This window comes from Nocardioides ferulae (assembly GCF_003660455.1).
GTDB classification, from domain to species: Bacteria; Actinomycetota; Actinomycetes; order Propionibacteriales; family Nocardioidaceae; genus Nocardioides; species Nocardioides ferulae.
In genome coordinates this window covers 54,598-150,873 of record NZ_QZVR01000015.1, presented here as the reverse complement: position 1 = coordinate 150,873, position 96,276 = coordinate 54,598, and the positions used below count along the sequence as shown (strand labels likewise).

The 96,276-nt window shown below is 72.9% G+C and carries 79 protein-coding genes and 1 pseudogene (1 of these 80 only partly in view); 32 read left to right on the top strand and 48 right to left on the bottom strand.

All coding sequences use genetic code 11. The annotated features are described in order from the left end of the window. Nucleotides 1–51: 51 nt before the first annotated feature. From D6B71_RS16100 to D6B71_RS16085, 4 genes are all read right to left on the bottom strand, one after another. The gene (locus D6B71_RS16100; protein ID WP_121256923.1) at nucleotides 52–660 is read right to left on the bottom strand and encodes a TetR/AcrR family transcriptional regulator; all 609 of its coding nucleotides are present in this window, start codon (nucleotides 658–660) and stop codon (nucleotides 52–54) included. A gap of 18 nt (nucleotides 661–678) precedes the next feature. Beyond that, nucleotides 679–1,341, bottom strand: coding sequence for an enoyl-CoA hydratase/isomerase family protein (locus D6B71_RS16095; protein ID WP_121256920.1), 663 nt, complete (start codon nucleotides 1,339–1,341; stop codon nucleotides 679–681). A gap of 70 nt (nucleotides 1,342–1,411) precedes the next feature. Beyond that, nucleotides 1,412–2,377 carry a hypothetical protein gene (locus D6B71_RS16090; protein WP_121256918.1) on the bottom strand — a complete coding sequence of 322 codons (966 nt, stop codon included), beginning with the start codon at nucleotides 2,375–2,377 and terminating at the stop codon, nucleotides 1,412–1,414. 80 nt (nucleotides 2,378–2,457) lie between these two features. Next, nucleotides 2,458–3,330: an oxygenase MpaB family protein gene (locus D6B71_RS16085; protein ID WP_206051800.1), complete on the bottom strand. Its 873-nt coding sequence runs from the start codon at nucleotides 3,328–3,330 to the stop codon at nucleotides 2,458–2,460. An 82-nt stretch (nucleotides 3,331–3,412) separates the two neighbouring features. Between D6B71_RS16085 and D6B71_RS16080 the strand changes: the two genes are divergently transcribed. The 5 genes from D6B71_RS16080 to D6B71_RS16060 all read left to right on the top strand — a co-directional run bounded on the left by D6B71_RS16080 (nucleotide 3,413) and on the right by D6B71_RS16060 (nucleotide 11,862). After that, nucleotides 3,413–4,039 carry a TetR/AcrR family transcriptional regulator gene (locus D6B71_RS16080; protein ID WP_164519700.1) on the top strand — a complete coding sequence of 209 codons (627 nt, stop codon included), beginning with the start codon at nucleotides 3,413–3,415 and terminating at the stop codon, nucleotides 4,037–4,039. Nucleotides 4,040–4,168: 129 nt separating this feature from the next. Beyond that, nucleotides 4,169–6,328, top strand: a complete 2,160-nt coding sequence (locus D6B71_RS16075; RefSeq protein ID WP_121256909.1) for an MMPL family transporter — start codon at nucleotides 4,169–4,171, stop codon at nucleotides 6,326–6,328. An 84-nt stretch (nucleotides 6,329–6,412) separates the two neighbouring features. Beyond that, entirely contained in the window at nucleotides 6,413–8,995 is a 2,583-nt protein-coding gene (locus D6B71_RS16070) for a bifunctional FO biosynthesis protein CofGH (RefSeq protein WP_121256906.1), read from the top strand. A gap of 34 nt (nucleotides 8,996–9,029) precedes the next feature. Further along, nucleotides 9,030–10,895, top strand: a complete 1,866-nt coding sequence (locus tag D6B71_RS16065; protein ID WP_121256905.1) for a serine/threonine-protein kinase — start codon at nucleotides 9,030–9,032, stop codon at nucleotides 10,893–10,895. Nucleotides 10,896–11,064: 169 nt separating this feature from the next. Further along, nucleotides 11,065–11,862, top strand: a complete 798-nt coding sequence (locus D6B71_RS16060) for a sigma-70 family RNA polymerase sigma factor (protein ID WP_121256903.1) — start codon at nucleotides 11,065–11,067, stop codon at nucleotides 11,860–11,862. Nucleotides 11,863–11,898: 36 nt separating this feature from the next. Here the strand turns inward: D6B71_RS16060 and D6B71_RS16055 are convergent, their stop codons facing one another. The 8 genes from D6B71_RS16055 to D6B71_RS16020 form a co-directional block, all read right to left on the bottom strand. After that, nucleotides 11,899–13,260, bottom strand: coding sequence for an MFS transporter (locus D6B71_RS16055; RefSeq protein ID WP_121256900.1), 1,362 nt, complete (start codon nucleotides 13,258–13,260; stop codon nucleotides 11,899–11,901). A gap of 140 nt (nucleotides 13,261–13,400) precedes the next feature. Beyond that, nucleotides 13,401–14,978: a glutamine-hydrolyzing GMP synthase gene (gene guaA / locus D6B71_RS16050; RefSeq protein WP_121256898.1), complete on the bottom strand. Its 1,578-nt coding sequence runs from the start codon at nucleotides 14,976–14,978 to the stop codon at nucleotides 13,401–13,403. A gap of 521 nt (nucleotides 14,979–15,499) precedes the next feature. After that, nucleotides 15,500–17,233, bottom strand: a complete 1,734-nt coding sequence (locus tag D6B71_RS16045; RefSeq protein WP_121256895.1) for a GMC oxidoreductase — start codon at nucleotides 17,231–17,233, stop codon at nucleotides 15,500–15,502. Between the two features lie 82 nt (nucleotides 17,234–17,315). Then, nucleotides 17,316–18,938: a succinic semialdehyde dehydrogenase gene (locus D6B71_RS16040; protein ID WP_121256894.1), complete on the bottom strand. Its 1,623-nt coding sequence runs from the start codon at nucleotides 18,936–18,938 to the stop codon at nucleotides 17,316–17,318. 121 nt (nucleotides 18,939–19,059) lie between these two features. Continuing rightward, nucleotides 19,060–20,520 (bottom strand): aldehyde dehydrogenase, encoded by a 1,461-nt coding sequence (locus D6B71_RS16035; protein ID WP_121256892.1) that lies wholly within the window; start codon nucleotides 20,518–20,520, stop codon nucleotides 19,060–19,062. Between the two features lie 25 nt (nucleotides 20,521–20,545). Beyond that, nucleotides 20,546–21,646 (bottom strand): Rv3169 family protein, encoded by a 1,101-nt coding sequence (locus tag D6B71_RS16030; RefSeq protein ID WP_121256890.1) that lies wholly within the window; start codon nucleotides 21,644–21,646, stop codon nucleotides 20,546–20,548. Further along, nucleotides 21,646–22,845, bottom strand: coding sequence for a phosphotransferase family protein (locus D6B71_RS16025; RefSeq protein WP_121256887.1), 1,200 nt, complete (start codon nucleotides 22,843–22,845; stop codon nucleotides 21,646–21,648). Before D6B71_RS16025 ends, D6B71_RS16030 begins: the two co-directional genes overlap by 1 nt. A gap of 68 nt (nucleotides 22,846–22,913) precedes the next feature. Then, a complete protein-coding gene (locus D6B71_RS16020) occupies nucleotides 22,914–24,629 on the bottom strand; it encodes a glycerol-3-phosphate dehydrogenase/oxidase (RefSeq protein WP_121256885.1) in 1,716 nt (571 codons plus the stop codon). 165 nt (nucleotides 24,630–24,794) lie between these two features. On the opposite strand from D6B71_RS16020, the gene D6B71_RS16015 reads away from it, so the two are divergent. Continuing rightward, nucleotides 24,795–26,045, top strand: coding sequence for a CapA family protein (locus D6B71_RS16015; protein WP_121256882.1), 1,251 nt, complete (start codon nucleotides 24,795–24,797; stop codon nucleotides 26,043–26,045). 51 nt (nucleotides 26,046–26,096) lie between these two features. Here the strand turns inward: D6B71_RS16015 and D6B71_RS16010 are convergent, their stop codons facing one another. From D6B71_RS16010 to D6B71_RS15995, 4 genes are all read right to left on the bottom strand, one after another. Continuing rightward, nucleotides 26,097–26,885 carry a carbon-nitrogen hydrolase family protein gene (locus D6B71_RS16010; protein WP_121256880.1) on the bottom strand — a complete coding sequence of 263 codons (789 nt, stop codon included), beginning with the start codon at nucleotides 26,883–26,885 and terminating at the stop codon, nucleotides 26,097–26,099. Then, complete coding sequence (locus D6B71_RS16005) at nucleotides 26,882–27,988, bottom strand: GuaB3 family IMP dehydrogenase-related protein (RefSeq protein ID WP_121256877.1); 1,107 nt, start codon at nucleotides 27,986–27,988, stop codon at nucleotides 26,882–26,884. The genes D6B71_RS16010 and D6B71_RS16005 overlap by 4 nt, the downstream gene beginning before the upstream one ends. A gap of 93 nt (nucleotides 27,989–28,081) precedes the next feature. Next, complete coding sequence (guaB, locus tag D6B71_RS16000) at nucleotides 28,082–29,584, bottom strand: IMP dehydrogenase (protein ID WP_121256874.1); 1,503 nt, start codon at nucleotides 29,582–29,584, stop codon at nucleotides 28,082–28,084. 21 nt (nucleotides 29,585–29,605) lie between these two features. Then, nucleotides 29,606–30,517, bottom strand: coding sequence for a GNAT family N-acetyltransferase (locus D6B71_RS15995; RefSeq protein ID WP_121256871.1), 912 nt, complete (start codon nucleotides 30,515–30,517; stop codon nucleotides 29,606–29,608). 167 nt (nucleotides 30,518–30,684) lie between these two features. Here D6B71_RS15995 and D6B71_RS15990 point away from each other — a divergent pair, with 167 nt between their 5' ends. Beyond that, entirely contained in the window at nucleotides 30,685–32,244 is a 1,560-nt protein-coding gene (locus D6B71_RS15990) for a hypothetical protein (protein WP_121256868.1), read from the top strand. 193 nt (nucleotides 32,245–32,437) lie between these two features. Here the strand turns inward: D6B71_RS15990 and groL are convergent, their stop codons facing one another. Both groL and groES read right to left on the bottom strand, forming a co-directional pair. Then, nucleotides 32,438–34,066 (bottom strand): chaperonin GroEL, encoded by a 1,629-nt coding sequence (gene groL / locus D6B71_RS15985; RefSeq protein WP_121256866.1) that lies wholly within the window; start codon nucleotides 34,064–34,066, stop codon nucleotides 32,438–32,440. 88 nt (nucleotides 34,067–34,154) lie between these two features. Further along, nucleotides 34,155–34,451: a co-chaperone GroES gene (groES, locus tag D6B71_RS15980; protein WP_121256940.1), complete on the bottom strand. Its 297-nt coding sequence runs from the start codon at nucleotides 34,449–34,451 to the stop codon at nucleotides 34,155–34,157. Between the two features lie 209 nt (nucleotides 34,452–34,660). On the opposite strand from groES, the gene D6B71_RS15975 reads away from it, so the two are divergent. Beyond that, nucleotides 34,661–35,857: a class I SAM-dependent methyltransferase gene (locus D6B71_RS15975; protein ID WP_121256863.1), complete on the top strand. Its 1,197-nt coding sequence runs from the start codon at nucleotides 34,661–34,663 to the stop codon at nucleotides 35,855–35,857. A gap of 847 nt (nucleotides 35,858–36,704) precedes the next feature. Here the strand turns inward: D6B71_RS15975 and D6B71_RS15970 are convergent. The 4 genes from D6B71_RS15970 to D6B71_RS15955 all read right to left on the bottom strand — a co-directional run bounded on the left by D6B71_RS15970 (nucleotide 36,705) and on the right by D6B71_RS15955 (nucleotide 40,300). Continuing rightward, the gene (locus tag D6B71_RS15970) at nucleotides 36,705–37,331 is read right to left on the bottom strand and encodes a hypothetical protein (protein WP_121256861.1); all 627 of its coding nucleotides are present in this window, start codon (nucleotides 37,329–37,331) and stop codon (nucleotides 36,705–36,707) included. Between the two features lie 85 nt (nucleotides 37,332–37,416). Then, nucleotides 37,417–38,463 (bottom strand): cobalamin B12-binding domain-containing protein, encoded by a 1,047-nt coding sequence (locus tag D6B71_RS15965; protein WP_121256858.1) that lies wholly within the window; start codon nucleotides 38,461–38,463, stop codon nucleotides 37,417–37,419. Between the two features lie 68 nt (nucleotides 38,464–38,531). Beyond that, nucleotides 38,532–39,188 carry an MBL fold metallo-hydrolase gene (locus tag D6B71_RS15960; RefSeq protein ID WP_121256855.1) on the bottom strand — a complete coding sequence of 219 codons (657 nt, stop codon included), beginning with the start codon at nucleotides 39,186–39,188 and terminating at the stop codon, nucleotides 38,532–38,534. Beyond that, nucleotides 39,188–40,300: an S-(hydroxymethyl)mycothiol dehydrogenase gene (locus D6B71_RS15955; protein ID WP_121256852.1), complete on the bottom strand. Its 1,113-nt coding sequence runs from the start codon at nucleotides 40,298–40,300 to the stop codon at nucleotides 39,188–39,190. The genes D6B71_RS15960 and D6B71_RS15955 overlap by 1 nt, the downstream gene beginning before the upstream one ends. A gap of 202 nt (nucleotides 40,301–40,502) precedes the next feature. Between D6B71_RS15955 and D6B71_RS15950 the strand changes: the two genes are divergently transcribed. The 3 genes from D6B71_RS15950 to D6B71_RS15940 all read left to right on the top strand — a co-directional run bounded on the left by D6B71_RS15950 (nucleotide 40,503) and on the right by D6B71_RS15940 (nucleotide 44,533). Beyond that, on the top strand, nucleotides 40,503–42,641 hold the full coding sequence (locus D6B71_RS15950) for an MMPL family transporter (protein ID WP_121256850.1): 2,139 nt from the start codon (nucleotides 40,503–40,505) through the stop codon (nucleotides 42,639–42,641). A 120-nt stretch (nucleotides 42,642–42,761) separates the two neighbouring features. Then, nucleotides 42,762–43,316 carry a SigE family RNA polymerase sigma factor gene (locus D6B71_RS15945; protein ID WP_121256847.1) on the top strand — a complete coding sequence of 185 codons (555 nt, stop codon included), beginning with the start codon at nucleotides 42,762–42,764 and terminating at the stop codon, nucleotides 43,314–43,316. Beyond that, nucleotides 43,313–44,533: a hypothetical protein gene (locus D6B71_RS15940; protein WP_121256844.1), complete on the top strand. Its 1,221-nt coding sequence runs from the start codon at nucleotides 43,313–43,315 to the stop codon at nucleotides 44,531–44,533. Before D6B71_RS15945 ends, D6B71_RS15940 begins: the two co-directional genes overlap by 4 nt. A gap of 25 nt (nucleotides 44,534–44,558) precedes the next feature. Here D6B71_RS15940 and tsaD read toward each other — a convergent pair whose 3' ends face one another. From tsaD to glmS, 9 genes are all read right to left on the bottom strand, one after another. Next, entirely contained in the window at nucleotides 44,559–45,614 is a 1,056-nt protein-coding gene (gene tsaD, locus D6B71_RS15935; protein WP_121256842.1) for a tRNA (adenosine(37)-N6)-threonylcarbamoyltransferase complex transferase subunit TsaD, read from the bottom strand. After that, a complete protein-coding gene (rimI, locus tag D6B71_RS15930; protein WP_240641459.1) occupies nucleotides 45,611–46,108 on the bottom strand; it encodes a ribosomal protein S18-alanine N-acetyltransferase in 498 nt (165 codons plus the stop codon). The genes tsaD and rimI overlap by 4 nt, the downstream gene beginning before the upstream one ends. Beyond that, a complete protein-coding gene (tsaB, locus tag D6B71_RS15925; protein WP_121256839.1) occupies nucleotides 46,105–46,767 on the bottom strand; it encodes a tRNA (adenosine(37)-N6)-threonylcarbamoyltransferase complex dimerization subunit type 1 TsaB in 663 nt (220 codons plus the stop codon). The genes rimI and tsaB overlap by 4 nt, the downstream gene beginning before the upstream one ends. 32 nt (nucleotides 46,768–46,799) lie before the next feature. After that, nucleotides 46,800–48,236 (bottom strand): tRNA (adenosine(37)-N6)-threonylcarbamoyltransferase complex ATPase subunit type 1 TsaE, encoded by a 1,437-nt coding sequence (gene tsaE / locus D6B71_RS22875; RefSeq protein ID WP_164519698.1) that lies wholly within the window; start codon nucleotides 48,234–48,236, stop codon nucleotides 46,800–46,802. Further along, nucleotides 48,233–49,276 (bottom strand): alpha/beta fold hydrolase, encoded by a 1,044-nt coding sequence (locus D6B71_RS15915; protein WP_121256837.1) that lies wholly within the window; start codon nucleotides 49,274–49,276, stop codon nucleotides 48,233–48,235. Before D6B71_RS15915 ends, tsaE begins: the two co-directional genes overlap by 4 nt. Before the next feature lie 16 nt (nucleotides 49,277–49,292). Then, nucleotides 49,293–50,477 (bottom strand): alanine racemase, encoded by a 1,185-nt coding sequence (gene alr, locus D6B71_RS15910; protein ID WP_121256834.1) that lies wholly within the window; start codon nucleotides 50,475–50,477, stop codon nucleotides 49,293–49,295. A 72-nt stretch (nucleotides 50,478–50,549) separates the two neighbouring features. Next, nucleotides 50,550–51,977: an NAD(P)H-hydrate dehydratase gene (locus D6B71_RS15905; protein ID WP_121256832.1), complete on the bottom strand. Its 1,428-nt coding sequence runs from the start codon at nucleotides 51,975–51,977 to the stop codon at nucleotides 50,550–50,552. Between the two features lie 46 nt (nucleotides 51,978–52,023). Beyond that, complete coding sequence (locus D6B71_RS15900; RefSeq protein ID WP_121256829.1) at nucleotides 52,024–52,377, bottom strand: holo-ACP synthase; 354 nt, start codon at nucleotides 52,375–52,377, stop codon at nucleotides 52,024–52,026. Between the two features lie 58 nt (nucleotides 52,378–52,435). Beyond that, on the bottom strand, nucleotides 52,436–54,280 hold the full coding sequence (glmS, locus tag D6B71_RS15895; protein ID WP_121256827.1) for a glutamine--fructose-6-phosphate transaminase (isomerizing): 1,845 nt from the start codon (nucleotides 54,278–54,280) through the stop codon (nucleotides 52,436–52,438). 64 nt (nucleotides 54,281–54,344) lie between these two features. Here glmS and coaA point away from each other — a divergent pair, with 64 nt between their 5' ends. Then, nucleotides 54,345–55,358 (top strand): type I pantothenate kinase, encoded by a 1,014-nt coding sequence (gene coaA, locus D6B71_RS15890; RefSeq protein WP_121256825.1) that lies wholly within the window; start codon nucleotides 54,345–54,347, stop codon nucleotides 55,356–55,358. Between the two features lie 1,473 nt (nucleotides 55,359–56,831). Beyond that, the gene (locus D6B71_RS15885) at nucleotides 56,832–60,080 is read left to right on the top strand and encodes a fibronectin type III domain-containing protein (protein WP_126688293.1); all 3,249 of its coding nucleotides are present in this window, start codon (nucleotides 56,832–56,834) and stop codon (nucleotides 60,078–60,080) included. Between the two features lie 51 nt (nucleotides 60,081–60,131). Here D6B71_RS15885 and D6B71_RS15880 read toward each other — a convergent pair whose 3' ends face one another. From D6B71_RS15880 to rplM, 4 genes are read right to left on the bottom strand one after another with little or no spacing between them, the layout of a single operon-like run. Beyond that, nucleotides 60,132–61,151 (bottom strand): GNAT family N-acetyltransferase, encoded by a 1,020-nt coding sequence (locus tag D6B71_RS15880; RefSeq protein ID WP_126688292.1) that lies wholly within the window; start codon nucleotides 61,149–61,151, stop codon nucleotides 60,132–60,134. An 11-nt stretch (nucleotides 61,152–61,162) separates the two neighbouring features. Then, nucleotides 61,163–62,512, bottom strand: a complete 1,350-nt coding sequence (glmM, locus tag D6B71_RS15875; RefSeq protein WP_121256818.1) for a phosphoglucosamine mutase — start codon at nucleotides 62,510–62,512, stop codon at nucleotides 61,163–61,165. A 10-nt stretch (nucleotides 62,513–62,522) separates the two neighbouring features. Further along, nucleotides 62,523–63,023, bottom strand: a complete 501-nt coding sequence (gene rpsI, locus D6B71_RS15870) for a 30S ribosomal protein S9 (RefSeq protein WP_121256815.1) — start codon at nucleotides 63,021–63,023, stop codon at nucleotides 62,523–62,525. Between the two features lie 57 nt (nucleotides 63,024–63,080). Continuing rightward, nucleotides 63,081–63,524, bottom strand: a complete 444-nt coding sequence (gene rplM, locus D6B71_RS15865; protein ID WP_121256813.1) for a 50S ribosomal protein L13 — start codon at nucleotides 63,522–63,524, stop codon at nucleotides 63,081–63,083. A 313-nt stretch (nucleotides 63,525–63,837) separates the two neighbouring features. Between rplM and D6B71_RS15860 the strand changes: the two genes are divergently transcribed. Together D6B71_RS15860 and D6B71_RS15855 are read left to right on the top strand one after the other, a co-directional pair. Then, nucleotides 63,838–65,127 (top strand): citrate synthase, encoded by a 1,290-nt coding sequence (locus D6B71_RS15860; protein WP_121256811.1) that lies wholly within the window; start codon nucleotides 63,838–63,840, stop codon nucleotides 65,125–65,127. Further along, nucleotides 65,124–65,780 (top strand): HAD family hydrolase, encoded by a 657-nt coding sequence (locus D6B71_RS15855; protein WP_121256808.1) that lies wholly within the window; start codon nucleotides 65,124–65,126, stop codon nucleotides 65,778–65,780. Before D6B71_RS15860 ends, D6B71_RS15855 begins: the two co-directional genes overlap by 4 nt. A 71-nt stretch (nucleotides 65,781–65,851) precedes the next feature. On the opposite strand, the gene D6B71_RS15850 is transcribed toward D6B71_RS15855, so the two are convergent. The 3 genes and pseudogenes from D6B71_RS15850 to D6B71_RS23950 form a co-directional block, all read right to left on the bottom strand. Further along, entirely contained in the window at nucleotides 65,852–68,353 is a 2,502-nt protein-coding gene (locus D6B71_RS15850) for a choice-of-anchor A family protein (protein WP_121256805.1), read from the bottom strand. 213 nt (nucleotides 68,354–68,566) lie between these two features. Beyond that, entirely contained in the window at nucleotides 68,567–70,036 is a 1,470-nt protein-coding gene (locus D6B71_RS15845) for an AMP-binding protein (RefSeq protein WP_206051799.1), read from the bottom strand. Further along, nucleotides 69,943–70,179: pseudogene (locus D6B71_RS23950) on the bottom strand (AMP-binding protein); the annotation flags it as partial. The gene D6B71_RS15845 and the pseudogene D6B71_RS23950, both read right to left, overlap by 94 nt. Nucleotides 70,180–70,329: 150 nt before the next feature. Here D6B71_RS23950 and D6B71_RS15840 point away from each other — a divergent pair. Next, nucleotides 70,330–71,646 (top strand): S1C family serine protease, encoded by a 1,317-nt coding sequence (locus D6B71_RS15840; protein WP_121256802.1) that lies wholly within the window; start codon nucleotides 70,330–70,332, stop codon nucleotides 71,644–71,646. Nucleotides 71,647–71,706: 60 nt separating this feature from the next. On the opposite strand, the gene D6B71_RS15835 is transcribed toward D6B71_RS15840, so the two are convergent. Together D6B71_RS15835 and D6B71_RS15830 are read right to left on the bottom strand one after the other, a co-directional pair. Beyond that, complete coding sequence (locus tag D6B71_RS15835; RefSeq protein WP_121256800.1) at nucleotides 71,707–72,774, bottom strand: GNAT family N-acetyltransferase; 1,068 nt, start codon at nucleotides 72,772–72,774, stop codon at nucleotides 71,707–71,709. Beyond that, nucleotides 72,771–74,477 carry an ABC-F family ATP-binding cassette domain-containing protein gene (locus tag D6B71_RS15830; protein WP_121256798.1) on the bottom strand — a complete coding sequence of 569 codons (1,707 nt, stop codon included), beginning with the start codon at nucleotides 74,475–74,477 and terminating at the stop codon, nucleotides 72,771–72,773. The genes D6B71_RS15835 and D6B71_RS15830 overlap by 4 nt, the downstream gene beginning before the upstream one ends. 97 nt (nucleotides 74,478–74,574) lie before the next feature. Here D6B71_RS15830 and D6B71_RS15825 point away from each other — a divergent pair, with 97 nt between their 5' ends. The 3 genes from D6B71_RS15825 to D6B71_RS15815 all read left to right on the top strand — a co-directional run bounded on the left by D6B71_RS15825 (nucleotide 74,575) and on the right by D6B71_RS15815 (nucleotide 76,903). Next, entirely contained in the window at nucleotides 74,575–75,516 is a 942-nt protein-coding gene (locus D6B71_RS15825) for a phosphatase PAP2 family protein (protein ID WP_121256795.1), read from the top strand. A gap of 118 nt (nucleotides 75,517–75,634) precedes the next feature. Further along, on the top strand, nucleotides 75,635–76,177 hold the full coding sequence (locus D6B71_RS15820; RefSeq protein WP_206051798.1) for a GNAT family N-acetyltransferase: 543 nt from the start codon (nucleotides 75,635–75,637) through the stop codon (nucleotides 76,175–76,177). Nucleotides 76,178–76,306: 129 nt separating this feature from the next. Next, entirely contained in the window at nucleotides 76,307–76,903 is a 597-nt protein-coding gene (locus tag D6B71_RS15815; RefSeq protein WP_121256793.1) for a malonic semialdehyde reductase, read from the top strand. A gap of 1 nt (nucleotide 76,904) precedes the next feature. On the opposite strand, the gene mgrA is transcribed toward D6B71_RS15815, so the two are convergent. Then, nucleotides 76,905–77,951, bottom strand: coding sequence for an L-glyceraldehyde 3-phosphate reductase (gene mgrA, locus D6B71_RS15810; protein ID WP_121256791.1), 1,047 nt, complete (start codon nucleotides 77,949–77,951; stop codon nucleotides 76,905–76,907). Between the two features lie 46 nt (nucleotides 77,952–77,997). Continuing rightward, on the bottom strand, nucleotides 77,998–78,600 hold the full coding sequence (locus D6B71_RS15805; RefSeq protein ID WP_121256789.1) for a TetR/AcrR family transcriptional regulator: 603 nt from the start codon (nucleotides 78,598–78,600) through the stop codon (nucleotides 77,998–78,000). 144 nt (nucleotides 78,601–78,744) lie between these two features. On the opposite strand from D6B71_RS15805, the gene D6B71_RS15800 reads away from it, so the two are divergent. From D6B71_RS15800 to D6B71_RS15780, 5 genes are all read left to right on the top strand, one after another. Then, nucleotides 78,745–79,497 (top strand): SDR family oxidoreductase, encoded by a 753-nt coding sequence (locus tag D6B71_RS15800; protein ID WP_121256787.1) that lies wholly within the window; start codon nucleotides 78,745–78,747, stop codon nucleotides 79,495–79,497. A gap of 54 nt (nucleotides 79,498–79,551) precedes the next feature. Then, complete coding sequence (locus D6B71_RS15795) at nucleotides 79,552–80,778, top strand: acyl-CoA dehydrogenase family protein (protein WP_121256784.1); 1,227 nt, start codon at nucleotides 79,552–79,554, stop codon at nucleotides 80,776–80,778. Nucleotides 80,779–80,804: 26 nt separating this feature from the next. Further along, nucleotides 80,805–81,956, top strand: coding sequence for an acyl-CoA dehydrogenase family protein (locus D6B71_RS15790; RefSeq protein WP_121256781.1), 1,152 nt, complete (start codon nucleotides 80,805–80,807; stop codon nucleotides 81,954–81,956). Nucleotides 81,957–81,991: 35 nt separating this feature from the next. Next, nucleotides 81,992–82,942, top strand: coding sequence for an alpha/beta hydrolase (locus D6B71_RS15785; RefSeq protein WP_240641454.1), 951 nt, complete (start codon nucleotides 81,992–81,994; stop codon nucleotides 82,940–82,942). A gap of 101 nt (nucleotides 82,943–83,043) precedes the next feature. Further along, the gene (locus D6B71_RS15780) at nucleotides 83,044–83,712 is read left to right on the top strand and encodes a DUF1707 SHOCT-like domain-containing protein (RefSeq protein ID WP_121256778.1); all 669 of its coding nucleotides are present in this window, start codon (nucleotides 83,044–83,046) and stop codon (nucleotides 83,710–83,712) included. A gap of 7 nt (nucleotides 83,713–83,719) precedes the next feature. Here D6B71_RS15780 and D6B71_RS15775 read toward each other — a convergent pair whose 3' ends face one another. Next, nucleotides 83,720–84,991 (bottom strand): PucR family transcriptional regulator, encoded by a 1,272-nt coding sequence (locus tag D6B71_RS15775; RefSeq protein ID WP_121256775.1) that lies wholly within the window; start codon nucleotides 84,989–84,991, stop codon nucleotides 83,720–83,722. Nucleotides 84,992–85,163: 172 nt separating this feature from the next. On the opposite strand from D6B71_RS15775, the gene D6B71_RS15770 reads away from it, so the two are divergent. Genes D6B71_RS15770 through D6B71_RS15750 form a run of 5 tightly spaced genes read left to right on the top strand, consistent with a single transcriptional unit; the run spans nucleotide 85,164 to nucleotide 90,099 of the window. Continuing rightward, nucleotides 85,164–85,982 (top strand): ABC transporter ATP-binding protein, encoded by an 819-nt coding sequence (locus tag D6B71_RS15770; RefSeq protein ID WP_121256772.1) that lies wholly within the window; start codon nucleotides 85,164–85,166, stop codon nucleotides 85,980–85,982. 1 nt (nucleotide 85,983) lies between these two features. Continuing rightward, entirely contained in the window at nucleotides 85,984–86,685 is a 702-nt protein-coding gene (locus D6B71_RS15765; RefSeq protein WP_121256771.1) for an ABC transporter ATP-binding protein, read from the top strand. Between the two features lie 11 nt (nucleotides 86,686–86,696). Next, a complete protein-coding gene (locus tag D6B71_RS15760) occupies nucleotides 86,697–87,575 on the top strand; it encodes a branched-chain amino acid ABC transporter permease (protein ID WP_121256768.1) in 879 nt (292 codons plus the stop codon). Next, on the top strand, nucleotides 87,575–88,762 hold the full coding sequence (locus D6B71_RS15755) for a branched-chain amino acid ABC transporter permease (RefSeq protein ID WP_121256765.1): 1,188 nt from the start codon (nucleotides 87,575–87,577) through the stop codon (nucleotides 88,760–88,762). The genes D6B71_RS15760 and D6B71_RS15755 overlap by 1 nt, the downstream gene beginning before the upstream one ends. After that, nucleotides 88,759–90,099, top strand: coding sequence for an ABC transporter substrate-binding protein (locus tag D6B71_RS15750; protein ID WP_121256763.1), 1,341 nt, complete (start codon nucleotides 88,759–88,761; stop codon nucleotides 90,097–90,099). The genes D6B71_RS15755 and D6B71_RS15750 overlap by 4 nt, the downstream gene beginning before the upstream one ends. A 30-nt stretch (nucleotides 90,100–90,129) precedes the next feature. Here D6B71_RS15750 and D6B71_RS15745 read toward each other — a convergent pair whose 3' ends face one another. Together D6B71_RS15745 and truA are read right to left on the bottom strand one after the other, a co-directional pair. Continuing rightward, nucleotides 90,130–90,729 (bottom strand): class I SAM-dependent methyltransferase, encoded by a 600-nt coding sequence (locus D6B71_RS15745; protein WP_121256760.1) that lies wholly within the window; start codon nucleotides 90,727–90,729, stop codon nucleotides 90,130–90,132. After that, nucleotides 90,729–91,556, bottom strand: coding sequence for a tRNA pseudouridine(38-40) synthase TruA (gene truA, locus D6B71_RS15740; protein ID WP_121256759.1), 828 nt, complete (start codon nucleotides 91,554–91,556; stop codon nucleotides 90,729–90,731). Before truA ends, D6B71_RS15745 begins: the two co-directional genes overlap by 1 nt. A gap of 26 nt (nucleotides 91,557–91,582) precedes the next feature. Here truA and D6B71_RS15735 point away from each other — a divergent pair, with 26 nt between their 5' ends. Then, nucleotides 91,583–92,362, top strand: a complete 780-nt coding sequence (locus tag D6B71_RS15735) for a DUF72 domain-containing protein (protein ID WP_240641453.1) — start codon at nucleotides 91,583–91,585, stop codon at nucleotides 92,360–92,362. A 3-nt stretch (nucleotides 92,363–92,365) separates the two neighbouring features. On the opposite strand, the gene D6B71_RS15730 is transcribed toward D6B71_RS15735, so the two are convergent. Then, nucleotides 92,366–93,295, bottom strand: a complete 930-nt coding sequence (locus D6B71_RS15730; protein ID WP_121256754.1) for a PfkB family carbohydrate kinase — start codon at nucleotides 93,293–93,295, stop codon at nucleotides 92,366–92,368. Nucleotides 93,296–93,400: 105 nt separating this feature from the next. Between D6B71_RS15730 and D6B71_RS15725 the strand changes: the two genes are divergently transcribed. Next, nucleotides 93,401–93,775, top strand: a complete 375-nt coding sequence (locus D6B71_RS15725; RefSeq protein WP_121256752.1) for a GntR family transcriptional regulator — start codon at nucleotides 93,401–93,403, stop codon at nucleotides 93,773–93,775. A gap of 139 nt (nucleotides 93,776–93,914) precedes the next feature. Then, complete coding sequence (locus tag D6B71_RS15720) at nucleotides 93,915–94,655, top strand: DUF2786 domain-containing protein (protein WP_121256750.1); 741 nt, start codon at nucleotides 93,915–93,917, stop codon at nucleotides 94,653–94,655. Nucleotides 94,656–94,730: 75 nt separating this feature from the next. Here D6B71_RS15720 and rplQ read toward each other — a convergent pair whose 3' ends face one another. Next, entirely contained in the window at nucleotides 94,731–95,279 is a 549-nt protein-coding gene (gene rplQ / locus D6B71_RS15715; RefSeq protein ID WP_121256748.1) for a 50S ribosomal protein L17, read from the bottom strand. Between the two features lie 165 nt (nucleotides 95,280–95,444). Beyond that, nucleotides 95,445–96,276, bottom strand: partial view of a DNA-directed RNA polymerase subunit alpha gene (locus D6B71_RS15710; RefSeq protein WP_121256746.1) — the 3' portion only. Its footprint extends 185 nt past the window's final position; 832 of the gene's 1,017 nt are visible here — the last part of the coding sequence; its start codon lies off the right edge, out of view — the gene reads right to left on this strand; the stop codon is at nucleotides 95,445–95,447.

The window sequence follows — 96,276 nt, the reverse complement described above, 5'->3', positions numbered from 1 at the left end:
GGCATCCACGACGGGCGCCTCACCCTGCCCTTGACAGCGGGCACCTACATATCAGCGAGAGGTCGGCGGGGGCTGGGCCAGGACGCCGCGGACGGCGTGCTCGAGGGCGTGCCGGGCGACGGGGTCGTCGACCCGGTCGCGGGCGAGCAGCAGGGCGGAGGGCAGCTCGACCAGGCAGCTGCGCACCAGCGCCACCGCGGCCGGGTCCGTCGCCGTCCAGACCCGCTCGGCGAGCTCGGTGATCAGCGCGCCGAGCGCCCGGCGCAGCGCACGCAGCCGCTCGCGGTCCTCCGGCCCGACCTCGCCCTCGGCGAGGTCGCGGGGGGTCACGGCCAGGAGCAGCCGGGCCGCCGGTTCGTCGTGGTGCACGTAGTCGGCCGGGGCGAGCGCCGCCGCGACGACGGCGTCCCGGGGGCTGCCCTCGGCCAGCGCCCGCTCGACGGCGCGCCGCTGGAAGGCGAGGAACCGCTCAGCCTCTCGGGCCCAGACCCGCGCCAGGATCACGTCCCGCGACCCGAACGCGTGGTAGAGCGCCCCCGTGGAGGCCCCGGAGCGGCTGCTCAGCGCCCGGATCGTCAACCCGCCGGTGCCCTGCTCGACCCAGAGGTGCAGGGCGTGGTCGAGCAGTGCGTCGCGGTCGTGCTCCCTCGGGCGCGCCATCGGGCGTGACCGCCGGGCTCAGGCCGGGGGCTGGCGCAGCGCGGCGACGACCCCGGCGTACATCGTGGACTTGATCGTGCCGAGCGTCGCGCGGTCCTTGCCCGCCAGGTCACGCACCCGGGAGGCGGCGGCCTCGGCCAGCTGCTCGAGGGGCGCGACGGCGTCGACCAGGCCGGCGTCTCGCGCCTCGGGGCCGGGGAAGCGCCGGGCGGTGGTCATCGAGTCGACGGCCGCGCGCGGGGTGAGCTTGGCGGTGATTAGTGCGCTCATACCGGGCGTGAAGGGGATGTGGATGTCGACCTCGGGGAAGCAGAAGAAGCCGCGGTCCTCGCGCATCACCCGGTGGTCGTGGGCCATCGCGAGCATCGCACCGGCTCCGAACGCGTGACCGTTGATCGCGGCGACCGTGGCCACGGGGAGGGTGAGGACCCGCTCGAACAGCGCGTGCACCCGCTGCACGTAGCCGCCCAGCTGGTCGGGGTGCGCGCCGAGCCAGTCGAGGTCGAGCCCGTTGGAGTAGAACTTGCCGCCGCCGGTGGTGACCAACACCGCGGGCTGGTCGCTGGCCGCGACCTCCTCGAGACACTCCTCCAGCGAGGTCAGCAGCGCCGGCGAGAAGCGGTTCTCGTCGTCGCCGAGGTCGAGGGTCCAGACCGGACCGTCCTGGGTGAGCGTGGGCATGGGCCCTCCTTGCCGTCTGTATGGTCGGACGGCAACTTATCAGAACAAGCGCTCTATAACCCGGCCGGGGCTACCGGATCGCCTCGCCCTCACCCTCGACCTCGCCGTCACCCTCGTCCTTCCCGCCATCCTCGGCCTCCCCGTCACCCTCGGCCCCGTCACCCTCGGAGTCGTCCGGGTCCTCCAGCGGCGCCTTCTCCTTCAGCACGGCGTCCACGTCGTTGAACTCGTCGACCGCGCTGAGCGCCTCCATCCGCTCGATCACCGCCGGCGGCAGGTAGTCGTCGACCACGACCATCCGGTTCACCGGGTCGAGCTCGACGATGAGCTGCCAGGCGTCGAGACGCCCCTTCAGGACGCGAGTGAAGAGGTCACGACGCTTCTCGATCATGCGCAGGTACTTCGTGCCCCAGCTGCGGTGCATCGGGTTCGGCGAGGCGGCCAGCTCCTCGAGCAGTGGCGCGCAGTCCTTCAGCCCACGCTCCTGGTCGGCGAGGACGTCCTTGATCAGGCTCGGGTCGGCGGCCGCCAGGATCCCGTCCAGCTCGTCGTAGGTGTCGTCGCAGGCCACGAGGCTCTTGCGGAACGCCGCGAACCCCTCGACATAGCTGTCGCTGAACGCAGCGGAGTCACGGACGGCGTCGGCGAACGGGCCCCACGGTGCCGCGATCTCGGGGTCGAGCAACCCCGGGTGCAGCTCGAGCTCGGCGAGCAGCTCGTCACGCGACTGCGCCTCGGCCCGGAACGCCTCCAGCCGCCGGACGATCACCGGCGCGTCGACCGCGGCCCGCTGATCCTCGGCGAAGGTGTCGTAGACCGCTCGCTGCACCTTGACGTTGGCATCGGTCGCGGCGTCGACCAGAGCGCCCAGCTCGTGCAGCTGCACGTGGAGCTCCTCGACCTTCTCCTCCGACGGCCCCTCGAACTTCACCGCCTCGCCGGCCTGGGCAGTGGCACAGCCCGCGAGGAGGAGGGAGATGCCGGCGGCGGCGAGCGCGAGGCGGGGCGAGCGGAGTCGAGCGGCGGTCCGAGACATGACCACATCGTTCCGACGGGGCGCGCTCGCGAAACCTGGTCTGGACCCCGGCGCGGTCGACCCCGCAGGTCGCGCCCGGGTCAGATGACGCGCTGTCCTCGACGTAGCCGTCGCCTCATGTCGCGCAGCACCAGTCGGGCGTGCGCGTGGCGCAGCGGACGCGGCACCAGCCGGTAGACCGGCGGGAAAACCCGCCAGAACAGGTCATAGAGCAGCTGGTCGCGACGCGACCAGGGCAGCGCCAGCAGGCCGCGGGTGCGGGGATCGAGGTTGCCGCGGGTCATCAGGCTCTGCAACGGGATCAGCGGCCGCAGCAGCCACGGCGACCCGGAGGTCGAGAGCAGCTGCTTGGCGTAGCACTGCACCTGCGGGTCCGCCTCGAGCCGCAGCAGCGACTCCTCCCAGTAGGTCTCGAACTCGGCCCGGGTCTGCGGCCACATCTCGGGTCGCACCTGGAGCGCGGTGCCGAAGACCCACGCGTCGCGATAGACCCGCTCCCGCGTGGCGTCGTCCATCCGGCCCCAGACCCGTTCGTAGAGCGTCTCGCCGTTGCGGGCCAGGGTCGCGGCGACCCACAGCTGCAGGTCGGGGTCGAACGCGCTGTAGCGACCCTGCGAGCGCACCGGGGCGTGGGCCCGGTTGACCAGACGGGCGACGGTACGCCGCTCCTCCTCGCTGCCGAGCGTCATCACGAAGACGTAGGTCAGGGTGGTCCGCAGCCGGTCCACCGGCCGCTGGAGGGTGGTGCTGTGCTCGGCGACGCCGAGTCCGACGCCCTTCATCGCCAGCTGGTACATGACCGTGGAGCCGGCACCGAGCATCAGCAGCTGCTCGCCCACGAAGTGGTCGAGGCCGAAGGCCGCGTCCCGGGGATCGGGCGATCCCGCCCCGGCGCCCGGACGGGCCGGCGGGCGGGCGTCGACAGGGGACACAGGCGGCGCGGGCTGGGACACGGTGGACACTGGAGCCTCCGAGAGCTCGACGACAATGTGCAACAGTTCACCAGAAGTCGTTGCATTGATGCAAGGGGTGGGAGTGGCAGACCAGGCCGTGGGCGAGACCGCGCTGCTCGAGGCGGCGCTGGCGCAGTTCGCGCTGACCGGCGTCCGGCGCACCAGCACCGACGACATCGCCCGTCGCGCCGGGGTCAACCGGGCCACGCTCTACCGACGCCTGGGCAGCAAGGAGCAGATCGTCGCGGCCGCCCTGCTGCACGAGTCCTCGAAGGTGCTGGCGCGGATCGAGGCGGCGATCGGCGACGTCCCGGCGCCCGGAGACCCGGCGGCGGCAGGCTTCGACCGGATCGGCTACGTGGTCCGGTTCTTCGCCACCACGCTGGCCGAGCTGCGCGGCAGCGCGCTCCTGCGGCAGCTGCTCGAGGTCGACCGCGAGGACACCCTGGCCGGCCTGACCGTGCGTGCCGGCGACGTGCTGGAGCTCTCCTCGCACCTGGTGGCCGATCGCGTCCGGGCCCTACGCCTGCTCAGCGCCGAGGAGCCGCCGGCAGACGACCAGCGCGACGACGTCCCGCTGCTGGCCGTCACCCTCGCCAGGCTCGCCCAGTCGCTGGTGCTCACCGTCGACGGGCCGCCGCGCCTCGACACCGACCAGCAGGTGCGCGACTACGCCGAGCTCGTGATCGCGCCGATGATCCTGCGCTGAACCCCCACCCCGTCGCCCGCTCGGCGGTCCAGACCAGCAACGGCCTCCGGTGAGAACCGGATGCACTCGGGGTCGGACCGGGGGAAAACCCGGATGCGCCGGGGCTCTCCTAGTGCTGAGGTGAAAGTCATGCACCGCCAGATCGCCGGCAAGCTCACCGGCCGCATCAGCAAGTGGGTCGTGCTCGTCGCCGTGCTGCTCGTCGCGGGCATCATGAGCGGGTTCGCAGGCAAGCTCACCGACGTCCAGAACAACGAGACCGAGTCCTGGCTGCCGGACAGCGCCGAGTCGACGCGGGCGTTCGAGAAGCTCGAGGCGTTCCAGGACCCCTACGACGTCGGCACCACCGTCGTCTACTACAAGCAGGCCGGCCTCGACGAGACCGACCTGGCCGCGATCGAGGCGCAGGCGACCGAGCTCGAGGGCATCGAAGGCGTCACGGAGGTCCTCACGCCCCAGCGGGCCCGGGCCGCCGGCGTCCCGGCCCCGTTCGTGTCCGAGGACGGGCAGGTGGCCAAGCTGCAGTTCACCGTCAACTACGGCGACAAGCTGTGGGAGGAGCTGCCCGACCTCAAGGACCGGCTCGACGAGATCACGGCGATCGACGGCGTCGACACCTACCTGGCCGGCGCGGGCGGCCAGAGCGCGGACGCCGCCACGATCTTCACCTCGTTCGACGGCAAGCTGCTGATGTTCACTCTGGGCGTCGTCGTCCTGATCCTGCTCGTCAGCTACCGCAGCCCGCTGCTGTGGGCGCTGCCCATCATCAGTGCCGGCGTCGGGCTGATGACGACGATGGGCCTGCTCTACTTCCTGGCGAAGTACGCGGGACTGACGGTCAACGGGCAGACCCAGTTCATCTTGACGGTGCTGGTGATCGGGGCAGGCACCGACTACGCGCTGCTGCTGGTGGCCCGCTACCGCGAGGAGCTCCGGCGGCACGAGGACCGGCACGAGGCGATGGCGTTCGCCCTACACCGGGCCGCACCGGCGATCCTGGCCAGCGCCGCCACCGTGGTGGTCGGGCTGCTGTGCCTGACGTTCGCCGAGCTGAACTCCACCGCCGGCATGGGGCCCGCCAACGCCATCGGCGTCGCGGTGACCTTCGTGGTGATGGTGACCCTGCTGCCCGCGCTGCTCGTGATCTGCGGGCGGTGGGTCTTCTGGCCGCTCGTCCCCCGGTTCGGGTCCGAGGAGCCCACCGCCTCCGGGCTCTGGGCCCGCGTCGGACGCGGGATCGCGCCGCGTCCGCGGATGGTGTGGATCGGCACCACCGTGGTCCTCGGCGTCCTCTGCCTGGGCTTCCTGCGCCTGGACACCTCCGGCATCCCGAGCGAGGAGCAGTACACCACCGAGCAGGACTCCGTCACCGGGCAGACCATCCTCATCGAGCACGGTCTGGTCGACGCCAGCACGCCGGTCCAGGTCGTCGCCGACGAGGACGGCGCCGAGGCCGTCGTCGCCGCGATGTCGGAGGTCGAAGGCATCGCCGACCCCGTCGTCGTGGGCACCCAGGACGGTGTCTCGCTGATCGTCGCCGAGCTCACCAGCGACCCGTACTCCGACGCCGCCTTCGAGGCCGTCGAGGACGTGCGCGCCGCGACCCACGACGTGGCCGGTGCCGACGCGCTCACGACCGGCATGTCCGCGGTGACCCTCGACGTCGAGGAGGCCGCCGCGCGGGACAACCTGGTGATCATCCCGATCGTCCTGCTGGCCGTCCTGCTCATCCTGATCGGCCTGTTGCGGTCGCTGCTGTCCCCGCTGATCCTGATCGGCACCGTCATCGTCTCGTTCGGGGCGGCGCTCGGCATCTCCGGGCTCGTCTTCGACTTCATCTACGGCCACGAGCACACCGACACCGGCTACCCGCTCTTCACGTTCGTGTTCCTGGTCGCCCTGGGCATCGACTACAACATCTTCTTGATGACCCGGGTCCGCGAGGAGACCGTCGCCCACGGGACCCGCCGCGCCTCCGTGATCGCCCTGTCGTCGACGGGCGGCGTGATCACCTCGGCCGGGGTCGTGCTCGCGGCGACCTTCGCGATGCTGGCCACGATGCCGATGACGTTCACCCTCCAACTCGGCACGACCATCGCCTTGGGTGTCCTGCTCGACACGATGATCGTCCGGTCGGTGCTGGTCACCGCGATCAACCTCGACCTCGGCGGCAGGATCTGGTGGCCGAGCAGGCTGGACCGTGGCGGTGCCGGCCCCACGCCGCCGGGCGCCCAGGCGGTGCCGCAGCCCCGGCAGCCGGGCAAGGAGTCGGCCGAGCTGACGCACTGAGCCACCGGTGCCGCCGGTGGGGCGGCGGTCCCGGCGAGTGGGCCGGATCGCCCGCCGGGGCCACACGGAACTAGCCTGAAGGGGATGACCACCCCGCCGAGCGCACCGCCCGCCGCCGAGCCGGCGCCCACGCCCCAGCAGGTACGCCGCGCCCTCGCGCGCGCCGAGCGGGGGGCGGCGCTCGACCTGGCCGAGGCCACCGCGCTGCTGGCCGCCCGCGGCGAGCAGCTGACCCGGCTCTGTGCCGCCGCGGCGACCGTGCGCGACGCCGGCCTGACGGCGGCGGGCCGGGTGGTCGACGGCCACGGCGTCGTGACCTACTCGCCGAAGGTGTTCATCCCGGTCACCCGGCTGTGCCGGGACCGCTGCCACTACTGCACGTTCGTGGAGACCCCCGCCCAGGCGGCCCGCGACGGCCGCGAGCCCTACCTCTCCCCCGACGAGATCCTCGCGATCGCCGGCGAGGGCGCCGCCCTGGGCTGCCTCGAGGCACTCTTCACGCTGGGCGACCGGCCCGAGGACCGGTGGCCCGAGGCCCGGGCCTGGCTCGACGAGCGCGGCTACGACTCCACGCTGGCCTACGTGCGCGCGATGGCGGTGCGGGTGCTGGAGGAGACCGGCCTGCTCCCCCACCTCAACCCCGGCGTGATGACCTGGGAGGAGATGAACCGGCTCAAGCCGGTGTCCCCCTCGATGGGCATGATGCTCGAGACCACCTCACGACGGCTGTTCGAGGAGAAGGGGCAGCCGCACTTCGGCTCCCCCGACAAGGACCCGGCGGTCCGGCTGCGGGTGCTCGAGGACGCCGGCCGGCTGTCGATCCCGTTCACCACCGGCCTCCTGGTCGGCATCGGCGAGACGCTCACCGAGCGGGCCGAGACGATCTTCGCCCTGCGCCAGGTCTCGCGCGCCTTCGGCGCCGTGCAGGAGGTCATCGTCCAGAACTTCCGGGCCAAGCCCGACACGGCGATGCGGCACGCCGGAGACCTCGGCCTCGACGAGTACCGCGCCGCCATCGCGGTCACCCGGATCGTGCTCGGCCCGAAGGCGCGGGTGCAGGCGCCCCCCAACCTCGTGGACCTCCAGGAGTGCCGGCTCCTGCTCGGCGCCGGGGTGGACGACTGGGGCGGGGTCTCGCCGCTGACCCCCGACCACGTGAACCCCGAGCGGCCCTGGCCGTCGCTGGAGCGGCTGCGGGCCGTCACCGCCGAGTGCGGCCTCGAGCTCGCGCCGCGACTGACCGTGCACCCGGAGTACGTGCGGGCCGGCGAGCCCTGGCTGGACCCGCGGGTCTCCGCCCACGTCGCCGCCCTGGCCACCCCGGAGGGCCTCGCGCGCCCCGGCGTACGACCGAGCGGCCTGCCGTGGCAGGAGCCCGACGGCGGGTTCGCGGGGCTGCAGACCAGCACCGGCCGCACGGACCTCTTCGCGGCCGTCGACACCGAGGGCCGCACCCACGACCGGCGCTCGGACTTCGCGGACGTGTACGGCGACTGGGACCAGGTGCGTGCCGCGGCGACGGCGACGGGCGGCGCGGCGCTGCTGCACAGCGAGGGCCGCACCGCTCTGGCGGCCGCCGAACGCGACCCGGGCAACCTGTCCGCCGAGCACGCGCTGACGCTGATCACCGCCGAGGGCGAGCTGCTCGACCAGGTCTGCCGCCTCGCCGACGACCTGCGCCGCGACGCCGTCGGCGACGACGTCACCTACGTGGTGAACCGCAACATCAACTTCACCAACGTCTGCTACGTCGGCTGCCGGTTCTGCGCGTTCGCCCAGCGCCGCAGCGACGCCGACGCCTACTCGCTCTCGCTCGACGAGGTGGCGGACCGGGCCGAGGAGGCCTGGGGCCTGGGCGCCACCGAGGTGTGCATGCAGGGCGGCATCGACCCGGAGCTGCCGGCGACGGCGTACTTCGACCTGGTCGCGGCGGTGAAGGCGCGGGTGCCCGGCATGCACGTGCACGCGTTCTCGCCGATGGAGGTGGTCAACGGCACCGCCCGCACCGGCCTGTCGATCGAGGAGTTCCTGCTGCGCGCCAAGGAGGCCGGGCTGGGCTCGCTGCCCGGCACCGCCGCCGAGATCCTCGACGACGAGGTGCGGTGGGTGCTGACCAAGGGCAAGCTGCCCACCCGCACCTGGGTCGAGGTGGTCGGCACCGCACACCGGGTGGGCCTCCCCACGACGTCGACGATGATGTACGGCCACGTCGACCACCCCCGGCACTGGGTGGGCCACCTGCGGCTGCTGGCCGACCTGCAGGACCGGACCGGCGGCTTCACCGAGTTCGTGCCGCTGCCGTTCGTGCACACCTCCGCGCCGCTCTATCTCGCCGGCGTCGCCCGTCCCGGACCGACCCTGCGAGACAACCTGGCCGTGCACGCCCTGGCCCGGATCATGCTGCACGGCCGCATCCACAACATCCAGACCTCGTGGGTCAAGCTCGGCGTCGAGGGCACCCGTGCGATGCTGCGGGCCGGCGCCAACGACCTCGGCGGCACCCTGATGGAGGAGACGATCTCGCGGATGGCCGGCTCCGAGCACGGGTCGGCCAAGACCGTCGCCGAGCTGGTCGAGATCGGCGCGGGCATCGGCCGACCGGTCCGCGAGCGCACCACCACCTACGACTTGGCGGCCGACCGGGGTAAAGTCCGGGCGACTTCCTGATCCGGCGCCGGAGCCGGCGTACGAGGGACGGGCAATGGGGTATCCGAAGGTAGGCGACGAGTACGGCGGTCGCTACCGGATCGTGCACCTGATCGGGCACGGCGGCATGGGCGCGGTCTACGAGGCGACCGACAAGGTGCTCAACCGCGCCGTCGCGCTGAAGGTCGTGCTTCCCTCGCTCACCATCGACGAGGACTTCCACGCCCGGTTCGCCCGTGAGGCGTCGGTGCTGGCCCGCATCCGCTCGCGCAACATCGTCGGCATCCACGAGTACGGCCAGCACGACGACACCGTCTTCTTCGTCACCGACCTCTACCGCGACGGCGACCTGCGGCACTGGATCTCCGAGCACGGCCCGCTCGACAAGCGCGCGGCGCTGGTCCTGGTCGCCCAGGTGTGCGAGGCGCTCGCCGACGCGCACGCGGCCGGGGTCATCCACCGCGACGTGAAGCCCGGCAACGTCCTGCTCTGGCAGCGCCCCGAGGGGCTGGTGCCCTATCTGTGCGACTTCGGCATCGCGCTGGACGGCAACGAGAAGGACCGCGGACTCACCCGCACCGGCACCCTGGTCGGCAGCCCCGCCTACATGGCCCCCGAGCGGCACTTCGGGCACCCCGCCGACGAACGCGGCGACGTCTACTCCGCCGGCTGCCTGCTGTGGTCGGCGCTGGCCGGTGACGCGCCCTACAGCGGCACCGACTTCCAGATGATCAACGCCCACATCAACTCCCCGGTGCCGCAGCTCGACACCGGGGAGCCGCTCGACGATCGGATCGACGCCGTGCTGGCGGCCGCGCTGCACAAGGACCCCGAACAGCGGGTGCCGACCGCGGCGGCGCTGCGCACGATGCTGCTCGACGTGGTGCGCGAGATCGACACCGGCACGCTCCCGGTCGCCGGCCCGCTCACCGACACCGTCATTGGCTCCGTCGCGGGCGAGGGGTCCCGCCCCGCGGGTGCGCTCGACGACGAGCCGCCCACCCGGGTCCCTGGGCAGCCGCCGGTCGAGGACCACACCGCTGTCCGGCCGGCCCCGCTGTCCCCGGTCCCGTCGGCCCCGCCCGGCCCGGCCCCCACCACCCCGCCGGCCGCACCCGCCGCCGCTCGCGTCGAGGAGCGGCTCGACCCGGCGACCACCGGTCCGTCCACGCGGCGACACGGTGCGAGCCGGCGCCGGCGCGGCGCGCTGATCGGTGGCGTCGCCGCCGCCGTGATGCTCGTGGCCGGCACCACCGCGGCGCTGGTGGCGGTTGGCGGCGACGACGACGAGCCGAGCGCCACCAACCCCGGCACGGCCGAGCCCACCCCCACGGAGAGCCCGAGCGCCACTCCCCCGCCGGCCCCCCGGCCGCCGCGCGTCGCCGCACGTCCGGCGTACCGGGCCGTGGCGTTCCGGGTGACCGCCCCCCAGACCCCCGACGAGGTCACGACCCGTCTCGAGTACGACGCCGGCGAGGGGTGGCAGCCGACGCCGGCCCGGTTCCAGGTGAAGACCGCGGAGGGCGGCCGACGAGTGTGCGTGCGGACCCGCGCGGTCGCGGTCGCCGACGGCGCCGAGACCGCCGGTCGGGCCGTGCGGGCCTGCGGGAGAGCCGAGCCGCGCACCCTGCGCCTGTTCCGCACCCCCGGCACGTGCGTGCCGGAGGCCGGCGTGGCCTACCCCTGCCAGTGGTACGGCGTGGAGGTCGCCGGCTACGCGAGCGGCGCGGCACCGCAGGTGCGCATCCGCCCGATCGGCACCGAGGGCTGGCGGTGCCCCGACTCCGGCTGCCAGGCGGTGGAGGTCGGCGACGACGGCCGTGGCGAGATCGAGCGGTACTTCCGCATGTACGTCGATGCCGGCGTCTGGGAGGTCGACGTCGACGGAATCCGCACGTCAGGCCGCCTCTACTACCGCTGATCGCACGCCCGGGAACCATCCTGCGACTGAGTACGTCTCAGAACTTTTTGGGGCAAGTGTGGTTTAGACCGGCTGCCGTGGTGGGTAGACCTGAGGAGTCCCCGCCGAGCCGAACAGGCGCGCGGGCCACCCGAGACCGTGACCACTGATCGCAGGAACGGAGCTCCACATGCCGATCGCGCCGGCCAACGCAGGCACCGACGCCGACCGCACGCTCTCCCGCACCGAGCGCTCCGAGCGCACCGCCGAGCTGCTCCAGCGTGCCAACGCCACCACCGACCCCGACGAGCGCCAGGAGCTGCTCGAGCGGGTCATCCTGATCAACCGTCGCGTCGCCGAGGCCGTCGCCACCCGCTACCGCGGGCGCGGCGTCACCGACGAAGACCTCTGCCAGACCGCCTACGAGGGCCTGATCAAGGCGGTCCACCGTTTCGACCCGACCCACGAGCGCGACCTGCTCGCCTACGCGGTGCCGACCATCCGCGGCGAGCTGCAGCGCCACTTCCGCGACCACGGCTGGACGGTGCGTCCCCCGCGGCGCATCCAGGAGCTGCAGGCACGGATCAACCAGACCTCCGAGGCGCTCTCCCACGACCTCGGTCGCGAGCCCACCACCGAGGAGCTGCTCGCCGAGCTCGAGATCTCCGAGCGGGAGTACGACGAGGCGGTGCTCGCGTTCGGCTGCTTCCAGCCCAGCTCCCTCGACCAGCCGGTCACCGGCACGTCCGCGGCCACCGTGGGCGAGCTGATCGAAGACGAGGACCGCGACCGCGAGGCCAGCGAGGCCCGGGTGCGGCTCGCGCCCGTCGTCCGCTCGCTCTCGCCGCGCGACAAGCGCATCCTCTACCTGCGCTTCTTCGAGGACCGCACCCAAGAAGAGATCGGCAACGACCTCGGCGTCACGCAGATGCAGGTCTCGAGGCTGCTCAGCCGCATCCTCGGCCAGCTGCGCGAGCAGGTCTCCTAGACACCCGGTCACGCACCGGGGACGGCCGGGCTCCGCTCAGCGGAGCCCGGCCGCTGCCGTCTCCGCGGCCTCCAGCGACTTGCCTCGCCGTTCCGGCAGCCCCCAGGCCGCGCCGGCCGCCAGCAGGAAGAACGCGCAGAACACGCTGAACAGCAGCGGCTCGCCGCCCAGGTCGAGCAGCGGCGGCACCGACAGGGGTGCGATCACCGAGGCGATCCGACCGAAGCCGGCCGCCCAGCCGGTGCCGGTGCCGCGCAGCGCGGTCGGGTAGACCTCGGGCGAGATCGCATAGAGGGCTCCCCAGGCGCCCAGGTTGAAGAACGACAGCGCCATGCCGAAGGCGACCGTGGTCAGCTCCGCGTCGGCGGACCCGAAGGCCAGCGCCGAGCCGGCCGACCCCAGCAGGAACAGCGACAGGGTGGGGCGACGGCCCCACACCTCGACCAGCACCGCCGCGACCGCATAGCCGGGCAGCTGCGCCAGCGTGATCACCAGGGTGTACTCGAACGAGCGCACCAGGTCCAGGCCGGAGGCCACCAGCAGGGTCGGGATCCAGATGAACGCGCCGTAGTAGGAGAAGTTCACCCCGAACCAGACCGCCCACAACGACGCGGTGTGGCGGCGGACCCCGGGCGCCCACAGCGCCGACGGGCCGGGCGCGTCGGTGGCCCGCCCGGACACCTCCTCCGGGGTGGCCACCTGGTCCGCGGTGGGGGGTGCGACGCCGGCGGAGGCCTCGAACCGGCGCACCGCAGCCTCCGCCTCGGCGTACCGGCCCCGGCTCTCCAGGAACCGCACCGACTCGGGCAGGCCGTAGCGGACCACCAATGCGTAGGCCGCCGGCACCGCGCCGAGCGCGAACGCCCACCGCCAGCCGTCGTCGGACTCCGGGACGACGAGGTAGCCGATCACGGCGGCCAGCAGCCAACCGACCGCCCAGAACGACTCGAGCAGCACCACGACCCGCCCCCGGATGCGGGCCGGGGCGAACTCGCTGACCAGCGTGGACGCCACCGGCAGCTCGGCGCCCAGGCCGAGCCCGATCAGGAACCGGAAGACCAGCAGCGCCCCCACCGACCAGGAGAGCGCGGCGGCGCCGGTGGCCAGGCCATAGACCAGCAGGGTGAGCGCGAAGACCTGGCGGCGGCCGACCCGGTCGGCGAGCAGTCCGCCCACGCTCGCTCCGATCGCCATGCCCACGAACCCGATCGAGGCGATCCACGACAAGGTGGTGTCGTCGAGACTCCACTGCGCCGCGAGCGCGGCCATCACGAAGCTGATCAGGCCGACGTCCATCGCGTCGAGCGCCCACCCGACGCCGGACCCGACGACGAGCTTGCGGTGCTCACCGGTCAGCGGCAGCGCGTCGAGGCGCTCGTGGCGGGTCCTGGCGGCCATGCCTGGACCCTAGCCGGGCGCCCGGTCCGCTCCCGATGCGGCGTCCACCGGACGTGTGAGGTGGTCCAACGCCGAGCGCGGCCACGGCTTCATCAGCTCCGACCGCGGGCCCCCGGATCCGCGCAGAGCCTGGCCGCGGCTCACTCCCACTCGATGGTGCCCGGGGGCTTGGAGGTGACGTCGACGGTGACCCGGTTGACCTCGCTCACCTCGTTGGTGATGCGGGTCGAGATGCGCTCGAGCACGTCGTAGGGCAGCCGCGCCCAGTCGGCGGTCATGGCGTCCTCGGAGGTGACCGGACGCAGCACGACCGGGTGGCCGTAGGTGCGCCCGTCGCCCTGCACGCCGACCGAGCGGACGTCGGCCAGCAGCACCACGGGCATCTGCCAGATGTCGCGGTCCAAGCCGGCTCGGGTCATCTCCTCGCGGGCGATCGCGTCGGCCTGGCGCAGGATGTCGAGGCGCTCGCGGGTGACCTCGCCGATGATCCGGATGCCGAGACCCGGCCCCGGGAACGGCTGCCGGTGCACGATCTCCGGCGGCAGTCCCAGCTGCTCGCCGACCTGTCGCACCTCGTCCTTGAACAGCGTGCGCAGCGGCTCGACCAGCTCGAACTCGAGGTCGTCGGGCAGCCCGCCGACATTGTGGTGCGACTTGATGTTGGAGGTGCCGGCACCGCCGCCGGACTCGACCACGTCGGGATAGAGCGTGCCCTGCACCAGGAACGCGACCTTGTCGCCGCTGGCGGCGGCGTCGGCCAGCACCTCGACCTCGGCCGCCTCGAAGACCCGGATGAACTCCCGGCCGATGACCTTGCGCTTCTGCTCCGGGTCGCTGATGCCGGCCAGCGCGTCGAGGAACTGCTTCTCGGCGTCGACCACCTTGAGGTCGACGCCGGTCGCGGCGACGAAGTCGCGCTCGACCTGCTCGGTCTCGCCCTGCCGCATCAGGCCGTGGTCGACGTAGACGCAGGTGAGCCGGTCGCCGATGGCCCGCTGCACGATCGCGGCGGCCACCGCGGAGTCGACGCCGCCGGAGAGGCCGCAGATCGCGCGGCCGCGGTCGCCGATCTGGGCACGGATCGACTCGATCTGCTCCTCGACGATGTTGACCATCGTCCAGGTCGGCCGGCAGCCGGCGATGCGGTGCAGGAAGTGCTCGAGCACCTTCTGGCCGTGCTCGGTGTGCAGCACCTCGGGGTGCCACTGCACACCGGCCAGCCCACGCCCGACGTCCTCGAAGGCCGCGACGGGGGTGCCCTCGGTGGAGGCCAGCACCGTGAACCCCTCGGGGGCCGCGGTCACCGAATCGCCGTGCGACATCCACACCGTGTGCTCGGCCGGGACCTCGGTGAGCAGGGTGCCGGGCTCGCTCACCGCGACGCGGGTGCGGCCGTACTCGCGGGCGCCGGTGGGTGCCACCTCCCCGCCGAGCCCGCGGGCCATCAGCTGGAAGCCGTAGCACATGCCGAAGACGGGGGTGCCGGCGGTGAACAGCGAGCTGTCGATGCCGGGCGCCCCCTCGGCGTACACCGAGGACGGGCCTCCGGAGAGGACGATCGCCTTGGGGCGGCGGGCCAGCATCTCCTCGACCGGCATGGTGTGCGGGACGATCTCGGAGTAGACCCGTGCCTCCCGCACCCGCCGGGCGATCAGCTGGGCGTACTGCGCACCGAAGTCGACCACCAGCACCAGGTCGTGCTCTGCCAGCTCCGTCACCGCGCCACCTCCGTCATGGGGCCTCCGTCATGGGGCCTCGGTCATCTGACAGAGCCTATCGGCGCCCGGCGGCGCCCCCGACGCTGGCCGAGGCCGCTCCCTGCCCGCTCCCGCTCGCTCCTCACGTTCCTGCTGTCCGGAGGGTGCTGGAACGACGCAGACGTGAGGAGCGGGGTGGGGGCAGCGGCCCGTGAAATGCACCAGGGCCCGGCCGGGGAGGGAGGGTGGCCGGGCCCTGATCGTCCACGCACTGCGAACAGAGCCTGGACCGAGAGACCCGGCCCTTGGGAGGGAGCATGACTGCCGGGTCCGACCTCTCAACGAGGTCCCGGAGCGAGGGTTACGCCGGCACCGGGAACGGGTTTCGCCGAGGCCCGGACAATGGTCTGGACCGGTGTCCGGTGTTGCCTGCGGGGTCGACTTCACACGCGTTCTTGACGCATCCCACGCGTTGCAGCGCGTGGGATGCGCGGGGATCGCCGGATATCCGGCGATCCCTCCGCCCGCCCGAGAGCCGGCCGTCAGCTGACGCCGACCACCGGCAGCCGCAGGGCGGCCGGGGCGTGCGGCGGGACGGCCAGGCTCTTCGGCGGCACCGGCGCGATCCGGACGTAGCCGGCCCCGAGCGGTGGCCGCGGGTCGGGCTCGCCCTTGTTGGGCCACATCGACATCGCCCGCTCGGCCTGGGCGGTGATCGTCAGCGACGGGTTCACCCCCAGGTTCGCGGTGATCGCCGATCCGTCGGCGACATGCAGGCCAGGGTGGCCGTAGACGCGCTGGTAGGGGTCGATCACGCCGGTCTCGGGCGAGTCGCCGATCGCGCACCCGCCGAGGAAGTGGGCGGTGAGCGGGCGGTTGAACGGCTCGCCGATGTTGCCGCCGGGCACCCCCCCGATCAGCCGGGCGATGGACCGCGCCGCCTTGTTGGCCGCCGGGATCCAGGTGGGGTTGGGCACGCCGTGCCCCTGCTCGGAGGTCAGATAGCGCCGCTTCGTCAGCGGGATCCGCTTGGTGTAGGTCGTGATCGAGTTGTCCAGGCTCTGCATCACCAGCGCGATCACCGTGCGCTCCGACCAGTGCTTGAGGTCGTAGAGGTCCGGCACGTTGCGGCGCTGCTTCCAGATCTCCTTCAGCCAGGTCTGCCAGCGTGGCGCGGGCCCGTCGCCGTCGGTGAGCACGGTCTGCATCAGCGACATGAAGTTGCTGCCCTTGCCGTAGCGGACCGGCTCGATGTGGGTGTCGGGATCGGGATGGAAGCTGGAGGTGATCGCGATGCCCTGGCTGTAGTCCACGCTCAGGTCCGGAGCGATCGCGCCCAGGATCGACTCGGAGTTCGTGCGCGAGAGGTAGCCCAGCCGCTGGGAGAGCCGCGGCAGATAGCCTTCGTCGCGCATCCGGTGCAGCAGCCGCTGGGTGCCGAGCGAGGCGGCCGCCAGCACGACCTGCTCGGCGGTCAGCACCCGGCGTACCGACGGCCGGTCGGTCTTGGCCTTGGTGAACCGGATGTGCACGTCGTATCCCCCGCCCGCGCGCGGCTGGATGCGGGTCACCGTCGTCAGCGGCATCACCCGGGCCCCGTTGCGCTCGGCGAGGTAGAGGTAGTTCTTGACCAGGGTGTTCTTGGCGTTGTGCCGGCAGCCGGTCATGCACTCGCCGCAGCCGATGCAGGTGTTGCGCGCCGGGCCGGCGCCCCCGAAGAACGGGTCGGCCACCTCGCTGCCCGGCTCGGCCTGCTCACCGCCCGGGCCGCCGAAGAACACGCCCACGGGGGTCGGGTGGAAGGTGTCGCCCACGCCCATCTCGACCGCGACCTTCTCCATCACCTCGTCGGAGGGGGTGCGCAGCGGGTTCTCGACGACGCCGAGCATCCGCTTGGCCTGGTCGTAGTAGGGAGCCAGCTCGGACTTCCAGTCGGTGATGTGGCTCCACTGGGGATCGGTGTAGAACGCCGGGAGCGGCTCGTAGAGCGTGTTCGCGTAGACCAGCGAGCCGCCGCCGACGCCGGCACCGGAGACGATCAGGCAGTCCTTGAGCGCGTCGATGCGCTGGATGCCGTAGCAGCCCAGCCGCGGCTGGAACAGGTAGCGATCCACCTGGAACGAGGTCGCCGGGAAGTCCTCGTCCCGGAAGCGCGCGCCGGCCTCGATGACGCCGACGCGGTAGCCCTTCTCGGTCAGCCGCAGCGCCGTGACCGAGCCACCGAAGCCGGAGCCGACGACCAGGACGTCGTAGTCGAATGCGTCACTCATGCTCATCCTTCGGTGCCTCGGGGTCCCCGCGGCATCGTGGGCGCGGAGGAGCGGAGCGGGGGAGCCCCGCGACGTCGTGGGGTGGGGTTCATGCTCGTCCCAGCTTCTTCATCAGCCGCAGGTTCGCGGTCATCACCTTCGCGTACGCCGCGTCGGACATGCCGAGCATCGGCGCGAACCGGATCAGCCGCTGGGTCGCCACCGACTGCGACTCGGTGTAGCGGTGGATCCCCTCGCTGCCCTGCCGGCGGCCCATGCCGGACTCGCGCATGCCGCCCATCGGCGAGTCGACGCTGGCGAACGTGGCCCCGAACGCCTCGTTGATGTTGACGGTGCCGCACTTGATCTGGGCCGCGAGCTCGCGGGCCCGCTTGCCGTCCTGGCTGTAGATCGAGGCGTTCAGGCCGTACTGGCCCTCGTTGGCGCGGGCCACCGCGTCGGCCTCGTCGTGGAAGCGGTAGACCGAGATGACCGGGCCGAACGTCTCGTCGCCGAAGCAGGCCATGTCGGGGGTGACGCCTTCGAGGATGGTCGGCTCGTACATGAACGGACCCAGGTCGGGGCGGGCCCGACCGCCGGCGCGCACCCGGGCACCCTTGGCGACCGCCTCGTCGACGTGGTGGACCACCGCGTCGAGCTGGTCGGCGCTGATCAGCGAGCCCATATCGGTGCCCCAGTCGAGCGAGGCGCCCAGCGTCATCGCCTGGGTGCGGGCGGCGAACCGCTCGAGGAACCGGTCGTAGATCGCGTCGGCGACGAACATCCGCTCCATCGAGACGCACAGCTGGCCGGCGTTGGAGAACGCCGCTCGCACGGCGCCCTCGGCGGCCTTCTCGATGTCGGCGTCGCGCAGCACCAGGATCGGGTTCTTGCCGCCGAGCTCGAGCGAGCAGCCGATCAGCCGGTCGGCGCACTGCTTGGCGATCAGCTTGCCGGTGGCGGTGGAGCCGGTGAAGCAGATGTAGTCGGCGCGGGAGATGATCGAGGTGCCGACCTTCGAGCCCGGACCGGCGACGACCTGCCAGAGGTCCTTCGGGAAGCCGGCCTCCTCGAGCAGCTGCGCGCCCAGCAGCGCCGAGAGCATGGTCTGGGAGTCGGGCTTGGTGACCACCGCATTGCCGGCCAGCAACGCCGGGAGGCCGTCGCACAGCGCCATCGTGAACGGGTAGTTCCACGGCGAGATGATGCCGACGACGCCCTTGGCGACCCGGTTGACCTCGACCCGGGTGAGCCCCGGGACGACGCCGAGCTTGCGCTGGGTGTCGAGGTGCTCGTGGGCGGTGCGCCCGTAGTAGCGGGCGGTGAGCGCGATGTGCAGCGGCTCGTCGAAGGCGTGCTTGCGGGCCTTGCCGGACTCCCACACGATCAGGTCGATGATCTCGTCCTGCCGGTCGAGCACGAGGTCGTGCAGGCGCAGCAGCAGCGCGGCCCGGTGGTCCAGCGAGGTGCGCGCCCACGCCGCCTGGGCCCGGCGGGCCCGGTCGAAGGCCTCCGCCACGTCACGGTCGGTGGACTGCGGGATGTTGGCCAGCGGCGCGCCGTTGATCGGCGAGTGCACCTGGCGGGTCTCCCCCGAGGAGGCCAGGATCCGGCGGGTGAGGGAGTCGACGTACTCGGGCTCGAGGGCGTACGCCGCGCGCGGGTCGTGCTCGGGGTCGTGGGGTCCCTCGACGACCGGGCCGCCGGCGTGGCTGGGGGTGGGGGCGCTCATGGGTACCGAGGGTATGTGACGGGGGTCTCCCTGCCTACCCTCGGGTAGCCCAGTGTCGGGTTTGACACATCACCTTGTGCTGTAAACCGATCTGCGCTGCTCCCCGGGAGCCGACCGACGCTCACATGCCCGGCGTGGTCGGGTAGATCGACTTCAGCTCGGTGTAGTGGGCCAGCCCCTCGGGGCCGAACTCACGCCCGATGCCGGAGGCCTTGTGGCCGCCGAACGGGGCCGCGAAGTCCATCGTGTAGGTGTTCACACCGTAGGTTCCGGCGCGAACCCGGCGGGCGACGTCGAGCCCGGCCTCCTGGTCCCCGGTCCAGACCGTGCCCGCCAGCCCGTAGTCGGAGTCGTTGGCGATCCGGACCGCGTCGTCGACGTCGTCGAAGGGGATCACCGACAGCACCGGCCCGAAGATCTCCTCTCGGGCGATCCGCATCCGGTTGTCGACGTCGGCGAAGACGGTGGGCCGGACGTACCAGCCGCGGTCCAGACCATCGGGGCGGCCGTTGCCGCCGACCACCACCCGGGCACCCTCCTCCTGGCCCAGCGCGATGTACTTCTCGACCCGCTCCTGCTGGCGCTGGGCCACCATCGGCCCCACCTCGGTCGCGGGGTCCATCGGGTCACCGACCGCCATCGACGAGACGGTCTCGGCGAGCGCGTCGACCACCGCGGCGTAGTTGCGGCGCGAGGCCAGGATGCGGGTCTGCGCCACACACGCCTGGCCGGAGTTCATCAGCCCGATGAACTTCAGACCCTCCATCGTGGCGCCCAGGTCGGCGTCGTCGAGCACGATCGCCGCGGACTTGCCGCCCAGCTCGAGGCTGACCCGCTTGAGCTGCTCGCCGCACACGGAGGCGATCTTGCGGCCGGCCGCCGTGGAGCCGGTGAAGGCCACCTTGTCCACGCCGGGGTGGGCGACCAGGTGCTCCCCGACCTCGCGGCCGGCGGCGACGAAGTTGACCACGCCGTCGGGGACGCCGGCCTCGGCGAGCAGCTCGGCCATCAGGTAGGCGTCCAGCGGCGTCTCCGGCGCGGGCTTGACGACCACCGTGCAGCCGGCGAGCAGCGCCGGCACCACCTTCGACATCGTCGTGAACTGCGGGACGTTCCACGGCGGGATCGCGGCGACGACGCCGACCGGCTCGCGGCGCACGATGACGTCGGCGCCCAGCGCCCCCGGGCGGGTCTCCTCCCACGGGAACTCCCGGGCAATGCCGAGGAACGCCTCCACCATCATCCACGGCGCCGGCGCCTGGGCCAGGTTCGAGAACGACGTCGGCGAGCCCATCTCGAGGCTGATCAGGTCGGCCATCTCGGCCAGCCGTGCGGCGTAGAGACCGGAGAACGCCTGCACCACCTCGATCCGCTCCTGCGGGCTCATCCGCGGCCACGGGCCGGTGTCGAAGGCCTGGCGCGCCGCCGCCACGGCGGCGTCCACGTCGGCCGGGCTGCCGGCCGGGACCGTCGCCACGACCTCCTCGGTGTGCGGCGAGACCACCTGGAGCGTCTCGGCAGTGGCCGGCGCCCGCCAGGTCCCGCCGATGAAGAAGGCGTCGCGGTCCAGGGTCTGGGTCATGGAGTCTCTCTCTCGTCGCGGATGCTCAGGGGGCGGTGGCGAACCAGTCGCCGAAGCCGCTGGGGTCGTGGCGGCCGATGGCGAAGTGCTCGAACAGCCCCCAGCCCTCGGCGCCGTCGCAGGTGGCCCGGCCGACGTGGTCGACGCAGCCGAACATGAACCGCCCCCGGACCGCCTCGTCGGTCATGTCGTAGTTGCGGCGGGCGACGTGGCCCGGACCGAACCACTGTCCGTGCGTCCAGTCGGGGTCGCCGCCGTAGCCGCCGCCGACGTGCAGCGGCACCGGAAGCAGCGACTCGACCTCGAGCACGACCGGCTTGCCGTCGGGCGCGGTGCACCGGATGGTCGCACCGGTGGGCGTGCGGGTCCCCGCGGCGTACCGGATGTCCACCAGCGGCCAGCCGAGCTGCTCGACGCGCCCGTCGCGCCAGATCCGGCTGCAGTCGTTGAGGGTGCGGAACCCCGACGGGTCCTCCTGGAGGATCAGCACCACCGCGAAGTCGTCGAAGCGCAGCGGCACGTAGAGCCACCACATGCCGTCGAACGGCGGCGACGCCGGCGCGCCGGCCGGCTCGGGCTCGCCCACCGGCCGGATGCCCCAGGAGCGGTCGCGGGTGCCGACCCAGCGGTCGGGGGTCACCGCGATCTCCTCGCCGTCGACCACGACCGCCCCGCTCCAGGTGCCGACCTGGGCGAAGCGCTGCGCGTCGAGGGTGACCCGGCTGCCGGAGCGCATCACGTGCGGCTGCTCCTGGACGACGTCGAAGGAGCCCTCCCAGGTCAGGTCGCAGGCGATGCCCTCGGTCTCCTCCAGCACCACCCGCAGCCGGCGCAGCGGCTCGGCGATCTCGACCCGGTAGGGGCCGACGTGCGGGTTCATCCGGTCACCGTCGATCGGGTCGCCGAGCTGCAGCGACACCTGACGGTCGCCGCGGCGTAGCAGCACGAACGCGTCCTTGGTGCCCAGGTTGGGGTAGTAGCCGGCGCCGGTGATCAAGAACAGGTCACCGGTGCGGTCGTGGGCGTTGAAGTACCACCGGTCGTAGAAGTTGCGGTCGCTGGAGCCGACCCACTCCACCGGGAGCGGGACCTGGTGGAGGGGGTATTCGTCGAGGGGGCCGACCATCAGGCGCCGACCTCTCCGAGCAGCTGCTCGAACAGCGGCCGGTGGTGGAAGAGGCCCTCCACCTCGGCGGGCCGTTCGATCTCGCCGAAGTGGATCTGCCGGGCGCCGGTGCGCATGAACACCACCCCCCACTGCACGGCCGCGTGCAGCAGGTGCCAGCCGAAGTCGGCCAGCTCGACGCCGGTGAGCTGCTGGTACGTCGTCCGCACGTCGTCGGCGCGCAGGAAATGCGGCATGCCGGGCAGCTCCAGCAGCCCGGTGATGGTCTCGAAGACCCGGTGCGCGAACACCATCCATGCGAGGTCCGCCTCGCGCGGGCCGAGCGCGGCCATCTCCCAGTCGAGCACGCCCACCGGGGCGAAGTCGCGGTAGAGGACGTTGCCGATGCGGGAGTCGCCCCAGCACAGCACCGTCTCGCGCTCGACCGGCGGGTGCGCCGCGAGCCAGGCCAGGCCATGCTCCACCAGCGGCGAGCGGCCGACGTCGGGGACGGCGAAGTCGTACCAGGCGCGGGTGCGGGCCAGGTTGCGGCGCAGCGGCGTCTCGCCGGCGTGGCCGGACCTGCCGGCGTCGAGGAACCCGAAGGTCTCGACGGCGTCGGGGATGCCGTGCAGCCCGGCGACCACCGCCACCGTGTTGTCCTGCAGCCGCCGCTGCTGCTCGGGGGTGGCGTCGAAGAGCCAGTTGTCGCCGAAGTTGTAGGGCAGCACGTCCTGCGGCACCCGGCCCTCGAGCCGGTCCATGAGGAAGAACGGGGTGCCGATCACGTCACCGGTGGGCTCCAGCCAGCGCACCTGGGGCACCGGCACCCCGGTGGTCTCGGCGACGATGCGCATCGCGTCGTACTGGTCGGCGAGCCGGTACGCCGGGAACACCGGGACGTCGTCGGCCGACGGCGCGATGCGGGCGACGTAGCGGCCGGTCCTGCGGCGGCCGCCGTCGGTCCAGGACGCGTCGAGCGGGAGGGTCTCCGAGGACATCCCGTTGGCGTCGGAGCCTCCGTGGATCTCCACGACCGGGTCGGCGCCGGGTGGCAGATCGGTGGCCAGCCAGGCCGCGATCGGGGCGGCGAGCTCCGCCGCGTCGCGGCTGGTGCGCTGCAGCTTGGTGTCGGGCGGGGGCGGAGCCTGGGTCACCGCGGCCTCCTGGGCGACGTCGGCGTCACGGAGTGTGACGTGGGTCTCAGACCGCGCCAGCATGGGTGGAACAGGTTCTAGCTGTCAACGAGCCGTCCCGCTGGGCCCGGGTCGCCGCACCCGCCCGTCACTCACCCGAAGTCGCTCACCTTCACCCGCGCCTCGTCGGCCTCCTGGTCGGTGAGCATCCGCTGGCTCTGCCGCTCCGCCTCCACCCGGCGCAGGTAGTGGTCGACCTCGTCCGCGGTGCGCGCGTCGTCCCAGCCCAGCTCGGCGGCCATCAGCCGGGCGGCGTGCGGGGCGGCGCCCACCCCGCGGTCGAAGGTCTCGATCGAGACCGGCAACCGGCGGGTGAGCAGGTCGTCGAGGTGGCGGGCGCCCTCGTGGGTGACGGCGTAGACCACCTCGGCGGCCAGGTAGTCCTCCGCGCCCGGCAGCGGCTCGCCCAGCTCGGGCCGCTCGGCGACCAGGTCGAGCAGGTCGTCGACGAGGCCACCGAAGCGTCCGAGCAGGTGGTCGATGCGGGCCACGTGCAGCCCGGAGCGCCGGGCCAGCTGCACCCGCTGGTTGGAGCGGGTCTCCCAGCCCTCCGCCCCCACCAGCCGCACCCGGTCGGTGATCGACTCGCGCACCGGCAGGCTGCCGGCGCTGCTCAGGGAGTGTGCGGCGGCGTCCACGGCGTCCGTGGCCATCACGCGGTACGTCGTGAGCTTGCCGCCGGCGATCAGCACCAGGCCCGGCACCGGCATCACCACGGTGTGCTCGCGGGAGAACCGGCTGGTCGACTCGGACTCGCCGCGCAGCAGCGGCCGGAGCCCGGCGTAGACGCCCTCGACGTCGTCGTGGTCCAGCGGCTCCTTGAGCAGCCGGTTGACGTGGCCGAGCACGTAGTCGATGTCGGTGCGGCTGGCCGCCGGGTGCGCCTTGTCGAGGTTCCACGGGGTGTCGGTGGTGCCGATGATCCAGTGCCGGCCCCACGGGATGACGAACAGCACCGAGCTGGCGGTGCGGGTGATGAAGCCCGCCTCGGAGCGGATCCGGTCGCGGGGCACCACCAGGTGGATGCCCTTGCTGGCCTGCACGTTGAGCGCGCCGCGGCCGCCGACCATCTGTTGGATCTCGTCGGTCCAGACGCCGGCCGCGTTGACGACGACCTTGGCTCGGATCTCGAGCTCGCGTCCCGTGGCCAGGTCACGCGCGCGCACGCCCACCACGCGCTCGCCCTCGCGCAGGAAGCCGACCACCTTGGTGCGGGTGGCGACGTGCGCGCCGTGGCCGGCGGCGGTGCGGGCCACGGTCAGCACCAGCCGCGCGTCGTCGACCTGGCAGTCGTAGTAGCGGATCGCTCCGGAGATCTGGTCGACCCGGAAGTCGGGCGCGATCCGGGCGACCTGGCGGCGGAACAGGTGGCGGTGCTTCGGCACGCCCATGTCGTACTTGCCGGCCATCGCCATCGCGTCGTAGATCGCCAGGCCGGCGCCGATGTAGGGGCGCTCCCAGCCGGCGTGGGTCAACGGGAAGAGGAACGGCACCGGCCGCACCAGGTGCGGGGCGAGCCGGGTCAGCAGCAGGCCGCGCTCCTGCAGCGCCTCGCGGACCAGCCGGAAGTCCATCATCTCCAGGTAGCGCAGGCCGCCGTGCACGAGCTTGCTGCTGCGGCTGCTGGTGCCGCTGGCCAGGTCGCGCTGCTCGAGCAGGCCGGTGCTCAGCCCACGGGTCACGGCGTCGAGCGCGGTGCCGACGCCGGTGATGCCTCCGCCGACCACGAGGACGTCGAGCTCGGTGGCTGCCATCGCGGCCAGGGCGGCCTCTCGGTTCTGCGGGCTGAGGGCGGTCGAGTGGGCCATGCCGCCAGTCTCCCAGGCCGGCGGGCGGCGCGGGCCTGATCGGCCTTGGCGTGTGTCGCTGCCGACAGTCGGCCCGATCCGGCAACTTCGAGGCCGCGCCCGGCGTCACCCTTGCGCAGAGGCCACGCGCCTCGGCCAGGACCGGCGGTGAGGGAGGCGACGGAGATGACCGCGACCACGCGGACCGGCAGCGCCCGCCGGCGAGCTTCGGCCGCCGCGTCGACGCTGCTGGTGGCGGCGGGCTCGGTCCTCGGCCTGCTCACCGGCTGCGACGGCGACGATCCCCTCGCCGACGCGTCCGTCGACGATCCGGCCGCCACGGCCCCGGCCGCCCCGGCTGCCCCGGCGTCCCGGCCGAGAGGCGACGGGCCCGCCCCGGAGGATCCCGCGCCACGCGAGGCATCGCTGCTGTTCGGTGGCGACCTGCTCTGGCACGACACGGTGTGGCTCAGCGCCGAGGCCGACGCCGCGGCGGCCGGTGCGAGCGGCCTGGACCTCGACCCGATGTTCGCCGATCTCCGCGGCCCGGTGCGCGCGGCGGACCTCGCCGTCTGCCACGAGGAGGTGCCGTTCGCCGCCCCCGGCGCGGCGTACCAGAGCTATCCGGTGTTCGCCGCTCCCCCGGCGATCGCCGGCTGGCTCGGCGACTTCGGCTGGGACGCCTGTGTGACCACCTCCAACCACAGCCTCGACCAGGGGTACGACGGACTCGTGCGCACCGCGGACCTGCTCGACGCCGCGGGGGTGCGGCCGGTCGGCACGTTCCGCAGCGCCGCCGAGCGGCGCCGGCCGGTCGTGCTGACCACCGACGACGGGGTGCGGGTCGGACTGGTCGCCGGCACCTACGGCCTCAACGGCTTCCCGCTGCCGGAGGGCCGGGAGTGGTCGGTGTCGCTGTGGGACGCCGAGAACCTGCTCGCCCAGGCGCGTGCGGCCCGCGACGCCGGGGCGGACGTCGTGGTGGTGGCACTGCACGGCGGCACGGAGTACGACCACCTCCCCAACGCCGACCAGGTCGCGCTCGTCGACCGGCTGACCCGCTCCCCCGACGTCGACCTGGTGGTCGGCGAGCACGCCCACGTGGTGCAGCCGGTGACGAAGGTCAACGGCACCTGGGTGGCCTACGGGATGGGCAACATGGTCGCCCAGCAGGAGGCGACCCGGCCGGCGACCTACCAGGGCATCGCGGTGGAGTTCACCTTCACCGAGCGGCCGGGCGGCGGGTTCGCGGTGAGCGAGGCGGCGTACCTGCCGATCAGCTGGGGGCACTGGCCCAGCGCCGGGCCGCTGCGGGTGCGCCGCGTGGTCGCCGCCCTCGAGCGGACGCCCGGCGACCCCGGGCTGCTGGCCGCCCGCCGCGACATCGCCGCCGCCGTGCACGGCCTCGGCCGCACCCCCGGCCTGGTCGAGCGCTGACCCGGCCATGCGGCCGACGTGCAGCCCGTGCGGAGTCCGGCCTGGGCCGCGTCAGGCCCGCACCCGTGGCCCGAGCGAGGCGCGGTGGTCGCTGATCATGGTGTGCGTGGCCCGGGTCTGCGCGACCACCTCCGGGTCGAGGTCGGCGATGGCGAGCCCCTCCTCCTCGCCGAGCCGGGCGATCGGGCGGCCCTCGGGGTCGAAGACGGCCGATCCGCCGATGAACTCGAACGCCCCGCAGCGGCCGGTGAGCCCGGACAGCACGACGTACATGCCGTTCTCGACGGCGCGGGCGGCGTAGTAGAGGTCGCGGCGGTGGGCGCCGCCGGGGAAGTACGCCGCGGAGCACAGGTAGCCGACGGCCCCGTCGCGGGCCGCGGCCTGGGCGTGCTCGGGGAAGCAGCCGTCGTAGCAGATCGACAGGCCGAGGTCGAGGCCGTCGACGGTGATCGAGGTGCCGTGGTCGCCGACGCCGAAGAAGGTGCGTTCGAGGCCGTCGAGGTGCTGCTTGTCGTACGGCGCGAGCGCGGCGCCGCCGGGCCGGACCACGATCTGCGACAGGCGGCGCTCAGAGTCGCGGGTCAGGGCGGTGCCGACGACGACCGTGACGCCGGCCGCGGCCTCCTCGCGGAGCGGGTCCAACCACGCGGCGTCGAGCTCCGCGGCGTCCGGCAGCGGGCCGTCGAACGCGGCGACGTCGTAGCCGGTCAGGAACGCCTCGGGCAGCACGAGGACCCGGACGTCCTGGGTGGCGGCGAGCCGGGTGAGCCGTGCGGCCGTGCGGACGTTCGCCTCGAGGTCGCCGCTGACGGCGACCGCCTGCCCGGCCGCGACCCTCACCCGACCACGACCTCCACGCGCTGGAACTCCTTCAGCTCGGTGTAGCCGGTGGTGGCCATCGAGCGCTTCAGGGCCCCGATCAGGTTCATCGTGCCGTCGGCGACCCGCGACGGCCCGAACAGGATCTCCTCGAGGGTGCCGACGGTGTCGAACTCGACCCGCTGGCCGCGCGGCAGCTGCGAGTGGTGCGCCTCGGCCCCCCAGTGGAAGCCGCGGCCGGGGGCGTCGGTGGCCCGGGCGAACGGGGAGCCGACCATCGCCGCGTCGGCCCCGCAGGCGATCGCCTTGGCCAGGTCGCCGGACATGCCGATCGACCCGTCGGCGATCACGTGCACGTAGCGGCCGCCGGACTCGTCGAGGTAGTCGCGGCGCGCCGCCGCGACGTCGGCCACGGCGGAGGCCATCGGGACCGCCACGCCCAGCACGGTGCGGGTGGTGTGGGCGGCGCCGCCGCCGAACCCGACCAGGACGCCGGCCGCGCCGGTGCGCATCAGGTGGAGGGCGGCCTGGTGGGTGGCGCAGCCGCCCACGATCACCGGCACGTCGAGCTCGTAGATGAACTCCTTGAGGTTCAACGGCTCGGCCTGCGAGGAGACGTGCTCGGCGGAGACGGTGGTGCCGCGGATGACGAACATGTCGACACCGGCGTCGACCACGGTCTTCGCGAACTCCTTGGTGCGCTGGGGTGAGAGCGCGCCGGCGACGGTCACCCCGGCCTCGCGCACCTCGCGCAGCCGCTCGGCGATCAGCTCGGCCTTCACCGGCTCGGTGTAGATCTGCTGCATCCGGCGGGTCGCCTCGTCGCCGTGCAGCTGCGCGACCTCCTCGAGCAGCAAGGAGGGGTCCTCGTAGCGGGTCCACAGGCCCTCGAGGTTCAGCACCCCCAGCCCACCGAAGCGGCCGAAGGCGATCGCGGTCGCCGGCGACATCACCGAGTCCATCGGCGCGGCCAGCACCGGGATCTCGAACCGGTAGGCGTCGATCTGCCAGTCGGTGCTGACCTCCTCGGGGTCGCGGGTGCGCCGGGAGGGCACGATCGCGATGTCGTCGAAGGAGTAGGCGCGGCGGCCGCGCTTGGCACGGCCGATCTCGATGTCGGTCACCGGAGCAGCCTATCCGTGGCCCCGGACGGCTCCGCCGGTGCGCCCGTCGGCCCGACAGGCGCTCGCGCCTCGGCCGGCCTGGCTCAACCCTGCTCAGCGTCCGGTGTAGTTGGGGGCCTCGACGGTCATCTGGACGCCGTGCGGGTGGCTCTCGCTCAGCGACGCCTGGGTGATCCGCACGAACCGGCCCTTCTCCTGCAGCTCCCGGACCGTGCGCGCGCCGACGTAGAACATCGACTGGGTCAGCCCCCCGACCAGCTGGTGGGCGACCGCGGACAGCGGCCCACGGTAGGCCACCTGCCCCTCGATGCCCTCGGGCACGATCATGTCGTCGCTGGAGACCTCGGCCTGGAAGTAGCGGTCCTTGGAGTAGGACTTCTTGCCGCGGCTCGACATCGCACCCAGCGAGCCCATGCCGCGGTAGGACTTGAACTGCTTGCCGCCCACGAAGACCAGCTCGCCAGGCGACTCGTCGCAGCCGGCGAGCAGCGAACCGACCATCACCGCGTCGGCGCCGGCGACCAGCGCCTTGGCGATCTCGCCGGAGTGCTTCATGCCGCCGTCGGCGATCACCGGCACACCCGCCGGCTTGCAGGCCAGCGATGCCTCGTAGACCGCGGTGACCTGGGGGACGCCCACGCCGGTCACCACCCGGGTGGTGCAGATCGAGCCCGGCCCGACCCCGACCTTGACCGCGTCGGAGCCCGCGTCGACGAACGCCTGCGCGCCCTCGCGGGTGGCGACGTTGCCGCCGATGACCTGCACGTGCCGGGTCGCCGGGTCGGTCTTGAGCCGCTTGACCATCTCGAGCAGCATCCGCACGTTGCCGTGGGCGGTGTCGGCGACCAGCACGTCGACCCCGGCCTCGACCAGCGTGGTGGCCCGCTCCCAGGCGTCGCCGAAGTAGCCGATCGCGGCGCCGACCATCAGTCGGCCCTGGGCGTCGTTGGAGGCGTGCGGGAACTGCTCGGAGCGGACGAAGTCCTTGACGGTGATCAGCCCGCCGAGCCGGCCGTCGGCGTCGACCAGCGGCAGCCGCTCCTTCTTGTGGCGGCGCAGCAGCGCCGTGGCCTCCTCGCGGTCGATGCCGACCGGCGCGGTGATCAGGCCCTCGTCGGTCATCACCTCCGCGACCTTGGTGGTCGCCCACTCCGCCACCGGCGTGAACCGCAGGTCGCGGTTGGTCACGATGCCGAGCAGCCGGTTGTCGGCGTCGACCACGGGCAGGCCGGAGACGCGGTACTCGCCGCAGCGGCGGTCGAGGTCCTCGAGCGTGGCGTCGGGGCCGATCGTGACCGGGTTGGGGATGATCCCGGTCTGGGTGCGCTTGACCAGGTCGACCTGGTAGGCCTGGTCGGCGATCGACAGGTTGCGGTGCAGCACGCCCAGCCCGCCGTGGCGGGCCATCGCGATCGCCATCCGCGACTCGGTGACGGTGTCCATCGCCGCGCTCACCAACGGCACCCGCAGCGAGATCTCGCGGGTCAGCCGCGAGGTCGTGTCGATCTCGGTGGGCGCCAGGTCGGAGTAGCCCGGCAGCAGCAGGACGTCGTCGTAGGTCAGACCCAGGGCAGCGAACTTCTCGGGCAGCTCCACGCCCGCATCGTACCGGCCGGGTCAGGCCGACACCGGCCGCAGGTCGCGCACGGGCACCCGCACCGTGAGCATGTCGGCGGCCATCCGGATCCGGCCGCGCAGTCCGGTGGCGAGCACCATCGGCAGCGCGGCCTGGTTGTCGGCGCGGGTGGTCAACACGATCTCCCCGGCGCCGAGGTCGTGCGCGAGCCGGGCCCCCTCGAGGAGCAGCCGGGTGCCGATCCCGCGTCGCTGCCACCCGGGGTCGACCCGCAGCGTCACCGGCCGCGCCGCAGGCTCGTCGGGCGCCGGCGCGCGCACCACGGCCACCCCCACCACTGTCTCGTCGGCCACGGCGGAGACCGTGTCGCCGTCGCGGACCAGGGAGACCGTGGTGCCGCCGCCCATCCGCCTGCCCGACGGCCCTGGCAACCCTGGCGCCACGGCGTACGCCGGGTGGCTGCGGCCGAGCACGTCGCCGACCAGGTCGGCGATGGCCGCGCCGCGGGCGTGCTCGGTCGCGGTGAACGGTGCCTTCCGGTGCACCTGCACGACGACGTCACCGACGGTCATCTCCATCACGTCGAGGGTCTCGGTGCCGCCGGGCGGGTCCGCCTCGGCGTCGAAGAGCTGAGCCACCACCTCGGGGAACGACGCGGGCTGGGCCAGGATCGACCGGGCGGCCCGCACGTAGCGGGCCGGCTGGTCGGTCAGCGCCGCCTCCGTGCAGGGGGCGGCCACCACGGTGTGGCCGCCGGCGCCCTGGACCAGCTCGGTCAGCCGGTCGACCCCCCAGTCGTCAGGGGTGCGCAGCACCAGCTCGTCGGTGACCGCCTCGATGCCGGGGAAGATCTGCAGGCCGAGGATGTTGACGCCCGCGACGCCGCAGTCGTGCGCCAGGCCGGCGAGTGCGCCGGGTCGGTCGGGAAGGGTGGTGCGGACTCTCCAGAGCATGGCGCCTCCTTGGGTGTGGGGGTCGGTGGTGGTGGCCGGGGTGACCGGCTCGAGGCCACTGTGCGTGCACCGGATTTCGCAACCTGGTCACCGGTGTTTCCGGGGCATGTCCGAGGCACCGACAAACCCGCGAGCGCCGCGCGGACGCCGTCCGCCATGCTGGAGGCATGCACCGCCGTCTCCTCCAGGCCCCCGCCTGGGTGGGGTGGCGGCACCTGCCGCCGGTGGTCGCCGTGTCGGTCGTGCTGATCCGGCTGGTGGGGCTGGCCCGGCCCCTGCGCGCGGACGAGGCGGGCTTCCTGCTGGTCGCCCGGGCCTGGGAGCCGGGCGCGGAGACCCTCTACGGCCCCTACTTCGTCGACCGCCCACCGAGCCTGGTGGCCGTGGTCGCCGCGGCCGACGCGCTCGCGGGGCCGATGACGCTGCGGGTCGTGGGTGCGCTGGGGTGCGGGCTCACCGTGCTGCTCGCCGCCCGGGTGGCCGCCCTGGTCGGGGGCCGTGCGGCGGTGGGCTGGGCCACGCTGGCCACCGGCGCCCTCCTCGTCACGCCCCAGCTCAACGTCGTCGCGGTGAAGGGAGAGGTGCTGGCGCTGCCCCTGGTGCTGGGCGCGGTGCTCGCGGCCCTGCTGGCCCTGCGCGCGTCGTCCACCTCGCTGCTCACCGCGTCCCTGCACGCCGCGCTCGCCGGGGTGCTGGGCGCGCTCGCGGTGGGCCTGAAGCAGAACCTGGTCGGCGGCCTGGTGTTCGCCGGCGTCCTGCTCCTCGCCGCCCCGTTCGCCGACCCGTCACCGATTCCCGCAGACACGCCGGGTGGGCGTGAACGGTCGACGGGTCGGCGGCTGGTCGGGCTGCTGGCCGCCCTGGCCGCCGGCGCCCTGGTGCCGGTGCTGGCCACCGTCGCCTGGGCGGTCGGAGCGGGCGTGCACCTCGACACGCTCTGGTACACCGTCGTCGGCTTCCGCTCCGAGGCCTCTTCCGTGCTCACCTCCGAGAGCATGGACGCTCCCGCCCGGCGGGCGCTGCTGCTGCTCCTGGTCGCCGTGGGCACCGGGCTGGCTCCACTGCTGGCCGCGCTCCTGCTCGGCGTACGCCGGGCCTGGCGGGCGGCCGCCCCGGTCACCGCCGCCGCGCTGGCGATGATCACGGTCGACCTGGCCGGGGTGGCCGGCGGCGGCAGTTTCTGGCGCGACTACCTCTTCCCGCTGGTGCCCGGGGCGGTGCTGGCCGTGGCGCTGCTGAGCCCGCGGCCCTCCGCGGTCGGGAAGTGGGCTCGCGGCCTGGTGCTCGCGACCGCCGGCTCGGCCGTGGTCTCGCTGGTCGTCTGGGTCGGCTGGAACGCCACCGGGCAGCAGGAGCTGGACGAGGTCGCCAGCGGCTCCGCGCTCGCGGACTCGGCCCGGCCCGGCGACACCCTCGTCGTCTACGGCGGCCGGCCGGACCTGCAGCTCGAGACCGGCATGCCCTCGCCGTACCGCTTCCTGTGGAGCCTGCCGATGCGCACGCTCGACCCGGACCGCGCCGAGCTGCGGGCACTGCTGTCCGGCCCCGACGCCCCGACCTGGCTCGTCGAGTGGGTGCCGTTCTCCTCGTGGAACCCAGCCGTCGGCCCACCGCTCGAGCGCACCGTCGAGGAGCGGTACGTCGAGCACGGCGCCGTCTGCGGCGATGGCCGCCGGCTGTTCCTGCTGCGCGGAGTGGAGCGTCCCGCCCCGCTCCCCGACTGCTGAGCCTCGTGGTTCCCGGGTCGATCCGGGATCGGTCGATCAACCTCCATCGTCGTGCACCCGATCGGTGGGTGATGGGTCCTCGCTGACCTGCCACTCATGGTCGGTGAAATGCGCTCGACCCGCCACAACTGGTGACAGAAGTGACGGGTCGAGCTCTGCTGGCCCACCACGAGTGGCAGGTCAGCGGGTTGTGTCAGTGGCCGTGACCGTGCCCGTGGCCGTGGCCCGCGGCGGGAGCGTCGTCCTCCTCCTCGGGCTTCTCGACGACCAGCGTCTCGGTCGTGAGCAGCATGCCCGCGATCGAGGTCGCGTTGACCAGCGCGGAGCGGGTCACCTTGACCGGGTCGAGGACGCCCTGGGCGACCAGGTCGCCGTACTCCTCGGTGGCGGCGTTGTAGCCGTTGCCGAGACCGGCCTCGCGGACCTTGGCGACCACGACGTAGCCCTCGACGCCACCGTTCTCGGCGATCCAGCGCAGCGGCTCGTCGACCGAGCGACGGACGATGCGCACGCCGGCCGCCTCGTCGCCCTCGAGCCCGAGGTCGCCCTCCAGCACCGACGCGGCGTGCACCAGAGCAGAGCCACCGCCAGCGACGATGCCCTCCTCGATCGCGGCGCGGGTCGCGGAGACGGCGTCCTCGATGCGGTGCTTCTTCTCCTTCAGCTCCACCTCGGTGGCGGCGCCGACCTTGATCACGCAGACACCGCCGGCGAGCTTCGCGAGGCGCTCCTGGAGCTTCTCGCGGTCCCAGTCGGAGTCGGTGTTCTCGATCTCGGCCTTGATCTGGTTGACCCGGCCCTCGACGGCGGCGTGGTCGCCCGCGCCGTCGACGATCGTGGTGTCGTCCTTGGTGACCACCACGCGCCGGGCCTGGCCGAGCACCTCGAGGCCGACCTGGTCGAGCTTGAGGCCGACCTCGGGGGCGATGACCTGGCCGCCGGTGAGGATCGCGATGTCCTGCAGCATCGCCTTGCGGCGGTCGCCGAAGGCGGGGGCCTTGACCGCGACCGCGTTGAAGGTGCCGCGGATCTTGTTCACGACCAGCGTCGAGAGCGCCTCGCCCTCGACGTCCTCGGCGATGATGAACAGCGGCTTGCCGGCGGCGATGACCTTCTCCAGCAGCGGCAGCAGCTCGGAGATCGCCGAGATCTTCCCCTGGTGCAGGAGGATGTACGGGTCGTCGAGGACCGCCTCCATGCGCTCGGGGTCGGTGACGAAGTACTGCGAGATGTAGCCCTTGTCGAACTGCATGCCCTCGGTGAAGTCGAGCTCGGTGCCCATGGTGTTGGACTCCTCGACGGTGATCACACCGTCCTTGCCGACCTTGTCGAAGGCCTCGGCGAGCAGCTCGCCGATGTGGCTGTCGCGGCTGGAGATCGTGGCCACCGAGGCCATGTCCTCCTTCGAGTCGACCTCGCGGGCCGCCTCGCGCAGCGCGTCGCCGACCGCCTCGGCGGCGAGGTCCATGCCGCGCTTGAGGCCCATCGGGTTGACGCCGGCGGCGACCGCGCGCAGGCCCTCGTGCACCATCGCCTGGGCGAGCACGGTGGCGGTGGTGGTGCCGTCACCGGCGATGTCGTTGGTCTTGGTGGCAACCTCCTTGGTCAGCTGCGCACCGAGGTTCTCGAACGGGTCGTCCAGCTCGACCTCACGCGCGACGGTGACACCGTCGTTGGTGATGGTCGGGGCGCCCCACTTCTTGTCCAGGACGACGTAGCGGCCCTTGGGGCCGAGCGTCACCTTGACCGCGTTGGCGAGCGCGTCGACTCCGCGCTCCAGCGCGCGGCGGGCGTGCTCGTCGAACTCCAGGATCTTGGGCATGGTTCTCCTTCAGCGGGTCCAGCAACGAGTTCGGGCCGCCCGCCCACGGCATGCACGAGGCAAGCCGCAGGCGGACGACCCGGGGAAATCAGGAAACGATCGCGAGGACGTCGCGCGCCGAGAGGATGAGGAACTCCTCGCCGGAGTACTTCACCTCGGTGCCGCCGTACTTGCTGTAGATGACCTTGTCGCCCACGGAGATGTCCATGGGGATGCGCTCGTCGCCGTCCTCGTTGAAGCGGCCGGGGCCGACGGCCACGACCTCACCCTCCTGGGGCTTCTCCTTGGCGGTGTCCGGGATGACCAGGCCGGAGGCCGTGGTCTGCTCGGCGTCGAGCGGCTTGACGACGATGCGGTCCTCGAGGGGCTTGATGTTGACCGACACGGTGTCGACCTCCACTTTCTGAATACGTCTGTTGGTAGTCGTCGGTGGTGACGCCTGCGTGTTCGGTACGCCGTCGCGGGGGTCGTACGTCGCAGCGCGTGCGTTGGCACACTCCTACCGAGAGTGCCAACGACGAAACTAGCACTCCCCTCGTCGGAGTGCCAGCGGGGGCCCCTCTCACCCCGCGGGCGACCTGACAGGATCGACGGATGGACCTCGACGCCTTCCGCTGGCTGCTCACCGACGACGGCCAGCGCCTGCTGGCGGACGCCGAGGAGCTGGCGGACGCCGACCCGTTGCGCGCCCACGCCACCCTGCGGCGCGTCGCCGAGCCGGAGCGGGTCGCCGTGGCCCTCACCCAGGCCGGGCTGCGTCGCAAGGCCGTGGCCAAGTTCGGCGACCTGGCCGCCCGGATGTACTTCACCCCCGACGGGCTCGAGCAGGCCACCCGGCAGCGCGTCGCCACCCACCGGGCGGCCCGGCTGCAGGCCTTCGAGGCCGCCAGCGTCATCGACCTCGGCTGCGGGATCGGCGGCGACCTGGTCGCGTTCGCCCAGGCGGGACTGGTCGCCGCCGGCATCGACCTCGACCCCGAGCGGGTCGCCGTCGCCGAGGCCAACCTCGCCGCACTGGGGCTCGACGGCGCGGTCACCGTCGCCGACGCGACCCGGGTCGACACCAGCCCGTTCGACGTCGCGTTCGCCGACCCGGCCCGCCGCAGCCCCCGCGGGCGCACCTTCGAGGCCGCCGACTGGACCCCGCCCTGGCCGTTCGTCGAACGCCTCCTCGCCCGCGACGCCTGCGTGAAGACAGCCCCCGGCATCCCGCACGACCTCGTGCCGCCCGGGGTGGAGGCCGAGTGGGTCAGCGACCACGGCGAGGTCAAGGAGGCGGCACTGTGGTCGGGCCGGCTGGCCACCACCACCCGTCGTGCCACCGTGATCCCCGCCGCCGGTGCCGGCCGGCGCGGCGAGCACGGCCTGGCCACACTCACCGCCGAGGACGACCCGGGCGCCGGCGTGGTGCCGCTGGGACGGTTCCTGCTCGAGCCCGACGGCGCGGTGATCCGCGCCGGCCTGGTCACCGCGGTCGCGGCGGCGGTCGACGGCGGCCTGGTCGACGAGCACCTCGCCTACGTCACCACCGACACCACCGACCTCGACCTGCTGGAGACCCCGTTCGCCCGCGCCTACGAGGTGCTCGAGGAGCTCCCCTACCGCGAGAAGCCGCTGCGCGCCGCCCTCCTGACGCGAGGCATCGGGTCGCTGACCATCAAGAAGCGCGGTGTCGACATCGTCCCCGAGGAGCTGCGCCAGCGCCTCCAGCTGCGCGGCGACCAGACGGCCACGCTCGTGCTCACCCGCGTGGCCGGTCATGGGACCGCGCTGCTGGTGCGGCCGCTCTGATCGGACTGTCTCGGGGTTGGTGTGGACGCCGCTGCGCGGGGCTTTCCGCTGCGCGCGGGGCTTCGGGGTGTTGGTGAGGACCGGGGGCGTGTGTGGGTGGGGCGGGTCGGCTGCGCCGGAGGGGCCCGCTCGGCCAAACCACCCGCTCCGCTCGTTCCTCACGGAGCGGGGGCCAGGCCCATCCACGGCCTCGGGGCCCCTCCGGCTCCGCCGCCCCACCCCGCGCCCGGCGCCGGGCTCACCGACCCCGGAAAGAAGGGGGTTCGCGGCTACGCCGCGATGACCCGGCCAACCCATGACCCGCGCCGCCCTGCGCCCCGGGGCGGATGACCACCCCGAGACATCAGGTGTCGCGGATCATCGGGCCGCGACCTCCGCCGACCCGTCCGGCATTCCCGGAGGAGCGAAGCGGGGGAGGGAATGGCTGACGGGTCGGGACACGCCCCACCAACGGGGAGGTGACCGCCGACGGTGACCAAGCGGGGGTTGGTCTGAAGCCCACCCCAAGGCGACCGCGAGACTCTCACCCATCCCACTGCCCCGCGACCCCAGACCACGGCGAGCTGCCTACCCACCACGAGCGGCGGGTCGGTGCCACATTCCCCACCATGAGCGGCGGGTCGGCGCCTCATCACCAACCACGAGCGACAGGTCAACACCCCTTCACCCACCACGTGGCAGGTCACCGGGTGAACACCCACCACGCGTGGCAGGTCAGCGCCTCATCACCAACCACGAGCGACAGGTCAGCGCGCACCGAACACGCCGAGACGCCCGGAAGCCCGGGCGGGGATTCCGCCCGGGCTTCCGGATGAGGTGGTGCTAGGTGCTTCTCGGTGGTGCGGGTTCAGACGAGCGCGGCCTCACGCTGGGTGGTCTCGACGGTGGAGATCCGCTTGGCGTGCCAGAAGCCGAGCAGCGCGAGGACCAGCATGGCGCCGGCACCGACGAAGGAGGCGATGGCGGCGAAGCCGGCGATCGTGCCCATGGTGGCGAAGGCGTAGCCGTAGAGCAGCAGGCCGCGGAGGGTGTTGCCCATGAAGAGCGACTCACGCAGGTCCATCCAGGCCTGAGCCTCGGCCTTCTCCTCCTCGGTGGCGTCGGGGTTCTCGGCGATGGCGGCCATCAGGGCACGGCCCTGCGAGCTGGCCTCCTCGTAGGTCACGGGCTCGCCGGCGAGCGCCTCACCGGAGGAGTTCATGTGGGCGAGGATGTAGTTGTCGGCGAAGGCCTTGGCCTCGGGGCCGCTGTCGAGCGGGCTGCCGGCGAACTCCTCGAGCTCGGCGCGGTCGGACTCGGAGAGGCTCTCCAGGGCGGGGCCCTCCGGCATGGTGATGTCCTGAGCAGCGAACTGCTCCTCGACCTGGTCGGCGATGAAGGTGTTGGCCCAGGTGAGCAGGCCACCCGCGACGAGGAGGACGGCGGCCAGCGCGAGGCCGACCCAAGAGACGAGCTTGTCGAGTGCAGAGCGCACGGTGACTCCTAAGGAACGGACGGTGACCCGGCGTCACCGTTCATGTCCTTAACGGTAGAAATTTCCAGCACTCTCGTAGAGAGCCCTAGGTCATGGGTCCTCGGGACGAGAGCCCCCCGTTGCTCGGGACCTCTCGCGGGCCTTCGCCCGGGATCGCGGCGGCAGCGAGGTGCACCCGCGCGAGGGGATGACCGCGCAGCGGCTCGGCGACCAGCCGCCAGACCTCGGCGGCCAGGCCGGGCTCGGCGCCGCGCGCCCTCAGCACCCGGGCCAGCCACTCGCGCACCTCGACCACGATCGTCTCGTCACCGGTCACCAACGACGACGCCAGGCAGCCGAGCAGGTGGTCGACGAACCCCGGCAGCTCGGCCTGCCAGGTCCCGCGCGCCTGCGGGTGGCGTGCGGCGAGCGCCCGGACGACGTACGGCGTGATCTCGTCGTGGTAGTCGAGGATCCAGCGCGCCTCGAGCTCGGCGGGCCCGGGCTCGCGGGGTGGCTGGGGGGTCAGCCGCGGCGGCAGCGTCTCGAGCAGCCGGCACAGCTCCTCGCTGCTGTCGGCGAGGCCGGCCGCCCCGAGCGCGGTGGCCCGCCGCTCGTCGCCGGCGAAGGCCGGCCCGCCCGCGACCACCGGGACGCCGATCGCGCGCAGGTGGTCGAACAGCGCGCGGTGGGTGGCCAGCGACGAGGTGAGCGCGGCGTCGACGACGACGGCGCGCGGCTTGCGGGTGAGCACGGTACGCAGCAGCTCGTCGGTGCCGGCAGCGCTGAGCGTGCGCACCCGGTAGCCCGCCGTGGCCAACCGCTCGGCGACGACCACGGCGCCGAGGGTGTGCCGCTCCCCGTCGAGGCCGGCGACCACGACCAGGGGCGCTTCCGGCGGTGGGGCGGGGGTGAACGAGCACAGCCAGTGCACGATGCCCTCGTTGACGTCGGCGGCCGCCTTCTGCTGCTCCGCCGTCCAGGCGCCGTCGAGCCACAGCTCGGTGAGGCGGGCCTGAGCGGGGACGACGAGCCGCTCGATGATCGACAGCGGTGCCTGGCCACGCTGCCGCAACTGCTTGGCAACCTCGAGGGCGGCGTGCCGGTCGGCCGCGGTCAGGGCAGCCCAGTACGCCTGGCGGGCCTGGTCCATGGACCTGTTCTTCCCCGATCCGCGGCCAGGCTAACCCCCGGCGGGCCGGACGGCGTCAGGCGTCCGGGTCAGGCGTCGCCGAGGCCGGCGCGCTCGGCCCCGATGGTGGTGTCGGGGCCGTGACCGGTGTGGACGACGGTCTCGTCGGGCAGCGCGAACAGCCGGGCCCGGATGGAGGCCTTGATCTGGTCCTCGTCGGAGAACGACCGGCCGGTCGCCCCGGGGCCGCCCTGGAAGAGCGTGTCGCCGGTGAACACGCAGCCCAGGTCGGGTGCGTGGAAGCAGACCGCGCCGGGCGCGTGACCGGGGGTGTGCAGGGCGCGCAGGGTGGTGCCGCCGACGGCGATCTCGAAGCCGTCGGCCAGGTCGACGTCCCACAGGCGTCCGTCGGTGGCGTCGGGGCCACCGTGGGTGAGCTCCCACAGCGGCCGGTCGTCGGGGTGCAGCAGGACGGGTGCCCCCGAGCCGCCGTTGGCGCGCTCGCGGAGCGCCGGCGCGACGCGGCAGTGGTCGTCGTGTGCGTGGGTGAGCAGGATCGCCTTGATCGTGCGCTCCCCCACCACCGCGAGGATGTCGTCGACGGAGTGGGGTGCGTCGATCACCACGCACTCGGTGTCGTCGCCGACCACCCAGACGTTGTTGTCGACATCGAAGGTCTGACCGTCCAGGCTGAAGGTGCCGGAGGTGACGGTGTGGTCGACGCGGGCGCCGGTGGAGCCGGCCATCAGAGCACCACCACCGAGCGCAGCACCTCACCGTGGTGCATCTTCTCGAACGCGGCCTCGACGTCGCCGATGCCGATCTCCTCGCTGACGAACCCGTCGAGGTCGAGCCGGCCCTGGCGGTAGAGGTCGACCAGCATCGGGAAGTCCCGCGAGGGCAGGCAGTCGCCGTACCAGCTGGACTTCAGCGCCCCGCCGCGGCCGAAGACGTCGATCAGCGGCAGGTCGGGCACCTTCATCTCCGGGGTGGGGACGCCGACGAGCACCACGGTGCCGGCGAGGTCGCGGGCGTAGAACGCCTGCTTCCAGGTCTCGGGGCGGCCGACCGCCTCGATCACGACGTCGGCCCCCTCGGCCCCCTCATAGGTGGCGGCGCAGATGCGCTTGATCTCCTCGACCGGGTCGCTCTGGGAGGAGTCGACGGTGTGGGTCGCCCCCATCTCGACGGCCTTGGCGAGCTTCTTCGCGTCGATGTCGACGGCGATGACCGGACTGGCTCCGGCCAGCGCGGAGCCGGCGACGGCGGCCACCCCCACCCCTCCGCAACCGATCACGGCGACGCTCTTGCCCCGGGTCACCGCGCCGGTGTTGATCGCCGCGCCGATGCCGGCCATCACGCCGCAGCCGAGCAGCCCGACCGCGGCCGGGCGCGCCTCGGCGTCGACCTTGGTGCACTGGCCGGCCGCGACCAGCGTCTTCTCGGCGAACGCGCCGATGCCCAGGGCCGGGGACAGCTCGGCGCCGGCGTCGGGACCGTCGGCCAGCGTCATCTTCTGGGTGGCGTTGTGGGTGGCGAAGCAGTAGTGCAGGTCGCCGCGCTTGCAGGCGCGGCACTCCCCGCAGACCGCGCGCCAGTTGAGCACCACGAAGTCGCCGGGCGCGACCCCGGTGACGTCGGGCCCGACGGCCTCGACGACGCCGGCGGCCTCGTGGCCGAGCAGGAACGGGAAGTCGTCGTTGATGCCGCCCTCGCGATAGTGCAGGTCGGTGTGGCAGACCCCGCAGGTCGAGATCTTCACGACCGCCTCGCCCGGGCCGGGGTCGGGGACGTTGATCGTGACCACCTCGACGGGGGCGCCCTTGGTCCGGGCGACGACGGCCTTCACCTGCTGCATGCGTGCTCCTCTGGATGCGTCGGGGCCGACCGGGCTCGCGACCGGCGGCGGCACTGCCACCCTACGGATGCGGCCGCGGGGCCGCCCGGCTCCGTCCCGGACGTCTCGTCCCGGGGTGGGTGCATCCGATCCGCAGGTCGGTCCAGAGGGCCGCCGAAAGTCGGTGTCCCCCAGGGGGTGCCGCCCGCTAGCGTTCCGTCACGTGTTCGGAGCCCTCGGTCGCCTGGTGTCCCGTCGTCCCTGGTTCGTGATCGCCGCGTGGGTGGTGCTCGCCGGAGTGGTCGTCTCGATGGCCCCCCAGCTGCAGACCACCACCGAGGAGTCGGAGTTCCTGCCCGACCACTACGAGTCGGTCCAGGCCATGGAGCTGCAGTCCGAGAAGTTCCCGGGCGCCACGACCCCCGCCGCCATCTTGGTCTTCGAGCGCGAGGACGGCGAGCCGCTCGCCGAGGAGGACCAGGCCACGGTCGCGCGAGTGGCCGAGGAGCTGGGGCCCAGGCTCGGCGAGGAGACGTTCGTCCAGCAGGTCGTCACGGTCAGCCCCGAGGGCCGGCCCAACGTCTCCGAGGACGGCCTGGTGCAGATCGGCATCATCGGTCTCGCCGAGGGGGCGACCGGCTTCGACCCGCAGGCGTTCGAGGACGCCGAGCAGCTGCGCGAGGACCTCGAGCCGCTGCTCGACGACACCGGCCTCGAGGTCGCCACCACCGGGTCGGTGCCGCAGGGGCTCGACTCCCAGGAGTCCAGCGAGCAGACGCTCGCGATCGTGGCCGTCGCCACCGTGGTGCTGATCGTGCTGCTGCTCGCGATCATCTTCCGCAGCGTGATCATCTGCCTGCTGCCGATCGTCGTGGTCACCTTGGTCTCGATGGTCGCCACCGGCCTGATCGCCTGGGCCAACGAGGCGTTCGACCTCAAGGCCGACTCCTCGATCGAGACGATCCTCGTCGTCGTCCTCTACGGCATCGGCACCGACTACATCCTGTTCTTCCTGTTCCGCTACCGCGAGCGGCTGCGGCAGGGCGAGGAGACCCGGGCCTCGGTGGTGCACGCGCTCGAACGCGCCGGCGAGGCGATCGCCTCGGCCGGCGGCGCGGTGATCGTCGCGTTCCTGGCCCTGCTGCTCAGCTCGCTGAGCATCTTCCGGGCGATCGGGCCGGCGCTGGCGATCGCCGTGGGCGTCACGCTGCTGGCCGCCCTGACCCTGGTGCCGGCCCTCGCCACCGTGCTCGGTCGGGCCATGTTCTGGCCCGCCCGCAAGTGGCGGGCCGAGCCCGAGGCCGCCCGCTTCGGCTCGGTCGGCGAGTCGCTGGGCCGGCGTCCGGCCGTCTTCGCCGCGGTGTCCGGGCTGGTGATGGCCGCCCTGGCCACGTTCGCGCTCGGGTTCAACCCGTCGTTCGACTTCACCTCCAGCCTGCCCGACGACGTCGAGTCGACCACGGCGCTGGAGACCTTCCAGGACCACTTCGCCGCCGGTGCGAGCGAGCCCGTGCCGGTGCTGCTGACCTCCGACGACCCGCTCGACCCGGCGGCGCTCGAGCAGTTCGGCGCCGCGCTCGCCGAGGCCGAGGGGGTGGACCAGGTCTACCCCGGCCAGCCGTCGCAGGACGGCACGGCCGCACAGTTCAGCCTGATCCTCGACAGCGACCCCGCCTCCGACGAGGCCCTGCGCGACGTGAAGGGTCCGATCCGCGACGCGGCGCACGACGCCGCCCCCGACGGCACCGAGGCGCTGGTGGGCGGCACCCCGTCGGTCTTCGCCGACCTGCAGGACGCCATGGCCCGCGACTACTCGATCGTGTTCCCGGTCGCGGCGGTGATCATCATGCTGATCCTGGCCCTGCTGCTGCGCAGCCTGGTCGCGCCGTGGTACCTCATGGCGGCGGTCGGCCTCGGGTTCGCCGCCACGCTGGGCGCGACCGTGATCGTGTTCCAGCACCTGATGGGCGAGGCCGGCCTGATCTTCATGCTGCCGATCTACATCTATCTGTTCGTGACCGCCCTCGGCACCGACTACAACATCTTGATGATCGCCCGGTTGCGGGAGGAGGCCCGCGACGGCAAGAACCCGCGCGACGCCGCCGCCCAGGCGGTCAAGCACGCCGGCCCCACGATCGTGGCCGCCGGGGTCATCCTGGCCGGCACGTTCGCCTCGCTGATGCTGGGCGGCAACACCCTGCTGCTGTCGATGGGCTTCGCGCTCTCCTGCGGCATCGCGATCGTCGCGTTCGTGATGTCGATCTTCTTCACCCCCGCCCTCACCGCGCTCATCGGCCACGCGGCCTGGTGGCCCGGCCACGGCGACGAGGAGAAGCCGCACGAGCTCAGCCGGGTCGACTGATCACGATCCACCCACTCCGAGCGGTCCGGATGTCCTGGTCCGGTCGGTCGGGGCGCTGCAACCTTCGCTCCCCCGTTCGCGTCCTGCAGGTGTCAGCAACCACGGCACCCAGGGGACTCCATGCAGGCCACCACGAGGGCGAAGCCCGGTGACGGCGCCGTGAGCGCCCGTGACCGGCGGGACGCCGACTTCACCGACTACCTGCAGGCCCGCCAGCCCGCGCTGCTGCGCACGGCGTACCTGCTCACCGGCGACCGGCACGAGGCCGAGGACCTGCTGCAGACCTCGCTGGCCAAGCTCTACCTGAGCTGGGACAAGGTCCGCGACCGCGGCGCGCTCGACGGCTACGCCCGGCGGATCCTGGTCAACGAGCACAACTCGCTGTGGCGGCGGGCCTGGAAGCGCAAGGAGCACGCCACCGACGAGGTGCCGGAGCCGCAGCCGGTGCTCGACGCCTACGACGAGGGCGAGAGCGGCGCACTCTGGGCGCTGGTGCAGACCCTGCCCCGCAAGGCGCGCGCCGTGGTGGTGCTGCGCTACTACGAACAGCTCACCGAGGCCGAGACCGCCGACCTGCTCGGCGTCAGCGTCGGCACCGTGAAGTCACAGACCAGCCGGGCCCTGGCCGCACTGCGGTCGCGGGTGCCCGCCGAGCTCCGGGAGGAGGAGCGATGAACGACCACGACACCCTGGAGCAGCGCCTGGAGCGCACCCTCGCCACGAGGGCCGACCGGCTGCACGACGCCCCGTTCGGGCTGGCCGAGGTGCGCGGCAGGGCGCACACGATCCGGCGCCGGCGGCGGATGACGACCGCGGTGGTCGCCGCCGCCGCGGTGGCCGCGATCGCGGTGCCGGTGGGGCTCACCGCCGGTGGTGACGCCTCCCGCACTGAGCCACTGCCGCCCGCGGTGCCCCCGGCCGTGGGCACGGTCGGGTTGACCATCGACGTGGCGGCGGGCGAACCGCCCGCGGCGCCCTACCTCCGCGTCGACGACGAGGTCCTCATCGACGGCGACCGAGAGCTGCCGCTCGACACGCCGTTCTCGCAGGTGGTGCCTTGGGACGACGGCTACCTCGCGCTCGGCCCGGGCGAGCCGCTCGGCGACGACTGGAGCGTCCACGCCTTCCGGCTCGACGCCGACTTCCGCATCGTCGACGACCTCGGACCGGCCGGTCCGGTCGTGGTCGGCTCCCCCGACGGCTCCCGGGTGGCCTGGGTCGAGCTGACCGAGGCCACCATCGGCCGCGAGGCGACCGTGGCGGTCTCCACCGACGGCGCCGACCCGGTGCGCACGCCGGTCGGGCTCGCGTTCAGCGGGATCCCCGCCGGGATGCTGCCCGACGCCGTGGTCTACGAGGGTGATGAGGGCGATGGCCCACGGCACCGGCTGGTGCCGTTCGACGGGAGCGACCCCGTCGAGCTCCCCGGACTGCTCAAGGTCTGGGACGCCTCACCGGCCAGCGGCCTGCTCGCCGTCCAGACCGACTACCTCGACCTGCGCAGCCAGCAGTGCTCGGGCGTCATCGAGGCCGACGCGGCCGAGCCGCTGTGGTCGCGCTGCGACCTGCGGCTGGAGGACCTCAGCCCCGACGGCTCCCTGGTGATCGGCTATGCGGGCGATGCGGTGCCGACCCACGACAACCTGTCGATCCTCGACGCCCGCACGGGCGACCCGGTGGTCACCTTCGACGGCACCCGCGGCGGCCCTGTGGCCCAGCTGGTCGAGGCGGCCTGGGAGGACGACGACCACGTGCTGGCCGTGGTGCAGGAGGACACCACCCAGGTGATCCTGCGCCTCGGCGTCGACGGCAGCGCCGAACGGGTGAGCCCGCCCGACCGGGTCGAGGGGCTGGAGACCGAGTTCTTCCTGCTGCACCGGCCGTTCGAGTGAGCCGCACCGAGGTGCTGGCCGGCGCTCAGCCGGCCAGCACCTCGGTGACCGGCATGCTCGAGTCGGCCGGCAGGTCGAGACTGGACGCGGTGCGCCCGCGGGCGACCATCTCGGCGCCCAGCGCCGCGACCATCGCGCCGTTGTCGGTGCACAGCCCCGGCCGCGGCACCCGTACCCGGATGCCGAGCCCGGCGGCCCGCTCCTCGGCCATCGCCCGCAGCCGCGAGTTCGCGGCCACGCCGCCGCCGATGAGGAGGTCCTCGATGCCCTCGCTGCGCGCGGCGTCCAGCGCCTTGCGGACCAGCACGTCGCAGACCGCCTCCTGGAAGCTGGCGGCCACGTCGGCCACCGGCACGGGCTCACCGGACCGCTCACGGGCCTCGACCCAGCGGGCCACCGCGGTCTTCAGGCCGGAGAACGAGAAGTCGAAGCGGTGCCGCTCCAGGTCGCGGCGCGAAGTCAGCCCACGCGGGAAGTCGACGTAGACGCTGCTGCCCTCGCGGGCCACCCGGTCGATGTGCGGCCCGCCCGGGAACGGCAGGCCCAGCAGCCTGGCCACCTTGTCGAAGGCCTCGCCCGCGGCGTCGTCGATGGTCGAGCCCATCGGCTGCACTCCGGTGGTGACGTCGGTGACCCGCAGCAGGCTGGAGTGGCCGCCGCTGACCAGCATCGCCAGACACGGCTCGGGCAGCGGCCCGTGCTCGAGCTGGTCGACCGCGACATGCGCGGCGAGGTGGTTCACGCCGTAGATCGGCTTACCGAGCGCCAGCGCCAGCGCCTTCGCGGCCGCCACCCCCACCAGCAGCGCACCGGCCAACCCGGGCCCGCTGGTCACCGCGATCGCGTCGACGTCGTGCAGCCGGACACCGGCGGTCTCGCAGGCCCGTTCGACCGTCGGCACCATCGCCTCCAGGTGCGCGCGGCTGGCCACCTCGGGGACGACGCCGCCGAACCGGGCGTGCTCGTCGACGCTGCTCGCCACCGCGTCGGCCAGCAGCGTCCGGCCGCGGACGATGCCGACACCGGTCTCGTCGCAGGAGGTCTCGATGCCCAGGACCAGGGGGCCGTCGGGTTCACTCACGGGGCCATTGTGGCGGGCGGCCGGTCGCAGCCGGGACCCAGGGAGAGGCACAGCACGACGGCGGTGGTGCCGTCGGCGTAGTAGCGCGGTCGCCGGTCGACCTCGACGAACCCCGCGGCGGCGTAGAACGACTTCGCGGCCGCGTTGTTCTCGCGGACCTCCAGCAGCAGCCGGTCGGCGCCGCCGGCCCGGGCCAGCGTCACCACCTCGGCGAGCAGGGCCGAGGCCACGCCATGCCGACGGTACGCCGACGCGACGGCGATGCGCTGCAGCTCCGAGAGGTCGACGACGACGCTCACCACGGCGTGGCCGACGACGCTGCCCCCGACCTCCGCCACCAGGTAGTGCACGGTCGGCACGTCGCCGGCGAGACCGGCGGCCACCAGCCCCTCGGACCAGGCGTCGGCACCCAGGTTCTCCGCCTCCGAGGCGGCCACCGCGGCGACGTCGTCGGGCCCCGCCGCGCGGACCAGCACGGCGCCGGCCGGGGTCACGAGACCCGCTTGGGGGTGCCCGGCATGGTCGCGTCGGGCCGGCGCAGATACATCGGCTCGGGGTCGTGCAGCTCGGCCCGCTCGCCCGCCACCGCGCGGGCCAGCCAGCCGGCGCTCGGCCGGGACGGGCCGACCGCGTGCGGGAACGAGTCGGGGTAGAGCAGCGCACCCTCCCCCACGACGGGGCCGTCGGTGGCCAGCTGCGCCGGCCGGTCGACCACCGGCCCGGACAGCCGCGCGCCCGTCCCGTCGTACCGCGCGAGGTAGACCTCCTTGCGGCGGGCGTCGGTCGCCACCGCGAACTCCGTGCCCTCGTCGGGGGCCCCCAGCGCGCCGGTGTCGACCGCCTCCACCGCGAGCACGTCGAGCGAGCACACGCCGTAGACGGGGATCTCGAGCACGTGCGCCAGGGTGCGCGCGGTCACCAGCCCGACCCGGAGCCCGGTGAACGGCCCCGGCCCGACACCCACGGCGAGAGCGGTGAGGTCCTGGCGCACCAGCCCGCACCGCTCCAGCGCCTCCGCGATCAGCGGGGCGAGCTGCTCGCCGTGCTTCATCGCCCGCTCGGAGGTCAGCTCGACCAGCACCCGCTCGGGGTCGTCGCGGTCGGTGATGGCGACGCTGACCTGCGGGGTGGCGGTGTCGAAGGCGAGCAGCACGGGACGAGGCTAACCGCGGCCCCGCAACCGGTTCAGGCCGGCTCCACCGCCTGCTCCACGACCGGGTGGTCGTGGCCGATCCGGGCCAGGTGGGCGTCGATCTCCGAGAGCCCGGGCAGGGCGGAGTCGAGGTCCCACCAGGTGAGCTGGCGGCCGTGGTCGTCGGCCCATGGGTCCGGCAGCCGCTCCAGGCGGGTGCGGAAGAGCGCGAGGTGCTCGATGCGACGCTCGTGACCCAGCTGCACGGTGGCCGCGCCGACGAACTCCACGCCGTCGCCCGGGTCGACCTCGAGGCCGGTCTCCTCGCGCAGGCAGCGCACCGCGGTCTCCCGTGGCGTCTCCTCGTCGGGGACGCTGCCGCCGGACAGCTCCCACTCGCCGCTCCAGGTGTTGCGCACCAGCAGGGTGCGCCCGGCGTGCTCGACCACCATCAGCGAGAGCACCAGCGGAATCGACGGGTCGAGGTCGCCGAGCTCGTGCTCCTCGCACCGGCGGAAGTCGAGCAGCAGGTTCTCGTTGCGCTTGGCCGCCAACGGCGCCCGATGGCTCGGCGGAGGGTCGAGCCGGTTCCAGCGTGGGCCGATCGGCGTCATCAGCACCCGCCGAGGATCGAGCTCGGGGTCGAGCGCCGCCTCGTCGTCGGCCAGCGCCCGGATGATGCGCACCTCCAACCGGGAGTCGTTGAGCCCCTCGGCGACCCCCTCGCCCCACTCGACCACGGTCACCGCGTCGTCGAGCGAGGCGTCCAGGTCGAGGTCGTCGAGCTCGTCGATGCCGCCGAGCCGGTAGGCGTCGACGTGCACCAACACCGGCCCCTCCACCAACGACGGGTGCTCGCGGGCGATCACGAACGTCGGCGAGGTCACGTCGCCACGCACCCGCAGCCCGGCCCCCAGCCCCTGGGTGAAGGTGGTCTTGCCGGCACCCAGCTCGCCGCTGAGCACGATCAGGTCGCCCGGCGCCAGCTGGTCGGCCAGCGAGGAGCCCAGCTCGCGCATCGCGTCGGCGTCCGGCACGTCGAACAGGAACGTGCGCAGCGGACGGCGCAGCTCGACGTTGGGGCTGGCCCGCCGGATCTCCCGGAACCCCTGCCGCTCCCAGAAGCGGATCGTGCGCGGCAGCTCCTCGCGGGCCACCACGGTGAGGTCGTCGAAGCCGTGCGAGGCGTAGACGGCCGCGTCGATCAACGCCCGCGCGATGCCGTGCCCCTGGGCGCTGGGCCGCACCCCGAACCGGCGCAGGTACATCGTGTCGCCGACCGGGTCGAGCACCAGCGCGCCGACGTCCTGGCCCTCGTGGGTCGCGATCAGCCCGCCGCCCGCGGCCATCATCGCCGCCAGCTGCTCCTCGGTCTCGGTGAGCGCGGCGGCCGGCGGGTCCAGCGGCGGCCGGGCCGCGAACGCCTCGAGCACCACCGCCCGCACCTCGGCGGCGGCCTCCGCGCCCACCCGGCGTACGTCGACGCTCACCGCACCCGCCCCTCCGCCTCGGCCAGCAGCTTCTCGAGCTCGGCGTTGACCTGCGCGTGGCGCTCGAGGATCACCATGTGGCCAGCCCGCTCGTACTCGACGAGGCGGGAGCCGGGGATCTGCGCGTGCAGCTTGCGGCTGTGGCCGATCGAGGTCAGCCGGTCGCGGTCGCCGCAGACGATCAGGGTGGGCACCTGCCCGATCACCTGCACCGCGTGGAACTTGTCGAGCGACCCGAACGCCGGGAAGAACTCGGCCACCACCTCGAACGGCGTGGCCGACAGCATCTCGTCGACGAACTCGACGTAGGGGCCCGGCACGTCGTCGCCGAACGCGAACAGGTCGGTGGTCACCATCGCCACCGACTTGCCCGCGCGGCGCACCGCGTCGACGGTGGCGTGGCGGCGGGCCAGCGTCGCGATGGTGCGCTGCGCCACCGGCAGGCCGAGCTTGGCCGGCAGTACCGGCATCAGCAGCCGGCCCACGTCGAGCCCCCCGGCGGTCGTCGAGATCAGGCCGACGCCCACCACCCGGTCGCCGAAGAAGTCGGGGTACTGCTCGGCGAACGCCACGATGGTCATGCCGCCCATCGAGTGGCCGACCAGCACCACCGGTCCCTCGGGCACCACCTCGTCGAGCACCCGCCGCAGGTCGTGGCCGAGCTGGTCGATCGTGGCGTTCTCGAGGCTCGATCGGCCGGACCGGCCGTGTGAGCGCTGGTCGTAGAAGACCGAGCGGACCCGGCCGCGCAGCGCCGCCCGCTGGAAGTGCCAGCAGTCGAGGTTGAGCGAGTAGCCGTGGCAGAACACCACGGTCACCGGGCTCCGCGCCGACTCCGGCTCGTCGACCTCGACGTGCAGCGGCACGCCGTCGTCGGCCACCACCGTCAGCGGAGCCGAGCGCAGCTCGCCGAGCGGGATCGGCTCCCCCGGCCGCTGCGAGATCCTGTGGCGCTGGCGGACCACGCCGTACGCCGCTCCGGCGACCGCCACACCGGCGGCACCGGCCACGGTCCCGATGATCCGTCCGCGCATGCTCATGGTTGGCTCCTGCTCCTCAGGCGGACCCGGCCGACTCGGCGGGCTCGGCGCCCAGGTAGCGCCTGGGCATCCGGCCCCCGATCCGGGTCACGATCTCGTAGCTGATGGTTCCGCTGGCCTCGGCCCAGTGCTGGGCCGTGGGCTCGCCGTCGCGACCCGGCCCGAACAGCACCACCTCGTCGCCGCGGCCGGGTCGCTGCGGCCCGTCGAGCAGCCCGACGTCGGGGCGCAGCTCGACCATGAACTGGTCCATGCAGATGCGGCCGCGGATCGGGCTGCGGTGACCGGCGACGCCGACCTCGGCGGAGCGCACGCCGGGCCCGCTGGCGTGCCGCGGCACCCCGTCGCCGTAGCCGACCGGCACCAGGCCGAGCGTGGTGGCCCGGTCGGCGACCCAGGTGTGGCCGTAGGAGACGCCGTCGCCGGCGGCGACGTCCTTGACCATCGCCAGCTCGGCCCGCACGGTCATCGCGGGGACCAGGTCCAGCGGCGCGGGGTGGCCGGGAGCGGGGTCGAGCCCGTAGGAGGCGAGCCCGAAGCGCACCAGGTCGAACCGGGCCGACGGGCGCAGCAGCCCGGCGGCGGAGTTGGCCAGGTGGCGTACCTCGGGGCGCAGCCCGGCGGCCTCGGCGACCGCCAGGGCGTCGCGGAAGACCGCCTCCTGCGCGGCGTTGGCCGGGTGCGCCGGCTCGTCGGAGCAGGCGAAGTGCGACCAGATGCCGGTCACCCGCCAGCGGCCCGCGCGCTCGCCGTCCCGGGCGGCGGCGACCAGCTCGGGCCAGTGGGCGATCGGGGCGCCGCCGCGGGACAGCCCGGTGTCGACCTTCAGCTGCACCCGGGCCGGCCGACCGGCCCGAGCGACGTCGGCCGCGATCTCGGCCAGCTCGTCGGTGGAGTACGCCGTGACGTCGATGCCGGCGGCGATCGCCGGGGCGTGGTCCTCGCCGGGGACGGCCAGCCAGGCGAGCACCGGACCGCTGTCGCCGGCGGCGCGCAGGGCCAGCGCCTCGTCGAGCGTGGCCACCCCGAGCCAGTCCGAGCCGGCCGCCCTGGCCGCCCGGGTGACCTCGAGCATGCCGTGGCCGTAGCCGTCGGCCTTCACGACGGTCATCGTGGGCACCCCGACCAGGTCGCGCAGCCCGGCGACGTTGTGCCGGATCGCGTCGAGGTCGACGACGATCTCGGCGCGGGGGTGGCTCATGGCCGTCCATTCTTCCAGCCCGCGCCACGGGCGGTGCGGGTGACCCGCGGTGCGGACGCCCGCGCGGGCGGGTCAGCCGGGGAGGCCGCGCACCGCAGCGGGGATCGCCCGCGCCACGTCGCCCGCCACCAGTGGGCCCCCGTCGGAGGCCAGCGTCGCGGCGGCACCGTGCAGCCAGGACCCCACCGACGCGGCGTCGAAACAGTCCAGGCCCGCGGCCAGCAGCGCCCCGATCAGGCCGCCGAGCACGTCGCCGGCACCGGCGGTGGCCAGCCACGGCAGACCCGTGGTCGTGGCCCGCACCCGTCCGCCCGGCTCGGCGATCAGGGTGTGGCGGCCCTTGAGCAGCACCACCGACTCGAACCGGTCGGCGGCCTCGCGGACGTGGCGCAGCGGGGCCGCCTCGACCTCGGCGCGGTCGACCCCGCTCATCCGGGCCAGCTCGCCCGCATGCGGGGTGAGCACGGCGGGCGCGGGCAGCGGCCCGCTCACGTGGGCCAGGGCGTCGGCGTCGACGACCACCGGCACCGGACCGGACAGCTCGTCGGCGAACGCCGCCGCCAGCTCCGCACCGGCCCCGTCGCCACCCCCCGAGCCGACCACCCAGGCCTGGACCCGGCCCTCCCCGACGACCTCGGGATGCGCGGCCCGCACCCGCGCGCCCACCTCGCCCGGACCGGCGTACCGGACCATGCCGGCGAGTCCGCTGGCCGCGCCGGCGACGCTGAGCAGCGCGGCGCCGGGGTACTGCGTCGAACCGGCCCGGACGCCGACCACGCCGCGGGTGTACTTGTGCGCGTCGGGCGCCGGCCGGGGCAGCAGCCGGGCGACGTCGTCGGGTTGCAGCGCCTCGACGGGAGCAGGAGGCAGGGCGAGCCCGATGTCGACCAGGTGCACGCTCCCGCAGGCCGCGGCCGCCGGGTCGACCAGGTGGCAGGGCTTGAGGGTGCCGAAGGTCACCGTGAGCGCGGCCCGCACGTGCGGACCGGCCAGCTCGCCGGTGTCGACACCCACCCCGGAGGGGGTGTCGACGGCCACGACCGGCACCCCGGCCACCCGTTCGAGCGCCGCGACCACGTCCGGTCGGAGTCCCGGTGTGCCGCCGATCCCGACGATCCCGTCGACGACGACGTCGTAGGTCCCGGCCCGCCCGGGTCGGGTGCCTGAGGACGCGCCATGGCGCGTCGTGGGGCACACGACCCGACCGCCGGCGGAGCGCAGCGCCGCCAGCCCGGCCTCGTGCACGCGGTCGGACAACAGGTGGGCGTCGACCAACGCACCGCGGCGGGCCAGCACCGCGCCGGCGTGCAACGCGTCTCCCCCGTTGTTGCCGGCGCCGACGAGCAGCAGCACCCGGCGGCCGTAGGCGCCGCGCAACAGGTCGATCACGGCGTACGCCAGGCCGGTCGCGGCCCGCTGCATCAGCGCGCCATCCGGCAGCACCGCCAGCAGCTCCTCCTCAGCGGCCCGCACCTGCGCGACCGTGTGTGCGCTCCTCATGCCGGCCACGCTAGTGCCGCGCTGCTCGGCGTGGCATGGGGAGCGGCTACGACTCCAGGATCACCACGGCCGAGGCGACCCCGGCGTCGTGGGAGAGCGAGAGGTGCACGTGGGCCGCGCCGGCGGCCTCGACGGCGGCCGCGACCGTGCCCCGCAGGAGCAACCGCGGCCGGCCGGACGACTCGTTGACCACCTCGCAGTCGTGCCAGGCCAGACCCTGCGGGGCTCCCAGCGCCTTGGCGAGAGCCTCCTTGGCCGCGAACCGCGCGGCCAGCGACATCAACGGCCGCGCCGCCTCGGCCTCGGTGAACAGCCGCTGCCGCAGCGCGGGGGTGCGTTCGAGGGTCTCCGCGAACCGGTCGATGCCGACCACGTCGATGCCGACGCCGATCACCGCCACCGCGCACCGCCCGTGGGGAGTGCGCGGTCGCCCCCGCGACCCGATCGGGCGGCGACCGTCATTCGACCGTGACGGACTTGGCCAGGTTGCGCGGCTGGTCGACGTCGTGGCCCATCGCGCTGGCCAGCTCGCAGGCGAACAGCTGCAGCGGCACCACCGCGACCAGCGGCTGGAGCAGCACCGGCACCCGCGGCAGCCGCACCAGGTCGTCGGCGTACGGCTCGATGGAGGTGTCGCCCTCCTCGGCCAGGCAGATCGTGCGCGCCCCGCGGGCCCGCACCTCCTGGATGCCGCTGACCATCTTGTCGTGCAACTGGTCGCGGCCCTCGGGCGGCACCACGCACAGCACCGGCATGCCGTCCTCGACCAGCGCGATCGGGCCGTGCTTGAGCTCGCCGGCGGCGAACCCCTCGGCGTGCAGGTAGGCCAGCTCCTTGAGCTTCAGCGCGCCCTCGAGCGCCACCGGATAACCGGCGTGGCGGCCCAGGAACAGCACCGACCGGGTGTCGACGTGCGAGCGGGCCAGCGCGTAGACGGACTCGGCGTCGGCGAGCACCCGCTCGATGTGGGCGGGCATCCCCTCGAGCTGCTCCATGACCTCGGCGATCTCGTCACCGAACCTGGTGCCCTTGACCTGGGCGAGGTAGAGCGCCAGCAGGTAGCAGGCCACCAGTTGGGTGAGGAACCCCTTGGTGGAGGCGACCCCGATCTCGGGGCCGGCGTGGGTGTAGATCACCGCGTCGGACTCACGCGGGATCGTCGAGCCGTTGGTGTTGCAGATCGCCAGCACCTTCGAGCGCTGGCTGCGGGCGTGGCGGATCGCCTGCAGGGTGTCGGCGGTCTCGCCGGACTGGCTGATCGCGACCACGAGCGTGGAGTAGTCGAGGATCGGGTCGCGGTAGCGGAACTCCGAGGCCAGCTCGACCTCGACCGGCACCCGACACCAGTGCTCGATGGCGTACTTGGCGACCATGCCGGCGTAGAAGGAGGTGCCGCAGGCGATGATGATGATCTTGTCGATGTCGCGCAGCTCCTGGTCGGAGAGGCGCATCTCGTCCAGCTGCAGCTGACCGGTGCGGCTGTGCCGGCCGAGGAGCGAGTCGGCCACGGCGCGGGGTTGCTCGAAGATCTCCTTGCGCATGAACCAGTCGTGGCCGTCCTTCTCGGCCGCCGAGAGGTCCCAGTCGACGTGGAAGCGCTTCGCCGCGGCGGGGGTGCCGTCGAATCCGGTCACCTCGACCCCCTCGCGGCTGATCGTCACGACCTGGTCCTGACCGAGCTCGAGCGCCTCGCGGGTGTGCTCGATGAACGCGGCGACGTCGGAGCCGAGGAAGTTCTCGCCCTCCCCGAGCCCCACGACGAGCGGCGAGTTGCGGCGTGCGGCCACCACCCGGTCCGGGTCGTGAGCGTCGACCGCGACCAGGGTGAACGCGCCGTCGAGGCGCTGGCAGACCCGCTGCATGGCGGTGGTGAGGTCGACGCCGGAGGCCACCTGCAGCTCCAGCAGGTGGGCGACGGTCTCGGTGTCGGTCTCGGAGAGCAGCTGGTGACCGTCGGACTCGAGCGCGGCTCGCAGGGCGTGGAAGTTCTCGATGATGCCGTTGTGCACCAGCGCCACCCGCCCGGCGTGCCCGAGGTGCGGGTGGGCGTTGACGTCGTTGGGTGCTCCATGGGTGGCCCAGCGGGTATGACCGACGGCGGTGGTCGACTCGGGCAGCGGGTCGTCGGCGATGGCCTTCTCGAGGTTCGCGAGCTTGCCGGCCCGTTTGCGGGTGACCAGCTCTCCGTCGGCGACGAGCGCGATGCCCGCCGAGTCGTAGCCGCGGTACTCCAGCCGCCGCAGTCCCTCGACGACGACGCCCTGGGCGGGGCGCTGGCCGACGTACCCGACGATTCCGCACATGCGGTGAATCCTATGTCCGGACGCCCTGCGGCCCGTGGACCCGGTGGCTGCAACAATCGACACCATGCCCTCTGTCGGCGCGAGCCACCTCGACGGCCTGCAGCAGAACCACCCGCATCCGGCAGCCGAGGAGGCGGGGCGGGAGGCGTCTCCCTACATCGAGCTGGACCGAGCGGCCTGGGCGTCGCTGGCGCGGGAGACCGAGAGCCCGCTGACCGAGGCCGAGCTGACCCGGCTGCGTGGCCTCGGCGATGCGCTCGACCTCGACGAGGTGCAGGAGGTCTACCTGCCGCTCTCGCGCCTGCTCAGCCTGTACGTCGAGTCGGCCGGCCGGCTGCACCGCAAGCAGGAGGACTTCCTGCACCGCCGCACCCCGCCGCGGACGCCGTTCGTGATCGGCGTCGCCGGGTCGGTCGCTGTCGGCAAGTCGACCACGGCCCGGGTGCTGCAGCAGATGCTCGCCCACTGGCCCGAGCACCCGAACGTCGCGCTGGTCACCACCGACGGCTTCCTCTACCCGAACGCAGAGCTGGAGCGCCGCGGCATCCTGCAGCGCAAGGGGTTCCCGGAGTCCTACGACCGGCGGGCGTTGCTCAAGTTCGTGGTCGACATCAAGTCGGGCAGGGACGAGGTGGAGGCGCCTGTCTACTCCCACCTGGTCTACGACGTGGTGCCCGACGAGAAGATCCTGGTGAAGCGGCCCGACATCGTGATCGTCGAGGGCCTCAACGTGCTCCAGCCGGCGCGGGTGCGCGACGACGGCCGCACCAGTCTGGCGGTCAGCGACTTCTTCGACTTCAGCGTGTACGTCGACGCCGGCCGCGACAAGATCCGCCGTTGGTACGTCGAACGGTTCCTGCGGCTGCGCGAGACCGCGTTCCGCGACCCCGGCTCCTACTTCGCCCGCTACGGCGCGATGTCGCACGACGAGGCGGTCGCCGAGGCCGAGCGCATCTGGGACGGCATCAACGGCCCCAACCTGGTCGAGAACATCCTCCCCACCCGGTCCCGGGCGACGCTGGTGATGCGCAAGGACTGGGACCACTCGGTGCGCTACGTGCGGCTCAGGAAGCTGTGACGGTCACGCCGAGCGGGTGACCGTTGTGCGGTGAAGTGCGTCGCTCGCCGCGGAGTTGTCACCTCGTTCTCCTGCGGAGCACACCCACCCCCTCCTAGGGTGCGCGGGTAGGGCGGTGCCGTGTGGCCCGGCCCGCACTCAGGGGGGAAGTGCATGATTCGTCGCGCCCGCATCGGCCTGTCATCCATCGTGCTGCTGCTCTGCGCACCGCTGCTGGGGGCCGTCTCCGTAGCCCCCGCCGCAGCGGCGCCCGCGGGCACCGCGGTGCCCGCCCAGGAGCTCGCCGGCGACACCGTCTGGACCGCGGACGGGAGCCCCTACGTGCTCACTGGCCCCGTGGTCGTTCCCGAGGCGGTCACCCTCACGATCGAGGCTGGCGTCGAGGTCCAGCTGGGCGCCGGGTACTCCGCCTCGAGCGCGTCGGCCTTCCGGGTAGCCGGTTCTGTGGAGGCGGTCGGCACTGCGGCCACCCCGGTCAGCATCGTCAAGTCAGCGGACGCCAACTGGAACCAGAACGTGTTCGAGACGGTCGCTGCCTCTGCCGAGGTCAGCCTGTCCCAGCTGCGGGTCCGCTCGGCGTCGGGCACGGTGAGTCTCTGGTCTCACGGGCCGAACGAGACCCCGATGGCATTCTCGTCCTTCTCGCTGACCGACTCGCAGCTCGTCTCGACAGCGGTTCGGCTCGACACCTCCGCAGGCGTGGTGAGCATCGAGCGGAACGCCTTCATCGACGGTTCGCTCGGGATCACCGACCCCTCGGAGACCGCGATCTCACTCCAGGACAACCGCTTCCGCCGCTCCGGACTGGACTGCGCCGGAGCCGGCCGGCTGACCGCGACCGGGAACACGTTCGAGCGAGGGACCTACTCGTACTCGACCCCCAGGGTGACCAGCCTGGGCGACTGCCGACTCGACGTCAGTGGCAACTACTGGGAGGTCCCCGACCAGCAGGTGCCCGACAGACTGCAGGGCGCCGGCCGCATCGTGTTCCAGTCGACGGCCGATGCCCCGACCGACCAGACACCGGTGCTGGCCCCGGCCGCACACCTCGGGACCGACTTCACCTTCGACGACTTCGGGCGCGCGGTGCTGACCGTCCGTCCCGGGTCAGATGGTGGCGCCACCGCGACGCTCCGAGCGGTGGCACGGATCCGCGACACGGGGGAGCGCTTCGACGAGGAGATCGAGGCCCACGAGGTGGTCCTGGACTCGGGGCGCGATGGGGGCGAGCCGGTGCAGATCGTCTTCGACAGCCTCGAGCCCGGCACCATGTATCGCATCGAGAGCACCGTGACCAATCACCGAGGTCCCGGCTCCACGGAGCGGACGGAGTCGTTCCTCGCCCCCTCCCGAACACCCGCACCCCCGCCGGACGGCGGCACCACCGTCCGCGGCGTCCTCACAACCGACACCATATGGACCCTCGAGCACAGCCCCTATGAGTTCTCCGGGACGGTCGAGGTGCCCGAAGGCGTGACGCTCACCATCGAACCGGGGGTCACCCTGCGACCGCGGTTGAACGCGTACGGCGGCTCCCTGGTCAACCCGATGTTCCGCATCGCCGGCGCCCTCGACGTCCAGGGGACGCGAGAGGAGCCGGTTGCCATCGACGCAGGCCCAAGTGGCTGGTCGTGGCTGCACATTCTCGACTCGCTGGCGGGCAGCACTACCGGGCAGATCGACCTGGCCGGCATCGTGACCCGGGGCGCTCGTCCGATAGAGCTCTGGTCCACGCTCGAGGGTGCTGACCCAGCAGGCTTCGCCTCGTTCCGATTCGTCGACTCCACTGTCGACGCCACGGTGCGCCTCGACTCCGGCCACGGCTCCATCGAGTTGGCTCGCAACGCCTTTCTCGGCTCCGACGTCACGATCTCGAACCCCACACCCGACACCGTGACTATCAGCGACAACCGCTTCCGTTCCACTCGATTCGCCTGCCAAGACGCCGGTCGACTCGCCCTCGCGGGCAACACGTTCGAACGCACCTCGGTGCTGGTCAGCGAGGACGACTGCGTCATCGACGCTCCCGGCAACGACTGGGAGGGAGGTGAGCCGCAGATGCAGGGCGGGTCCCGCATCGTTGCGACCCCAGTCGCCAACGGTGCGACCCATGCGACCCCGTCGCTGCCTCCGGCCATGCACAGCCAGAGCTATGCGATCGACGCCTACGGACGCGCTGTCCTGACGGTCCACCTGGCATCGGCCGGAGGGCTCGACACGACGGTCACGGCGACCGCGGTGAACCGCGAGACCGACGACGCGGGTGCCGTGGAGTTCACGCAGACCCAGCAGCAGCCATCACGAGGCGGCGGCACGCTCGTCTTCGTCTTCGACGACCTGACCCCTGGGGGTTTGTACCGGCTGACCAGCCGCACGGCCAACGCCGAGGGTGAGGGAGCCAGCCTAGAGACCGAGTCGTTCCTCGCGCCCGAACCTGGTGATGAGGAGCCTCCTCCCGGCGGCGGAACCGCCGTGTCGGGCCAGGTCACGAAGGACACGACTTGGACGCTCGCCAACAGCCCCTACGTCCTCAACGACACGGTCGAGGTGCCGGAGGGCGTCACGCTGACCATCGAGCCCGGGGTGGTGATCCGGCCACGCTACGACGACGCCCGGGGTGGTTACCGAGCGCAGCCGATGTTCAGGGTCGCAGGACGTCTCCTGGTGGCCGGCACCCAGCAGCAGCGGGTCCGGATCACGGGCGCTGACCCCAACTGCTGCTCGGTAGCGCTGTTCGGCAGGCTGGGCACGGCTGAGTCCGCTGAGATCGCCATCAGCGGTCTGGAGCTTGTCGATCGCGGCTTCCAGTGGTGGCACTGGGATACCGAGCCCGGCGACTGGCTGGACCGTTTCGTCCTCACCGACTCCCGTGTCACCCCCTCGATGAGGCTCGACGGCGGGGCAACGGAACTCGAGCTTGCCCGCAACGTCTTCGACCACGCAGAGGTCTCGATTCACAACCCGCGGCCCGATCACCTGGTCGTGACGGACAACCGGGTCCGCGACGGGGCACTCTCCTGCGAGGGCGAGGGACGCCTCGTGGCCGGAGGCAACACCTTCGAACGCTCGACGTACGTCCAGGCAGCCGACGACTGCGTCCTCGAGATCACCGACAACTACTGGGAAGCGCCATCCGTGGAGGTGCCCGACCGTATCTACGGCGGCGCCCGCGTCATCTACCGCCCGGTCTCGACGGCCCCGAGCTCGATGACTCCTGCCGTGGCACCCGACAACCCCTCCGTCTGGCACCGGGTCGGCGATGATGGCGCCGTCACGGCGTTCGTCGCGCCGAGCTCCGACGGTGGCCGCGCCGCCGACCTTGTAATGGAGGTCGAGGATCGCGAGGCGGGGAGCGTCATCGCCACCAGGCGAGTCGCACAGGGCCCCGGCTGGACCACGAGGGAGTTCGCCCTCTCCGATCTCACGCCCGGCACGCTCTACCGGGTCTCGGCACACGCAGTGAACGAGCTGGGCAGCTCTATGGCCAGTCGCAGCGAGTCGTTCCTTGCGCCAGAACCGCCGCCGGGCGGCGAGACGAACCCGCCACCGGACTCCGGCGGTGGCGGCGGCGGCGGCGGCACTCCCCCACCCAGCGGGGGTGGCGGAGGTGGCGGCGGCGGCGGCGCAAGCCCGCCTCCCACCCAGCCTCCGTTGTCTCCCACGGCAGTGCGAGCCGAGCGCGGCGATGGCGCCGTCACGGTGTCCTGGTCCCCGGGCGGGCAGCAGCCGGTGACCGGCTACCGAGTCGTGGCCTCACCCGGAGGGGCCTCGGTCGACGTCGGGGGCTCGACGACGAGTGCAACGGTCCACGGCCTTCAGAACGGTACGAGCTACACCTTCACGGTCACTGCGACGAACTCGGCGGGAAGCAGTGCGCCCTCAGCACCCTCCGCAGCAGTCACGCCGGCCGGACTCCCGACCACCCCCGGTGCGGGAAACCTGGTGCCGGGCGATCGCGAGGTCCGTGTGTCCTGGACCGCTGCTGACGGGAACGGCGCGGAGATCTCGAACTATGTCGTCACGGCGGAACCGGGGAACCGGACCGTGCAGGTGGCCGCGATCGCCAGTTCCGCCACGGTGGGGGGTCTCGAGAACGGGACCTCGTACTCCTTCTCCGTGGCTGCGGTGAACGAGGTGGGCACGGGCACGTCGACGGCGCTGGGTCAGGCCACGCCCCTCGGCGCCCCGGCGGCCCCTGAGGGCGTGGCGGTGAGCCGTCGCGATGGGGCGCTCCTCGTTGCTTGGCGCCCTGGTTCCGAGGCAGCAGCAGCCGTCACGGGCTACCGCATCACCGCCACGCCCGGCGACCACACGCTGGAGGTGAGTTCTGAACGGACCCAGGCCGAGCTGTCTGGGCTGCGGAACGGGACCGCCTACACGGTCTCTGTGACGGCGATCGGTGAGTTCGGCGACAGTGAGCCCGCTTCCGCGACGGAGCCCGTGACGCCAGCAGGCGTGCCGGGGCGCGTGACACGGCCGACGGTCCTCCTCGAGGGCCGGAAGGCAGTGCTGACCTGGACAGCTCCTCGCTCCAACGGTGCCGAGATCGTGGAGTACGTCGTCACGTCGAACAGGGGACACGAGAGGACCGTCGGCTCCGATCGGTTGCAGATCGCGATCCGGGGGCTGCCTGCTGATGTGTCACACCGCTTCCGCGTCGTGGCTGTCAACGAGATGGGTCGGTCCCGTCCCAGCCGTTGGACGGTCCCCGTGCGCCGCTGAGAAGACGACCCGGCCTGTGCCGGCGCGGCAGCGTCGGCACAGCTCAACCCGTCATCGGGCTGCGACCCGTTCCAACACCTTCTGCACGTCCAGGCACCGCTCGACCACCCGGTAGCCCAGCGCCTCGTTGACCGCGTTCATCGGGGCGTTGACGCCGGCGTTGCTGGTCTCGACGTAGGCGCAGTCGGGGAACAGTTCGAGCAGGCGGCGGTGGCTGGCCAGCTTCATGCCCAGGCCGAGTCGGTGCCCGCGGTGCTCGGGCAGGACCAGGGTTCCGCCCACCTCGGCGTGGCCGGGGTCGGCGATGGTGACCGCGAGCTCGGTGAAGCCGCAGGCCCGCCCGTCGGGGGTCACCCCGAGGGCCCCGAACCACACCTTGCCGATCGCCACCATCCGCTCCTCGTGTTCGCGCAGGCGGTCGGCCGTCCACTCGAAGTCCTGCACGTCCAGGTCACCCGAGGGGATCTCGTCGGCGAAGCGGCCCATGAGATGACAGAAGTCGTCGACCCATCGCTCCGGCAGGGTGGCCTCGAACAACTCGACGCGGTAGCCACCGAGCCCGGCGGTGACCTGCTCGTCGAGCGCCGGCCAGAGCCCCGGCGCGGTGGCCAGGTCGCAGGCCTTGGTCTCCTCACGGCTGGCGACGGGGTAGCCCCGGGCGGCCGCGAACAGCGACCCGGCGCTGTCCCCCTCCAGGGGTGCGTACGCCGTGCCGACCAACGTGGTGCGCCCGTCGGCGACCGCCCGGTCCTCCAACGCCCTCAGCAGCGCGCCCCCGACGCCGTGGCGCCGATGGTCGGGCAGCACCTGCACGTCGAGCTCGGCGAGGTGGGTGTTGTCGAGCAGGAACCGCACCAACAGCCCGGCGCCCACGACGCGCCCGTCGAGCTCGGCGACCAGCAGGGTGCGGCCGAGGTCGCGACGTGGCATCGGCAGGGCGGTGCGCGACACCTCCCACGCGGGCCATCCGACCAGGGGCCGCTCGGCCGTCGAGGCGGCCCCGACCTCCCACCACTGACGCAGCAACGTCTCGTCGGCGGGGTCGATCTCGTTGACGGTCACGTGGCTCACGGACCGTGACGCTACGAGAGGGCGAGCCTCTCGCGCACCACATTTGCCAGCCGGTCGGCCACACCCTGGGCCTGCTCCTGGGTGGACGCCTCGACCATCACGCGCACCAGTGCCTCGGTGCCGGAGGGGCGCAGCAGCACCCGGCCGGCGTCACCGAGCCCGGCCTCCTCCTCGGCGACGGCGGCGGCGAGCAGCGGGTCGTCGTCTGCGCGGGTCTTGTCGACCCCGGGCACGTTGACGAGCACCTGCGGGAAGCGGGTGACGACGGAGGCGAGCGAGGCCAGGCTCTGCCCGGTCTCGGCCATCCGCTCGAGCACGTGGAGGGCGGTGAGCAGGCCGTCGCCGGTGGTGGCGAACTCGCTCATGATCACGTGGCCGGACTGCTCGCCGCCGAGGGTGTAGCCGGAGACCCGCATCGCCTCGAGCACGTAGCGGTCACCGACCTTGGTCTGGCGCACGCCGAGCCCGGCGTCCTTCATCGCCCGGACGAAGCCGAGGTTGCTCATCACGGTCGCGACGACGGTGTCGCGCGCCAGCCGGCCCGAGGAGGCCATGCCGAGCGCGAGGATCGCGAGGATCTGGTCGCCGTCGACGACCGCGCCGCCGGCATCGACCGCGAGGCAGCGGTCGGCGTCGCCGTCGACCGCGAACCCGGCGTCGGCGCCGTGGGCGACCACGGCCTCGCGCAGGTTGTCGAGGTGGGTGGAGCCGTAGCCGTCGTTGATGTTGAGCCCGTCGGGCTCGACGCCGATCGCGATCACCTCGGCGCCGGCTTCGGCGAGCGCGAGCGGACCGGCCTGGTACGCCGCGCCGTGGGCGCAGTCGAGGACCACCTTCAGGCCGGCGAGGGGCTTGGTCAGCGTGCCGACCAGGTGGGCGACGTACTCCTCGACGGGTGTGGCGTAGGGGGTGACCCGCCCGACGTCACCGCCGAGGGGGCGGACCCACTCCTCGTCGAGGTGCTGCTCGATCTCCTTCTCGACGGTGTCGTCGAGCTTGAGGCCGCCGCGGGCGAGGAACTTGATGCCGTTGTCGGGCATCGGGTTGTGCGAGGCGCTGATGACGACGCCGAGGTCGGCGCCGAGCGCCTGGGTCATGTAGGCGACCGCGGGGGTGGGCAGCACCCGCAGCCGCAGCACGTCGACACCGGCCGAGGCGAGGCCGGCGACGACGGCGTGCTCGAGGAACTGCCCCGAGATGCGGGTGTCGCGGCCGACCACGGCGCGGGGGCGGTGGCCGGCGAACTCGCCCCGGTCGGCGAGGACCCGGGCGGCGGCGACCGAGAGGTCCAGGGCCAGCTCTGCGGTCAGGTGACCGTTCGCCAGACCCCGGACCCCGTCGGTGCCGAAGATGCGCGTCATGCGCGGTGGATCAGCGCTTGCTGAACTGCGGTGCCTTGCGGGCCTTCTTGAGACCGGCCTTCTTGCGCTCGATGACGCGGGCGTCGCGGGTCAGCAGGCCGGCCTTCTTCAGCACCGGGCGGTTGGCCTCGACGTCGACGGCGTTCAGGGCCCGGGCCACGCCGAGACGCAGCGCGCCGGCCTGGCCGGTGATGCCGCCGCCGTGCACGCGGGCGATCACGTCGAAGCGGCCCTCGAGCTGGGTGGTCACGAAGGGCTCGTTGACGACCTGCTGGTGCAGCTTGTTCGGGAAGTAGGACTCCAGGGTGCGACCGTTCACGGTCCACTCGCCGGTGCCGGGCACGAGGCGGACGCGGGCGACGGCCTCCTTGCGGCGGCCGGTCGCGTTCGCCGGGGCGATGGTCGCGGGACGCTCGGCGGCGTCGGCGGACGGGGCGCTCTCGGAGCTGTAGGCAACGCCGCGCTCGTCGACCTCGTAGGTCGTCTCTTCGACCTCGGTGGTGTCAGCCACTGTTCTCGTTCCTCACTCAGACTGTCTGTGGATGCTGGGATGCTCGGGGATGCAGGACTACTGCGAGATCTGGGTGATCTCGAAGGGGACGGCCTTCTGGGCCTCGTGGGGGTGGTTCGGCCCGGAGTAGACCTTGAGCTTCTTCAGCATCTGACGGCCGAGCTTGTTCTTCGGCAGCATGCCCCACACGGCGTTCTCGATCGCCTTGCGGGCGTCCTTCTCCAGCAGCTCACCGATCGGGGTGGCCGAGAGTCCGCCCGGGTAGCCCGAGTGGCGGTAGGCCATCTTCTTGGTCTTCTTCTGACCCGTCAGGGCCACCTTCTCCGCGTTGACGACGATGACGAAGTCACCGGTGTCGACGTGCGGGGCGAAGATCGGCTTGTGCTTGCCTCGCAGGAGGTTGGCAGACTGGACGGCGAGGCGTCCGAGGATCACGTCGGTGGCGTCGATGACGTACCACTCACGCGTGATGTCGCCGGGCTTCGGGCTGTACGTGCGCACGGTCGATGAGCCTTCTCGTTCGTAGGGCCCGGGCAGGATGTGTCCTGCCGGGTGGTGGTGCCGAGCCTTCTGACGAACACGGCCCGGCTCACTCGCGGCGGTGCGCGAGGTCCGGGACTGCACCCCGACCCGTGGAGTGTCGAACGGGTTCAGAGCGCGGCAGGAGGCCCGACCGTCAAAGATACGGGTCGGTCGCGGGGCCGGTCAAAACGCGGCTGGACCGCTCGCGGCGCCGCCGGGGAGCGGGGGGGCGCCGACCGCGGGACGGACACCGGGTTCGCGACCCCTCCCCCCGGCGGTTTAGGTTGGGGGCGTGACAGACTCTCTCACCGTCCGCGACAACCGCACCGGACAGGAGTACGACCTCCCGATCACCGACGGCACCATCAAGGCCGCGGACCTCGGGAAGATCCGGCCGAGCGACGACACCCCGGGCCTTGCGGTCTACGACCCCGGCTTCGTCAACACCGCCTCCTGCCGCAGCGCGGTCACCTTCATCGACGGCGACCAGGGCATCCTGGAGTACCGCGGCTACCCGATCGAGCAGCTGGCCGAGAAGTCCAGCTTCCTCGAGGTGGCCTACCTGCTGATCCACGGATCACTGCCATCCAAGGCGGAGTACGACGCGTGGGTGCACGAGATCACCTACCACACCTTCGTCCACGAGAACGTCAAGAGCTTCATGCAGGGCTTCCGCTACGACGCCCATCCGATGGGCATGCTGATGGCCTCCGTCGGTGCTCTGTCGACGTTCTATCCCGACGCCCGCAACATCAGCGACGCCGAGAACCGCCACATGCAGATCGTGCGGATGATCGCGAAGATGCCGACGCTCGGCGCATGGTCGTTCCGCCACGCCCAGGGCAAGCCGTACGTCTACCCCGACAACGACCTCGGCTACACCGCGAACTTCCTCTCGATGCTGTTCAAGATGAGCGAGTCGAAGTACGACGCCGACCCGCGGCTGGTGCACGCGCTCGACGTGCTGTTCATCCTGCACGCCGACCACGAGCAGAACTGCTCGACCAACGCGGTGCGCTCGGTGGGCTCCTCGCAGGTCGACCCGTACTCCGCGGTGGCCGCGGGCGTCGCCGCGCTCTACGGCCCGCTGCACGGCGGCGCCAACGAGGCGGTGCTGCGGATGCTGCGGCGGATCGGCACCAAGGAGAACATCCCCGACTTCATCAAGGGCGTGAAGGACGGCAACGAGCGGTTGATGGGCTTCGGCCACCGGGTCTACAAGAACTACGACCCGCGGGCGAAGATCATCAAGCAGGCCGCCGACGACGTGTTCGAGGTCGTGGGGGTCAACCCGCTGCTGGAGATCGCGCTGGAGCTGGAGAAGATCGCCCTCGAGGACGAGTACTTCGTCTCGCGCAAGCTCTACCCGAACGTCGACTTCTACTCCGGCCTGATCTACGAGGCGCTGCAGTTCCCGCCGGAGATGTTCACGGTCCTGTTCGCGATCGGCCGCACGCCGGGCTGGCTGGCCCAGTGGCTGGAGCTGGTCCAGGACAAGGAGCAGAAGATCGCGCGCCCCAAGCAGATCTACACCGGTGAGCGTGGCCTGACGTTCGTGCCCGCCGCCGAACGCTGGTCGTGAGCACCGTCGAGAGCCCCGCCGCGCCCGCGGCGGGGCTCTCGTCGTCTCCGGCCGGCGTCGTGTGGGACTTCGGCAACGTGCTGGTCGACTGGGACCCGCTGCCGGCGATCGCGGCCGGGGTCGGCGAGGAGGAGGCCCGACGGTTCCTGGACGCCGACGACTTCGACTTCATGGCGTGGAACTACCTGCAGGACGCCGGCCGCTCCTGGGCCGAGGCCGAGGCCGAGGTCGCCCGCACCCACCCGCACTGGGCCGCGCACGCTCGCGCCTACCGCGCCCACTTCACCGCCTCGCTGCGGGGCGCCGTGCCGGGAACACCCGACCTGGTCCGCGAGCTGCACGCTGCGGGGGTGCGCCAGTTCGGGCTGACCAACTGGTCGCACGAGCTCTATCCGCACGCCCCGACGACCTTCGACTTCCTCGGCCTCCTCGAGGACGTGGTGGTGTCGGGCACCGAGCGGGTCGCGAAGCCCAACCCGGCGGTGTTCGAGGTGGTGCGGCTGCGCACCGGGCTGCCGATGCCGCGACTGGTGTTCGTCGACGACCGTCGCGACAACGTCGTCGCGGCGACCGCGGCGGGCATGGACGCTGTGGTCTTCACCAGCGCCGAGCGGCTGCGGCTCGAGCTCCGCGATCGGGGCCTCCCCGTCTAGTGGTCGCCACCGAGTGACGCGAAAGGCACCTCCCGGCCGGGCCGAGAGGTGCCTTTCACGTCACTGGGCGGTCAGCGTCGGGCCACCACCACCGAGGTGCGGGTCTTGGGGCCGCGCTGCGGGTCGACGACCACCGTCACCCGGCTGCCGTCGCCCGGCGCCCGACCGGTGAGCCGCAGCGCTGCCGTCCGGGAACCGCCCGCGGCGAGCCGGACCGAGCCCGTGGCGAGGGTCCGGCCGCTCTTGCGCACGGTGACCTTGCCGCTGCCCGGCATCGAGGAGACGACCTGCATCCGCAACTTGCCCGCGCGCAGCGCCGCCCGGGGGGTGACCACCGCGGTGGTGCCGCCCGGCCGGACTGTGATCGTGGCGGTCGCGCTGTTGTTGCCGGGGTCGGCGTCGACCGAGACCGAGCTGATCGTCGCGGTGTTGGTCACCACGACCGGGTCGTCGGTGCCCATCTTCTCGGTGGTGGTGCGGTCACCGAGGCACTCCAGGTCGATGAGCGCGTTCTTGGCCGAGCCGCTGGTGTTCCAGAGCCGGAACGCCCGCGCCTTGAGCCTGGGGTCGTTGCCCAGCGGGGTGATGCCGGGAGGCAGCAGCCAGGTGGCCACGATGCCCTTGGCGTCGTCGGGGCAGATCACCTGCTCCTCGACCGGGGAACCGGTGGGGATGCTGACGGTCCGCTCGACATGGGTGAGCACGAGGTCGTGGCTGTGGCCCTGCACCGAACCGAGGGTGGTGCGCAGGCAGTGCGCGGAGAACGTGGCCGTGGTGGGGGCGGTGACGTCGAGCGTGAACGTCCAGCCCGAGCCGTTCTTCTCGGAGCCGACCAGCCTGGCGGCACCGCCGGAGAGCGCGTAGCCCGGGACGATCGCCGTGGTGCCGGTCGGGCAGGTCACCGACGCGGTGTGCCGGCCGACGGCGTACGCCGCGGTGGCGGTGACCGGTGTCGGGTCGACCGACAGCGGGTGCCGGTGCCCGTCCGCGTGGCCGGTCTGCCTGTCGGCGACCTCGGTGTGGGAGGGCAGGCAGACGATGAACGCCTTGGCCTGGACGCGGCCGGTGGCGTGGTTGCTCACGACGGCCTTCCACGCGCCGGGGCCGGTGGCCGCGGAGCTGAGCACCCGGACGTCGTGGAAGGTGCCGGTGTCCTGGTCGACGTGGTCGATGCGGATCGAGCCGTCGGAGACGAAGTCGCCGGGCTCGCAGCTCTCGGTGATGCTGCGGGTCTGGCCGGGCTCGAGGTCGACGTGCTGCTCGACCTTGTACGGCGTGAGCCAGTGGTGGGCCTGCGGGTGCGACGACGGGCCCGCACCGGCGACCGGGTTGGCGACCACCGTGATCGTGATCGTCCGGCTCTCCCCGACGGTCAGGTCGCCGAGCGAGCAGGTCACCACACCGGCGGCCTGGGTGCAGGGGGCGGAGGCGGAGACGTAGGTGACGCCGGCCGGGAGCTCGTCGCGGACGACGACGTCGGTCGCGGTGGCGGCACCGATGTTGCGCGCGGTGAGCGTGTAGGTGAGCGTGTCGCCACCCTGGGGCGAGGCCGTGGACGCGGTCTTGGTGATCGTGACGTCGGAGCGCTCCTCCGGCGGGTCCGGGGTGTCACCGGGGACGCACACGGTGGACGGGAAGAGGCGCAGGTGGGTCTCCCGAGTCGAGGCGAAGGAGGCTGCGATCACCTGCCCGATCGTGTGGGCGGTGTTGGCCACGACGTGCGCGTTCGGGGCCAGGATGCTGCCGCCCCACGCGGAGCCCCAGTTCAGGGTCACGGAGGTGGCGGTGGGGAAGTTGAACAGCAGCCCGGCGAACGGGGCCATGTTGTCGTCGTGGGCCTGCTGCCAGCCGCCGCCGACCTTCAGCCAGGTCTGCCCGGCGAAGGTGGCGCTGCCGCCGGGCACGTTGACCAGGGCGAACGAGCCGGCGGGCACGTCGATGCCGAGGTGCTTGTTCGCTGCCTGGGCGGGGGTGAGCGTGAAGACGTTGACCTGGGGGTCGGTGCCGGTGAGCACCGCGGCCTGGTTGCCACCCGTCAGGCCGGTCGTGACGGTGCCGGTGTCGGGCAGCGCGCCCCACGCGGTCGACACCGACCGCAGGTGGGCGAACGCGGCGGCGAAGTCGATCGGGTTGGTGGCGAGATAGGCCCCGCCGCCGTTGAAGTTCACGCCGGTCTGCGGGGTGAGGTAGGCACTCCCCGCGTGGAGGTTGAAGCTGCCGTGCGCGCCGGCGACGACCAGGGCAGGGTCGCCCGGGGCATGGGTGAGCCGGGTGCCGACCGGCATCCCGCCGGCTGGCAGGTTGCCGCCGTAGGCGATCGACCCCTCCGACTCCGAGCTGCGGGTGCCGTCGCCCTCGACGAACTCGGTCCACCCGGTGGCGGCACCGAGCGGGTGCACGGTGTCGGTGCAGGTGACCACGGTGGCCGGTGCGGCGCCGGCGAGCGCCGCGGCCGGCAGCATCGTGGCGACCAGCGCGCCGGCGGCGAGGCCAGCCACACCAGCCCTGCGGACCAGGCCGAGATGGATCGGGACGGCGCGCTGCCGGAGCCTGGGCAGACGGAACGTGCTCATGTGCAACTCCCTCGACGTGGCCTGGCTCGGCAGCCTGCGCGACGACCGACCCGGTGACACGGGTCACCGTGCCAGCCTCGCCGCACCCGCTCGAGGGGGTGCGGCGCACTGTTCCCGACAGGTGGTCGAGGCGTTGTCCGTCTGTGGGGTGTCTGTGGTGGAGCCGTTGCCCGGCCCAGCGGGTCGCTAGACCAGCCGGACCGGGCGCCGACCTCACACGATCGACCGGTCGTGGCCCTCCCAGAACGGCGCCCGCAGCTCGCGCTTGAGGATCTTGCCGGTGGGGTTGCGCGGCAGTGCCTCGACCACGTCGACGCTCTTGGGGCACTTGAAGTGGGCCAGCCGCTCGCGGCAGAACTCGATGATCTCGGCCTCGGTCGCCGAGGCGCCGGGCTTGCAGGCCACCACCGCCTTGACGGTCTCGCCCCAGGTGTCGTCGGGGACGCCGATCACGGCGACCTCCATCAGGGCCGGGTGCTCGGCCAGCACCCGCTCGACCTCGGGCGAGTAGATGTTCTCCCCGCCGCTGATGATCATGTCCTTGATCCGGTCCTGCACGTAGACGAAGCCCTCGGCGTCGACTCGGCCCATGTCGCCGGTGCGGAACCAGCCGTCGTCCACGAGCACCTTCGCCGTCTCCTCGGGCTTGCCGAGGAACCCCTTCATCACCTGCTTGCTGCGCAGCCAGAGCTCGCCGTGCTCACCGACCGGCACGTCGGCGAGCGTGCCCGGGTCGACCACGCGCACCTCGGTGCCCGGGATCGGCTTGCCGGCCGAGACCAGCACCTCGGTGCGGCCGGACGCCAGGGCGTCGCGATGCTCCTCGGGCATCAGGTGGGTGGCCACACCTGCGACCTCGGTGAGCCCGTAGACCTGGATGAAGTCGGTGTCGGGCCAGGCCTCCATGGCGGCGCGCAGCAGCGGGAGCGGCATGGGCGCGGCGCCGTAGGTGTAGGTCTTCAGCGCACCGAACAGCTTCACCGCGTCCGGCCCCGACTGCAGCACCTGCGCCAGTACGGCGGGCACCAGGAAGGTGCGGTTCGCGCCGTTCAGGATCGCGCCGGCGAGCGAGGCGCCGTCGGGGTCGCGGGTCATCACGCTGGGGATGCCGTCGTGGATGCCGAACAGCACGTACGATGACCCGCCGACGTGGAACAGCGGCATCGCCACCATCGACTTGTCGCCGGGCTCGAAGACCCAGCCGTCGTGGGCGTTGAGGGTGTGCTCGACCATGTTGGTGTGGGTGAGCATCACCCCCTTCGGCCGGCCGGTGGTGCCGGAGGAGTACATCACCAGGCAGACGTCACCGGGGTCGACGTCGGCGGGACGCGCCACCGGCGCCGACGACGCCAGCCACGCCTCGTAGGGGTCGGCCTCGCCGCCCTCGGGGGTCACCTCGATGACCTCCCGCACGTTGGTGAGCCGATCGCGGATCTGCTCGATCGCCGGCAGCAGCTCGGTGCCGACCACCAGCACCTGCGCCCCGCTGTCGTTGACCGCGTAGTCGATCTCGTCGCCGGCGAGGCGCCAGTTGATGATCGCGTTCGCGGCACCGAGCGACCCGGCGGCCAGGTGATCTCGACGCAGGCGGGGTGGTTCTTGTCGAGGAAGGCGACCACGTCGCCGCGGCCGATGCCGAGCGCCTGCAGGCCGCCCGCGGCCCGGCGTACCCGGTCGTTCCACTGCGCCCAGGTCCAGCTGCGGGAGAGGTAGGTCATCGCCTCGGCGTCCGGCGTGTGCTCGGCCCAGTGGGCGAGCCGGTCGTCGACGAACCGGGGCCGGGGCGCGGAGCTGACCGGGACCTCGGGGGCGGCGGTGGCGTTCATGCGGCTCCTGTGCGACTCGGGATGGACGTGAGGGTGCGCCCGCAGTGTGACTCAGCACACACCCCGACTCAAGGACCTGCGGGCCGCTTTCTTCGCGACCGCCCAGCGCGGTCTCAGCATGATCACAGGCGTGCCGGGCACTCTCGTGGCATGGACGAGCGACCCGACCACCCCGGCGCCACGCCGGACGAGACCCCCCGCCCCGAGGCCACGGCGGACTGGCCGGACACGACACCGTTCGGACCGGCACCTACCTATCCGACCCAGCCGCCACCCAACTGGACGCCGCCCGCGCCGCGGCGGCGCCGGAGCACGGGCCTGGCCGCGGCCGTGGTCGCCGCGGCGTTGGTCGTGGGCGGCGGGGCCGGCTTCGGCGGGGCGGCGCTGTGGTCGGTGGTCGACGACGACACCGACTCCGGCAGCGGCAGTTCCGGCGCCCGGACCACCGCCCAGGTCGCCGAGACCAGCGACGAGCCGGCCGCGGAGGGGTCCGTGGAGGCCGTGGCCCAGCAGGTGCTGCCCTCGGTGGTCAAGATCGACGTGGCGGGGCCGTCCGGCTCCGGATCCGGCTCGGGCATCATCCTCAGCTCCGACGGCCAGATCCTCACCAACGAGCACGTCGTCGGCGACGTGGGCGAGGGCGGCACGATCCGGGTCTCCTTCGGCGACGGCTCGACGGCCCCGGCCGAGGTGCTCGGCACCGACCCGCTGACCGACACCGCGGTGATCCAGGCCCAGGACGTCGACGGGCTCACCCCGGTGACGCTCGGCAGCTCCGGCGACCTCGACGTCGGCGAGACCGTCGTCGCGATCGGCTCGCCGTTCGGCCTGGAGTCCACGGTCACCAGCGGCATCGTCAGCGCGCTGAACCGTCCGGTCGACGTCGGCCCGGCCGGCGAGGGCAACACCACGACCTATCCGGCGATCCAGACCGACGCGGCGATCAACCCCGGCAACAGCGGTGGGCCGCTGGTCAACATGGCCGGCCACGTGGTCGGCATCAACGCCTCGATCCGCACCGACGCCTCGACCTTCGGCGGGCAGCAGGGCGGATCGATCGGCCTGGGCTTCGCCATCCCCATCGACGCGGTGATGCCGATCGTCGAGCAGATGGCCGCGGGCGAGGAGCCGACCCACGCCCGCCTCGGCATCACCGTCTCCGACAACTCCGAGCAGGCCGAGACGCCGGAGGGGCTCGACGACGACGCGATGGCGGCCGCCCCCGGCGCCCTGGTGCAGGAGATCGGCGACGGGTCGACCGCCGAGGAGGCCGGCCTCGAGGCCGGCGACGTCATCATCCGCGTCGACGACACCCTGATCACCAGCGCCGACTCCCTGGTCGCGACGATCCGCTCCTACCGGCCCGGGGACGAGGTGGAGGTCGCCTACCTGCGCGGCGACGAGCCCGAGCAGACCGTGACGCTCACCCTCGACTCCGACGCCGAGGAGTCCGGGCGGGCCGGCTGACGGCACCGCCGCAGCGACCTGGCCCCGCCACCGCGGATCCCGCGGACCAAGGTGGCGGGGTCAGCCCACGTCCGCACCGGCCGGCCCGAGCCGCCGCTGGAACTCGCCCAGGCGCGCCACCGGCCGGAACCCGAGCCGCTCGTTGACCGCGACCATCGGCGCGTTCACCTCGGCGTTGTAGGTGATCAGCCGCTCCACCCCCGGCCGGATCTCCTGCAGCAGCCGCAGGTTCGCGACCTTGACCGCGAGCCCGAGCCGGTGTCCGCGGTCGGCGCGGCGCACGAGCGTGCCCCACTGATAGGCGCGATCCGGCTCGTGCACCGTGGTGGCCAGGTCGGTGTAGGCGACCACCTCGCCGGCGGCGTCGAGAGCGACGGTGTTGAGCTTGGTGCGGCCCTGTCGAGCGGCGGTCTCCTCGGCCTCCCGCACCAGCGCGGGGTCGGCGCTCTCCGGCTCGACATGGAGATCGCCGGTCGGCGCCTCGGTCATCAGCGATGCGTTCAGCCGGGCCCAGCTCTCCAGCAGCTCCTCGGGCACCGGACCGACCCACGACCGCAGCGTGTACGCCGTGTGGTGCGGCGCCGCCTCGGCCGCCAGCTCGTCGAGCACGGCCGGGTCGACGGGCAGCCGCAGCTCCCGCTTGACGTCGCCGAGCGCGAGGTGGAACCCGGTCGCGCGGGCGAACTCCGGCCCCGGCTGCCCCTCGCCGGCCGCTCCCCCGGCCTCGGGCCAGGTGGCCTCGGCGTACAGGACCGTGCGGCCGCGCTCCCGCGCGATGCGCTCGACGTGGGCGAGCATCGCCCGCCCGTGGCCGCGGCGCCGGTGGTCGGGGTGGGTGTGGACGCCGATCTCGGCGCGGTCGAGGTTGTCCTGGAGCGGGGTGCGCACCCAGCCGACGCACACCGGAGGGCCGGTGGGGTCGTCGGCCAGGTGCCCGCTGTAGCTGGCCGACCAGCCGCGCTGTCCGTTCGACTGGGCGGCGACCCGCAGCTCCTCGAGCTGCCACGGCGAGGCGAGCCCCGCGAGCCCGTGGGTCTCGGCGGCCAGGTAGACCGCGTGCCAGGCGTCGAAGGCGGCGACGTCGTGCGGGTCGACCTCGACGATCCGCAGCAGGCTCGAGGCGGTCATCGCACCCGCTCCACGCGCCGCTCGTCCCAGACCGGGCCGTCGGACTCGTAGACCCGGCCGTCGGCGCCGTAGACGAGGAACCGGTCGAAGCCGCGCGCGAACCACCGGTCGTGGGTCACCGCGAGCACGGTGCCCTCGAACGCCTCCAGGCCCTCCTCGAGCGCCTCGGCGGACTGCACGTCGAGGTTGTCGGTGGGCTCGTCGAGCAGCAGCAGCGTGGCCCCGGACAGCTCGAGCAGCAGGATCTGGAACCGCGCCTGCTGCCCGCCCGAGAGCGACTCGAACCGCTGCTCGGCGGACGCGCTGAGCTCGTAGCGGTCCAGGACCCGGCTGGCCTGCTCCCGGCCCATGCCGTCGCGGTGGTCGTCGCCGCGGTGCAGGATCTCCAGCAGCGTGCGGCCGATCAGCTCGGGGTGCTCGTGGGTCTGCACGAACCAGCCGGGCCGCACCCGGGCGCCGAGCTTGGCCAGCCCGCGGTGCCGGACCGGCTCGATCGGCTCGGCGTCGCTGACGGGGAGATGCTCCACGTCGGGGTCGCTGCCGCCGGCGGCCAGCAGCCGCAGGAAGTGCGACTTGCCCGAGCCGTTGGACCCGAGCACCGCGACCCGCTCGCCGTACCAGATCTCGAGGTCGAAGGGCTGCATCAGGCCGGTGAGCTCGAGGCCCTCGCAGACCACGGCCCGCTTGCCGGTGCGGCCGCCGCGCAGCCGCATCGAGACCTGTTGCTCACGCGGCTGCTCGGTCGGTGGGCCGGCCTCCTCGAACTTGCGCAGCCGGGTCTGTGCCGCCTGGTAGCGGCTGGCCATGTCGGCGTTGTAGGCGGCCTTCTGCTTGTACATCAGCATCTGGGCGCGCAGCTTCGCGTGCTCCTCGTCCCAGCGCTTGCGCTGCTCCTCGAAGCGCGCGAACCGGTCGCGCCGGGCCTGGTGGTAGGAGGCGAAGCCGCCCGGGTGCACCCAGACCCGGTTGCCGGCCGAGCCCAGCTCGACGGTGACCACCCTGGTCGCGGTGTTGGCGAGCAGCTCGCGGTCGTGGCTGATGAACAGGATCGTCTTGGCCGACTCGCGGATCCGCTGTTCGAGCCAGATCTTGCCAGGCACGTCGAGGAAGTTGTCGGGCTCGTCGAGCAGCAGCACTTCGTCGGGACCGCGCAGCAGGTACTCGAGCACCAGCCGCTTCTGCTCCCCGCCCGACAGGGTGCGCAGCTCGCGGTACTTCGCCCGCTCGAAGGGCACCCCGAGCCCGGCGATCGTGCACACGTCCCAGGTGACCTCGAGGTCGTAGCCGCCGGCGTCGGCGTACTCGGCCAGCGCGGTGGCGTAGCGCAGCTGGGTGGGCTCGTCGTCGCGATCCATCAGCGCGAGCTCGCAGGCATCGACGTCGGCGGCGGCGGCCCGCACCCGGCGCGGGGCGACGCTGAGCAGCAGGTCGGCGACGGTCGGCTCGCCCCCGGCGGTCGAGCCTGCCGAGAGCCCGGCGTCGACCATCTGCCGCATCACCCCGAGCCCGCCGGAGCGGGTGACGGCCCCGGCGTGGGGGGCCAGCTCACCGGTGACGATGCGCAGCAGCGTGGTCTTGCCGGCGCCGTTGGCGCCGACCAGGGCGACCTTGGCGCCCTCGCCGACCCGGAACGAGACGTCGTCCAGCAGCACCCGCCCGTCCGGCAGTTCGTAGCGCACTCCGGCGACGTCCACGTGTCCCACGGGGGACGATTCTCCGCCACGCGGCCCGGCGCGGCATCCGGTTTACGACGCTGAGGCCTGGGGTACCGGCGTCGGTCGCGCCGCCTAGACTGCGGACATGACGCAGGGGGTGGAGAGCGAGGTCGCGCCCGCGGCGGCCCCCGCGCCTTGCACCCGTCGCCCGGTCCGCGCTCTCGCGATGACGCTGTACGCCGCGGCGCTGCTGGCGTGGTCGGGCACGCTCGGCATCCCGAACGACACCGTGCAGGTCTTCGTCTGGTTGTGGCTGGGCACGATCGCCTGGAACGTCGAGGCACCGCCGCGCTACCACCTGGGGTTCCTGCGCGACTGGTCGCTGCCGGTGCTGGGGCTGGTCGTCTACTTCTTCAGCCGCGGCCTGACCGACGAGCTCGGGCTGCCGGTGCACATCATGATGCCGATCGAGTTCGACACCTGGCTCGGCGGCGGCACCACCCCCACGGCCCGCCTCCAGGAGGCGTGGTGCGGCGACCCGTGCCTGAAGACCAGCGAGCCGCGGTGGTACGACCTGGTCTTCACGACCGTCTACGCCACCCACTTCCTGGCCGGGCTGACCATCGCGGCCGTGCTGTGGGTGCGCAACCGGGTCGAGTGGCTGCGCTGGATGCGTCGCTACCTGGCGATCAACTTCGGTGCGCTGGCGATCTACATCGCCTACCCGATGATGCCGCCGTGGATGGCCTCGGAGGAGGGCCACCTCGCCGAGGACGTCACCCGGATCACCAGCCGTGGCTGGGCCGACATCGGTCTCGACCGGTTCAACATGATCCTGCACGGCGTCGGCAACCCGGTGGCCGCGATGCCGTCCCTGCACGCCGGCATCACGTTCCTGATCGCCGGCTACGCGATCGCCCGGCTGCGCTCCCCGCTGCGCTGGCTGCTCGCGGCGTACCCGCTCCTGATGTCGGTGACGCTGGTCTACTACGCCGAGCACTACGTCATCGACATCCTCGCCGGCGCCCTGCTGGCCGGGCTGGTGATGGTCACCTGCACGCTCTGGGAGCGTTCGCGAGGCGACTGAGGGCCTCGCGCCGGGCGACGCCGCTCAGGGGGCTGCGACTCCGGGGAGCAACCAGTCCGGCTCCGGATCGACCAGGAGTCGCGCAAGCCCTCGTGCGCTCCACCTATGCTCCCGCGACGTGACGAGTCCCCGTGCCGTGCCGGCGTACGAGGTACGCCTGGCGCGGCCCGGAGAAGAGTCGGCGATCTGCGCCGTCTGCCGCGCGGGCTTCACGGCATCGTCGCGGGGCCTGCTCTCGCCGGCGAGGATCGAGCGACAGGCCGATGAGTACTACAACCCGGCTCGGGTGCGCGGGGAGATCCTCACGGCCGCAGACTCCAGCAGTTGGCAGGGGTACGTCGTCGCCGTCTCCGAGGCGGGCGAGGTCCTGGGCGCCGCGGGCGGCGGGGTCCTCGACCACGCGGTCGGCCACGTCTACGTGCTCTACCTCGACCTCGGCCTGCGGGGGCGGGGCATCGGCACGGCACTGCTGGACTTCGTCACCGACCAGCAGAGGTCCGCAGGTGCCACCGAGCAGTGGGTGTCGGTCACCGAGGGCAACGACCTCGGCATCCCCTTCTACCTCGCTCGAGGCTTCATCCAGCGAGAGCGAGTGCCGTTCACCTTCGCCGACGACGGGACGGTCGAGGCGCACTCGCTGCGGATGAGCCGCGCGATCTGAGACTCTCGGCTCAGGCGACGAACTCGGTGGGCTCGTCGGTCCTGGCGTGGCGAGGCGCGGCGCGTCGACTGAGACCAGCGCCACACGTCCCGCGGGACGATCCCTTGCCTGCGGCTGGTTGAAAGTTGCATGACCAACGCGCTTGCCCTCTCGCCCGACGCCCAGGACCTGCTCTTCCGCGAGGCCCGCACGGCCAACGCCTTCACCGACGAGCCGGTGACCGACGAGCAGGTCGCGGCGATCTACGACCTGGTGAAGTACGCCCCCACCGCGATGAACACCCAGCCGCTGCGGGTCGTGCTGGTCCGCGACGGCGAGCCGCGCGAGCGGCTGCTCAAGCACATGTCGGAGGGCAACCGCGAGAAGACCGGCGCCGCGCCGCTGGTCGCCGTGCTGGCCGCCGACACCGACTTCCACGAGCACCTCCCCCGCACCTTCCCGCACTTCGCCGGCGCCAAGGACCTCTTCGCCGACGACGCCGCACGCGAGCAGGCCGCCCGGTTCAACGCGACGCTGCAGGTCGGCTACTTCCTGCTCGGCGTCCGCGCCGCCGGCCTCGCCGCAGGCCCGATGGGCGGCTTCGACGCCGCCGCGCTCGACGCCGACCTCTTGGCCGGCACCACGCTGAAGTCGCTGCTGGTCGTCAACATCGGCCACCCGGCCGAGAACGCCTGGTTCGACCGGCTCCCCCGCCTCGAGCTCGACGAGGTCGTCCGCGAGGCCTGAGTCAGTCCTGGATGCTCTTCGACCACAGGTTGATGCCGGCGTCCACGGCGTCGCGGTCGATCGCGGCCAGCTCGTCGGCGGTGAGCTCGGGGCCGGCCAGCGCGTCGAGGTTGGCGTCGAGCTGCTCGACCGACGAGGCACCGATCACCAGTGAGGTGACCCGCGGGTCCCGCAGCGCCCACTGCAGCGCGAGCTGGGCCAGCTTCTGGCCGCGCGCGGCCGCGATGTCGTTGAGCCGCCGCACGTGGCCCAGCACCCGGTCGTCGAGGTGCTCGGCCGGCAGCGAGCCACCGACCCGCGCGGCCCGCGAGTCGGCGGGGACACCGTCCAGGTAGCGGTCGGTCAGCAGCCCCTGGGCGAGCGGGCTGAACGCGATGCAGCCCATCCCCTGCTCCTCCAGCTCGTCGAGCAGGTCCTCCTCGATCCAGCGGTTGAGCATGGAGTACGACGGCTGGTGGATCAGCAGCGGCGTGCCGAGGTCGCGGGCGATCGCGGCGGCCTCGCGGGTCTTGGCGGCGGAGTACGACGAGATGCCGACGTAGAGCGCCCGGCCCGAGCGCACCGCGTGGTCCAGCGCCCCCATCGTCTCCTCGAGCGGGGTCTCGGGGTCGAACCGGTGGCTGTAGAAGATGTCGACGTAGTCGAGGCCCATCCGGGCCAGCGACTGGTCCAGCGAGGCCAGGACGTACTTCCGTGAGCCGCCGCCCTGACCGTAGGGGCCCGGCCACATGTCGTAGCCGGCTTTGGACGAGATCACCAGCTCGTCGCGCAGCCCGGCGAAGTCGTCGCGCAGGTAGCGGCCGAAGTTCTCCTCGGCGCGGCCGTAGGGCGGGCCGTAGTTGTTGGCGAGGTCGAAGTGGGTCACGCCGCGGTCGAAGGCGCGCCGCAGGATCGCCCGCTGGGTCTCCTCGGGCCGGTCGGTGCCGAAGTTCTGCCAGAGCCCGAGCGAGATCATCGGCAGCTGCAGCCCGCTGCGCCCGGTGAAGCGGTACTCCATCCCGGTGGCGGCGGTGTCGTAGCGGTTCTCGGCAGGGGTCCAGGCGGTCATGCCCCCACCCTGCCACCGGTCCGGTCGTGGGTCGGTCGATCGGGGATCAGCACGGTGTGATCGCCGCGACCATCCGCAGCGCCAGCTCGCGGTAGTGCGCCGCCACCTCGTCCGGCGTACGCGTCAGGCCCTCGTGGTACCACCGCGCCACGTCGATGCCCAGCGACAGCACGGCGCCGGCGCTCATCCGGGCGTCGTCGGTGGCGAACACCCCGGCGGCCACGCCGCGCTCGACCAGCTCGCGGACCGCGGCGTCCATCCGGTGCCGCAGCCGGTCGATCTCGGCGCGGTGGTCGGGCGCCAGCGCGGCCAGCTCGTAGTTCACGATGCGCGCGGTGGTGTGCTCGACGGCGTGGTGGCGCACGAAGTCCTCGACCAGCCGGGCCAGCTGCGTCGCTGGGTCGGGCGAGGAGCCGATCGCCGCCTCGATGATCCGCAGCGTCCGCTCGTGCCCCTCGCGAGAGATCTCGTGCAGCAGCTCCTCCTTCGAGGCGTAGTGCACGTAGAGCGCGGCCGGGCTCATCCCGGCGGCGGAGGCGATGTCGCGGGTGGTGGTGCCGTGGAAGCCCCGGGCGGCGAACGACGCGACGGCCGCGGCCACCAGGCGCTGCCGGGCCGGGGCCCCGGCCGTCGTCGCCTGCGCTGCCATGCCCCTCCCTCCGGTCGACTCCCGACGGTTGACGTGCCGGGTGACCGCAGGGTAAGCAAGCGCTTAGTCATTCGGCAACCGCCCAGGAGGAGCCTCCGTGCCCGTGCCCCACCCGCAGCACCCCCTCCCCCTCGGACTCGGCTCGTGAACGGCCTGGCCGGCAAGGTCGCCGTGGTGACCGGCGCCAGCCGCGGCATCGGCCTGGGCATCGCGCAGCGCTTGGTCGCCGAGGGCGCCCGGGTCTGCGTCACCGCCCGCAAGCCCGAGGCGCTGGCGGAGGCCGTCGCGGCCCTCGGCGGGCCCGAGCACGCGATCGGGGTCGCCGGCAACGCCGCGGACGCCGACCACCGCGAGGAGACCGTGGCCCGCACGCTCCAGACCTTCGGCCGGCTCGACCTGCTGGTCAACAACACCGGCATCAACCCGGTCTTCGGCCCGCTGATGCAGCTCGACCTCGAGGCCGCTCGCAAGATCGTCGAGGTCAACTGCCTGGCCGCCCTGGCCTGGGTGCAGGCGGCCCACCGCTCCTGGATGGCCGAGCACGGCGGCGCGGTGGTCAACGTCGCCTCCGTCGCCGGGGTCAGGACCGCGCCCGGCATCGCGATGTACGGCGCGAGCAAGGCGATGCTGATCAGCCTCACCGAGGACCTCGCCGTCGAGCTCGGTCCGAAGGTGCGGGTCAATGCGGTCGCCCCCGCGGTGGTCAAGACCCGGTTCGCGACGGCGCTCTACGAGGGCCGCGAGTCCGAGGTCGCCGACGCCTACCCGCTCAAGCGGCTCGGCGTCCCCGAGGACGTCGCCGGCGCGGTCGCCTTCCTGCTCTCCGAGGACGCCGGCTGGGTCACCGGCCAGACGATGGTCCTCGACGGCGGCGTCACCCTGACCGGCGGCAGCTGAGCCCTTCCCCCATCACTCGCCAACACGACCAGTCACCGGACTCTGGAGCCACCCATGCACTTCGCCTACGACGAGCGCACCGAAGAGCTGCGCTCGACCCTGCTCGCCTTCATGGACGAGCACGTCTACCCCGCCGAGGAGGTCTTCCACACCCAGCTCGGCGAGCTCGACGACCGCTGGGCGTGGACCCGCACCCCGGTGCTGCGCGAGCTGCAGGACCAGGCCCGCGCCCGGGGCCTGTGGAACCTCTTCCTCCCCCGCGAGCACGGCGACCTCGGCGCCGAGCTCACCAACCTGCAGTACGCCCCGCTCGCCGAGATCAGCGGGCGCAGCGGCCACCTCGCGCCGGCCGCGATGAACTGCGCGGCGCCGGACACCGGCAACATGGAGGTGCTGACGATGTTCGGCACCCCCGAGCAGCAGGAGCGCTGGCTGCGGCCGCTGCTCGACGGCCGGATCCGCTCGGCGTTCGCGATGACCGAGCCCGACGTGGCCTCCTCCGACGCCACCAACATCGGCACCCGCATCGAGCGCGACGGCGACGAGTACGTCGTCAACGGGCGCAAGTGGTGGATCACCGGCGCGATGAACCCCGACGCCGAGATCTTCATCGTCATGGGCAAGACCGACCCCGAGGCCTCGCGACACCGCCAGCAGTCGATGCTGCTGGTCCCCCGCGACACCCCCGGCCTGACCGTGGTGCGCGGCATGGAGGTCTTCGGCTACGACGACCACAGCCACGGCGGCCACGCCGAGCTGCTCTTCGAGGACGTGCGGGTCCCCGCGTCGTACCTCATCGGCGAGGAGGGGCAGGGCTTCGCGATCGCCCAGGCCCGGCTGGGTCCCGGCCGGATCCACCACTGCATGCGCGCGATCGGGGTCGCCGAGCGGGCCATCGAGTTGATGTGCCGCCGGGTCGAAGACCGGGTGGCGTTCGGCCGCAAGCTGTCCGAGCAGGGGGTGGTCCGTGACTGGATCGCCGAGTCGCGGGTGCGCGTGGAGCAGCTGCGGCTGCTGGTGCTCAAGACCGCCTGGCTGATGGACACCGTCGGCAACAAGGGCGCGCACACCGAGATCCAGGCGATCAAGATCGCCACGCCGCGCACGGTCGAGTGGATCATGGACAAGGCGATCCAGGCCCACGGTGCCGGTGGCCTGTCGCAGGACTTCCCGCTGGCCGAGTCGTTCGCCGGCATCCGCACCCTGCGGTTCGCCGACGGACCCGACGAGGTGCACAAGAACTCGCTGGCCAAGGCCGAGATCCGTCGGCACGCCGGCTGACCGGCAGCACCGACCGAGGAGCACACGTGGACCTGAGCCTGACCGAGGAGCAGGAGAGCTTCCGCCGCCTGGCGCGGGAGTTCCTCGACCGCGAGGCGGTGCCACACCGCGCCCGGTGGGACCGTGACGAGCAGGTCGACACCGCGATCATCCCCAGGATGGCCGAGCTGGGGTTCTTCGGCCTGACCATCCCCGAGGAGTACGGCGGGCTGGGCGGCGACTACGTCACCTACGTGCTGGCGATGGAGGAGCTGGGCCGCGCCGACTCGGCCCTGCGCGGCATCGTGTCGGTCTCCAACGGCCTGGTCGGCAAGTCGGTGCTCGGCTTCGGCACCGAGGAGCAGAAGCGGGCCTGGCTGCCCGGCATTGCCGACGGCACCGTCCTCGGCTGCTTCGGCCTCACCGAGCCCGACACCGGCTCGGACGCGGGCAGCCTGTCCTCGCGGGCCCGCCGGGACGGCTCGGACTACCTGATCACCGGGCGCAAGCTGTTCATCACCAACGGCACCTGGGCCGACGTCGCGCTCGTCTTCGCGCGCACCGGCGGCCCGGGCCCCCGCGGCATCAGCGCCTTCCTGGTGCCCACCGATGCGCCCGGGTTCGAGGCCCGCGAGGTGAAGGGCAAGCTCGGGCTGCGCGGCCAGGCCACCGCCGAGTTGTTCCTCGACGACGTCCGGGTGCCCGAGTCGGCCCGGCTCGGCGAGGAGGGCCAGGGCTTCAAGATCGCGATGACCACGCTCGACAAGGGCCGCGTCTCGGTCGCCGCGGGCTGCGTCGGCATCGTGCAGGGCTGTCTGGAGGCGTCGGTGCAGTACGCCACGAGCCGCACCCAGTTCGGCAAGCCGATCGCCGGGTTCCAGCTGGTGCAGGACATGATCGCCGACATCTCGCTGGACGCCGACGCCGCACGGCTGCTGGTGTGGCGCTGCGCCGACCTGGTCGACCGCGGCCAGCCGTTCGGCATCGCGGCGTCCAAGGCGAAGCTGTTCGCCTCCGAGGCCGCCGTGCGCGCCGCGAACCTCGCGGTCCAGGTGCACGGCGGCGCGGGCTACGTCGACGACTACCCGGTCGCGAAGTACCTCCGCGACGCCCGCGTGATGACGCTCTACGAAGGCACCAGCCAGGTGCAGAAGCTGCTGATCGGGCGCGCCGAGACCGGCATCAGCGCCTTCGTCTGACCCGCGTCCCGACGCCACCACCCAGAGGAGAACCCGTGACCCAGCTCGACCCGCGGCTCGACCCCGAGCTCGCCGTCGTCCTGCAGATGCTCGCCGGCGCCGGCACTCCGGCGATGCACGAGGGCAGCGCCGAGGAGGCCCGGGCCGCCTTCCGCACGCTCGCCGTCGACCTGCGCGACCCGTCGGTGCTGCCCGAGGTCGCCGAGGTGCGCGACCTGACCGTCCCCGGCGGGGAGGGCGAGCGCCCCGCGCGCCTCTACCGGCCGGCGGCCGGCGAGCTGCCCACGGTGCTGCTCTTCCACGGCGGCGGCTGGGTGATCGGCGACCTGGACACCCACGACCTGATGGCGCGCACCCTCGCGACCGCGTGCGAGGCGGTCGTGGTCTCGGTCGACTACCGGCTGGCCCCCGAGCACCCGTTCCCGGCCGCGGTCGACGACGCCTTGGCGGCGACCCGTTGGGCCGCCGCCCACCTGGCCGAGCTGGGCGGCGACGGGCGGCTCGCGGTCGCCGGTGACAGCGCCGGCGGCAACCTGGCGGCGGTCACCGCGCAGGCCATGCGCGACGAGGGCGTGCCGTTGGCCGGCCAACTGCTCGTCTATCCGGGCACCGACTTCACCAGCGACCACCCCTCCCGCGCCGAGAACGCCGAGGGCTACTTCCTCGACCAGGCCACGATGCTGTGGTTCGCCGCCCAGTACGTCGGCCACCTGGGCCCGGAGCAGCTGACCGACCCGAGGCTCTCGCCACTGCGCGGCGACGTCACCGGTGTCGCTCCCGCCGTCGTGGTGGTCGCCCAGTTCGACCCGCTGCGCGACGAGGGCACGGCGTACGCCGAGGCGTTGCGCGCGGCCGGCGTGCCGGTCTCGCTCGAGCACTTCGACGGGCTGATCCACGGCTTCGTCGACATGGGCCGCTGGTCGAAGGCGGCCCAGGCCGCGGTCGACGAGACCTGCCGCCTCTTCCGCGACGTGCTGCACGGCTGAGCCCTAAGGCCGCCGACCGGTCAACCGTTCCCCGACACGCCGCGAAATGGCGTGAATCGGTGACGCCTCGGCGTCCAGCCCGGAGCGATAGCCTGGCGGGTATGGATGCCGAGGTGCCGCGCCCCGACCAGCTGCGCATCTCCGACGACGACCGGCACCGCACCGCGGAGTTCCTCCGCGAGGCGGCGGGCGAGGGTCGGATCGACCTCGATGAGCTCGACGAGCGGCTCGATGCGACGTACGCCGCGAAGGTCTACGCCGACCTGGTGCCGGTCGTGATCGACCTGCCCGACGCCGGCAGCGTCGTCCCGGGCGCACCGGGGATGCTGCCGGTCCCCGCCCCCGGGCAGCCGCCGGCGCTGCAGCACCCGATGTACGCCGGCCTCCCGCAGCCGACCAGCAGCCTGGCGGTGATGAGCGGCCAGGACCGCAAGGGTGCCTGGCTGGTGGGGCCCACCCACAACGCGCTCACGCTGATGGGCGGGATCACCATCGACCTGCGCGAGGCGGTCTTCGCCACCCCCGAGGTGGTGATCAACGCCAACGCGGTGATGGGCGCCGTCGACGTGCACGTCAACGCCTGGACCCGCGTGGTGGTCGAGGGGGTCGGCATCATGGGCGCCTTCGAGGAGGGCCGGGCCAAGGTCGCGCCCGAGATCGGGCCGCACTCCCCGCTGGTGCGGGTCAAGGGCGTGGCGCTGATGGGGGCGGTGACGGTGACCCGCAAGCCGATGCCGGGCGAGAAGCGCCGGCGACTGGGCCGCTCCTGAACGACGGCTAGCTGCGCCCCACCGCGAGCAGGGCCAGTCCGAGCAGCAGCTTGTCGCGGGGGTCGGCGAGGCTGCGCCCGGTGAGCTGCTCGATCTGCTTCATCCGGTAGATGACGGTGTTGCGGTGGCAGTAGAGCTCGGCGGCGGCGTGGGTCGGTGACCCGTCGTGGCGCAGCAGCGCCGCCAGCGTGTCGAGCAGCGTGTGGGCCTGCGGGCCCGGCTGGGCGAGCACCGGCCCGAGCGTCTGCGCGAGCAGCAGCGGCGCGACCTGGGGGCTGCCGGCCAGCAGCACCTCGGGCAGCCGCTCGGAGACCGCGACCACGTCGCGGGCACCGCGGGGCAGGGTGTCGGCCGCCCGCGAGGCGAGCTGGAAGGCGGTCGCGAAGCCGGCGAGGCCGTCGGCGCTGGCCACCCCCATCCGGCCCGGGGCATGCGGCACGAACAGCTCGACCAGGCCCTGCTCGTCGGGCAGGGGTCCGGCGAGCAGCCCGAAGTAGACACCGGCGCGCACATGCCAGCGCGCGGTCACGCCGAGCCGGTCGAGCCGGTCCTCGACGGGGCCCAGCGCGTCGTCGAGCGGTCCGTCGTGCAGCGAGACCACACAGGCGATCGGGTCCTCCGCACCGACGTCGAGCGCGGCCCTGGCCTCCTCGGCGAAGTCGGGGTCCGCGCCGCGGCCCTCCAGCAGTCCGTCGAGCGCGGCCTGCTGCCGCTGGAGGTCCTGGCGCTGCAGCCGGGCGCTCTCGCGGCGGTAGGCGTCGATGAGGACGGCGTTCTGCACGTCGAGGTTCGACCACACCGTGCTCGCCGCGGCGAGCAGCACCGGGTCGTCGATGCCGGCGGCCGGGTCGCCGGCGGCGCGCGCGACCAGCGCCTCCCAGAGCACCCGTGCGCCGAGCGTGTAGGCGTTGAGCACCACCTCGAGGGGAACGCCCTGCCGAGCCCGGCGGCGGCCCGCGTCGCGCCACACGTCGCGCGGCGGGACGCCGGCGTCGCGGCGGCCGGAGAGCACCTCGAGGCCACGCCTGATGTGCAGCCGGGTGCTCTCGCGGACGTCGACGCGCAACTCCGGGCCGACCCGGTCGTAGATCTCCGCGTCGCGCTCGAACAGCATCAGCGTGATGCTGTCGGCGATCGCGTCGGAGCGGTCCAGCAGCGAGGCCCACGCCCGCTGCACGGCCTCGGCGGGGGCCGGGTGGGCGGCGGGGCCGCGCCGCCCGGCGGACGTCCCGGTCGGGTGCGCCGGCGCCGGGCCGGCGGGGTGGACCGAGGGACGCATGGGGCCACGTTCGCACTGCGTGCACAAACCTGGCTAGCCCCGACCACGGTTCACAGCGCCCGATCCAACCCATTCTGGGCGCTACGCCCAATGCGCATCCTGTGCGCTGCGACCAAGGTGTTCCCCGTCACACCGATGGAGACGACCAGTCCCGCACAGATCCGGAGGCACGGTGCCCGACCTGCTCACGCTCGACGGTGTCACCGTCACCTTCGGCGGGCTGACCGCTCTGCGCGACGTCGCGCTGCGGGTCGGCCCGCACGAGGTGCTCGGCGTGATCGGGCCCAACGGGGCGGGTAAGACCACCCTGTTCAACGTCGCCTGCGGCTTCGTGGTGCCCGACCGGGGGCAGGTCTCGTGGGAGGGCCGCACCCTGGCCAAGGTCCGCCCGCACGACCTCGCCGGGCTCGGCCTCGCCCGGACCATGCAGGGGCTCGGGCTCTTCGACCGGGTCACCGTGCTGGAGAACGTCATGGTGGGCGCCGACCGGCACGCCCGCGCCGGCTTCCTGGCCTCCCTGCTCGGCCTGGGCCGCGCTTCGCGCGACGAGCGGGCACTGCGGGAGCGGGCCCGGGCGGCGCTGGCCGACCTCGGCGTCGAGGCCTACGCCGACCGCTACCCGCCGAGCCTCCCCTACCCGGTCCGCAAACGGGTCGCCTTGGCCCGGGCCCTGGTCGCGGAGCCCCGGCTGTTGCTGCTCGACGAGCCCGCCAGCGGCCTCTCCGCCGACGACCTCGACGAGCTCGCCGCCCTGGTCCGCGGTCTCACCGACCGGATGTCGGTGATGCTGGTCGAGCACCACATGGACCTCGTCATGTCGGTCTGCGACCGGATCACCGTGCTCGACTTCGGCCGGGTGATCGCCGACGGCACCCCGGCCCAGGTGCGCGAGGACCCCGCCGTGCTGGCGGCCTACCTCGGCGACACCGTCGCGGCCACCGGACCCGCCTCGCCCGACGGGCCGGACCGAGACCCCGGGACGGTGGCCTGAGATGCTCCAGATCCGCGACCTGACCGTCGACTACGGCCCGGTGCGGGCCCTGGCCGGGGTCTCCTTCTCCGCCGGAGGCGGCGCCATCACCGCCGTGCTGGGCGCCAACGGCGCCGGCAAGACCACCCTGCTGCGCACGGTCTCCGGCCTGCACCGCGCCGAGTCCGGCACGATCACCTTCGACGAGCACCGGCTCGACCGGGTGGCCGCGGAGCGGATGCCCGCGCTCGGCCTCGCCCATGTGCCCGAGGGCCGCGGCGTCATCGCCGAGCTCACCGTCGAGGAGAACCTGCGGCTGGGGGGCCTGGCCCGGGGCCGGGTCTCCCGCGGCGAGCTGGACCGGGTGCTCGAGCTGTTCCCCGCCCTGGCCGACCGCCGCTCGGCGACCGCCCACGTGCTCTCCGGCGGCGAGCGGCAGATGCTGGTGATCGGCCGGGCCCTGATGAGCCGGCCGACGATGCTGCTGCTCGACGAGCCCTCGCTCGGCCTGGCCCCGCGCGTGGTCGCCCAGATCTTCGCGCTGCTGCGCCGCCTGGTGACCGACGAGGGGCTGGGCGTGGTGCTGGTGGAGCAGAACGCCCGCAGCGCGCTGTCGGTCGCCGACCGCGGCGTGGTCCTCGACCTCGGCCGGGTGGTCGCCGACGAGCCGGCGGCCGTGCTGGCCGACGACGACCAGCTCCGACACGCCTACCTCGGCTTCTGAGAAGGAGAGACGTGCAACAGCTGCTCAACACCCTGCTCGGGGGGCTCACGCTCGGCATGGTCTATGCCGCGTTCGCCCTTGCGCTGGTGATGATCTGGCGCTCGACGCGGATCGTGAACTTCGCCCAGGCGCCGATGGCGATGGTCACCACGTTCATCGCGCTCTCGGTCATCGACGCCGGGCACTCCTACTGGCTCGGCTTCGCCGCCGCGCTGCTCTCGGGCCTCGTGCTCGGCGCGGTGGTCGAGCGGGTGCTGGTGCGACCGGTGGAGGGCGGCCCCGAGATCAACGCGGTGATCCTCACCCTCGGGCTGTTCATCGTGCTGCACGCACTGGCCTCGGTGATCTTCGGCAACCGGTTCCGCAGCTTCCCCGCCCCGTTCGGGGTGCGCGGGATCGAGGTGGGCGACACCACGATCGCGCTGACCACCTCGGGGGTCTTCACGATCCTCGCGGTGCTCGCGGTGATGGGGTTGCTCGTGCTGCTGTTCCGGTTCACCGACATCGGGCTGCGGATGCGCGCCGCCGCCCACGAGCCGGAGGTGGCCCGGCTGCTCGGCGTACGAGTGGGCCGGATGCTCACGCTGGGCTGGGCGCTGGCCTCCCTGGTCGGCTCGCTCGCCGGCCTCCTGATCGCCAGCGGCAGCCTGGTGCACCCCTCCTACATGGACTCGGTCGTGGTCTACGGCTTCGTCGCCGCGGTGCTCGGGGGCCTGGACAGCCCGCTCGGGGCGGTGCTCGGGGGCCTCCTGCTCGGCCTGTCCCTGAGCCTGGTCAGCGGCTACGTCGGCTCACAGCTGGTCGCGCTGGCCGCGCTCGGCATCCTCGTCGTCGTCCTGCTGCTGCGCCCCGGCGGCCTGTTCGCCCCGGCCGCGGCGAGGAGGGTCTGATGCCGGCTCCGACGAGAACGGCGGCGCTCACCTGGTGGCGCCACTCCCTGCTCGGCCGGCACCTGCTGGTCGCCGCCCTCGGGCTGCTGGTGGTCGTGGCGGTGCTCGAGAGCGTCAGCGACTTCCGCAACGTGCAGCTGGCCTCGATGGCCTACCTCGGCATCGCCGCCGGCGGACTCACGGTGCTCACCGGGCTCAACGGGCAGCTCTCGCTGGGCCACGGCGCGCTGATGGCGGTGGGCGCCTACACCACCGCGCTCTGCCTGCCGGGCCCGGACGCCGTGGTGCCGCTGCCGGTCGCGGTCCTGGCCTCGGTGCTGGTGACGCTGCTGGTCGGGGCCCTGGTCGGGGTGGCCGCCGCCCGGCTGCACGGTCCCTACCTGGCTGGCGCCACCTTGGCCCTCGCGGTCGCGGTGCCCGGCCTGGCCCTCTTCTTCGAGGAGCGGCTGGGCGGCGAGCAGGGGCTGCGCGTGGCGCTCCCCGAGATCCCCGCATGGGTGCTCGACCTGGCCTTCTTCGTCACCGGCCAGGAGCTCACCCGCAGCCGCTACGTCGCCTACCTGGGCTGGCTCACCCTCCTCGTCACGTTCGTGCTGCTCGCCAACCTCTCCCGCAGCCGGGTGGGCCGGCGCTGGCGCGCGGTCCGCGACGGCGAGGTCGCCGCCGAGCTCGCCGGCATCCGGCTCGGCCAGGCCCGGGTCTCGGCGTTCGTGGTCAGCGCGGCGGCGGCCGGCGCGGCCGGCGCGATGATGGCGATCAGCGTCCGCCTGGCCGCACCCAGCGGCTTCACGCTGACGCTCAGCCTCACCCTGCTGACCGCCGTCGTCCTCGGCGGCCTGGGCAGCCTGGCCGGCGCCCTGGTCGGGGCCGCCCTGCTCACGTTCCTGCCCCAGCTGGTCACCCGGATCGGCACCGACGCCGGCCTCTCCGACATCCAGGCCGCCGAGCTCTCCCCGCTGGTCTACGGGCTGGTCATGGTGCTCGTGGTCCTGCTCGCCCCCGCGGGGCTGGTCGGCACGCTCCGCCTGGCGCTGCTCCGCCGCCGCGCCCGCCGGCCCGCGAGCCCGGTCGCCGGCATCCCCGACCCGCGCCACATCCCCGATTCGCCGGGCCCCTCCGACTCCCCCGGCCGGCCGGCCGGCCAGACGCACGACCCCGCCACCACCTCGAAGGGACACACATCATGAAGACACGGCTCCGGAGGACCGCGCCGCTCGTCGGCGTACTCGCGTCCGCCGTCCTGCTCGCCGGCTGCGGCGCGGGCGGGCGCGACGACGAGGGAGGCGAGGAGGGAGGAGGTGGCGGCGCGACCGACGTCGGCGTCACCGAGGACTCCGTCACCGTCGGCGCGCACTTCCCGCTGACCGGGGTCGCCGCCCCGGGCTACAGCGAGATCCCGACGGGCGCCCAGGCCTACTTCGACTTCGTCAACGCCCAGGGCGGCGTGCACGGCCGCGAGATCGAGTACATCGTCAAGGACGACGGCTACAACCCCACCAACACCAGCACCGTGACCAACGAGCTGGTGCTCCAGGAGGAGATCTTCGCGATGGTGGGCGGGCTCGGCACGCCCACCCACAGCGCGGTCGTCGACTTCCTGCGCGACGAGGGCGTGCCCGACCTGTTCGTCTCCTCCGGCTCGCTGATGTGGGGCGACGACCCGGACAGCTACCCGACGACGTTCGGCTGGCAGACCGACTACGAGAGCGAGGGCAAGATCATCGGCCAGTACGTCGCCGAGAACATGCCCGACGCCAAGGTCGGGCTCTTCCTCCAGGACGACGACTTCGGCGAGGACGCCGAGAAGGGCGTGCGGCAGTTCCTCGACGACCAGATCGTCGGGGTCGAGCGCTACACCTCCGGCAACACCGACGTGGCCCCGCAGATCACCGGCCTCCAGGCCAGCGGCGCGGACCTGGTGCTCGGCTTCACCACTCCCTCCTACACCGCGCTCGCCAAGCTGGTCTCGCTGACCACCGGGTTCACGCCGAAGTGGTTCTTCAGCAACGTCGGCTCCGACTCCGCCCTGGTCGGCTCGCTGCTCGAGCGGTTCTCCGAGGGGGCGGTCAGCGGCGGCGGCGGTGCGCTGGACGGCACGATGACCACCGAGTACCTCGCCGGCGTCGACCAGCCCGACGACCCGTGGGTGCAGCTGTGGCAGCAGGTGTGGGAGGAGCACGGCGAGAAGGGCAAGCTCACCAACTACCGCATCTACGGCATGTCCCAGGCCTACACGTTCGTGCAGGCGCTGCAGGCGGCCGGTGAGGACCTCACCCGCGAGGGCCTGGTCGAGGCGCTGCAGGAGTCCGGTGCCGACTTCGCCGGCCCGCACCTCGCGCCGTACCGCTACGGCGAGGACAGCCACCTCGGCATCTCCGGGATGCGACTGGTCGAGCTCACGGGCGGCAGCTCCGAGCCGCTGACGCCGGTGCTGGTCACCGACATCGGCGACGCACCCATCGAGGAGGACTCCTCCGGGCAGGCCGACGACGCCCCGCCGGAGGGTGGGGTCCCGACCGAGTGACCTGACGGTGCGCGGGAGGTGCGGCGCGGCTCACGAGCCCCGCCGCACCTCCAGCACCCGGAAGCCCTTGGCGCTGGCCAGCCGCACCGTCGGCCAGCCCTGCTCGCCCAGCCACCGCTGCAGCGAGTCGGCGCCGAGGTTCTTGCCCACCACCAGCACCGCCCGGCCCCCCGGCGCCAGCCGGGGCAGCCAGTCCAGCAGCAGCGCGTGCAGCGCCTCCTTGCCGATCCGGATCGGCGGGTTCGACCAGATCTCGTCGAACACCGCGTCGGCCGGCACCCCGTCGGGCGTCGTGGCCGTGAACCGATCGGCCACCCCGAGGGCGGCCGCGTTCTCGTTCGCCAGCAGCACCGCCCGCTCGTTGACGTCGACGCCGGTGACCTGCGCGGTCGGGGCGGCCACCGCGACGGCGAGACCGATCGCGCCGTAGCCGCAGCCCAGGTCGAGCACCCGGCCGCCGGCCGGTGGATCCGTCTCGCGGAACAGCACCGCGGTGCCGACGTCGACGCGGCCCTGCGCGAAGACCCCGGAGCCGCTGACCAGCGCCAGCTCCCGCCCCCAGACCAGGGCGCGCACCGGCATCCGGCGGAACGGCACCGAGGGGTCGGCGGAGAAGTAGTGCTCGTCCATCAGCCGTCCCGTCGGGCCCGGGTCTGGCCGGCCCGCGCGGCCAGCAGCTCGTCGGCCGGGTAGCGCACCTCTTCGAGGGTGAGCCCGTGGGCGTGGGCGACAGTCACCGCCGAGTCGCGCACCCCGGCGCGCAGCACCTCGCCGGCCCACGAGACCGGACGCCGCCCCTCCCCCACCACGAGCAGGCAGCCGACCAGCGCGCGCACCATGCTGTGGCAGAACGCGTCGGCCCGGACCCCGGCGACGGCCACCCCGGCGTCGTCGCGCTCCCACGACAGGTCCAGCAGGGTGCGGATCGTGGTGGCGCCCTCGCGCCGCTTGCAGAACGCCGCGAAGTCGTGCTCGCCGACGAGCGCCGCGGCGGCCTCGTTCATCGCGGCCAGGTCGAGCCGGCGCGGCCAGGCCAGCACCCACCCCCGGGTGAGCGGGTCCACGGCGGCGGGCAGGTCGACGACCCGGTAGGCGTAGCGGCGCCACAGCGCGGAGAAGCGGGCGTCGAACCCGGCCGGCGCCTCGGCCACCCGGCGTACCCGGACGTCGGGTGGGAGCAGGCCGTTGAGCCGGCGCAGCAGCGCCTCGGGAGGCGGGTCGGTCGAGCGCCCCGCCGCCGCGACGAGCAGGTCGGCGTCCACGTCGGCGTGCGTGACCTGCCCGCGCGCGTGCACCCCGGTGTCGGTGCGGCCCGCGCAGACCACCGGCACGGCGTCGACGCGCAGCACCGTGGCCAGCGCCCGGGTCAGCTCGCCCTCGACGGTGCGCAGGCCCGGCTGGGCCGCCCAGCCGTGGAAGTCGCCGCCGTCGTAGGCGAGGTCGATCCGCAGGCGCACCGCGCCATCCTCCCAGATCCGCGCGGATGGGAGGCGACCCGGCCGGGCACCGGGTGGGCATGTCGTGGGCACACATCGGGACCTCGGGGTGGAGCTACGACCACTGGGCGGGCGTGCTCTACCCGCCCGGCCTGCCCAGCGCCCGCCGCCGCGACGTCTACACCGCCCACTTCGACACCGTCGAGCTGAACGCCAGCTTCTACCGGTGGCCGCGCGAGCAGACCTTCGCCTCGTGGAACTCCGCCCTGCCACCCGGCTTCACGATGACGGTCAAGGCACCCCGTGGGCTGACCCACGCCCGGCGGCTGCGCGACGAGGACGGCGTGTGGCGCGACCGGCTGGTGCGCAGCTGGCACGCCCTCCGCGACCGGAGAGGGGTCCTCCTGGTGCAACTGCACCCTGCCCACGAGCGCGACGACGCCCGCCTGGACTGGTTCCTGGCCTCGCTGCCGGAGTGGATGCGGGTGGCCGTCGAGTTCCGCCACCCCAGCTGGCACGCCGACGAGGTGTTCGCGCTGCTCGAGCGGCGCGGCGCGGCGTACGTCGTGATGAGCGGCGCGGGCCTGCCCTGCGTGCTGCGGGCCACCGCCCCGTTCGTCTACGTGCGGCTGCACGGCCCCAGCCACGACCAGCTCTACGCCGGCTCCTACTCCGACGCCGACCTCGGCTGGTGGGCCGACCGCGTCCGCGAGTGGCAGGGGCAGGGCCGGGAGGTCTTCGCCTACTTCAACAACGACGGCGAGGGGCACGCGGTGCGCAACGCGGACACGCTGCGGCACCTGCTCGGGCAGCCCGTGCCGGGCTGAGCCTCACAGCTCCGCGCGGTACGGCGGGTCGGCGCCGGGCCGCGAGACGGTGACCGCCGCTGCCCGGGCGGCGTGGGCGAGCACCTCGGCGATGTCCTCGCGGCCCAGCTCGGGCAGCGCCTCGTGCCCTGTCGCGCCCAGCAGCTCGCGCTCCCAGAGTGCGTCGACGAGCGCCGCACCGAACGTGTCGCCGGCACCGATGGTGTCGGCGACCCGCACACGCGGCGCGGAGACGTCGACGGTTCCGGTCCGCCCGATCCAGGTGGCCCCCTCTCCGCCTCGGGTGACGACCACGGCGCCCGCGCCCAGGTCGAGCAGCCGCCCCGCGGCGGTGGGCAGGTCGGCGTCGGGGTAGAGGGTGGCGAGGTCCTCGTCGCTGGCCTTGACCAGGTCGGCGAGCCGGACCACGCGCTGCACGGCCTCGACCAGCTCCGGCCCGTCGCCGGTGACGTCCGGGCGGGCGTTGACGTCGTAGGTCACCGTGCTGCGCGGGCGCAGTCGTTCGACGAGGGCGACGACGTCGTCGGCCCCCGGTGCGAGCACCGCGCCGAGCGAGCAGACGTGGACGACCAACGGGGCCGGGGCGGTCGGCACCGTGGGTAGCCGCCAGTCGAGGTCGAACTGATAGCTGGCGGCGCCGTCGTCACCGATGGTGGCCACCGCGCAGGAGCTTCGCGGCACGACGGCCGGATCCGCCGCGAGCCGCACCCCGGCGGTGCGCAGGTGGGCGCCGAGCAGCCGTCCGTGGTCGTCGTCGGCGAAGGCGGTGGCGAGCCGGACCGGCCGGCCGAGCCTGGCCAGGGCGACGGCGACGTTGGCGGCGCTACCTCCGGGGTAGGCGGTGCGGCCGCCGTCTCCGGCCACCACGATGTCGACCAGCGCCTCCCCGACCACCAGTGCGTCGCGCTCGTCGGGCTCTCCGGTGTCGCTCACCCCTCTTGCTTAGCGCATCGGACCACGCCGCCGCGGGCGAACCCCCGCACCGGCGGCCAGAGGACGCCGGCGGACGGGCAGGGGACGGGCTTCTAGGCTGGGGACATGCCCGACTCCCCCGCCCGGTCGCTCGCTCTGGTGATCGATCCGTCCTCCGACGTGGCGCCGTTCGAGCAGCTGCGCGCGCAGGTGGCCGGCCGGGCGGCGAGCGGCGAGCTGCCGGCCGGCACCCGGCTCCCGACGGTCCGGGCCCTCGCGGAGGCGCTGGGGCTGGCCACGAACACCGTCGCGAAGGCCTACCGCCACCTGGAGGCCGACGGGGTGGTGAGCACCGAGGGCCGCCGCGGCACCTTCGTGACCGGCTCCACCGCCGGTGGGTCCTCCGAAGCCGTGAGCGCAGCGGGGGCGTACGCCGCGTCGGCCCGCCGGCTCGGGCTCACCCTCGCAGAGGCCGAGAAGCTGCTCCGGCAGGCCTGGTGACCCGGCGGCCGGCCGACCGCGACCGCAGCCGTCTCCACAACGGCCGGTGCCGCCGGGCCCTGTGGAGCAGCCCGGCGCGGAGCCGTCGGGTGTCGGTCGGCTCCGCCAGGGTGGGCCACCGAGCCCCCGAGGAGGAACGATGACCCCGACCGACCCGATCCTGGCCAAGGTGCGCAAGCTGCTGGCCCTGGCCGAGGACCCCGCGGCCACCAGCCACGAGGCCGAGACCTACACCGCCAAGGCGGCCCAGCTGATCGCCGACTACGGCATCGACCGGGCGCTGCTCGCGCAGGCCGACCCCGGCAGCGACCCGGTGGGCGACCTCGTGGTCTCCCTCGACGCGCCGTACGCCGTCGACAAGGCCGAGCTGCTCTCGACGGTCGCGGCGCGGCTGCGCTGCGTGGCGGTGCAGCGCACCAGCCGAGGCGCCGGCGGCAAGGAGCTGTCGATGCACCTGTTCGGTCACGCCTCCGACCTCGAGCGGGCCGAGCTGCTGTTCACCAGTCTGCTGCTGCAGTCGGCCCAGGGCCTGGCCCGCACGCCGGTGCCCGCGTGGGAGCACAAGGCGGCGTTCCGCCGCTCCTGGCTGGCGGGCTTCCGCGGGGCCGTCGGGGCCAGGCTCCTGGCTGCCGAGCAGCGCGCGGCCGACCGTGCGGATGCTCGCTTCGCCGAGGGCGGCACCACGACCGCGGTGGTCCTGGCCGATCGCACCGCCCAGGTCGAGGCGGCCATGCACGACACCTATCCCGATCTGCGCACCGCACGGCCCCGGGTGCTGTCGGGCTCGGGGGGCGCGGCCGGGTGGGCGGCCGGCCACCGCGCGGACCTCGGCGACGGGCCGGCGCGGGTGGGTGGCGGGCGGACCGCTCTGGGCGGTTGAGGGCGGGCCGGCGAAATGGCAGGAGGCCCGCCACCCTGTCGGGCTGGCGGGCCTCCTGGCGGTCGACCTGGTGGGTCAGGCCTTGTCGGCGTCCTCGTCGGCCACCGGGGCCTCCTCGGCGACGACGCTCTCCTCCGGAGAGGCCTCGTCGGTGAGCTCGGTCGGGGGCTCCTCGACCGCGGTCTCCTGCGCGGCAGGAGCCTCGGCCGGCTTCTCGGCCGGCTTCTCGGCCGGCTTGGCCTTGGCCGCCTTCGGCGAGGGGTTGTAGGGCTCGGTGACGAGCTCGATCACGGCCATCGGCGCGTTGTCTCCCTTGCGGGGGCCGATCTTGGTGATCCGGGTGTAGCCACCCGGACGCTCGGCGAAGCCGGGCCCGATCTCGGTGAACAGCACGTGCACCACCGACTTGTCGCGGATGGTCTTGAGGACCTCGCGCCGGCTGTGCAGGTCGCCCTTCTTCGCCTTGGTGATCAGCTTCTCGGCGTAGGGGCGCAGCGTGCGCGCCTTGGCCTCGGTGGTGGTGATCCGGCCGTGCTCGAACAGGGCGGTGGCCAGGTTGGCCAGGATCAGCCGCTGGTGGGCGGGGCTGCCGCCGAGGCGGGCGCCCTTCTTCGGGGTGGGCATCGATCTCTCTCATTTCTCTCCGGCCGTATCAGGTACCGGAGTAGTGGGGCGTTTCAGGCACACGTGCCGATGGTGCGTGCATCGCAAGGCGGAGGAGGGAAGGCGGCCCGGGTTTGGCCGTCGACCGACGACAACGCCGCGAGGTGCGCGCCAGCGGTGCGTGTGTCAGTACTGTTCGTCCTCGACGAAGGCATCGTCGTCATCGTCGCCGTAGGCGGCGAGGGCGGCGTGCGGGTCGAAGCCGGGGGCGCTGTCCTTGAGCGACAGGCCCATCTCGACCAGCTTGGCCTTGACCTCGTCGATCGACTTCGCGCCGAAGTTGCGGATGTCGAGCAGGTCCTGCTCCGAGCGGCTGATGAGCTCACCCACGGTGTGGATGCCCTCGCGCTTGAGGCAGTTGTAGGAGCGCACGGTCAGCTGCAGGTCCTCGACCGGGAGGGCGAGGTCGGCGGCGAGCTGCTCGTCGACGGGCGAGGGGCCGATGTCGATGCCCTCGGCCTCGACGTTGAGCTCACGGGCCAGGCCGAACAGCTCGACCAGGGTCTTGCCGGCCGACGCGAGGGCGTCGCGGGGACGGATCGACGGCTTGGTCTCGACGTCGATGACGAGCTTGTCGAAGTCGGTGCGCTGCTCGACACGGGTGGCCTCGACCTTGTAGGTCACCTTGAGCACCGGGCTGTAGATCGAGTCGACCGGGACCCGGCCGATCTCGTTGTCGGCGCCCTTGTTCTGGACCGCGCTGACGTAGCCGCGGCCCCGCTCGACGACCAGCTCCATCTCGAGCTTGCCCGAGTCGGAGAGCGTGGCGATCTTGAGGTCGGGGTTGTGCACCTCGACACCGGCCGGGGGCGCGATGTCGGCGGCGGTCACGTCGCCGGCACCGGACTTGCGCAGGTACATGGTGACCGGCTCGTCGTGCTCGGAGGAGACGACGAGGCCCTTGAGGTTGAGGATGATCTCGGTGACGTCCTCCTTGACGCCCTCCACGGTGGAGAAC

Bases quoted from the DNA above. Each gene is read 5' to 3' on its own strand.
- D6B71_RS16100 (WP_121256923.1), bottom strand. From the start codon at position 660: ATGGCGCGCCCGAGGGAGCACGACCGCGACGCACTGCTCGACCACGCC.
- D6B71_RS16095 (WP_121256920.1), bottom strand. From the start codon at position 1,341: ATGCCCACGCTCACCCAGGACGGTCCGGTCTGGACCCTCGACCTCGGC.
- D6B71_RS16090 (WP_121256918.1), bottom strand. From the start codon at position 2,377: ATGTCTCGGACCGCCGCTCGACTCCGCTCGCCCCGCCTCGCGCTCGCC.
- D6B71_RS16075 (WP_121256909.1), top strand. From the start codon at position 4,169: ATGCACCGCCAGATCGCCGGCAAGCTCACCGGCCGCATCAGCAAGTGG.
- D6B71_RS16070 (WP_121256906.1), top strand. From the start codon at position 6,413: ATGACCACCCCGCCGAGCGCACCGCCCGCCGCCGAGCCGGCGCCCACG.
- D6B71_RS16065 (WP_121256905.1), top strand. From the start codon at position 9,030: ATGGGGTATCCGAAGGTAGGCGACGAGTACGGCGGTCGCTACCGGATC.
- D6B71_RS16060 (WP_121256903.1), top strand. From the start codon at position 11,065: ATGCCGATCGCGCCGGCCAACGCAGGCACCGACGCCGACCGCACGCTC.
- D6B71_RS16055 (WP_121256900.1), bottom strand. From the start codon at position 13,260: ATGGCCGCCAGGACCCGCCACGAGCGCCTCGACGCGCTGCCGCTGACC.
- D6B71_RS16045 (WP_121256895.1), bottom strand. From the start codon at position 17,233: ATGAGCATGAGTGACGCATTCGACTACGACGTCCTGGTCGTCGGCTCC.
- D6B71_RS16040 (WP_121256894.1), bottom strand. From the start codon at position 18,938: ATGAGCGCCCCCACCCCCAGCCACGCCGGCGGCCCGGTCGTCGAGGGA.
- D6B71_RS16035 (WP_121256892.1), bottom strand. From the start codon at position 20,520: ATGACCCAGACCCTGGACCGCGACGCCTTCTTCATCGGCGGGACCTGG.
- D6B71_RS16030 (WP_121256890.1), bottom strand. From the start codon at position 21,646: ATGGTCGGCCCCCTCGACGAATACCCCCTCCACCAGGTCCCGCTCCCG.
- D6B71_RS16025 (WP_121256887.1), bottom strand. From the start codon at position 22,845: ATGCTGGCGCGGTCTGAGACCCACGTCACACTCCGTGACGCCGACGTC.
- D6B71_RS16020 (WP_121256885.1), bottom strand. From the start codon at position 24,629: ATGGCCCACTCGACCGCCCTCAGCCCGCAGAACCGAGAGGCCGCCCTG.
- D6B71_RS16015 (WP_121256882.1), top strand. From the start codon at position 24,795: ATGACCGCGACCACGCGGACCGGCAGCGCCCGCCGGCGAGCTTCGGCC.
- D6B71_RS15995 (WP_121256871.1), bottom strand. From the start codon at position 30,517: ATGCTCTGGAGAGTCCGCACCACCCTTCCCGACCGACCCGGCGCACTC.
- D6B71_RS15990 (WP_121256868.1), top strand. From the start codon at position 30,685: ATGCACCGCCGTCTCCTCCAGGCCCCCGCCTGGGTGGGGTGGCGGCAC.
- groL (WP_121256866.1), bottom strand. From the start codon at position 34,066: ATGCCCAAGATCCTGGAGTTCGACGAGCACGCCCGCCGCGCGCTGGAG.
- D6B71_RS15975 (WP_121256863.1), top strand. From the start codon at position 34,661: ATGGACCTCGACGCCTTCCGCTGGCTGCTCACCGACGACGGCCAGCGC.
- D6B71_RS15965 (WP_121256858.1), bottom strand. From the start codon at position 38,463: ATGGACCAGGCCCGCCAGGCGTACTGGGCTGCCCTGACCGCGGCCGAC.
- D6B71_RS15960 (WP_121256855.1), bottom strand. From the start codon at position 39,188: ATGGCCGGCTCCACCGGCGCCCGCGTCGACCACACCGTCACCTCCGGC.
- D6B71_RS15955 (WP_121256852.1), bottom strand. From the start codon at position 40,300: ATGCAGCAGGTGAAGGCCGTCGTCGCCCGGACCAAGGGCGCCCCCGTC.
- D6B71_RS15945 (WP_121256847.1), top strand. From the start codon at position 42,762: ATGCAGGCCACCACGAGGGCGAAGCCCGGTGACGGCGCCGTGAGCGCC.
- D6B71_RS15940 (WP_121256844.1), top strand. From the start codon at position 43,313: ATGAACGACCACGACACCCTGGAGCAGCGCCTGGAGCGCACCCTCGCC.
- D6B71_RS15915 (WP_121256837.1), bottom strand. From the start codon at position 49,276: ATGAGCATGCGCGGACGGATCATCGGGACCGTGGCCGGTGCCGCCGGT.
- alr (WP_121256834.1), bottom strand. From the start codon at position 50,477: ATGAGCCACCCCCGCGCCGAGATCGTCGTCGACCTCGACGCGATCCGG.
- D6B71_RS15905 (WP_121256832.1), bottom strand. From the start codon at position 51,977: ATGAGGAGCGCACACACGGTCGCGCAGGTGCGGGCCGCTGAGGAGGAG.
- glmS (WP_121256827.1), bottom strand. From the start codon at position 54,280: ATGTGCGGAATCGTCGGGTACGTCGGCCAGCGCCCCGCCCAGGGCGTC.
- coaA (WP_121256825.1), top strand. From the start codon at position 54,345: ATGCCCTCTGTCGGCGCGAGCCACCTCGACGGCCTGCAGCAGAACCAC.
- glmM (WP_121256818.1), bottom strand. From the start codon at position 62,512: ATGACGCGCATCTTCGGCACCGACGGGGTCCGGGGTCTGGCGAACGGT.
- D6B71_RS15850 (WP_121256805.1), bottom strand. From the start codon at position 68,353: ATGAGCACGTTCCGTCTGCCCAGGCTCCGGCAGCGCGCCGTCCCGATC.
- D6B71_RS15840 (WP_121256802.1), top strand. From the start codon at position 70,330: ATGGACGAGCGACCCGACCACCCCGGCGCCACGCCGGACGAGACCCCC.
- D6B71_RS15835 (WP_121256800.1), bottom strand. From the start codon at position 72,774: ATGACCGCCTCGAGCCTGCTGCGGATCGTCGAGGTCGACCCGCACGAC.
- D6B71_RS15825 (WP_121256795.1), top strand. From the start codon at position 74,575: ATGACGCAGGGGGTGGAGAGCGAGGTCGCGCCCGCGGCGGCCCCCGCG.
- D6B71_RS15815 (WP_121256793.1), top strand. From the start codon at position 76,307: ATGACCAACGCGCTTGCCCTCTCGCCCGACGCCCAGGACCTGCTCTTC.
- mgrA (WP_121256791.1), bottom strand. From the start codon at position 77,951: ATGACCGCCTGGACCCCTGCCGAGAACCGCTACGACACCGCCGCCACC.
- D6B71_RS15805 (WP_121256789.1), bottom strand. From the start codon at position 78,600: ATGGCAGCGCAGGCGACGACGGCCGGGGCCCCGGCCCGGCAGCGCCTG.
- D6B71_RS15795 (WP_121256784.1), top strand. From the start codon at position 79,552: ATGCACTTCGCCTACGACGAGCGCACCGAAGAGCTGCGCTCGACCCTG.
- D6B71_RS15780 (WP_121256778.1), top strand. From the start codon at position 83,044: ATGGATGCCGAGGTGCCGCGCCCCGACCAGCTGCGCATCTCCGACGAC.
- D6B71_RS15775 (WP_121256775.1), bottom strand. From the start codon at position 84,991: ATGCGTCCCTCGGTCCACCCCGCCGGCCCGGCGCCGGCGCACCCGACC.
- D6B71_RS15765 (WP_121256771.1), top strand. From the start codon at position 85,984: ATGCTCCAGATCCGCGACCTGACCGTCGACTACGGCCCGGTGCGGGCC.
- D6B71_RS15755 (WP_121256765.1), top strand. From the start codon at position 87,575: ATGCCGGCTCCGACGAGAACGGCGGCGCTCACCTGGTGGCGCCACTCC.
- D6B71_RS15750 (WP_121256763.1), top strand. From the start codon at position 88,759: ATGAAGACACGGCTCCGGAGGACCGCGCCGCTCGTCGGCGTACTCGCG.
- D6B71_RS15745 (WP_121256760.1), bottom strand. From the start codon at position 90,729: ATGGACGAGCACTACTTCTCCGCCGACCCCTCGGTGCCGTTCCGCCGG.
- D6B71_RS15735 (WP_240641453.1), top strand. From the start codon at position 91,583: ATGGGAGGCGACCCGGCCGGGCACCGGGTGGGCATGTCGTGGGCACAC.
- D6B71_RS15725 (WP_121256752.1), top strand. From the start codon at position 93,401: ATGCCCGACTCCCCCGCCCGGTCGCTCGCTCTGGTGATCGATCCGTCC.
- D6B71_RS15720 (WP_121256750.1), top strand. From the start codon at position 93,915: ATGACCCCGACCGACCCGATCCTGGCCAAGGTGCGCAAGCTGCTGGCC.
- rplQ (WP_121256748.1), bottom strand. From the start codon at position 95,279: ATGCCCACCCCGAAGAAGGGCGCCCGCCTCGGCGGCAGCCCCGCCCAC.